The sequence below is a fragment of the Bifidobacterium cebidarum genome (assembly GCF_009193305.1).
GTDB classification, from domain to species: Bacteria; Actinomycetota; Actinomycetes; order Actinomycetales; family Bifidobacteriaceae; genus Bifidobacterium; species Bifidobacterium cebidarum.
Window position 1 is genome coordinate 1 of the sequence record NZ_WBVS01000006.1, and the last position, 115,343, is coordinate 115,343.

General features: G+C 58.1%; 89 protein-coding genes, 1 other RNA gene and 3 pseudogenes (1 of these 93 running past the window's edge). 63 read left to right on the forward strand and 30 right to left on the reverse strand.

What is annotated here, in order from left to right; genetic code table 11:
- Positions 1-544 (reverse strand): ROK family transcriptional regulator (locus tag F7D08_RS06550; RefSeq protein WP_152209859.1); only part of this gene is annotated, 544 nt, incomplete at its 3' end.
- A 227-nt stretch (positions 545-771) separates the two neighbouring features.
- Between F7D08_RS06550 and F7D08_RS06555 the strand changes: the two genes are divergently transcribed.
- Complete coding sequence (locus tag F7D08_RS06555; RefSeq protein WP_152209961.1) at positions 772-1,686, forward strand: ROK family protein; 915 nt, start codon at positions 772-774, stop codon at positions 1,684-1,686.
- 123 nt (positions 1,687-1,809) lie between these two features.
- Here F7D08_RS06555 and F7D08_RS06560 read toward each other — a convergent pair whose 3' ends face one another.
- On the reverse strand, positions 1,810-2,934 hold the full coding sequence (locus tag F7D08_RS06560; RefSeq protein WP_152209860.1) for an ROK family protein: 1,125 nt from the start codon (positions 2,932-2,934) through the stop codon (positions 1,810-1,812).
- A gap of 343 nt (positions 2,935-3,277) precedes the next feature.
- Here F7D08_RS06560 and nagB point away from each other — a divergent pair, with 343 nt between their 5' ends.
- Positions 3,278-4,090: a glucosamine-6-phosphate deaminase gene (gene nagB / locus F7D08_RS06565; RefSeq protein WP_152209861.1), complete on the forward strand. Its 813-nt coding sequence runs from the start codon at positions 3,278-3,280 to the stop codon at positions 4,088-4,090.
- Between the two features lie 106 nt (positions 4,091-4,196).
- Positions 4,197-5,477, forward strand: a complete 1,281-nt coding sequence (locus F7D08_RS06570) for an N-acetylglucosamine-6-phosphate deacetylase (RefSeq protein WP_152209862.1) — start codon at positions 4,197-4,199, stop codon at positions 5,475-5,477.
- 107 nt (positions 5,478-5,584) lie between these two features.
- Here F7D08_RS06570 and F7D08_RS06575 read toward each other — a convergent pair whose 3' ends face one another.
- The gene (locus tag F7D08_RS06575; protein ID WP_152209863.1) at positions 5,585-6,106 is read right to left on the reverse strand and encodes an NUDIX hydrolase; all 522 of its coding nucleotides are present in this window, start codon (positions 6,104-6,106) and stop codon (positions 5,585-5,587) included.
- Positions 6,107-6,190: 84 nt separating this feature from the next.
- Positions 6,191-7,786, reverse strand: a complete 1,596-nt coding sequence (locus F7D08_RS06580; protein WP_152209864.1) for an aminopeptidase P family protein — start codon at positions 7,784-7,786, stop codon at positions 6,191-6,193.
- 305 nt (positions 7,787-8,091) lie between these two features.
- On the opposite strand from F7D08_RS06580, the gene F7D08_RS06585 reads away from it, so the two are divergent.
- Together F7D08_RS06585 and smc are read left to right on the forward strand one after the other, a co-directional pair.
- Positions 8,092-9,675, forward strand: coding sequence for a bifunctional folylpolyglutamate synthase/dihydrofolate synthase (locus F7D08_RS06585; protein ID WP_193316230.1), 1,584 nt, complete (start codon positions 8,092-8,094; stop codon positions 9,673-9,675).
- Positions 9,676-9,724: 49 nt separating this feature from the next.
- Positions 9,725-13,393, forward strand: coding sequence for a chromosome segregation protein SMC (smc, locus tag F7D08_RS06590; protein ID WP_152209865.1), 3,669 nt, complete (start codon positions 9,725-9,727; stop codon positions 13,391-13,393).
- Positions 13,394-13,439: 46 nt separating this feature from the next.
- Here smc and F7D08_RS06595 read toward each other — a convergent pair whose 3' ends face one another.
- Together F7D08_RS06595 and F7D08_RS06600 are read right to left on the reverse strand one after the other, a co-directional pair.
- Positions 13,440-14,438, reverse strand: a complete 999-nt coding sequence (locus F7D08_RS06595) for a lipid II:glycine glycyltransferase FemX (RefSeq protein ID WP_152209866.1) — start codon at positions 14,436-14,438, stop codon at positions 13,440-13,442.
- A gap of 79 nt (positions 14,439-14,517) precedes the next feature.
- Positions 14,518-16,095: a UDP-N-acetylmuramoyl-L-alanyl-D-glutamate--2,6-diaminopimelate ligase gene (locus tag F7D08_RS06600; RefSeq protein ID WP_152209867.1), complete on the reverse strand. Its 1,578-nt coding sequence runs from the start codon at positions 16,093-16,095 to the stop codon at positions 14,518-14,520.
- 197 nt (positions 16,096-16,292) lie between these two features.
- On the opposite strand from F7D08_RS06600, the gene F7D08_RS06605 reads away from it, so the two are divergent.
- A complete protein-coding gene (locus tag F7D08_RS06605; protein ID WP_226803425.1) occupies positions 16,293-16,958 on the forward strand; it encodes a sigma-70 family RNA polymerase sigma factor in 666 nt (221 codons plus the stop codon).
- Between the two features lie 2 nt (positions 16,959-16,960).
- Positions 16,961-17,308 (forward strand): hypothetical protein, encoded by a 348-nt coding sequence (locus F7D08_RS06610; protein ID WP_152209964.1) that lies wholly within the window; start codon positions 16,961-16,963, stop codon positions 17,306-17,308.
- A gap of 118 nt (positions 17,309-17,426) precedes the next feature.
- Here the strand turns inward: F7D08_RS06610 and F7D08_RS09970 are convergent, their stop codons facing one another.
- Positions 17,427-17,501: a 50S ribosomal protein bL37 gene (locus F7D08_RS09970; protein ID WP_003817083.1), complete on the reverse strand. Its 75-nt coding sequence runs from the start codon at positions 17,499-17,501 to the stop codon at positions 17,427-17,429.
- 133 nt (positions 17,502-17,634) lie between these two features.
- Positions 17,635-18,582: an aldose 1-epimerase family protein gene (locus F7D08_RS06615; protein WP_152209868.1), complete on the reverse strand. Its 948-nt coding sequence runs from the start codon at positions 18,580-18,582 to the stop codon at positions 17,635-17,637.
- A 146-nt stretch (positions 18,583-18,728) separates the two neighbouring features.
- Between F7D08_RS06615 and F7D08_RS06620 the strand changes: the two are divergent.
- Positions 18,729-19,730 (forward strand): annotated as a pseudogene (locus F7D08_RS06620) (4-hydroxy-3-methylbut-2-enyl diphosphate reductase); the annotation flags it as partial.
- Positions 19,731-19,819: 89 nt separating this feature from the next.
- Here the strand turns inward: F7D08_RS06620 and ybaK are convergent.
- The 3 genes from ybaK to F7D08_RS06640 all read right to left on the reverse strand — a co-directional run bounded on the left by ybaK (position 19,820) and on the right by F7D08_RS06640 (position 22,487).
- Positions 19,820-20,329 (reverse strand): Cys-tRNA(Pro) deacylase, encoded by a 510-nt coding sequence (gene ybaK / locus F7D08_RS06625; protein ID WP_152209870.1) that lies wholly within the window; start codon positions 20,327-20,329, stop codon positions 19,820-19,822.
- A 94-nt stretch (positions 20,330-20,423) separates the two neighbouring features.
- On the reverse strand, positions 20,424-21,482 hold the full coding sequence (gene gap, locus F7D08_RS06630; protein WP_100493828.1) for a type I glyceraldehyde-3-phosphate dehydrogenase: 1,059 nt from the start codon (positions 21,480-21,482) through the stop codon (positions 20,424-20,426).
- A gap of 264 nt (positions 21,483-21,746) precedes the next feature.
- Positions 21,747-22,487, reverse strand: coding sequence for a thiamine diphosphokinase (locus F7D08_RS06640; RefSeq protein WP_152209872.1), 741 nt, complete (start codon positions 22,485-22,487; stop codon positions 21,747-21,749).
- Between the two features lie 77 nt (positions 22,488-22,564).
- Here F7D08_RS06640 and F7D08_RS06645 point away from each other — a divergent pair, with 77 nt between their 5' ends.
- From F7D08_RS06645 to F7D08_RS06720, 16 genes are all read left to right on the forward strand, one after another.
- On the forward strand, positions 22,565-24,226 hold the full coding sequence (locus F7D08_RS06645; protein WP_152209873.1) for a spermidine synthase: 1,662 nt from the start codon (positions 22,565-22,567) through the stop codon (positions 24,224-24,226).
- Positions 24,227-24,504: 278 nt separating this feature from the next.
- A complete protein-coding gene (gene infC / locus F7D08_RS06650) occupies positions 24,505-25,239 on the forward strand; it encodes a translation initiation factor IF-3 (protein WP_152209874.1) in 735 nt (244 codons plus the stop codon).
- Positions 25,220-25,414, forward strand: coding sequence for a 50S ribosomal protein L35 (gene rpmI, locus F7D08_RS06655; RefSeq protein WP_152209875.1), 195 nt, complete (start codon positions 25,220-25,222; stop codon positions 25,412-25,414). The genes infC and rpmI overlap by 20 nt, the downstream gene beginning before the upstream one ends.
- 54 nt (positions 25,415-25,468) lie before the next feature.
- Positions 25,469-25,852, forward strand: coding sequence for a 50S ribosomal protein L20 (gene rplT / locus F7D08_RS06660; protein WP_033890067.1), 384 nt, complete (start codon positions 25,469-25,471; stop codon positions 25,850-25,852).
- 106 nt (positions 25,853-25,958) lie between these two features.
- Positions 25,959-26,885, forward strand: coding sequence for a site-specific tyrosine recombinase XerD (gene xerD / locus F7D08_RS06665; RefSeq protein WP_152209876.1), 927 nt, complete (start codon positions 25,959-25,961; stop codon positions 26,883-26,885).
- 287 nt (positions 26,886-27,172) lie between these two features.
- The gene (locus F7D08_RS06670) at positions 27,173-28,012 is read left to right on the forward strand and encodes a ParA family protein (protein WP_193316231.1); all 840 of its coding nucleotides are present in this window, start codon (positions 27,173-27,175) and stop codon (positions 28,010-28,012) included.
- Between the two features lie 27 nt (positions 28,013-28,039).
- Positions 28,040-28,915 carry a segregation and condensation protein A gene (locus F7D08_RS06675; protein WP_152209878.1) on the forward strand — a complete coding sequence of 292 codons (876 nt, stop codon included), beginning with the start codon at positions 28,040-28,042 and terminating at the stop codon, positions 28,913-28,915.
- Positions 28,915-29,559: an SMC-Scp complex subunit ScpB gene (gene scpB, locus F7D08_RS06680; RefSeq protein WP_152209879.1), complete on the forward strand. Its 645-nt coding sequence runs from the start codon at positions 28,915-28,917 to the stop codon at positions 29,557-29,559. Before F7D08_RS06675 ends, scpB begins: the two co-directional genes overlap by 1 nt.
- Positions 29,560-29,680: 121 nt before the next feature.
- Positions 29,681-30,520 (forward strand): NUDIX hydrolase, encoded by an 840-nt coding sequence (locus F7D08_RS06685; RefSeq protein ID WP_152209880.1) that lies wholly within the window; start codon positions 29,681-29,683, stop codon positions 30,518-30,520.
- Between the two features lie 69 nt (positions 30,521-30,589).
- The gene (locus F7D08_RS06690) at positions 30,590-32,044 is read left to right on the forward strand and encodes a purine-cytosine permease family protein (RefSeq protein WP_152209881.1); all 1,455 of its coding nucleotides are present in this window, start codon (positions 30,590-30,592) and stop codon (positions 32,042-32,044) included.
- Positions 32,045-32,046: 2 nt separating this feature from the next.
- Entirely contained in the window at positions 32,047-32,610 is a 564-nt protein-coding gene (locus F7D08_RS06695; RefSeq protein WP_152209882.1) for an isochorismatase family protein, read from the forward strand.
- A 267-nt stretch (positions 32,611-32,877) separates the two neighbouring features.
- The gene (gene typA, locus F7D08_RS06700) at positions 32,878-34,803 is read left to right on the forward strand and encodes a translational GTPase TypA (RefSeq protein WP_100493839.1); all 1,926 of its coding nucleotides are present in this window, start codon (positions 32,878-32,880) and stop codon (positions 34,801-34,803) included.
- Between the two features lie 3 nt (positions 34,804-34,806).
- Entirely contained in the window at positions 34,807-35,232 is a 426-nt protein-coding gene (locus tag F7D08_RS06705; RefSeq protein ID WP_152209883.1) for an alcohol dehydrogenase, read from the forward strand.
- A 102-nt stretch (positions 35,233-35,334) separates the two neighbouring features.
- Complete coding sequence (locus F7D08_RS06710) at positions 35,335-36,315, forward strand: prephenate dehydratase (RefSeq protein WP_152209884.1); 981 nt, start codon at positions 35,335-35,337, stop codon at positions 36,313-36,315.
- Positions 36,309-37,310 (forward strand): prephenate dehydrogenase, encoded by a 1,002-nt coding sequence (locus F7D08_RS06715; RefSeq protein WP_152209885.1) that lies wholly within the window; start codon positions 36,309-36,311, stop codon positions 37,308-37,310. Before F7D08_RS06710 ends, F7D08_RS06715 begins: the two co-directional genes overlap by 7 nt.
- A 100-nt stretch (positions 37,311-37,410) precedes the next feature.
- Complete coding sequence (locus F7D08_RS06720; protein WP_152209886.1) at positions 37,411-37,668, forward strand: DUF6725 family protein; 258 nt, start codon at positions 37,411-37,413, stop codon at positions 37,666-37,668.
- A 26-nt stretch (positions 37,669-37,694) separates the two neighbouring features.
- On the opposite strand, the gene F7D08_RS06725 is transcribed toward F7D08_RS06720, so the two are convergent.
- The gene (locus F7D08_RS06725) at positions 37,695-40,610 is read right to left on the reverse strand and encodes an ABC transporter permease (RefSeq protein WP_152209887.1); all 2,916 of its coding nucleotides are present in this window, start codon (positions 40,608-40,610) and stop codon (positions 37,695-37,697) included.
- A complete protein-coding gene (locus tag F7D08_RS06730) occupies positions 40,607-41,422 on the reverse strand; it encodes an ABC transporter ATP-binding protein (RefSeq protein WP_152209888.1) in 816 nt (271 codons plus the stop codon). The genes F7D08_RS06725 and F7D08_RS06730 overlap by 4 nt, the downstream gene beginning before the upstream one ends.
- Positions 41,423-41,528: 106 nt before the next feature.
- Between F7D08_RS06730 and F7D08_RS06735 the strand changes: the two genes are divergently transcribed.
- The 5 genes from F7D08_RS06735 to F7D08_RS06755 all read left to right on the forward strand — a co-directional run bounded on the left by F7D08_RS06735 (position 41,529) and on the right by F7D08_RS06755 (position 48,638).
- Positions 41,529-42,542, forward strand: a complete 1,014-nt coding sequence (locus F7D08_RS06735) for a tyrosine recombinase XerC (protein WP_152209889.1) — start codon at positions 41,529-41,531, stop codon at positions 42,540-42,542.
- A gap of 239 nt (positions 42,543-42,781) precedes the next feature.
- Positions 42,782-44,419 carry a peptide ABC transporter substrate-binding protein gene (locus F7D08_RS06740; RefSeq protein WP_152209890.1) on the forward strand — a complete coding sequence of 546 codons (1,638 nt, stop codon included), beginning with the start codon at positions 42,782-42,784 and terminating at the stop codon, positions 44,417-44,419.
- Between the two features lie 229 nt (positions 44,420-44,648).
- Positions 44,649-45,575 carry an ABC transporter permease gene (locus F7D08_RS06745; RefSeq protein ID WP_152209891.1) on the forward strand — a complete coding sequence of 309 codons (927 nt, stop codon included), beginning with the start codon at positions 44,649-44,651 and terminating at the stop codon, positions 45,573-45,575.
- Between the two features lie 20 nt (positions 45,576-45,595).
- Positions 45,596-46,600: an ABC transporter permease gene (locus tag F7D08_RS06750; RefSeq protein WP_152209892.1), complete on the forward strand. Its 1,005-nt coding sequence runs from the start codon at positions 45,596-45,598 to the stop codon at positions 46,598-46,600.
- A gap of 22 nt (positions 46,601-46,622) precedes the next feature.
- Positions 46,623-48,638 carry a dipeptide ABC transporter ATP-binding protein gene (locus F7D08_RS06755; protein WP_152209893.1) on the forward strand — a complete coding sequence of 672 codons (2,016 nt, stop codon included), beginning with the start codon at positions 46,623-46,625 and terminating at the stop codon, positions 48,636-48,638.
- 267 nt (positions 48,639-48,905) lie between these two features.
- On the opposite strand, the gene F7D08_RS06760 is transcribed toward F7D08_RS06755, so the two are convergent.
- Entirely contained in the window at positions 48,906-49,766 is an 861-nt protein-coding gene (locus F7D08_RS06760) for an exodeoxyribonuclease III (RefSeq protein WP_152209894.1), read from the reverse strand.
- Between the two features lie 138 nt (positions 49,767-49,904).
- Between F7D08_RS06760 and F7D08_RS06765 the strand changes: the two genes are divergently transcribed.
- The 4 genes from F7D08_RS06765 to F7D08_RS06780 all read left to right on the forward strand — a co-directional run bounded on the left by F7D08_RS06765 (position 49,905) and on the right by F7D08_RS06780 (position 53,389).
- Positions 49,905-50,759, forward strand: a complete 855-nt coding sequence (locus F7D08_RS06765) for a DUF3710 domain-containing protein (RefSeq protein ID WP_152209895.1) — start codon at positions 49,905-49,907, stop codon at positions 50,757-50,759.
- An 84-nt stretch (positions 50,760-50,843) separates the two neighbouring features.
- Positions 50,844-51,554 carry a DUF3159 domain-containing protein gene (locus F7D08_RS06770; protein WP_152209896.1) on the forward strand — a complete coding sequence of 237 codons (711 nt, stop codon included), beginning with the start codon at positions 50,844-50,846 and terminating at the stop codon, positions 51,552-51,554.
- Positions 51,544-52,800, forward strand: a complete 1,257-nt coding sequence (locus F7D08_RS06775; RefSeq protein ID WP_152209965.1) for a class I SAM-dependent RNA methyltransferase — start codon at positions 51,544-51,546, stop codon at positions 52,798-52,800. The genes F7D08_RS06770 and F7D08_RS06775 overlap by 11 nt, the downstream gene beginning before the upstream one ends.
- 10 nt (positions 52,801-52,810) lie before the next feature.
- Positions 52,811-53,389, forward strand: a complete 579-nt coding sequence (locus F7D08_RS06780) for a hypothetical protein (RefSeq protein ID WP_404979659.1) — start codon at positions 52,811-52,813, stop codon at positions 53,387-53,389.
- Between the two features lie 54 nt (positions 53,390-53,443).
- On the opposite strand, the gene F7D08_RS06785 is transcribed toward F7D08_RS06780, so the two are convergent.
- Together F7D08_RS06785 and F7D08_RS06790 are read right to left on the reverse strand one after the other, a co-directional pair.
- The gene (locus F7D08_RS06785) at positions 53,444-53,785 is read right to left on the reverse strand and encodes a hypothetical protein (RefSeq protein ID WP_152209898.1); all 342 of its coding nucleotides are present in this window, start codon (positions 53,783-53,785) and stop codon (positions 53,444-53,446) included.
- Positions 53,782-54,090: a DUF2089 family protein gene (locus tag F7D08_RS06790; protein ID WP_152209899.1), complete on the reverse strand. Its 309-nt coding sequence runs from the start codon at positions 54,088-54,090 to the stop codon at positions 53,782-53,784. Before F7D08_RS06790 ends, F7D08_RS06785 begins: the two co-directional genes overlap by 4 nt.
- A gap of 177 nt (positions 54,091-54,267) precedes the next feature.
- On the opposite strand from F7D08_RS06790, the gene F7D08_RS06795 reads away from it, so the two are divergent.
- Entirely contained in the window at positions 54,268-56,778 is a 2,511-nt protein-coding gene (locus F7D08_RS06795; protein WP_152209900.1) for a cation-translocating P-type ATPase, read from the forward strand.
- A gap of 129 nt (positions 56,779-56,907) precedes the next feature.
- Complete coding sequence (gene acnA, locus F7D08_RS06800; protein ID WP_152209901.1) at positions 56,908-59,613, forward strand: aconitate hydratase AcnA; 2,706 nt, start codon at positions 56,908-56,910, stop codon at positions 59,611-59,613.
- A gap of 107 nt (positions 59,614-59,720) precedes the next feature.
- Here acnA and F7D08_RS06805 read toward each other — a convergent pair whose 3' ends face one another.
- Both F7D08_RS06805 and F7D08_RS06810 read right to left on the reverse strand, forming a co-directional pair.
- The gene (locus F7D08_RS06805; RefSeq protein ID WP_152209902.1) at positions 59,721-61,829 is read right to left on the reverse strand and encodes a GmrSD restriction endonuclease domain-containing protein; all 2,109 of its coding nucleotides are present in this window, start codon (positions 61,827-61,829) and stop codon (positions 59,721-59,723) included.
- Between the two features lie 53 nt (positions 61,830-61,882).
- Positions 61,883-62,548 (reverse strand): GNAT family N-acetyltransferase, encoded by a 666-nt coding sequence (locus F7D08_RS06810; protein WP_404979660.1) that lies wholly within the window; start codon positions 62,546-62,548, stop codon positions 61,883-61,885.
- Between the two features lie 204 nt (positions 62,549-62,752).
- On the opposite strand from F7D08_RS06810, the gene F7D08_RS06815 reads away from it, so the two are divergent.
- Together F7D08_RS06815 and F7D08_RS06820 are read left to right on the forward strand one after the other, a co-directional pair.
- A complete protein-coding gene (locus F7D08_RS06815) occupies positions 62,753-63,649 on the forward strand; it encodes a Bax inhibitor-1/YccA family protein (protein WP_152209904.1) in 897 nt (298 codons plus the stop codon).
- 135 nt (positions 63,650-63,784) lie between these two features.
- A complete protein-coding gene (locus F7D08_RS06820; protein ID WP_152209966.1) occupies positions 63,785-64,744 on the forward strand; it encodes a DMT family transporter in 960 nt (319 codons plus the stop codon).
- Positions 64,745-64,789: 45 nt separating this feature from the next.
- On the opposite strand, the gene F7D08_RS06825 is transcribed toward F7D08_RS06820, so the two are convergent.
- Positions 64,790-65,530 carry a GTP pyrophosphokinase gene (locus F7D08_RS06825; protein WP_193316232.1) on the reverse strand — a complete coding sequence of 247 codons (741 nt, stop codon included), beginning with the start codon at positions 65,528-65,530 and terminating at the stop codon, positions 64,790-64,792.
- 157 nt (positions 65,531-65,687) lie between these two features.
- Between F7D08_RS06825 and miaB the strand changes: the two genes are divergently transcribed.
- Together miaB and miaA are read left to right on the forward strand one after the other, a co-directional pair.
- Entirely contained in the window at positions 65,688-67,142 is a 1,455-nt protein-coding gene (gene miaB, locus F7D08_RS06830) for a tRNA (N6-isopentenyl adenosine(37)-C2)-methylthiotransferase MiaB (RefSeq protein ID WP_193316233.1), read from the forward strand.
- A 13-nt stretch (positions 67,143-67,155) separates the two neighbouring features.
- On the forward strand, positions 67,156-68,145 hold the full coding sequence (gene miaA, locus F7D08_RS06835) for a tRNA (adenosine(37)-N6)-dimethylallyltransferase MiaA (RefSeq protein ID WP_152209906.1): 990 nt from the start codon (positions 67,156-67,158) through the stop codon (positions 68,143-68,145).
- A 3-nt stretch (positions 68,146-68,148) separates the two neighbouring features.
- On the opposite strand, the gene F7D08_RS06840 is transcribed toward miaA, so the two are convergent.
- Entirely contained in the window at positions 68,149-68,895 is a 747-nt protein-coding gene (locus tag F7D08_RS06840; RefSeq protein WP_226803426.1) for a Fic/DOC family protein, read from the reverse strand.
- A gap of 135 nt (positions 68,896-69,030) precedes the next feature.
- Between F7D08_RS06840 and F7D08_RS06845 the strand changes: the two genes are divergently transcribed.
- The 8 genes from F7D08_RS06845 (at position 69,031) to rnpB (ending at position 77,056) form a co-directional block, all read left to right on the forward strand.
- Entirely contained in the window at positions 69,031-72,012 is a 2,982-nt protein-coding gene (locus F7D08_RS06845; protein WP_152209908.1) for an FtsK/SpoIIIE family DNA translocase, read from the forward strand.
- A 69-nt stretch (positions 72,013-72,081) separates the two neighbouring features.
- Positions 72,082-72,750 (forward strand): CDP-diacylglycerol--glycerol-3-phosphate 3-phosphatidyltransferase, encoded by a 669-nt coding sequence (gene pgsA / locus F7D08_RS06850; protein WP_152209909.1) that lies wholly within the window; start codon positions 72,082-72,084, stop codon positions 72,748-72,750.
- 125 nt (positions 72,751-72,875) lie between these two features.
- Entirely contained in the window at positions 72,876-73,430 is a 555-nt protein-coding gene (locus tag F7D08_RS06855; protein ID WP_404979661.1) for a CinA family protein, read from the forward strand.
- Between the two features lie 113 nt (positions 73,431-73,543).
- Positions 73,544-74,056, forward strand: a complete 513-nt coding sequence (locus F7D08_RS06860; RefSeq protein WP_152209910.1) for a helix-turn-helix domain-containing protein — start codon at positions 73,544-73,546, stop codon at positions 74,054-74,056.
- 165 nt (positions 74,057-74,221) lie between these two features.
- A complete protein-coding gene (locus F7D08_RS06865) occupies positions 74,222-74,455 on the forward strand; it encodes a DUF3046 domain-containing protein (protein ID WP_152209911.1) in 234 nt (77 codons plus the stop codon).
- Positions 74,456-74,756: 301 nt separating this feature from the next.
- Positions 74,757-75,962: a recombinase RecA gene (recA, locus tag F7D08_RS06870; protein WP_152209912.1), complete on the forward strand. Its 1,206-nt coding sequence runs from the start codon at positions 74,757-74,759 to the stop codon at positions 75,960-75,962.
- Between the two features lie 2 nt (positions 75,963-75,964).
- Positions 75,965-76,645, forward strand: a complete 681-nt coding sequence (locus F7D08_RS06875; RefSeq protein ID WP_226803416.1) for a regulatory protein RecX — start codon at positions 75,965-75,967, stop codon at positions 76,643-76,645.
- Positions 76,646-76,682: 37 nt separating this feature from the next.
- An RNA gene (gene rnpB / locus F7D08_RS06880) (RNase P RNA component class A) lies at positions 76,683-77,056 on the forward strand.
- A gap of 35 nt (positions 77,057-77,091) precedes the next feature.
- On the opposite strand, the gene F7D08_RS06885 is transcribed toward rnpB, so the two are convergent.
- Positions 77,092-77,421 (reverse strand): transcriptional regulator, encoded by a 330-nt coding sequence (locus F7D08_RS06885; protein WP_226803417.1) that lies wholly within the window; start codon positions 77,419-77,421, stop codon positions 77,092-77,094.
- Positions 77,422-77,423: 2 nt separating this feature from the next.
- A complete protein-coding gene (locus F7D08_RS06890) occupies positions 77,424-78,188 on the reverse strand; it encodes a hypothetical protein (RefSeq protein WP_152209913.1) in 765 nt (254 codons plus the stop codon).
- A 293-nt stretch (positions 78,189-78,481) separates the two neighbouring features.
- On the opposite strand from F7D08_RS06890, the gene hpf reads away from it, so the two are divergent.
- Entirely contained in the window at positions 78,482-79,144 is a 663-nt protein-coding gene (gene hpf, locus F7D08_RS06895; RefSeq protein WP_152209914.1) for a ribosome hibernation-promoting factor, HPF/YfiA family, read from the forward strand.
- Positions 79,145-79,353: 209 nt separating this feature from the next.
- On the forward strand, positions 79,354-82,299 hold the full coding sequence (gene secA / locus F7D08_RS06900; RefSeq protein WP_152209915.1) for a preprotein translocase subunit SecA: 2,946 nt from the start codon (positions 79,354-79,356) through the stop codon (positions 82,297-82,299).
- Positions 82,300-82,385: 86 nt separating this feature from the next.
- Here secA and F7D08_RS06905 read toward each other — a convergent pair whose 3' ends face one another.
- Complete coding sequence (locus tag F7D08_RS06905; RefSeq protein ID WP_152209916.1) at positions 82,386-84,641, reverse strand: extracellular solute-binding protein; 2,256 nt, start codon at positions 84,639-84,641, stop codon at positions 82,386-82,388.
- A gap of 192 nt (positions 84,642-84,833) precedes the next feature.
- Here F7D08_RS06905 and F7D08_RS06910 point away from each other — a divergent pair, with 192 nt between their 5' ends.
- The 6 genes from F7D08_RS06910 (at position 84,834) to F7D08_RS06935 (ending at position 93,142) form a co-directional block, all read left to right on the forward strand.
- Positions 84,834-86,849: a glycosyl hydrolase 115 family protein gene (locus F7D08_RS06910; RefSeq protein WP_152209917.1), complete on the forward strand. Its 2,016-nt coding sequence runs from the start codon at positions 84,834-84,836 to the stop codon at positions 86,847-86,849.
- Between the two features lie 79 nt (positions 86,850-86,928).
- Positions 86,929-88,494, forward strand: coding sequence for an MFS transporter (locus F7D08_RS06915; protein WP_193316234.1), 1,566 nt, complete (start codon positions 86,929-86,931; stop codon positions 88,492-88,494).
- A 183-nt stretch (positions 88,495-88,677) separates the two neighbouring features.
- Positions 88,678-89,724, forward strand: coding sequence for an anthranilate phosphoribosyltransferase (trpD, locus tag F7D08_RS06920; RefSeq protein WP_152209919.1), 1,047 nt, complete (start codon positions 88,678-88,680; stop codon positions 89,722-89,724).
- Positions 89,725-89,920: 196 nt separating this feature from the next.
- Positions 89,921-90,853 carry a carbohydrate ABC transporter permease gene (locus F7D08_RS06925; protein ID WP_226803418.1) on the forward strand — a complete coding sequence of 311 codons (933 nt, stop codon included), beginning with the start codon at positions 89,921-89,923 and terminating at the stop codon, positions 90,851-90,853.
- Positions 90,846-91,829, forward strand: coding sequence for a carbohydrate ABC transporter permease (locus F7D08_RS06930; protein ID WP_226803419.1), 984 nt, complete (start codon positions 90,846-90,848; stop codon positions 91,827-91,829). The genes F7D08_RS06925 and F7D08_RS06930 overlap by 8 nt, the downstream gene beginning before the upstream one ends.
- 8 nt (positions 91,830-91,837) lie before the next feature.
- Entirely contained in the window at positions 91,838-93,142 is a 1,305-nt protein-coding gene (locus F7D08_RS06935; RefSeq protein ID WP_193316235.1) for an ABC transporter substrate-binding protein, read from the forward strand.
- A gap of 161 nt (positions 93,143-93,303) precedes the next feature.
- Here the strand turns inward: F7D08_RS06935 and F7D08_RS06940 are convergent, their stop codons facing one another.
- Positions 93,304-93,915, reverse strand: coding sequence for a hypothetical protein (locus F7D08_RS06940; RefSeq protein WP_152209922.1), 612 nt, complete (start codon positions 93,913-93,915; stop codon positions 93,304-93,306).
- Between the two features lie 51 nt (positions 93,916-93,966).
- Here F7D08_RS06940 and F7D08_RS06945 point away from each other — a divergent pair, with 51 nt between their 5' ends.
- On the forward strand, positions 93,967-94,668 hold the full coding sequence (locus F7D08_RS06945) for a lysophospholipid acyltransferase family protein (RefSeq protein ID WP_152209972.1): 702 nt from the start codon (positions 93,967-93,969) through the stop codon (positions 94,666-94,668).
- Positions 94,669-94,762: 94 nt separating this feature from the next.
- Here F7D08_RS06945 and F7D08_RS06950 read toward each other — a convergent pair whose 3' ends face one another.
- Together F7D08_RS06950 and F7D08_RS06955 are read right to left on the reverse strand one after the other, a co-directional pair.
- Entirely contained in the window at positions 94,763-97,060 is a 2,298-nt protein-coding gene (locus tag F7D08_RS06950; RefSeq protein ID WP_152209923.1) for a Stk1 family PASTA domain-containing Ser/Thr kinase, read from the reverse strand.
- Between the two features lie 83 nt (positions 97,061-97,143).
- Positions 97,144-98,229 carry a polyprenyl synthetase family protein gene (locus F7D08_RS06955; RefSeq protein ID WP_152209924.1) on the reverse strand — a complete coding sequence of 362 codons (1,086 nt, stop codon included), beginning with the start codon at positions 98,227-98,229 and terminating at the stop codon, positions 97,144-97,146.
- A gap of 449 nt (positions 98,230-98,678) precedes the next feature.
- Between F7D08_RS06955 and F7D08_RS06960 the strand changes: the two genes are divergently transcribed.
- The 3 genes from F7D08_RS06960 (at position 98,679) to F7D08_RS06970 (ending at position 103,330) form a co-directional block, all read left to right on the forward strand.
- Positions 98,679-99,281, forward strand: coding sequence for a DUF4192 family protein (locus F7D08_RS06960; protein WP_152209973.1), 603 nt, complete (start codon positions 98,679-98,681; stop codon positions 99,279-99,281).
- 201 nt (positions 99,282-99,482) lie between these two features.
- Entirely contained in the window at positions 99,483-100,937 is a 1,455-nt protein-coding gene (locus F7D08_RS06965) for an RNA polymerase sigma factor (RefSeq protein WP_152209925.1), read from the forward strand.
- 65 nt (positions 100,938-101,002) lie between these two features.
- Entirely contained in the window at positions 101,003-103,330 is a 2,328-nt protein-coding gene (locus F7D08_RS06970; RefSeq protein WP_152209926.1) for a DNA gyrase/topoisomerase IV subunit B, read from the forward strand.
- A gap of 110 nt (positions 103,331-103,440) precedes the next feature.
- Here the strand turns inward: F7D08_RS06970 and F7D08_RS06975 are convergent, their stop codons facing one another.
- Entirely contained in the window at positions 103,441-104,934 is a 1,494-nt protein-coding gene (locus tag F7D08_RS06975) for a DUF4153 domain-containing protein (RefSeq protein WP_152209927.1), read from the reverse strand.
- Between the two features lie 227 nt (positions 104,935-105,161).
- Here F7D08_RS06975 and F7D08_RS06980 point away from each other — a divergent pair, with 227 nt between their 5' ends.
- From F7D08_RS06980 to F7D08_RS09980, 4 genes and pseudogenes are all read left to right on the forward strand, one after another.
- Positions 105,162-106,352 (forward strand): MFS transporter, encoded by a 1,191-nt coding sequence (locus F7D08_RS06980; RefSeq protein ID WP_193316236.1) that lies wholly within the window; start codon positions 105,162-105,164, stop codon positions 106,350-106,352.
- Between the two features lie 152 nt (positions 106,353-106,504).
- Entirely contained in the window at positions 106,505-107,467 is a 963-nt protein-coding gene (locus F7D08_RS06985) for a ribokinase (protein WP_152209975.1), read from the forward strand.
- A gap of 178 nt (positions 107,468-107,645) precedes the next feature.
- Positions 107,646-111,386: pseudogene (locus F7D08_RS06990) on the forward strand (DEAD/DEAH box helicase); the annotation flags it as partial.
- A gap of 504 nt (positions 111,387-111,890) precedes the next feature.
- Positions 111,891-112,583 (forward strand): annotated as a pseudogene (locus F7D08_RS09980) (Lhr family helicase); the annotation flags it as partial.
- Positions 112,584-112,695: 112 nt separating this feature from the next.
- Here F7D08_RS09980 and F7D08_RS06995 read toward each other — a convergent pair.
- The 3 genes from F7D08_RS06995 to F7D08_RS07005 form a co-directional block, all read right to left on the reverse strand.
- Positions 112,696-113,835 (reverse strand): 4-hydroxybutyrate dehydrogenase, encoded by a 1,140-nt coding sequence (locus F7D08_RS06995; RefSeq protein WP_152209929.1) that lies wholly within the window; start codon positions 113,833-113,835, stop codon positions 112,696-112,698.
- Positions 113,836-113,924: 89 nt separating this feature from the next.
- Positions 113,925-114,323 (reverse strand): DUF1304 domain-containing protein, encoded by a 399-nt coding sequence (locus F7D08_RS07000; RefSeq protein WP_152209930.1) that lies wholly within the window; start codon positions 114,321-114,323, stop codon positions 113,925-113,927.
- A gap of 586 nt (positions 114,324-114,909) precedes the next feature.
- Positions 114,910-115,343 carry the end of an ABC transporter ATP-binding protein gene (locus F7D08_RS07005; RefSeq protein ID WP_152209931.1) on the reverse strand. 454 nt of this gene lie beyond the right edge of the window, so only the last 434 of its 888 coding nucleotides appear in the window; the start codon falls outside the window, past its right edge — the gene reads right to left on this strand; its stop codon occupies positions 114,910-114,912.

The window sequence follows — 115,343 nt, forward strand, 5'->3', positions numbered from 1 at the left end:
CGGAGGCGAATTCGTTAATGAAGTTGATTTTGCGCCAGCCCTGCATGCTGGAGACCACGGCGGTGCGACCTTCGTTGCGTAGGTAGGGGCCGGGCACTGCCATGCCGATGGCGACGATGGATTGGTCTTCTGTAAGAAGCTGGGCCAGTCGCTGGTGGATGATGACGACGGTGTCGTCAATGGTGTTGTCGTATACCGTGGGCAGGGTTTCCAGGCTGAGCGCGTTGCCGCACAGGTCAAAAACTCCGATCTGCACCAAAGAGCGGGCGAATTTCACGCCGATGATATGGAAACGTGTGGTGTCCAGTTCGAGACCGATGGAACGGCGGTTCTTGGAGCCTTCAATATCCCCGGTCTCTTCGATCACGCCGGCTTCGATCAGTCGGGCGGTGATTTTGGTGATGGCTGCGGGGGTGAGATCCAGTGCCTTCGCGATCTGTGCGCGGGAGCTGATGCCGTGGTGGTACAGATGCTGAAGGATGCGCGAACGATTGGATTCGGAAACGCTGGCTTGTGAAGTAGCTTGCTTGGCTTCAAGCGCCATGGAGTCCTCCTTGTCCTGCCTCGTTGCGAGTGATTACGTCCGCTCGTCTTTGAATCTGAACTTGATTAAGATATTAACGTCGTTAATTGATTCACGCAATCAACCAAATCGGTCGGCGTGTCGTGCTGTGATATCGCGGCTTTTAATTTGTTAAGAATGTTGTCAATACTCTGGGGCACACTGATATCGGGCATCGGTTCAATGAAGAACGAAGGAGCGAGAGAATGATGAACGAGCAAGATTCGACCGTATTGAGAATCGGCGTCGATGTAGGCGGCACCAAGATCGAAGCGGCCTTGGTCGATGGACTCGGCCGTGTGGTGTGCACCGAGAGGATCCCGGCCCGTCATGGCGAGGAGGCCGTGATTGAAGATATCGCCGCTGTCGCGGGGCGGGTCTGCGACGGTGATTTCAGCCAGGTGACGAGTATCGGCATAGGCACTCCCGGCCAGGTGAATTATGTTTCCGGGCATGTCGACAATATCGTGAACCTTGAGGTGACCTCGTTGGATATGGGGCCACTGGTCGCGGAGCGCACCGGTGTGTCGACGCACGTCGAGAACGATGTCAATGCGGCGGCGCTTGGCGCGTCCGTGGTATTGGGGGGTGGGGCCAGCCTGCCCGGCGTCGTGGCGTTCCTGAACTTCGGCACCGGTCTTGCGGCTGGCCTGGTACAGGATGGTGTGCTGATGCATGGCGCAAGCGGGGCGGCGGGGGAGGTGGGTCATATCCCGGTGGAACCACACCGTTTCAAGTGTCCCTGCGGCCAATATGGTTGCCTGGAAACCGTGTGTTCCGGTGCCTCCGTGGCGAGGCTGTGGCCATCCGCCAATCCTGCGATGCCCGACTTGATTCGCCGTGCCAAAAAGCGCGAGGCGAAGGCTGTGGATGTGCTGGATATGGTGGTGCGCGCTATCGGGGACACCATTCAGATTGTGGCGCAGTCCATGGATCCTTCGGTGATTATTCTGGGTGGTGGTATGGCGAAGACCGGCGATTCGCTGATGGAGGTCATTGCCGCTGAACTGCGGCGCAGGGAATCGCAATGCCGGTTCCTTGCCTCGTTGGACCTTCCAAGCCGTTTGCGCTTGGCCCCATTGGACCAGCCTGTGGGCGCAATCGGTGCTGCCGTTGCCGCGTAGGGGGCGAACATGGCCGGCGAATACGCGTGAACATGGTGAGGGAGTGGCCCACCCCCTCACCATGTTGTGACTGTTATGACTGTGCGACTGCGGGCGGTGGTGCGCGCTTGAGTCTGATTGGGCTCACTGACTCAGGTAGTGCACGAGCACGGCAATCGCTTCACCCTGCACGGTGATATCCGAGCCGCATTCGCATCGGCGAATGACCGTGTGTTTGTGGAACGTCGAGGAAGTGCTGGCGTCGAGATATTGCTGTGCCGCATTGATGAATGTCGCGTTGACGATATCCGGTTGCCCGTACACGCAGACATCAGCCATGTCGAGCAGTCCAACCGGCATGGAGAGCGCTTGTCCGAGATGCCGCCCGGCTTGGGCAAGAATCCCTACCTTCTGCTGTTGGTCGGCGTGAATAAGCTGCTTGCGCAAGACATGGTCGGAGATCATGGTTTCCAGGCATCCGCGCTTGCCGCACGGACATTCGGGGCCGTTGAGGTCAATGGAAATATGCCCGATTTCGCCTGCCGCATGCATTTCCCCCTTGACGGGAGCGTCGTTGATGAGAATCGCCGAGCCTATGCCGCTTTCAATGCGCACGAAGATCATGTTCCTATCGCCCTGGCCGAAGAATCGTTCGGCCAGCATCGCGGCGGTGGCGTCATTGGTCACGGTGACGTTGGCGCCAAACCGTTCCTGAAGCGGAGCGGAAAGATCCATATCATGCCAATCGAGCCAAGTGGACCGCTTAACCACGCCGCCATCCACCACACCGGGGGATGCGATGCCGATGCCGATGACCGTCCCTTCGGCCATGCCCATCATTTTCTCGATAAGCTCTCCGATCATCTCCAACGTGACTCGTTCTCCGGCGCCGAGAGTGATCTCCGCGTGGCGCAACGCCTGCCCCAGCAGGTTGGTGACCGCGCCGTGAAGCATATGGTCCTGCGTGAGATCAAGGCTGACGATGTTCAGCCGGTCGATGTCGATGCTGAGCAAGGTGCCGCGCTTGCCCTTGCCCCCGCTTGGCGCTTGACCGGTTTCGCGCAATAGTCCTTCGTCGAGCATTTGGCTGACCACATCGGAGACCGCCACGCGGCTCAGGCCGGTGAGACGACCAAGGTCGGCACGCGAATACTGGTTGGTGGGGAATAGCAGGGAAAAGATCAATTGCCGATTACTGCGTCTCACATCGGTCGGCGAAGATTTGGCCGACTGGGTGTTCGAGGGCGAAGCGGCTCCAAAGAGTGACATTATTCCTCCTATCTGGATGAACATGCGCTCCGGAGCAGCCTATGCTCGTCGCAGATGTTCTGTTGCTGTGCGTTGAAGCTCATTCATCATTGAATCTGTTATGATACTTCACTAACTTTTTCCAGTGTACCTCAGCTCGAGCTCGAGGTGTATTGAAAACACCGGATATGGGGAAGTCCAAAATTGTAAGTATTATTAACAATTAGTTGGTTTGGCATATCGCGCATGGTATGTGGACCACGACGCATTGCGGGCCGTGACAAAGAAGTTGCCATCACCCCTCGATGCAATACAACTGCACATGGGCCTGCATATAACGGGTCACGGATGAAGGAAAGTAACAATGCCTGAGATCATCATTGTGAAGAACGAGGCCGAGGCTGGCGACATTTACGGGCGCTGCGTGGCCGATCTTATCAAGGCCAAGCCGAATGCGGTACTGGGTCTGGCCACTGGCTCCAGCCCTCTGGCTGCGTATCGTTCGCTGGCTCGGATTGTCAAGGATGAGTCCATCGACGTCTCCCAGGTGCAGGGCTTCGCGTTGGACGAGTACATCGGTCTGCCGCTGATCCACCCGGAGTCCTACCATGCGACCATCCACCGCACGGTGGTCGAGCCCCTGGGCCTCGACCCGGCGAAGGTCCATGTGCCCGGCGATGTGCTCAACGGCACGCCGCTTGAGGATGGGGCGAAGATTGCTTCCGCCGGCCCCGCCTATGATGCGGCCATCGAGGCAGCAGGCGGCATCGACGTGCAGATTCTCGGTATTGGCACCGATGGCCATGTCGGTTTCAACGAGCCCGGCTCCTCACTGGCTTCCGGCACACGTGTGAAGACCTTGGCCGAGCAGACCCGCATCGACAACGCGCGTTTCTTCGATAACGACATCAACCAGGTACCGACCCATTGCATCACGCAGGGCATCGGCACGATCATGAAGGCTCGTCATCTGGTGCTGTTGGCATTTGGCTCCGGCAAGGCCGAGGCCATCGAGGAGACCGTGGAGGGCGGTGTATCCGCGTTCTGCCCGGCTTCCGCATTGCAGATGCACCCGCACGCCACGATCATCGTGGACGAGGAGGCCGCAAGCCGCCTGCGTCATAAGGACTACTACCGTTACGCCTATACGCACAAGCCGGCATGGCAGGGCATCTGATCGACTGTCGGATTGTTGAGGCTCCCCTCATGGAGGGGAGCTCTATTATTCAGTGGAGCATGGAAACTGCAGGAGAATCCCTGCGGGATGAATCGAGGAAGCGTACATGGCTGATAGGCAAGAGATCGTATCGCGTGTGACTGCGGCTTTGGAGGGCAAGCCGTCTCCGGTGGCGATTCATAATGCGCGTAAGGTGGACGCGCGGGGCGAACAATCCGGGTATTGGATCGTTTCCGATGCGAATGGCGTCATCGTGGCAGCCGGAACCGGTGAGCGGTCCTTTGCCGAGGCTTGCACCGAGGCGGGCATTGATTCGGAAAGCGAAGCGGTGCTGGACGCAGCCGGAGGGATCCTCGCCCCGGGATATGTGGATATCCACGCACATGGCGCTTGGGAGAAAAGCTTCGATGATGGCCCGGATGGCATCGATGTGGCGCGTGCCGGTCATGCGGTGCACGGCACCACCCGCCAGGTGTTGTCGTTGATTACCAATCCGCTTGACGTGATCTGCCGCAACATCCGCATGGTTCGAGACAAAATGGCTTCTGGACGGCCGGATATCCTCGGGTGTCACTTGGAGGGCCCGTTCCTGGCGCTCGCTCGTAAGGGCGCACACGACCCGAATTGTCTCAAGGATCCAGTTCCGCAGATCGTCGACCAGATACTCGAGGCTTCAGGTGCCGATTCGCAGCATGGCAAGCGTGGATGCATTCGTCAGATCACCATTGCTCCTGAACTGCCTCATGGTTTGAGTGCAATCAGCCAGTTTGCGGCTGCGGGGGTGGTGCCCGCGGTCGGACATTGCGATGCCGATTATGAGACCGCCAAGGCCGGATTCGATGCGGGGGCCGGCATCATGACCCATATGTTCAACGCGATGAACGGATTGCATCACCGTAAGCCGGGTCCGATTCCAGCCGCTGTGGAGGATCCTCGCGTCACCATCGAGCTGATCAACGATGGCTTCCATGTACAGAATCCGATGGTGAAGCTCGGTTTCGGGTTCGCGCCGCATCGCATCGCCTTCGTCACCGATGCCATGGCCGCCACGGATTGCCCGGATGGTGCATACAAGTTGGGTGCACTGGATGTGAACGTGGTCGACGGCCATGCACGTTTGGTCTCCAATGGAGCTATCGCCGGCTCGACATTGCTGCTGGAAGGTGCCGTGAGCCGTGCGGTGAATGAACTCGGCATCAGTCCGGTCGCCGCAGTTGAAGCCGCCACATTGACACCGGCCAAAGCGTTCGGCTTCGATAAGCCCAATGAGGTGACCGGCGCGCCGATTGGTTTGCTTGCCCCTGGCTATGCCGCTGATTTCAACCTGATCGATCCTGCCGGTTGGAAGGTCGAACAGGTGTGGTGCGCAGGCCGCAAGATCAAGTAATGATTGCGTTGGTTTGATATAAAGAGCCGGGTACAGGCCTTATGGAATCTGTACCCGGCTCCTTGATATGAGATACGTATCAGCAAAAACTGGCTGATACGTATCAATCAGTGCTGCACGCCGTCGAAGACGAACAATGCGTGGGCGTCGCCGTTCTTCTTGTTCTCGAAGTATCGGTTAAACAGACGCAAACGCTCCACGGTGCTTGCCGCCAAAGGCCGGGGCAGGTCATCAAGATCGAACCATCCTACATTCAGGCTTTCCTCGTCGCCGACGAACGGTTCGCTATTGCCGCCTGGCTTCACCTTGCATAGGAAAGAATGATCCATATACATGGTGTTGTCGCCATTGGCATACGTCAACACCTTGTTCGAAGAGGTCACGGCCACCAGATCGGTGACGATGGCATCCACCCCGGTTTCCTCTTTGATTTCCCGTACAACGGTATCCGCTGGTTGTTCTCCGGGTTCGTTGATGCCATAGACCATGGCCCACTCACCGGTGTCGGAGCGGCGGCCGAGCAGCAGTTGGCCCTGATCGTTCAGCACATAGCCGGTCACGCCGTTGAGCCATAGCAGATCATGGCCGATTTTTTTACGTAATTCGAGCACGAATTCTGGTGTTGGCATGGTTTCTACCTTCCTATATAAAAATGGCTCCCCTCGCTGGGAGGGGAGCTGCCGGCGCATAGCCGACTGAGAGGAGCTGAACTATTACTTATTCGCGGCGGCGCGGTCGGCCATCCAGGCTTCCACGTCTTCGATCTGCTTCGGAATGCCGGCGGAAATCCATTCCGGACCATGCTCGGTCATCAGCACGTCATCCTCAATGCGGATGCCGATGCCACGGTACTCCGGCGGAATCAGCAGATCATCCTCACGGAAGTACAGGCCAGGTTCGATGGTGAAGATCATGCCCGGGCGAATCGGAGCTCCCTGATAGGCCTCGAAACGAGCCTGAGCGCAATCATGCACATCAAGACCAAGATGATGGGCCACGCCACAAGCCAGCCAACGGCGGTGCTGCTGGCCTTCGGGGGAGAGCGACTCCTCGACGCTCACCGGCAGCAGACCCCAATCATGCAGACGCTCGGCGATCACACGCATGCAGGCATGGTGAATATCGGAGTAGGTGGCGCCAGGCTTGGCGGCTTCAAAACCAGCCTGCTGGGAATCCAGAACGGCCTGGTACAGACGCTTTTGCAGATCGGTGAACTTGCCGTTGGTCGGGAACGTGCGGGTGATATCGGCCGTGTACAGGGAATCGACTTCCACGCCGGCATCCACGAGCAGCATATCGCCGGTCTTCACCACGCCGGTGTTGCGCATCCAATGCAGGATCGGGGCATGAGCGCCGGAAGCCACGATGGAGTCATAGCCGACGGCGTTGCCGAGCTCACGGGACACCGCGTTGAACGCACCCTCCAGGATGCGCTCGGAACGCGGCTTGTCGATGGCGGACGGCAGCGTGCTCAGCAGGCGGTCGAAGCCGTGCTTGGTGGCGTCCACGGCCTTGCGCATCTCATTGATCTCGTAGGAGTCCTTGATCATGCGGGCTTCGGAGGTGAACTCGTGCAGCTTGTCGTCATTCGCAGCGTTCTTGTCGGGGTCGGCAGCTCCGTTGGCCTCGCGGATGGACTCGACCAGCGAAGTGATCTGCGGATCGGTCTCGCGCATCACGCGCACGCGGACGGCGCCGGCCTCGGAGCCGACATCCTTGCTCAGCGCGTCGGCGAGCTGAGCGATGTCATGGGTCTCAATGCCGGTCATGGCCGTCATTTCCTTCAAGCCTGCACGGGGGCCCACCCAGTATTCGCCGTAATGCGGGTTCATGAAGAAGTCGGTGGTGGAATTATCGGCACGCGGGGCCACGAACAATTCCGGTGTATGGGTCTGGCCGGCCTTGGCCTCCTCGGAATCCGGGTCGACCGGGTTCAGCACCAGCACGGCGCCGGCCTCATAATCCACGCCAAGACCGGTGTAGTACGCGAAAGCGGTATCCGGACGGAACATGTAATCGCAATCATTGTTGCGGACCTTCGGCTGACCGGCGGGAATCACCAGGCGTTCGCCGGGGAAGGCCTTGCCCAGGGCGGCGAGGCGGGCCGGGATGAACTTGGAGGATTCCAGCGGCTTGATTTCCGGCTCGTCATCGGCCCAGCCGGACTTCATGAAGTCCTTGAACGCTTCGGAGCGCGGACGCAGCGAACGATTGTTCACGCGATCGCTCATGGCCTGATCACTGCCCGGAGCGCTTTTACGCTCTTCGGCCTCATATTCCTTATCCTTAGCGGTGACTACCTCACCCATCGATACTCCTTATGAAAGAAGGCTCATGTTACCGCTCCCATAGTAGTCGTTCGCATTCAGCGCATGCAATTTCTGATTTTGTATGCGCGGAATGCGCAATGAGCTGAATGCTGGAACCTATAGACCCCGACGATTACTATGGTGGAAGTTTTCGTTTGAAAGTTCATATTTGGCATGGACGGTTACAGAGGTGCTCTGAACCGGGTCAAAGGTGAGCAAGGGACAATGTTCTGGCACGAGCTGGGTAACGGTTTGTGCTGAGCTGGCGTGCAGCGCGCCGATTGAGATAGAGATGGAGGATGGGCATGTCATTCGAGCATCCGAACAGGAACAACGAGACAATGAGGGACGTCGAGCTGGATATCATGAGCCGCCCTCCGGAGCATAACACCACGAACCTCGACTTGGATCGCATGAATCTGATGCTCGATCTGCTGGGGCATCCTGAGCAGTCGTTCCGTGTGATTCATGTGACCGGTACCAACGGCAAGGGTTCCACGGCCCGCATGGCTGAAGCCATCTGCCGCGCCTACGGCATGCGCACCGGCCTCTATACCTCTCCACATCTGGAACGCATCAATGAGCGTATCTGCATCGACGGCCAGCAGCTTTCCGATGATGACTTCATCGACATTTGGGATCAGACCAAGGATTTGGTGGCGCTGGTCGACGCCAAGATGGAGGAGCAGGGCAAGCCGAAGATGAGCTTCTTCGAAGTGCTCACCGCAATGGCCATCTGGAAGTTCGCCGATGCCCCGGTGGATGTGGCCATCGTGGAAGTCGGCATGGGCGGCGCATGGGACGCCACCAACGTGCTGAATGCCGATGCGGCGATCATTGGCCCGGTGGATATGGATCACATGCAGTGGCTGGGGGATACGGTCGAGAAGATCGCCGGCGAGAAGGTTGGCATCATCAAGCCCGGTTGTACCGCGATCATCGGTCCGCAGCCGCATGAGGAAGCGGTCATGCCGATCATCGAAGAAGCGGCCGCCCGCAATCATGCCACGCTCATGCGCGATGGCTACGAGATGACCGTGTCCGATCGTATGCCGGCGGTCGGCGGTCAGGTGGCCACGCTCACCACGCCGAACGGAACCTACGAAGGCGTGCCGATTGCCAAGTTCGGCGAACATCAGGCCCACAATGCACTCGCCGCACTCGCCGCCGCCGAAGTGGTGATTCCGGTGAACGGCCCGCTGGACGGTGATCTGGTGGCCGAAGCTTTGAGCTCGGTCAAGATTCCGGGCCGTATTGAACAGATTCGAACCTCGCCGACCATCATCCTTGATGGCGGGCACAATGTGAACGCCGCGGAAGCCCTGCGCAAGGCCATTGAGGAAAGCTACGATTTCAAGCAACTGGTCGGCGTGGTGGCCATGATGCGCGACAAGCAGGTCGAGGAGTACCTTGGCGTGCTTGAGCCGATTTTGAGCTCCGTGGTCGTTACCGAGAACTCCTGGCGTGACCGCGTGATGTCCGCCGACGATCTGGAGAAGATCGCCGTGGACGTGTTCGGTCGTGATCGTGTGATCAAGGAACCGAACCTACCTGATGCCATCCAGACCGCTGTCAACATGGTCGATGCGGAAGATGAATTGGGCGTGGGCTATGGCCATGGCGTGTTGATCTGCGGCAGTTTCGTCACCGCCGGCGACGCTCGTACGATGCTCGAAGAGCATGTGAGCCCTACGATGAAACAGGCGATGGTTATTCACCAGCCAGTGGTCGACCCCGATGATTCGGATGATTCCGATACGCAGACAGATGCCGCTGCCGCAGACATGCTCGACGATCAAGTCAGCCCTGACGATTTCGATGTGTTTGATGTACTCGGACTTGGCGAATCCGGTTCTTCCGCGAACAGGTCGGATGATGTGCGAGCCTGACCGGGGACGGTTGGGCTACAAGCAACATAGCAAAAGACGGTGCTAAGCCATGTATCTTAAAGAGCTCACCCTGCGCGGCTTCAAATCCTTCGCCTCGGCCACTACATTGCGGTTCGAGCCGGGGATCACCGCGGTTGTAGGCCCTAATGGATCAGGCAAATCCAACATTGTGGATGCCCTGACCTGGGTGATGGGTGAGCAGGGTGCAAAGAATCTGCGAGGCACCTCGATGGAGGACGTGATTTTTGCGGGCACGTCCTCCAGGCCGCCTCTTGGTCGAGCACAGGTAAGCCTGACTATCGATAATTCCGATCACACATTGGATATCGACTACACGGAAGTGACGATTTCCCGCACGATCTTCCGCAATGGGGGATCGGAATACGCCATCAACGGTTCGACATGCCGTCTGCTGGATATTCAGGAATTGCTTTCGGATACCGGCCTTGGCCAACAGATGCATGTGATTGTAGGCCAAGGCCGATTGGATGCGATTCTCAAGGCCGATCCCTCAGGCCATCGAGCGTTCATCGAAGAGGCTGCTGGCATCTTAAAGCATCGTAAGCGCAAGGAACGCGCGCTACGAAAACTGGCCAACACCGAATCAAATCTGAATCGTTTGGATGATCTGCTGCGGGAACTGCACCGGCAGTTGGGGCCGCTCGGCAGACAAGCCCGCATCTCCCGCAGGGCGGATGCTATTCAGATTTCCTTGCGCGATGCGCAAGCGCGTTTGTATGCCGAGGATGCGCAGCAGTCGATGACTCGCCGGGAAACCGTGCGCAAGGAATTAGGTGAAGTACGGGCTCAGCTGGCTGCCGCGCAACGTGAATTGGCGCAGGTGAAGGTGCGCATCGACCAAGTGGAATCCCTGACCTCTCAATCAAGTCCTGCCATCGCGCAAGCCAACCAGTACTGGCATGATTTCTCCCAAACCAGAGAACGCCTGCTCGCTTTGGCCCAACTTGCCGACGAACGTGCGCGATCGACGGCTCATAGCATCGTCGGCAACATGGGCGAGGATCCCGATGTGCTGCATGTTCGTGCGGATGAACTCGAGCAACAGGCCAACGCGCAGGATCATACGGTGAGCGATGCCCGATTGGCTTTCGACAAGGCCACGGAACAGCGGGCCGATGCCGAAAAGCAGTTGGCTTCGGTACGTCAGACGTTGACCGAGTTGCGTAAAACCGCGCAAGAGCGCGATTCCGCGATCACCAGGCTGCGCGAATTGATTGCGCGAGAGGAATCCGCTGTGCAATTGGCCCAGAGCAGGGCCAAGGATTATGCAGGCCAGCGTGCGGCGGTCGACGAGCAGCGCGATGACGTGCGGCATCAGCTGGATGCTTTGCGTGAGCAAGCCGAAGCAATCTCAGATGACAACGGTGCGGCGTTGGACGCCGCTCGTGCCGCATTGGCCGAATGCCGTGATGCGCTGAACGATTTGACGGACATGCAGCGTAGTCTGCAATCGCGAATCATCTCCCTGAAAGCCAAAGCCGATGCGCTTGCCGACACGTTGACCAGTCGTAACGCGTCCAGCGCATTGGAACATGATGAAGACGCACATGTCTTAGGGCGGCTCACCGATTTCATCCGTGTCGCTGAAGGCTGGGAAGAAGCGGTGGCCCATGTGCTCGGCCAGTTTTCCAACGCCATCGTGGTAGCCGAACCGGACAACATGCTTCATGCGCTGGAGCGTGCCCGCGAAGACAAGTTAGGCAAGGCCGTGATGATCACGGCAGGTCGCGCCTCGTTTGCGCGGGTCGAACATCAACCGGTACCGGATACCGAGACCGATAAAGAGACTGTTCGCCGGCTTGATTCGTTGGTCAGCGTCAATCCTCAGGCCGTCGATAGAACGGCGGCGCAGAATGTGGTAGCTGCGGTGCGACTACTGCTGAACGACACTATCGCGGCGGACGATCTTGAGCAGGCGCAACAGTTGGTGGAATCCGGACAAGCTGAATGCGCGGTGACAGCCCAGGGCGAAATGCTGTGCAGGGGAGTCGCCGCAGTCGGCGGCTCGTCGCTTTCGCAATCCGATCTGGCTCTTGCCTCCAAACGCGATAAGGCATTGGCCCAGGCGTCGCAACTTGAAGACCGGGAGCAGCGGATCGCCGAGCAGGTGGGTGAAGCTCAGCGGCAGCGGGATGATGCGGCGCGGACGGTCGATCAGGAATCGTCCAAACGTACCGAGCTGAGGCTCAAGGTGCAGCAGGCGCAGCAAGCATTGCGGTCGGCGCAACAGCGTTTTGCATCACTGGACCGGCAAGCCGCGCAATTCGATCATCGTATTGCTGAAACGAGGTCGCAGATGCATGACCATCAGCTGAAGCTGGATGATCTCAATCGCGCGTTGGAATCCGCCCGACAATCCGGCGATACGCAGGAACAGTGGAATGATCTCGAAGAGCGGGAGCATGAGCTTGAACAGGTATTGTCTCATGCGCGGGAGCACGAGATCGAGGCGAAAATTGCTTGGACCGATGCCTCCCGTAAAGCCGGGTCGTTGCATCGACAGGCCGAATTGCTTCGCGATAACGCCAAGGAAGCGGCGGAACGACGTGCCCGCATCGAAGAGCTGAACGCCAAACGCCGTGCGCAAATCACGCGTTTGCAAGGCATCGCCCAGGATGCGCGCGGCGTGGCGTTGATGGTGGGGCATACCCTGCACAGCATCGCAGCCGAACGCGATCGTCTGCAGGCCGAAGCATCCAGCCATGATGACGAGCTGAAGGCATTGCGCGCGCAACGCAACGCGATCGAGCCGCAGGTCACCGATTTGACCGCACGCGAACATGCGTTGGATGTGAACCGCGAACGACTCGCCATGGAAACGGGCCAGCTTATGCAGAAGGTCTCCGATGAGCTCGGATTGACATTGGAGGAATTGGTCCGGGAATATGGTACTGACCAGCCGGTGCCGGTCCTCGACGATAACGGCAATCCAGTGCCGTACGACGGTTCGACGAACCATAGTGACGTATCGGAGGGCGAGGCTGCTTCCGAGGCGGTTGCAGAGGACGGAGCGCGGCCGCAATGCTTCCAGACCGTGCCCTATAACCGTGCCGAACAGAAGAAACGGCTGGATAAGGCGCGTCGAGAGCTTGCGGCGCTTGGCAAAGTGAATCCACTGGCCACTGAAGAGTATGAAGCCCTGGAAGAGCGCAATAAGTATCTCAATGACCAGCGCAACGATGTGGTGAAGTCCCGTGATGATCTCATGCAGTTGATCAAGGACCTTGATTCCACCATGGTCACGGTATTCAAAGCGGCGTTCGATGATACCGCCAAAGCCTTCGAACAGGTATTTGCCACCCTGTTCCCCGGAGGCACCGGGCGTCTTCGTTTGGAAGACCCGGATGATCTGTTGGCCACCGGTGTTCTGGTGGAGGCAAGCCCGGCAGGCAAACGCGTCAAACAGTTAAGTCTGCTTTCGGGAGGGGAACGCTCGCTGACAGCGTTGGCGCTGCTGTTCGCGATTTTCACCGCACGCCCCAGTCCGTTCTACGTGATGGACGAGGTGGAGGCCGCGCTCGATGATGTGAACCTCACCAGACTGATCAACGCGTTGAACGAGCTGCGCTCGCATGCGCAGCTCATCATCATCACCCATCAGCAGCGTACCATGAGCATTGCCGACGCGCTGTATGGCGTGACCATGCGCGCCGATGGTGTGACCGCGGTCATCAGCCAGAAATTGGATCGCAAATAAATAACGGGAGACTCTTGTAAAGAGTGCTCCCGTCGCCGTCTGACCGTTACTTCCGTATAGACTTGCGCAGATGTTGAAGCGTCTGCAGAGCCCAGTAGAAGCTCTTTTTTACTGGAATATCACGCGCTGGAGCCACTGGGGTGATTTCTTCGGTGAATTTGGTCTTGAACTCGTTCAGTCCTTTCAAGGAAGGAGCGAAATCAGAGCCAATGCCCATCAAGTCATAATCCGTGATGCCCTGCGTGCCGAGAATGCAGCATTCGGAGTACAGCAGTTTATCGGTGACATGAAGACGCATGACTTCGTTGCGCATGCCTGCATAGTAACGTACGGCACGCGAGCCGTTCACCGTTACGATGGACCAGGCCACGACCTTGTCGTCGATGCGCGCGGCGAAGACACGGCAATGGTTAGCGCCAAGGGCCTTGATCATATCGGAATAGTCGCTTATCGGCGCAGGCGCGAATCCGTCACGCTTTCCGGTTTCCACCATAACATCGTAATACTCGGAGAAATCATTTAAGGCCTGCTGTGTTTCATCGGCCACCTCAGCTGGGCACTCGCGAAGGGACTTGCGCACATCGCGACGGCCGCGGCGCTTCATACGGGACAGAATCGCATCATCGCCGCCTGTCACATCGATGACCACGGTAGCGTCGTAGGGCACGGTGGATAGTACTGGTTTTGTGCCAGTGCTGTACCAGGTATCTATGCGGATAAAGACTATGTTGCGATCGGTGTGCCTGACCATATCTACAATGGCGGCGATTACCTGCTGCTCATCGGATTCATTCGGCTTGGTCAGCCAAGTCGGGCCATGAACGGATCGAAGATAATGATAGCCGTGAGTTTCGTAATCGATAAACGAGATCACCGCCACAACTGCATCATCGTGGATGATGAGGTAGCTTCCCCACGGCGTACGCCCGTCAATGTCGGATTGGTAATTCGACCAGACCGCGGTTTGCTCAATGGGCAGGGTGATGCCTGCCTGTGCCGCTTCGGCTTCGAGTGTCGCTCCATCAACCTTTTTCAAAGTGATCATTGTCGTAATCCTATGTTCTCTTGTGCACAAAATCGGTGATCTGTCAATCTGATGATTGTTTATTTGTCGTGATTGCTGACTACTGCGCGATGCCGAATAGGCGGCGCACAACATGTCCATCGCCCTCGTAGGGGGCATGTTTGCCTTCCACCTTGATCCACTGCTCTTCGCCCTTGCCGATAACCAGCAGTACGGTCATACGACCTGCTGCCGACGTCTGTTCGGCCTCACGAACGGCTTGTTCGATGGCCTTGGCGCGGTCAAGGATGATTTCGCTGGAGACGTTGGGATTGGTGATGTATCCTTGCATCTCGTTCAAGATGTCAAGCATCGGCTCCTTGACGGTATCCTCCGAGGTCAGGATGATGCGATCGGCCTTCTCCTGCGCTCCGTTGATGATGCCCTCGCGACGATCCACGGCTTTATCGCCAACGGAACCGGTGACCACGATGATGCGGGGATTGCGTTCGGCATACTTGTGCGATACGAAGTCAATCAGCGTGCGTGTGCTCACGAAATTGTGTGCGTAATCCACATACGCCACGATTGAGCCGTCCTGATTGGCGAAATGCTCCATGCGGCCGGAAATACGGACGTGTTCCAGTGCGGCGAATGCGGGGGAGTCCGCAGGCACTCCGGCTGCACGGGAGAGCGCGATGGCCGTGGCCGCATTGGCGGCGTTGAATCCACCCTCAAGTTCAAGGGAGAAATCGCCAATGGCCTTGCCGTGCTCGCGGAATATGTATTGGGCCGCATTGTTCGGATCGGGCAATGCAATGAAATCACTGTCTTGCCGGCTGTTGCCGGTGTCGTCGGCATCGCTATCACGGAAAGCGAACGTGACGACTGGCACCTGGGCGTTTCGTGCGTCTTCGCGGATCAGTTCGGCGTGATCGCAATCGGTGCCGAGCACCAGTGTCTTGCAGTTATAGGTGATCTGACGCTTGCAGTAAAGGTAATCCTCGAACGTCGGATGCTCGATGGGGCTGATATGATCGGGGGAGATGTTCAGGAACGCCGCCACGTCAAACGTGAGCCCATAGACTCGGTTGACTTTGTATGCCTGGGAAGACACCTCCATGACGAGATATCGCATGCCATTGTTCACGGCCTCATGCATCATGCGGAAGGCGTCGAGGCTTTCCGGGGTGGTCAGAGCCGATTCGACGTAAGTATGGCCGTCGAGACAATTGTCCACCGAGGAGAACAATGCGCATCTGCCATCGGAATGGGCGTTGAGCACGGCTTGCGTGAAATAGGCGGTCGTGGTCTTGCCCTTGGTGCCGGTGATGCCAATCACCGTGAGCTTGTCTTGCGGACGGGCGAAGAACTCGGCGGACAACAGGCTCATGGCCTTGCGCACATCGGTCACGATCAGGCCGGGGGCGGACGTCTCCTGGCTGTAATCCGTCTGGGCGACATATGCGGCCAGGCCGCGCTCGTCGATGTTCCGGAGGAACGAAGCCTTGAAATTGCCCTTGCAGAACAGCAAAGTGCCAGCTGTTACTTCACGTGTGTCATAGGTGATGTTGCCGAATGGCTGATCGTGGTCGGTGATCTTCCCCGTGTCAAGGGTCCAGCAATCGCCTGCGATGATTTCGCGCAACAGATGATGGTGTTCAAGCAGCTGTGCCGCCGAGGCCAAAGTCAAAGCCATAAATCGTTTCTCCCTGTTTCTTACCGAATGATATTCTACAGGCCGTTTGCGCCATGGCATGGCACTGGTGGCATCGACCACGATATGAGCACATGGGTTGGCTACAATGAGCAATCGTGACCACAACGAACCAAGTACCAGATCAGATCGCTCAAGGCGGCACGGACACGGGCAGGAACACGGTTTCGGGGGAGACCATGGCGTCCAAACGCGCCCGGTTCGAACAGCTGGCCATGCCGGCCGTCAATGCGCTCTATCGACAGGCAATGCGGCTGACCAACAATCCGGAGGATGCGCAGGATTTGGTTCAGGATACCTTTGAGCGCGGTTTCAAAGCTTTCGACACCTTTCAGCCCGGCTCCAATTTCGAGGCGTGGATGACCACCATCGAACGTAATGCCTATTTCAACCAGTACGCCAAAGCTAAGCGTCGGCCGCAACGTGCCAACGATTCGACCGGCGAATACGATGACTGGGACATCTATGATGCCGCGGAACATTCCTCAGACGGGCTGAAATCCGCCGAAGAGGAATATCTGGATGCCTTCGCTCCCGAGGAGATCATGGAGGCGCTCGCCAAACTTTCCCCCGAACGCCGCCAAGTGTTCATCGATGCCGCCATCGATGGCAAGTCATATCAGCAGGTGGCGGATGAGCAGGGAGTGAAGATCGGCACGGTGATGAGCCGTTTGAACCGTGCGCGTGCCCAGCTCAAACGTGAATTGGCGACATATGCGCGTGAACGGGGGTATGTAGCAGATGAAGCGACGAAATCAGCTGGTTCACCATCCGCGAAGTTACGGAAAAACGCGAATGAGCACGTTGAAACCGTCCATAATGGAAATGATGGAAAGGAGATGTGATGATGAACGATCGGAGTGTTGAGCAGACTCGTCATATCTCCATCACCAGCACGACGTCGGATGGCGTGGTGCGCAGGACCGAAGTGCATATCACCACCAGGCAGTGCTGCTCGGGTGAAGGCGGTGTGGAATGTAACTGCCAATCCGCGCAAAGTGAAGCCGCGGATGCTCGGGAATACGGGCAGTATGGGCAGACTGAGGACTGTTTTGATCCATCAACCTGCTGTGATGCGCGCGAGCAGGCGCTGATTGCGGCGTTGCGTGCGTATTTGCGCCCTGATGTGGCCCCGGAATGCCTGATGGCGAAGCTTAAGGCCACGCTCGATCATTGCTGCGGCGAAGATAAGTGATACATGGCGTCTGACCGCGGAAAAATGGGATGCGGCTGGAATGCGAGGGGAAAACAAATGAAGCCCGTCTGATTGCTCAGACGGGCTTCATGCATATTCCAATGGAATACGTCAAGAATCAGGCGTTAGGACGCTTGCCGTGGTTAGCGGCCTTCTTACGACGATCCTTACGCTTACGTCCGCGCATGCCCATGATGGACTCCTTTACTTAAAGAAAAATAAGCCTTCGGAATTATGCCACATCGCTCAGACTATACGCAACACGTGTGTCATTGCCGCACGTCGAGATATGGCGTAACTCCGAAGACCTCGTTGACCGATCGGTCTCAGTGCTGTTCGGCCTTGATGAACATCGTGGTGGTGCTGGACTCGCCCGGCTTGATCACGATGAGATCCTTGCCGGTGTTGAACGCGTTGGCGTAGGCGGTCTGCGGCTCCACGGCAGTGCCGGCCGGGTGCTGGAATGCCGGGAATCCGGTGCCGGTGCACACCTGGAAGGAAGTGATGGTCTCATCGCCGCCGACTTTGATCACCAAGCCGTCCGGGCGGGTGAAAGTCGCGGTGACGGAACCGTCGGCATCGCGCTTCAGATCGGTCCAGGCATCATCGAACGGCTGGTTGACCAGCAGCGGGTCGGCGTTGAGATCGTACTTGGTGCCTTCCACCGGCTCGGTGCCGGTCGGAATCAGATTGTCGTCCACGGTGACGTGGGTGGCGGCCGGCACGGTCAGATGGCACTGCGCGTTATGGCCGTCGATCTCGTCACCGTAGCCGTTGAATCCGTTGTCCAGCCACGGGTGGATGGCCACGGCCCAAGGGGCGTCGACGTCGCCGTAGTTCTCGGCCCTGACGGTGATTTTCAGGCCGTCTTCGGTCAGCTCATGGGTGGCATACACCTTAATGGCAAACGGGTAGCCCAGCAGGAACGGTGCGCGCCAGGACTGGGTGACGGAGCTCTCGGTCAGGGATTCGAGCTTCCAGAACGCGCGGTAGCCATAACCGTGGATTGCGGTGTTACGGTCATGCTCGTCGATCGGCAGCGTGTAGGTCTTGCCTTCGAACTCGTAGGTGCCTGCGGCGATGCGGTTCGGGAACGGGATGAGCAGCTGGCCGTGGCAGCAGGTGACAGGGTCGTCGGCGCCGAGCGGCACGATGACGTTCTTGCCCTTGTAGGTTACCTTGCGCATGGTGGCGCCAAGTTCGGTGATCACGGCTTCGTAATCGCCATAGGAAATGCTGTACTGCTGACCGGTGCGCGGCGTTGTGTTCGTCATGGAATCACTCCCGTAGTGAGATGGTGTTGGGTTCGATAACCATTGTTATCGCTAACAGTCAGTGTAGCGCGTTTTTTGTGCTTACTCGCCTTATCGGCCTGAGCTTTGCCGAGAACCTGCTCTAGACTGAAGGGCAGTGTGCGAACAAGGAGAAACGAATGACCAAATGTGTGGTGTTGGCTGATCCCCGAGGCTTCTGCGCGGGAGTGGACCGGGCGATCCTTACGGTGCAGACGATTCTGAAGGCCGCTGCATCATCGGGCAAGCTGGTGCGTGATGATGGCTTGCCGCCGGTATATGTGCGCAGGCAGATTGTGCATAACAAGCATGTGGTCGAGGATCTGGCGAATCAAGGTGCTGTATTCGTCCAGGAATTGGGGGAGATTCCCGATGCGGCGGCGGTAGCGGGGATCCCGGTGGTGTTCTCTGCCCATGGTGTGTCTCCTGAGGTCAAGGAGGAGGCCAAACGCCGTGGCATGCATGTGGTGGATGCTACTTGCCCGTTGGTGGGCAAGGTGCACCGTGAGGTGCTGCGTTTCGTGCGAGAAGGCTATGAAATCGTCTATATCGGTCATAAAGGCCATGATGAAGCGGTAGGCGTGGTAGGGGAGAGCCCGGAGCATGTGCATCTGATCGAGCATGCGGATGATGTAGCCTCGCTGGAGTTTTCGCCTGAAACAAAGCTGGTGCTGCTTTCGCAAACGACATTGAGTGTGGATGAAACCGCTGATACGATTGCGGCGTTGAAGGTCCGGTTCCCCTGGATTGAAGAACCGCCCAGCTCCGATATCTGCTATGCCACATCGAATCGCCAGGCGGCCGTGAAGTTGGTGGCACAACGGTCTGATTGCGTGGTGATCGTGGGCTCGGCGAATTCCTCGAATTCCGTACGTCTGATGGAAGTGGCGCAGGAAGGTCTGGGGGAGCGTGGCACAGCCTACCGTGTGGATGACGCCAGCGAGCTCAAGCCCGAATGGTTTACCGGCGTAGAGGCTGTAGGAGTCTCCTCAGGCGCATCCGTGCCGGACGCATTGGTGTCCGGCGTGATCGAAGCCCTGCAATCCCAAGGTTTCACTGGCATGAAATCCGTGGAGACGATTAAGGAGAACATGCATTTTGTGCTACCGGCTGAGCTTCGCCGCCGGTAGCTTCGCAGCATAGCCGCTCGCTTCGCCTACGGAGAGTCCACTGGACTCTCCGTTTTACGGTTCAGCGATTTGAGAGGAGCCTTGGCGGGTTACCACGTTCCAATCGGCGCTGCAATGCCGTTCAGCACTTTCAAAAGGTCATTCGGATTGACGCCGACAGATAATCCACGTTTGCCGCCGGAGACCAAAATTTTATCGAATTGTAATGCGCTTTCGTCTAACACGGTTGTGTGATGGGTTTTCTGTCCCAGCGGTGAAATGCCTCCCACCACGTATCCGGATTCGCGCATGGCAACCTTCGGGTCCGCCATCGCGGCCTTCTTTGCACCAACCGCTGCCGCCAGCGCCTTCAGATCCATATGTCCGCTGACCGGCACTACGCCCACTACACGTTCGGTGCCGGTATCCGCCATCAGGGTTTTGAACACCTGATGCTCGTCGAATCCGAGCTTGGTGGCGGCCTCTACACCATAGCCGTCGTCCATGTGGTCATTGGAGTGTTCGTATTCGTACAGTTGGAATTCCACGCCGGCTTTCTCCAGTTGCACTGTGGCGGGGGTGGAGCCGGTGCCTTTGCCGTGTTTGTTCTTCTTTGCCATGGTCTCTGTTCTACTACAAAGAAACCCCCGCACATGGCGGGGGTTTCATCGGCTTAGTTCTTAGGCGAACCTATGCGGGCGGACCCGCGAGGATTCACTCGGAGATCTCAGCGAAGTACAGCAGGGTACGAATCATGTTGGAGGTGAAGCCGTACTCGTTGTCGTAGAAGGAGACGGTGCGAGCCAGGGTCAGGCCATCGATGTTGTTCACATCGGTCTGAGTCGGATCGAACACGCCACCGTGGGTGTCGCCGAGGATATCGGAGGAGACGATGCCCTCATCGTTGTAGCCGTAGTAGTCGGTGTTGGAGAAGGCTTCCTTGAAGGCGGCGTTAATCTCGTCGGCGGTGGTCTCCTTGTTCAGGACGGTGGTCAGCTCGGTGACGGAGCCATCCGGAACCTGGACACGCTGAGCGTGGCCCTGCAGCTTGCCGTTCACGGACGGAACGACCTTGCCGATGGCCTTGGCGGCGCCGGTGGAGTGGGCGATGGTGTTGATGCCAGCAGCGCGCAGGTTGCGGCCGGACTTGGTGCCACGCGGGCCGTCGAGCAGCATCTGGGTGCCGGTGTAGGCGTGGATGGTGGTCATGAAGCCAGCCTTGATGCCGAACTTCTCGTCCAGCAGCTTGACCATGGCGGCCATGGAGTTGGTGGTGCAGGAGCCAGCGGACACGATGTTGTCGGTCGGCTTCAGGATGGTGTGGTTCACGCCGAACACGACGGTCGGGGTGACGTCATCCTTGGCCGGAGCGGAGATCAGGACCTTCTTGGCGCCGGCGTTCAGGTGAGCCTGGGACTTCTCGGCGGAGGTGTAGAAGCCGGTGCACTCGAGCACGAACTCGACACCGTCGTTCTTGACCCACGGAATGTTGTTGGCGTCCTTCTCGGCGTAGACCTTGTATTCCTTGCCGTCCACCACGATGGAGTCCTCGGTGGCCTTGACGTCGACCGGGGTGCCGTCGTCATGACGGAAGGTGCCGTGGGTGGAATCGTACTTCAGCAGGTAAGCCAGGGTGGCCGGAGTGGTCAGATCGTTGATGGCGGCAACTTCGATGTCACCAGCCTGGCCGCCGCGAGCCTGCAGCTCGAAGATACGACGGAAGGCGAGACGACCAATGCGACCGAAGCCGTTGATACCAATCTTAACTGTCATGTAATTCTCCCTTGTAGGGTGGCGGTAATGTGCCTTGACACACCACGCCATTGTTTACCAACAGTTGTTACTGTAATGCCGACTGTGTACACAAAGCAACGTTTGAACGTGCGTTTTGGGCAAAAAATCTCATTTTTTTGTGAGCGCTCACATCGCTGTTTGCGCAAGATTCCTCGTACGTTCACCGCAGTGCCTGGCGACAGGACGTTCTATGGTTTTCCGCTGTGCCGGTAGCGGAGCCCGGGCGGCTGGTCCACGTCGTCGTCAGTGTGCCAGCAATGCGGAGACCTCGGTATCCAGCTCGCCGATTCCTCCGTTGAATTCATGCGCCAGACGAACGTTCGGCAATGCCACCTCCGCGGGGAACGTGACGATCAGCGTACCGCTGCCCACGCTGATCGAGGCGGGCTTGTTATCGCGGAATTCATTGCTCACACCCTGTACCACCGTATTGGTCAAGGTGCCGTGTTCGAGCTCGTATTTAAGCCCCGGTTCGTTCACGTCAAGCGAAACATCAGACAGTGAGAAGACGGAAACCATATGGCCCGCTTCCGGAACCGGATGGGCGGCGAAAGACAGTGACCCATCGCAGATGGCAGTGACCACGGTGCCGTCTCCGAAGAGATAACCGCTTGCGCCATGCTGGGCCAACAGCGCCATCAGCTGAATATTGGAAAGCGTGTGGTCCACCCGGCCGCCAAGACCGCCCCAGATGCGGAACTCGCGGCATCCGGCGGCCCAGCCGATTTTCAGCGCCGAGAGCATATCCGGATCATCCTTCAACGGCGGCAGCACCACGGTTCGCAGTCCATCGGCTGCCGCTGGTCGAGCGCCTTCAAGCGAATCAAAATCACCTACCACCACGTTCGGTGTGATGCCCAGGGCCCGAGTGTGGTCAAGTCCGCCATCGGCGGCTACAACATAAGCGTCTGATGGAATCAATGCCGGATCAGGATCTCCGTAATATTCGCCAGCGCCGAAAATCGCACATACTTTAGTCGTCATGACGTCAACTGTAGCCCGTCTGCTGCTAGGCTGGCTGAGCAGCGCATCACCTGTGAGCGGATGGATGGGAGTAAGACATGGCGCATATCACTGAGGCAAGCGAAAGACCCATCCTCAGATCCAAAGTGTTCCTGTACGTCACCGAATTCTTCTCCGGCATGTCCGTGATGGCAGCCGAATTAGGTGCCTCGCGACTGCTGGCACCGTATTTCTCCAGTTCGCAGATCGTGTGGACCATCATCATCGGCACCATCATGATCGCGCTGGCGCTGGGCGCTGTCTTCGGCGGGCGCTGGGCGGACAAGGATCCGAACCCGGACAAACTGTACATGCGCATCATGGTCGCCGCCGTGTGGATTGCGCTGATACCACTGGCGGGCAAATACCTGATTCTTATTATCTCTGGTCTATTGATCGTCACGGTGTCGACGAACTTCCTGATCATCGCCGCGTTCATCTCCTGCGCCATCATCTTCGTGCCGCCGCTGTTCCTGCTCGGCACAGTGACCGCCGGACTCAACAAATTCGCCACCACATCCTTGGAAGACAACGCCTCCGTGGTGGGCAGACTCTCCGCATGCAACACCATCGGATCGATTCTGGGTACCTTCCTGCCCACGTTCGTCACGATTCCGGCGGTCGGCACATTCGTCAGCTTCCTGATCTTCTCCGGCGCGCTGCTTCTTATCCCGCTGATCTACTTCATCGCCATCAAGGCGCATCGCGTGGCGTGCGCGGTTTCCGCAGTGATATTCGTGATCACCAGCTGCGTCTCGCCGCTCACCGGATTCGCGTTCTGGGAAACCAATCTGGCCTACGAAGGGGAGTCCATCTACAACTATCTGCAGGTCAAGAACCTATCCGACCGCACGATCCTGTCCACCAACGTGCTGTTTGGCGTGCAATCGGTCACGATGAAGGAACCTGGACTGACCGGCATGTATTACGACACCGCGCTCGCCGCGCCGGCGCTCGCGGACAAGGCGGATTCCGCGCTGATCCTCGGCATGGGGACCGGCACCTATGCGAGACAGCTCAAGCAGTACTATCCGAACATGTCCATCACCGGTGTGGAAATCGATCAGAAGATCACGGATTTGGCCGGGCGGTATTTCTCCGAACCGAGTGACGTGCCGGTCAGCACGTACGACGGTCGCGCATGGCTGGCGGCGTCACATGACTCATACGACGTGATCATGGTCGACGCCTATCAGGACATCACCATTCCCTTCCAGATGAGCTCCACTGAGTTCTTCTCCATGGTGCGCGAACATCTCAACCCGGGTGGCGTGATGGTGGTCAATATGAATATGGTTTCGGATGGACACGGATCCATCAACGAAGCCTTAAGCGATACCATCGCCAGCGTATTCGGAGCTGACAATATGCTCACGGCCGACGTGCCGAACACCACGAATCGCGAGCTGTTCGCCAAGAAACCGATTGATAGTCAGTCATCCAGCGATATGAAGCAAGTGTCCAAGGCGGATCAGCTGCGTCAGCGCACATATGCACGCACAGCCAGCAGCTCATTGCAATGGTATATGGAAGAGGTTGCCGGACGGTTCGTCGCAGTCAGTAAGCCGGATTCATCATCGACTATTTTGACGGACGATAAAGCGCCGGTGGAGGTGCTGGGCATGCGCGCCATCGATCAGATCATCGCTCAGGAGGCCGGCCCATACCGTGAAATCCTTCAGAAAGAAGGTATCGGCGGACTGCTGCGCGCGGTGCAATAAGCATGCGGATAGACATTGCCGACGACACGCTTGCGGACAATGTCCGGGTGTATGGTACACTTTCCATTTGGCTTGAGAAATCAAGAAAGCGGGGTAACCCCACCTGGAAACCTTTCAAGGTCTCGGGTTCAAGGCAACAGCCTACCGATTGCCGACTGATAGGGCAATCGATGTGATGCATATGTGCATTGCTAGTGGAGAGAGCTCGGCGTGAGCTTGGCTTGATGTTGTCGGGAATCCAATGCGTTGATGTGGCTCCAGTGGACCCGTGTAGGAACATGCAGAGGATTGGAGTCATCATCAGCGACGAACCACGTATTAACGACGAGATTCGCGTCCCGCAGGTGCGCCTGATCGGCCCGAAGGGCGAGCAGGTGGGCGTCATCGCGACGACTGTCGCGCTGAACCTGGCCAAGGAGGCAAACCTCGATCTCGTCGAGGTGGCACCGAACGCGAAGCCTCCGGTCGCCAAGCTCATCGATTACGGCAAGTTCAAGTACAACGAGAAGATCAAGGCTCGTGAAGCCCGCCGTAACCAGAGCACCGCGGAAATCAAGGAGATTCGTTTCCGTCTCAAGATCGACGATCACGATTTCGAAGTGAAGAAGGGTCACGTGACCCGCTTCCTGAACGGCGGCGACAAGGTCAAGGTGACCATCATGCTGCGCGGTCGTGAGATCTCCCGCCCGATCGGCGGCGTCGAACTGTTGCAGCGCTTGGCCGACGATGTCGAGGAATTCGGCACCGTGGAATCCAAGCCGAAGCAGGAGGGGCGCAACATCATCATGACCCTCGCCCCGAAGGGCAAGAAGGTGCATACTCAGTCCGAGCAGCGCCGTCGTGGAGCCGAGTCCCGCGCTGAGCGTCAGGCACGCCAGGCTGCACGTCTTGCCGCCAAGCAGGAGGCTCAGGCACAGGCCGCCGCCGATGCCAAGGCCTCGATTTCTCCCCAGACTTCCGATATGAAGAAGCAAACCAGCAAGGAGGGCAGCAATGCCGAAGATGAAAACTAATTCCGCCGCTTCCAAGCGCGCTCGTATCACCGGCTCCGGCAAGGTGATGCAGGTCGGTTCCGCTATGCGCCACAACCTCGAGCACAAGTCCGCTCGCAAGCGTCGCGCTCTGGCCGCCGACGCTGTGCTGCGCGGCGGCCAGGCCAAGAAGCTGAAGCAGCTTCTGCAGAAGTGAGCTTGAAGGCTTACACGAATAATTAAGACTTTTTAGAAAGCTGAGGAATAGATTATGGCACGTGTCAAGCGCGCAGTGAACGCCCACAAGAAGCGTCGCGTTGTTCTCGAGAGGGCTTCCGGCTACCGCGGCCAGCGCTCCCGCCTGTACCGCAAGGCCAAGGAACAGCTGCTGCACTCCTTTAACTACAACTTCCGCGACCGCAAGGCTCGCAAGGGCGACTTCCGCAAGCTGTGGATCCAGCGTATCAACGCTGCTGTCCGCGCCGAAGGCATCACCTACAACCGCTTCATCCAGGGCCTGCACCTCGCCGGCATCGAACTGGATCGTCGCGCCCTCGCCGAGCTGGCCGTCTCCGATCCTGAGACCTTCAAGACCATCGTTGAGGCTGCCAAGGCTGCTCTGCCTGAGGACGTCAACGCTCCCGTCGAGGCGTGATACGCGTCAGGCGTGAGACGAACAGTCCATCAGACTGATCTTTTGATAGGAACCCCGCTATTTGGCGGGGTTTCCTCGTATGCAAGGCCTTATATCATTGAGCACCATGACCAGTAGCTTCGACAGACTCATCGAACAGTTCCTCGTGCACATCGGTGTGGAGCGGGGACTCGCCAAGGCCACCGTGGAAGCATACGAGTCCGACGTCAACAAATATATTGACTGGCTTGAGTCCAGAGGCATTGAGCATGCGGATGCCATTACATCCCAGGATGTGGAGGACTATGTCGCGTCATTGGACGCAGCGGGGGAGTCTGCGCGGTCCAAGGCCCGACGTCTGGCCTCGCTTCATGAATTCCACCGTTTCGCACTGGCCCAGCACGTAGTAATCAATGATGTTTCCGCGGCGGTCAAAGCTCCTAAAGGGGCTTCCACATTGCCGGATGTGTTGAACATCGATGAAGTGACGAGGCTGCTGGATGCCGCTGCGGTTGGCGGCTCGAATGACCCTGTCGTGCTGCGCAACAAGGCGTTGCTGGAATTCATGTATGCCACTGGCTGCCGTGTTTCCGAGGCCGCCGGGGCGAATCTTGACGACATTGATTTGGATGAGCATGTGGCACGCCTCATGGGCAAAGGCTCCAAACAGCGGTTGGTGCCGATCGGCAGTTATGCCTGTGACGCGTTGACCGTGTACCTCAATACAGCTCGAGAAGCGCTTGAACGTCGTTCTTCGGCGAATGTGCCGGAACGCCGGGCGCTATTCCTGAACAAGCGCGGCCGTAGGATTTCCCGGCAGTCGATTTGGGAAGTGGTCAAAGACGCGGGTAGGCGTGCCGGCATCACACGGCCGTTGCATCCGCATACGCTGCGCCATTCGTTCGCCACGCATTTGATCCAAGGTGGCGCCGACATGCGCACGGTGCAGGAGCTGTTGGGCCATGCCAGCGTGACCACCACGCAGATTTATACGCATGTGAGTCCCGAGCACTTGATCGAGGCGTACCTGTCTTCTCATCCACGGGCCAGATGAGTGCCAATACGCGAATTCCGTTTGCATGTTCGCGCGCCACTGTTTTTGCGCGGACATGCAAACGATCAGATGCGCCCAATGGTCGTTTCCCGGCATACATTGGATGGGTATCCCTCACAGAGTAGGCTATAAACAGTTGGCGATTCCGATGGAGGGTGCGGACGACGATGGAAGATTGGCGTGATGACCGGGAAACGGTCGACGGTTTCAGACAAGGAACGTTGCCTATGGCCGGAACGTATGTCGTTGCACCACAGACAGTGGAAGATGTTGATAAGGTAAACAGTATGCCTACCGATCTGCTTGGACGTGAATATGAAACTTTCCCCGCTCCCGCACCGTTGCAGCAGCATGGCCCGGCTAGGGTCATCGCCATGTGCAACCAGAAGGGTGGCGTAGGTAAAACCACCAGTTCGATTAACATCGCCGGTGCCCTTGCCCAGTATGGTCGACGTGTGCTGATTGTCGATTTCGATCCGCAGGGTGCTGCCACTGTTGGCCTAGGCATCAATGCGAATGCGGTGGACAATACGATTTACACGGCGTTGTTTGACATTTCCGTGGACCCGCATGACGTGGTCCAGCACACGGCATTCGAGAACATCGACATCATTCCCGCGAACATCGACCTGTCCGCCGCCGAAGTGCAGCTGGTCACTGAAGTGGGCCGTGAGCAGATTCTCAACGGCGTGCTGCGCAAGCTCAAGAACGAATATGATCTGATCATCGTCGATTGTCAGCCGTCGCTCGGCCTGCTGACCGTCAATGCCTTGACTGCTGCGGATGGTGTGATCATCCCGGTGGCCGCCGAATTCTTCGCCCTGCGCGGTGTGGCGTTGCTGATGCAGTCCATCGAGAAGGTGCAGTCGCGCATTAATCCCGCCCTTGAGGTCGACGGTGTGCTGGTGACCATGTACACCAACACCTTGCATTGTGAGGAAGTCTGCCAGCGCATCTACGAGGCGTTCAAAGACAAGGTGTTCCATACCTGCATCTCCCGCTCGATCAAGCTGCCGGATTCCACGGTGGCTGCCGCCCCGATCGTGATTTATGCGCCTGGGCACAAGACCGCGAAGGAATACCGTGAGGTGGCTCGCGAAATGGTGGCGCGCGGTGTGGTGGCGTAAAGCGGGCGATACGCCTCGAGACGGTCGATGATGAGCGATGCCGATGTTCAGGCCGCGCACAATGGGGCGCCGGAAATAGACGTTGACGAAGCCGGCATTGAAGGATTCCATGTGAATCTGGAAGTGTACTCCGGCCCATTCGACGTGTTGCTTGGCTTGATCGCCAATAATAAGCTTGAACTTACCGAGGTTTCGCTCTCCTCGATCACCGAGGAATTCCTGGCGTATGTGCGCAAGATCGATTTCACCGAGAACATGGATGAGGCCAGCGCCTTCCTCGATGTCGCATCGATATTGGTGGAAGCCAAAAGCGCGGCGATCCTGCCTGGGTCTGACGAAGAAGGCGCGGATGAGCAGAGTCTTGAGGCGCTGCGTGAGCGTGATTTGCTGTTCGCGCGATTGATTCAATACCGCGCGTATAAGCAGGCGGCATTCGATTTTCGCGCACGATTGGCCGCCAACGCCGGTCGTCTTCCGCATCCGGCATATATGGATGATGCGTTGTCTGCCATGTTGCCGGAACTGGTGTGGACGATGACACCTAGTGATTTGGCCCGGTTGGCCGCCCACGTGATCGCCAATGCGCCGGCATCCGAAGTATCCGTGCACCAGCTCCACGTGCCATTGGTGGATTTGCGGGCGCAATCCGCGTTGGTCCGTAGCCGACTGATGGATGCGTTGGAACATGATCCGCGGCGATCGATGTCGTTTGCCGAATTGACCGAAGATTGTACCTCCCGACTGGAAGTGGTCGCACGATTCATGGCGGTACTTATTTTCTTTAAGCAGGGAGCCCTGCAATACCGGCAGAGCGGGCCGTTCGAGGAACTTGAATTGCGTTGGGTTTTCGGTGTCGATGATGCCATGAGCGATGTGAACATATCCGAAGGAGACTTTGCCTGATGAGCGATACGACGCGTCAGCCGCAAGAGGGTTTTACGGTGGGTGAATTTCCAGGTGGGCTTCCTGCATGTCTGGAGGCGCTGTTGATCGTTGCCGATCAGCCGCAGAGCACTGAGGATATAGCACGAATGCTGCATCTTGATGTATCGGAGGCCGAGCAGGCTCTCCAGGCGCTGCAGCGTGAATATGAAGGAGATGCCGACACCGGTGTTCGCCCACGCGGATTCGAGCTGCGACGCACCGCCCGCGGATGGCAATTCGCCAGCCGCGCGGTATTCGAACCCATTGTCGCAACGGTTGTGACGGATGGCCAGACCGCTCGTCTCAGCCAAGCGGCTCTGGAGGCGCTCGCCATCGTGGCGTATAAGCAGCCGGTCACGCGCGCGCAGGTGGCTGCGATTCGTGGCGTCAATTCGGATGGTGTGATTCGCTCGCTGAGCGTGTACGGGCTCATCAAGGAGAACGGCACGGATCCGGAAACGCGTGCCGCATTGCTGGTCACATCCGAACTGTTCCTTGAGCGCATGGGACTTGATTCACTCGAACAGCTGCCATCGTTGGCGCCATTCCTGCCGTCGGAGGCGGAGGCGGTGCATCTGGCCCAGTCAAATGAGACAGATGATTCGGATTATCCCGAGGAGTGACCGTTTTTACTAGTTATAGTCATTCTGACTAAAAGTAGTGCTATGCTGGGCATCTGAGGGAAGGCTCCTGCGAGATCTGCCGATGGCCGCAGTCTCCCGGTATCAAAGAAAGAAGCATGGCATGGGATTTGGCAACGTGTCTGAACGCCGCAGCGCACCACCGCAGGTTGGTGTATCCGTGGTAATTCTCGCGCTTGGTCCTGGAGATGCCGGAAACTCCGGCGCTTCGCCTGATGCCGCGCGCTCGCAGCTGTGGATGCCGTTGGTGAAGCGTGTGCGCCAGCCGTTCATGGGCTGTTGGGCTTTACCTGGCGGCCATCTGCGGGCTGACCGCTCGCTTGAACAGTCGGCTTTCGAGGCATTGGAATCCACCACGGCGTTGCACCCACGCTATCTGGAGCAGTTGTACACGTTTGGCGATCCCGATCGTTCCCACGGCGGATTGCCCATGGTGTCCATCGTGTACTGGGCACTGGTGGAGCAAAGTGAGGCCACAGCTTTCGAAGATGGCGACAACGTGCGTTGGTTCCCGGAAGATGATTTGCCGCGGCTGGCATTCGACCATCGGACCATCATCGAATATGCATTGGAGCGCCTGCGCTCCAAAATCGAGTATTCCGACGTGGCCACCCGCCTGCTTGGCCCGACGTTCACCTTGCGCCAGCTGCATGATGTCTATGAGGCCATCGCCGGGCAGAGCATCGATCTGGCGAACTTCCGCCGTAAGATGCTCGCCTCCGGAGACTTGGAAGATACCGGGATGAAACGTCGTGAAGGTCGGCAGAGACCGGCTGCGGTCTATAGGTATGTGCCTGAAGAATCCGTGAACCCGGCTACGCGGGCGGTGTTCGAACGTCCTGGTTTTCATACCAGTGATCGAACGGGCATGGCCGCGGAACATCGGCGCAATACCACGCATGATGATGCTCTGGCACCGCTCATCCCTTCCGCGCAGAGATGACGGAACACGCATGACATCGATTCCTCGTTGAATTGAATCAATAATCAAACCAAGAGAAGAAGGTTCACTATGAGTGACACCAAGGAGAAGGGCTCCGCGCTTTCCGTGGAGGAACAGGGCATCGACACCATTGCCGAGTCCGACCGCCACGGCAGCCCGAAGGATCTGTTCTGGCCCTGGTTCGCCGCCAATATTTCCGTGCTCGCCATGTCGTACGGCGCATGGGCGCTTGGCTTCGGCATCTCGTTCTGGCAGGCGACGCTTGCATCCATTCTGGGTATCGTCGTCTCGTTTCTGCTGGTGGGCATCGTATCCATTGCAGGCAAGCGCGCCAATGCTCCGACGATGGTCATTACCCGTGCCACCTTTGGCGTGGAAGGCGCCAAGGTGCCGTCTGTGCTGAGCTGGATCGCCACGCTCGGCTGGGAAATCTCCCTGACCACCACCGCCGTGCTGGCGCTTGCATCCACCTTCCAACGTCTCGGCTGGGGTTCCGGTGCCGCGCCGAAGATCATCTCCACGATTATCGTGGTTGGCCTGGTGGTTGTGGCCGGTATCTTCGGCTATGACCTCATCATGAAGGCACAGCAGGCCATCACCATCATCAGTGGTGTGGTGACCATCGGCTTCCTGATTCTCGGTTGGTCGCACATTGATTTCGCCGCCGTGGGCGCTTCGCAGGCCGGCTCGGCTCCGTCCGTGCTCGGTGCATTCCTGTTCGTCATGACCGGCTTCGGCTTGGGCTGGGTGAACGTGGCTGCCGATTACTCCCGCTACCTGCCACGTAAGTCCTCCAACTCCGGCATTGTGTTCTGGTCCACGTTCGGCGCATCCCTGGCTCCGGTGTTGCTGGTGATCTATGGCGGTCTGCTCGCCGTCTCCAATCAGAAGCTCTCCGACGCCGTAGGCAACGATCCGATCGGCGCCATGGCTTCCATCCTGCCGACCTGGTACCTCGTGCCGTTCACGCTCGTGGCGGTGCTCGGCCTCATGTCCGGCGCCATCATGGACAACTACTCCAACGGCTTGGCCCTGCTGAGCTTCGGCATCAAACTGCCGCGCGTGGCCGCCGCAGGCCTTACCGCAGCACTGACCGTGCTCGGTGTGGTCTACGTGACCTTCTTCTCCGATACGTTCATCGGCCCGTTCCAGGGCTTCCTGATTACGCTTGGTGTGCCAATGGCCGTATGGACCGGTCTGTTCATCGCCGATGTGCTATTGCGCAAACAGGACTACAACACCGAGGATCTGTACAAGGCCGATGGCCGTTACGGTGCATGGAATACGAAGTCCCTGGTGATTCTCGTGGTAGGCACGCTGCTTGGCTGGGGCCTCGTGGTCAACACGTCCGCCAGCTGGCTTGAATGGCAAGGGTACTTCCTCGGCCTCTTTGGCGGCAAGGATGGTGCTTGGGCATCCGCCAACCTTGGCGTGATCGTGGCTCTGGTGATTGGTTTTGTGGGTGCGCTGGTCTTCCAGTGCGGTGACATTGCCGCTCAGGAAGCTCAGGAGAAGGAGGATTGATTATGACTGTTCCATCTGATGAATGGCTGGTCGTCATCGACCGTCAGAAGGTATTCGCCGAATCCGATTGGTCCGATTGGGCGTGCCCGGACGGTTCCTTCCACACCACCGATGCGGCCTTCAAAGCTCTGGCTGAAGCTTACGGAGAGCGTGTGGTCTACACCCGCTACGTGGCACCGACTCCTGCCAAGGATGCTTGGGTGGACTACTTCAAGGATTGGCCGCAGTTCCTGGTGCCGCCGGATGATCCGATGTATGACTTGACGGAGGATACTGCGGCGCTCGCCGCTGGCCATCCAATCGTAAGCCTTGATACGTTCGGCAAGTGGGGCAGTGAACTTGCCGAGGCGATTGGCGGCGCTAAGAAGATCGCACTGTGCGGTGTGGCCACCGATTGCTGCGTCATCACCACGGCGCTTGCCGCCGCTGATGCCGGCGTCGCCGTGCGCGTTGCCGCAGACGCTTGCCAAGGCTCCAGTCCGGAGAATCACCAGCGTGCCCTCGACACGATGGCTCTGTTCGCCCCGCTCATCACCATCACTGATTCCGCGACCATCCTTGGCTGATTCCTGGCTGGTTGGTCAACGCATATCAGTGACTCAAAACCCGCATCTCCGTACCGGTGGATGCGGGTTTTCTCATCGATGCCATGCTTGTGGCGCACGAATTTCGGTGCTCATCGGCTTCCGGACGCAGTGCCGTAAGGTCAAGCCATGCCGGTACACTCATGACGGTTTGTGTGTAAGTACAGGGAAACAAAACCCAATAGATAAGTACATAAGTACGCAAGTACCGAACGATTACGCAAAGAATCAGTATTAAGAGAGGTTTCGATGGCGGTTCGTGGAGATATCCGTAATGTGGCGATTGTGGCTCACGTCGATCACGGCAAGACCACGCTGGTCAATGCCATGCTCCAGCAGTCCCATGTGTTCAACGAGCGTGAGGAAGTCCCGGATCGTGTGATGGACTCCAACGATCTCGAACGTGAGAAGGGCATCACCATCCTCGCCAAGAACACGGCCGTGGAATACACCGGCCCGTTGGCCGCCAAGTATGGTCATCCGGACGGCATCACCCTGAACATCATCGACACCCCTGGCCACGCCGACTTCGGCGGCGAGGTGGAGCGCGGCATCTCCATGGTCGACGGCGTCGTGCTGCTTGTGGACGCCTCCGAAGGCCCGCTGCCGCAGACCCGTTTCGTGCTGCGCAAGGCTCTGGAAGCCAAGCTGCCGGTCATCCTGTGCGTGAACAAGGTCGACCGCCCGGACGCCCGTATCGATGAGGTCGTCTCCGAATCCACCGATCTGCTGCTGGGCCTCGCCCAGGACGTGGTCGAGGAAGGCATCGACCTCGATCTCGATCACCTGCTCGACCTGCCGGTGGTCTACTGCGCCGCCAAGGCCGGCTACGCCTCCACCAACCAGCCGGAAAACGGCGCTCTGCCGGATAACGACAACCTCGAGCCGTTGTTCGAAGACATCATCAAGTACATTCCGGCCCCGGAATATGAGGAAGGTGCGCCGCTGCAGGCTCACGTGGCCAACATCGACTCCTCCGACTTCCTCGGCCGACTTGGCCTGGTCCGTATCTACAACGGCACCCTGGAGAAGGGCAAGACCTACGGTCTGAGCCGTGTGGATGGCTCCATCGAGAACTTCCGCGTGGCCGAGCTGCTGCGCACCCAGGGCCTCGAGCGCACCCCTGTGGCCTCCGCCGGTCCTGGCGACATCGTGGCAGTCGCCGGCGTGAACGACATCATGATTGGCGAGACCATCGTCGATCCCAACGATCCGAAGCCGCTGCCGTTGATTCACGTCGACGACCCGGCCATCTCCATGACCTTCGGTGTCAACGATTCCCCGCTGGCCGGCACCGAAGGCAAGGACCACAAGCTCACCGCCCGCATGATCAAGGATCGCCTGGACCGCGAGCTCATCGGTAACGTGTCCATCAAGGTGTTGCCGACCGACCGTCCTGACGCATGGGAGGTCCAGGGCCGTGGCGAGCTGGCACTGGCCGTGCTGGCCGAGCAGATGCGCCGCGAAGGCTACGAGCTGACCGTCGGCCGACCGCAGGTGGTCACCAAGAAGATCGACGGTGTGGTCAACGAACCTATGGAAAGCACCACCATCGACGTGCCGGAAGAGTACATGGGCACCGTCACCCAGCTCATGGCCGACCGCAAGGGACGTATGGACTCCATGTCCAACCACGGATCCGGCTGGGTGCGCCTGCAGTTCACCGTGCCGTCCCGTGGCCTGATCGGCTTCCGTACCGCACTGCTGTCCGCCACCCGCGGCACCGGCATCGCATCCTCCATCTCCGCCGGATACGCTCCGTGGGCTGGCCAGATCGTGACCCGTCAGAACGGCTCCATGGTCTCCGACCGCCAGGGCGTGGCCACCCCGTACGCCATGCAGCGTCTGCAGGCCCGCGGCAACTTCTTCGTCGAACCGCAGTCCCCGGTATACGAAGGCCAGGTCGTGGGCGTGAACAACAAGCCCGACGAGCTGGACGTGAACATCACGCTGGCCAAGCACATGACCAACATGCGTTCCTCCACCGCCGATGTGCTCGAAACCCTGACCCCGCCGATCAAGATGAGCCTCGAGGAGTCCCTGGACTTCGCCAATGAGGATGAGTGCGTGGAAGTGACCCCGGAGTCCATCCGCGTGCGCAAGATCATCCTCGGCCGTGAAGACTGGTACAAGTGGCGCGCCAAGCAGCGTCGTCAGAACAACCAGACTAAGTGACCCATGAAACCTTGGTCGCATAAGCAAAGCGCGTTGGTCAGAGCGTTGATTACGATTCTGGCCGGCGCGCTTGCCGCATTTGTGGGTACCTTCGCACATCGCATGGGTGCGGACATGAACATTCCATACGGATTGGCGCTTGCTTTCACGCTCATCATTCTTTCCACATGGTGCGCGCGTGCGCGCTTGGGCGCGATCGGCCTGGCACTGCACCTTATCGCTTCCTCGATGACCGCATGGGGGCTGGCGCTGACCACAACGTCGAGCAACGCACTGATTGTGGGCGGATTCCAAGGCGACATGCCATACTTCACGCAGCATGCCGGCTACATATGGCTGTATGGTCTGGTCCTAGTGCAGGTTGTCATGCTGATGCTGCCTGCACGGTGGTTCACCATTCCGGCAACGCGCAAAGCACACAACTCATAGGAGTGCTTTTCGCGCGGAACAGACGTTTGAAAAGCTGGAATTCAGTCCATGAGCGTGCTTTTCGCGCGAAAAGCACGCGGAACGCCGCTACGATAGAACGTTATGGCGCGCATACAACTGTATTATCTCGGCCCGGAAGGCACTTTCACCCATCAGGCGGCAATGACCGCTGCTGAACGGTTCGCCCCGTTGGGGGACTTTGACCTCGTGCCGTTGCCCGATGTCCCGGCGATTATGACCGCCGTGCAGTCACGCCAGGGATGGGGAGTGATCGCATGGGAGAACAATGTCGAAGGCTACGTCGTCCCGAACTTGGACGCCCTGATCGATGCCACCGATGTCGCCGGATTCGCCAGGGTCAGTGTGGATGTGGCGTTCCATGCGTTTACGGTGAAAGGTCACGCCATCTACGACTGCACCGGCCAACCGGTGAGCGCGCATCCGCATGGCCTTGCCCAATGCACGAAATTCATCACCGAACACCATCTCAAGCCCAAGGCGGCATCATCCAATGCCGCCGCTTGCCGTGATTTACAGCCCGGGCAGGTGGCGCTTGGCCCAAGCATTTGCGGCAAACTCTACAATCTCGACGTGCTTGGTGAACGGGTGCAGGATTTCGATGGCGCCAGAACCGACTTTCTAGTCATCGCCCCCCGTGACGTTGTCCAGGAGCTGAACGCCCGCGCGCAACAGGGCAACGCCACTGATTTCGAGACCATCATCACCTTCATTCCTCTGGCTACAGGACCAGGGGTAGTAGCTAATATTCTGGATATCCTACGCGTCGCCGGCCTGAATATGACCAGTTTCATGTCCCGGCCCATCAAAGGTCATGATGGCACCTATAGCTTCATCGATACCTTGGATGCGGCACCTTGGGAGCCTCGATTCCAAAAAGTCTTGGAAATATTGGCTATGAAAGGTATTTGGATGAAGACCCTGGCCGTCTATCCTCGCCGTGAGCGTCCGAATCCGCCTGTAGATGCATGGATGTTGCCCAAAGGCGGCATCCATATTGATGCAGAACATATGTCGGATGGCTGGCAGCATAACGAGAACGTACGAAAGGAACTGTTGTGGTAGATACGGTTGGCATTGTAGGGCTTGGCCTCATCGGTGGGTCGCTGGCCAGACGTCTAGCCCAACGCGGCATCAGGGTCGTCGCGTGGAATCATCGTCCGCATCCCTACGTTCAGGCTGAAGCAGCCGGTATCTATTGCAAGAGCACCCTTGCCGAGCTGATGAGCGCCGGGCCGGACGTGGTAGTGCTCTGCAATCCACTCAAAGCCATGCCCGACATTCTCGCTGAATTGAAGCCGTTGCTTGCCAAAACCCCAAACACCACACTTACCGATGTCGGATCGGTCAAAGGCATGGTCCGTGACCAAGTCAAAGCGGCTGGTCTGGAGGAATGCTATGTGGGTGCCCATCCAATGGCCGGCAATGAGCTTTCCGGCTGGCAGGCCGCCGATCCTCAACTCTACGATGATGCACTTTGGGCCGTGACTGTGGATGAGGATACGGAATACAGCCGCTTCTATAGTGTCGCTTCAATGATTACGCATGATGTAGGCAACAGGATCATCGTGCTTGACGATGAGACCCACGACAAAGGTGCCGCGATGATTTCGCACATGCCTCATGTGGTGTCCACCGCGTTGATCAATGAGCTTACCGCTAATCCGGACCGTAACGTCGCGGCGGCACTTTCCGCTGGCTGCTGGCGCGATATGACTCGCGTGGCGCTCACCGACCCTGGTCGCACGCGGGCCATGGTCGAAGAGGATGCGTGGAATGTGGAGGTGCTGCTGCGCCGTATGGCCGCACGTCTCATTGCCATGGCCGATCAACTTCACGACCATGATTCTTCCTCCATTCAGCGGTTCTTCGCCGAAGGCGATCCCTTCCGCCGGTACAAGGTCCAGGTTTCCTCAACGGATACCTTTACACGTCAGGAACTTGAGATTCCGGAACAGGGATGGCAGCAGACACTGCTGTTCTCCGCCAGGCGAGGCGAAGCCATCACCGGCTTCGTGAATCTTCGACAGGCGATTATCGAACTGCGCCCCGCAATCTAACGCGCGGTACGTACCATAAAGGCGTACAGTCTATTATGTGAGCCGGTTTGTTCCGTCGATGCTGACGAAACAAACCACACAGATTAGGGGGATGATTGGCATGACGTTACCAAGGCAGATTCCGGTAGGCGCTCGCGTGGTGGTCCGTATCATCGACGGCATCGATCCGGCGGACGGACGCATGAAATTCCGTGACTATGTAGGGCATGTGACCTCATGGGATGGCTACACGTTGGAAATGGTGCGAGACGCAGCCGCCAACGGTTCGCGCCCAGCTCAGAACGTGACCATCCACCAGGAGCAAATCGCCACGCTGAAGCCGGTTCCCGAACGCCCGAAGCATCAGCCTCGACCATAACGTGTTGCCTGGCGTTGATGCTCCCGTCACTCTGATGCCACGGCGTCAAGCACCGGTTGCTTCAACGCGCGGGAAGCGGGGGAGACCGAGGCCACCAATCCCACCAGGATTGCGAGGATAAGGAACACACCCAGCTGATTCCAAGGGATGCTGAGCGCTGATAGGCCATTGGATTCGTATACCGCCCGGATCACTACGCCGGCTGCTATGCCGACGATCATGCCCAGTATGGTGCCGAACACCGCGATAATGGCCGCTTCGACGCCCAGCATGCCTCGCACTTGGGCTCGCGACGTGCCGATGGCGCGAAGCAATCCGATTTCCTTGGTTCGTTCGGATACCGACAATGCCAAGGTATTCACGATGCCGAAAATCGCAATCACAATCGAGAGTGCCAGCAGCGCGTACAGCACCAGCAAGATCTGATCGACCATTGAACTCATCGTGGACTTGAACTCGTCGCGGTCCTGAACATTCACCACATAATACGGTTTCACCGCTTTGATAAGACGTGCCTTTAAGCCATTGAGATCAGTGCCGTGCTTCGCATTGATGAACAACATGATGGTGAACATCGTGTATTGGTTCGCGATCTTTTCTGCTGCATCATCGTTTATCAGCACCATCGAACGATAGATGGAATTCTCGATGATCGCACCAATTTTCATCGAGACATGCGTCGTCTTCGTCTTGGTTTTCACCAAAGTCGACGGATCGACGTTCTTTGCGCTTTCTGCGGCCTGTTGCGCTTCAGCGGATTTCGCCTGCGCTCCTGATATATCACCGGAGGCCAGCAGTCGCTGTGCCTCAGCGGTAAGCCCCTCGACCTTCGCCTTGACCTGCGCCTGATAATCAGCCTGTGCTTTGGCGGTGGCCTCCTCATCAACTACGACCTGCCGGCCATTGACCTTGACGGTATCGCCTACTTTCCAGCCATTGTCCTTTGCCACCTGCAGTCCAACCACCAACTCGCCATTGCGCAATGCTTTGTTGGCGTCACCTGAATTGGTCACAGGTGCGAATACCTTGGTGAACAAGGATGGCTGCTCGGCAAAGGTCATTGCGGCAGTCGCATCATCGCCGGAACCATAGGTGACGCCCATGAGCATGCGACTTTGGGAGACCGTACCCACACCTTGGGTCTTCTTGATCGCGGCAATCGCATCATCCGGAATCTGCCCGCTGGACACCGACATGGCGGAGAAATCAGATTTGAGACCGGAATCCACAATACCGGCCACTGAGGCCTTCGCCGAGGACGCCACCACGCCAAGACAGCTGACGATCGCCACGCCCACGAACAGCGCTGCCGCGGTATTCGCCGTGCGCCGTTTGCTACGTGACAGGTTACGCGTGGCCAGTCGGCCGGTGACGGTGAACACATGTGAGGGAATCCAGCCAAGCACCGCGCTGGTGGAGTTCACTAGCGCAGGAGCCAATACGATGACGCCGATAACCACCAATCCCGCGCCGATGCCTAACGGCCAGCCGGTGCCGAGCGTCTTAATGCCATCATTGAACCAGCTCCAGGGGGATACGGTGACGCCGCTATTGTCGGCCCACGCGATACGCCAGCACAAGAACCATGCCGCTGAACCCAGGAAGATCATCACCGTTCCCGCAATACCGCGTGGCCATACCGGCTTCTCGGGATTCACCGTTTCATTCATCGCCTGGATCGGGGGAGCGATAGCCGCACGGCGAGCCGGTAGCGCGGCGCCGATGAACGTGACTAGGACACCCACGATCAAGCCGACCAGCATATCCGAGATGCTGGGATTCACCGCCCCGGTCAGCGGCGTGCCCAACCGGTCCATCAACACCACGATGCCCCGGACCATGATCCACCCCAGTCCTATGCCGATGCCGGAGCCCACCAGACCCAACAGAATGGCTTGCGCTGCCACAGTCACGAACACTTGAATGGGGGAGGCTCCAATCGAACGCAGCAATGCATAGCCGCGCATCGACTCGCGGACAATCATCGAGAACGTGTTCGTGATGATGAATGAACCCACGAATAAGGCGATGATCGCGAAAATCAGAATAAGCGGCTGGACAAAGCCCAACGCTTTCTTGGTGCTTGCGGCATTATCGTCGCGCACACTTTGACCGGTCACCGCCACCGCATGCGCATCGGATGGCAAGGCGGCATTGATGCCATCCGCCAATGCCTGCTGCTGTGTGACGGTCAGCGGTTGGCCGCCTGCCGCCGAACCGTATACGGTCAGATATCGGGCGGTGCCCACCTGGCCGGACTGCTGCTGGAAATACTCTTTTGCGGTATCTGGATTGAGACCGATGATGATGGCTCCGGCTTGGGAGGAGACGGTGGAGAATATGCCGACCACATGCACGTCGGCAGGCCCGTCCGGGTACACGATCTTTGTGGTGTCGCCGACCTTGAGCCCCGCGCTTTCCGCTGCGAACGTGTGCAAGGTGATTTCGTCCCTGGCCTTGGCCCAACGTCCCTGTGTGAGGGTGGCCGAACGCCATGTGCCTTTCGTCAATCCCATGCCGACGGTCATGCCGCCCGTGGTGGAGACGGCGTTGTCGTCTTTGCCGACCAGCACCAGGCCGTTCACCTCATACACGGCCTCAGCCATAGCTACACCCTTGACGCCATTGATGGCGTCTACCAGGGCGATATCGATGCGATTGTAGTGTTGTGACTCCGTGGAGGCTGAGTCCGAGCTTGAACTCGAATTGGAATCGGAGGAGTCGCCGAAGTTCGAGGCCGCAGAATCCTTCTGCTCCTTATTGCCGCGCACATACACGTCGGCGTCGGAGTTCGAGGCCATCATCTGATCGACCTGATTGTTCATCATTTCGCGGAAACAGAACGAGCCCACCACGAAACTCACGCCAAGGGCTATGGCGATGATGGACATAATGAATCGCCCGAAATGAGCACGGGCGTCGCGCAATCCAATGGTGATCATGCGCTGGGCTCCTCGCCTTCGTCCGCGAAGACCTCAAGGATCTGGTCATAGGTGGGGTGCTTGAGATCCTGGGTGATATTGCCGTCTGCCAGCACCAGTACGCGGTCTGCATAGGAGGCCGCACGCGGATCGTGCGTCACCATCACGATGGATTGCCCGTATTCGTGCACGGATCGCTTGAGAAACCCCAGTACTTCGTGGCTGGAGTGCGAATCAAGGTTGCCGGTCGGCTCGTCGGCGAAAATCACGGACGGGCGGGCCATCATGGCTCTGGCACATGCCACGCGCTGCTGCTGGCCTCCGGAAAGCTGGCTTGGACGGTGTGTCAAGCGCTGTTCAAGCCCCACCACTTTGACGATCTGCTTGAACCATGCACGGTCAATCGGCTTCTTGGCGATCTGCAGGGGAAGCAGTATGTTTTCCTCAGCGGAGAGCGTAGGTACCAGATTAAAAGATTGGAAGATGAATCCGATCTGTTCGCGGCGCAGCTTGGTCAGTTGCCTCTGATTCATGGCCGAGACTTCCAGCCCTTCCACGATGACCTGACCGTTGGTTGGCTGATCAAGACCGGCCATACAATGCATCAATGTGGATTTACCCGATCCGGATGGTCCCATGATCGCCGTCATCTGGCCACGTTCGAACTCCACGTTCACATGGTTCAATGCCACGACCCGGTTGTCTGCGTCTCCATAGATTTTCGTCAGATCGATGGCCTTGGCCACCACATGACCCTGCCGGTCGTGTGGCTGTGCGCCGTTCCAGTCGGTATTCGTGCCACGTTTGATGTCTTGCTTGCTGTGCCGTGCCATAGCACCCCAATCGTCACTGCTTCAATTGCCTGTCAGGCTTCGATTCAATGGACTTAGCCTATAGTGTAACGAAAGGTTGATGTAGCGGTAAGGGGAGGCCTGATATATGCAATTCGAGCGGCATATCGACGCCTTCATTCGTTATTTGAAGGCCAACCGCGGCCTTTCCGAAAATACGCTCAAAGCGTATCGTAGCGATATCGGATCCTGCCTGTCGCTGTTCGTGCGCCGGGGCATCGATGATCTGAACGAGATCACATTGGACGATTTGCGCAGCTGGATGGCCGTGGAATCCCGGAATCATGCCAGAAGCAGTATGGCCCGCAAAACCGTGGCCGTGCGAGGGTTCTTTTCGTGGGGATACGAGCACGGGGTAGTGTGCACGAACCAAGCCGCAACATTGCTCACCCCATCCATACCGAATACGTTGCCGGCGGTACTCACCGAAATTCAGGCCGAACAGCTGATGGATCAGGCTGATGATGACTCGAACGCCGCAAATGGCGCCAATAACGCCAATAACGCGAATGACCATGCGGATGACCAGGTCGAAGATGCCGAGAATACCGTGGATGACGATTTACGACACAGTGTTCATATGGTCGGAAGAATGCATGCCGAGGCATTACGCAACACCGCGGTTCTTGAATTGCTGTATGCCACGGGTATCCGCGTGGCGGAGCTGATTGCGTTGAATATCGATGATGTGGATTTTCTGAACCGCACCATCAAGGTCACAGGCAAAGGAAATAAACAACGTGTTGTTCCATTTGGGATTCCCGCAATGAAGGCTTTGCGGACATGGCTGGAACACGGACGTCCGAAATTGCTGAACCTCAATTCCGCCGACGCCTTGTTCCTCGGCGCGCGCGGCGGTCGGCTCAATCAACGAGTGGCGCGTGAAGTGGTGCATAAAGCCGCCCGTGAGGCCGGTGTGCCGGATATCAGTCCCCATGCGTTGCGGCATTCGGCGGCGACACATATGTTGGATGGGGGAGCTGACCTGCGAGAGGTGCAGGAGCTGCTTGGCCATGCTTCCCTGAAGACCACACAGCGATACACCCATGTATCCATCGAGCAGTTGAAGAACCGGTACACGCAGGCGTTCCCCCGGGCGTGACCAGAATATGGACAGTATCGAATGACCTGTGATGACGCTGAAAGACGGCAAAGAGGAGCCCTTGATTTAACAAATACGTAACATGGAATTTGCTTCTTGTCTCCAAAGTGCGAGACAATGCAATCAATCAGCAACGGGGTTGGTTTGCCGGCAGACGCGCATAACGCGTCGCTAGTAGCCAACCCCGTTCGCGTGAAAGCAGGGCTTCGGCCCTGCGACCTTATGAATAGGAGAAATATATGAAGAAGAAAGCTCTTGCTTTCGCTGCCGTGGCTTGCTCCATGGCCATGCTGCTGAGCGCCTGCGGCGGCTCCAGCTCCAACACCGCATCCAGCACTGCCGGTGCGAACATCATCACCGCTTACAACTCCGAGCCGCAGAACCCGCTGATCCCGTCCAACACCAACGAAACTGGTGGCGGCAAGCCGGGCGACCTGCTGTTCTCCCGTCTGGTCTCCTTCGACAAGGATGGCAAGGCTTCCAACGAAGTGGCTGAGTCCATCACCCCGAACGATGACGCCACCCAGTACACCATCAAGCTGAAGTCCGGCTGGAAGTTCACCGATGGCACCCCGGTCACCGCCGAGTCCTTCACCAAGGCTTGGTCCTACGCCGCCAACGCCAAGAACGCTCAGAAGGCTTCCTCCTTCTTCTCCACCATCAAGGGCTACGACGAGCTGAAGGCCGACGGCCTCAAGGGCACCGAGCAGCTCTCCGGCCTGAAGGTTGTGGACGACACCACCTTCACCGTTGACCTGAACCAGTCCGATTCCGTGTTCCCGATCAAGGTCGGCTACCTGGCCTTCGCCCCGCTGCCGGAGTCCTTCTACAAGGATCCGAAGGCCTTCGGCGAGAAGCCGGTCGGCAACGGCCCGTACAAGCTGGACCACTGGGACCACAACAAGGAAATCGCCCTCGTCAAGAACCCTGACTACAAGGGCAACGAGCAGGTCAAGAACGACGGCGTGACCTTCAAGGTCTACACCGACGACTCCGCCGCCTACCGCGACATCCAGGCCGGCAACCTCGACGTGATGGAATCCGTCCCGGCCGCCTTCACCAAGACCTTCAAGACCGACAAGAAGGTCCAGGCCTACTCCGAGGCCGGCTCCGTCATCCAGACCTTCACCATCCCGTCCACCCTTGATCACTTCAAGAACGACGAGGAAGGCCAGCTGCGTCGTCAGGCCATCTCCATGGCTATCGATCGTCAGCAGATCATCGACAAGGTGCTCAACGGCATCGGCACCCCGGCCACCGACTTCACCTCTCCGAAGACCCCGGGTTACTCCGACTCCCTGACCGGCTCCGACAACCTGAAGTTCAACGCCAAGAAGGCCAAGGAACTGTGGGCCAAGGCCGACGCCATCTCCAAGTACGATGGCCCGCTGACCTTCTCCTACAACGCTGATGGTGGCGCCAAGCCGATTTACGACGCCGTTGTGAACCAGCTGAAGAACAACCTCGGCATCGACGCTTCCACCAACCCGATTCCGACCTTCCAGGAATTCCGCGACGCCATCACCAACCGCCAGATGACCGGTGCCTTCCGTACCGGCTGGCAGCCTGATTACCCGTCCGCTGAGAACTACCTGTGGCAGCTGTACTCCTCTGCCGCTGCTGACGGCAAGGGCTCCAACGATGGCGATTACAAGAACCCTGACTTCGACGCCCTGTGCCTGCAGGCCGCCGCCGCCAAGGACACCGACTCCGCCAACAAGCTGTACCAGCAGGCTCAGGAGATTCTCCTCAAGGATCTGCCGGCCATCCCGCTGTACTACTCCAACGCTTCCGGTGTTGCTTCCCTGAACGTCAAGTCCGGCTATGCCTTCGACTGGCAGAACCTCCCGACCTACACCGAGATGTCCAAGAAGTGAGTTGACGCTCACCTGACATCGAGCGAATAGTTCGGTTATCCAAGGGGCGAGGATCGTTATGATCCCCGCCCCTTTTGTATCTATACGGCCTCTTACGTCCAATAATCGGCCAAGTTAACGTGAGTTAACATACTGCCGTCAAGGCATGCGGTAAACTATCGACGTATTTGCCGACCGGCAGGGCAACGCATACCCTCCGCAGCCGGTCATGGAAATAAGGAGCAACCGTATGGGTAAGTATCTTCTGCGACGTATTCTGCAGATGATCCCCGTGGTTCTCGGCACGACGCTTTTGGTGTACGCGCTTGTCTTCCTGCTGCCTGGCGACCCCGTCAAGGCTATGTTTGGTGATAAGCCGATTAATGAAGCCGTCGCAGCCCAGATCCGCGCAGAGTACCATCTCGATCAGCCGTTCATCGTTCAGTACTTCATCTATTTGAAGAACGCGTTGACCCTCGACTTCGGCAACACCTTCGCCGGTCAGCCCGTTATCGACGAAATCACCCGTGCCTTCCCGGTGACCATAAAGCTCGGCCTGATGGCATTCGCGTTCGAAGCGGTCTTCGGCGTGGTCTTCGGTATCATCTCCGGCTTGAAGAAGGGTAAGTGGTATGACACGGTTATCCTGATCGTCTCCCTGCTGCTCATCTCCGTGCCGACCTTCGTCACCGGCTTCGTGCTGCAGTACCTGCTCGGCATCCAGTGGTCCATCCTGCCGGTGACCGCAGGTGCCGACCCGACCTTCCTTGATTTGCTGATGCCCGCCATGGTGCTTGGCTCGGTGTCGATGGCATACATCATTCGACTGACCCGTGCTGAAATCTCCTCCAACATCGCTGAGGATTATGTGCGTACTGCCCGTGCCAAGGGCATGTCCAACGGACAGGTGATGTTGCGCCATGTGCTGCGCAACTCCCTGATCCCGGTCGTCACCTACCTGGGCCAGGACATCGGCGCTCTGATGGGCGGTGCCATGATCACCGAGCAGATCTTCAACATCCACGGCATCGGCTTCCTCACCTACCAGTCCATTTTGAAGGGTGAAGCCAACCTCGTCGTGTCCATCGTCACGTTGCTCATGCTGATCTTCGTGGTGTGCAACCTCATTGTCGACTTGCTGTACGCGGCCCTCGACCCGCGCATCCGCTACGCGTGAGAAGGAGAGGAGTGAACAACATGACTAACGAAACTCTCGATAACCAGATTGACAACTCCGGCGAGCCGACTCCTGATTACTTCATGGAGACGTTGCCTGGCCAGGATCGTTATGTGGCCCCGATTGATGAGACCCCGTTGCAGGACGTCGACTCGGTGGATGAGTCCGCTCCGGCCACCAGCATGTGGGCCGATGCGTGGCGAACCCTGCGCCGCAACCCGCTGTTCATCATCTCCGGTCTCGTCATCATCTTCATCATCGTGGTGGCCATTGCGCCGGGCCTGTTCACCAAGCAGGATCCGAACGCCTGCGATCTGGCCAACTCCCTGAGCCCGGCGGCCAGCGGTCATCCACTCGGATTCGATCTGCAGGGCTGCGACGTGTACACCCGCGTGGTGTACGGCACCCGCACCTCCCTGTCCGTCGGCGTGCTCTCCACGCTGCTCGTGGTCCTGCTCGGCACCCTGATCGGTGCCATCGCCGGTTTCTGCGGCGGTTGGGTCGATGCCGTGCTGAGCCGTATCACCGATATCTTCTTCGCTCTGCCCATGCTGCTCGGCGCCATCGTCGTGCTGCAGATGTTCAAGACCTCCAAGTCCATCTGGAAGATCGTGCTCGTGTTGGCGCTCTTCGGTTGGGTCGGCGTGTGCCGTATCGCACGAAGCGCAGTGCTCGAAGCCAAGAACCTTGAGTTCAACACCGCTTCCACTGCACTGGGCTCCACGCCTATGCGCAACCTGTTCCGCCATATCCTGCCGAACTCCCTGGCCCCGATCATCGTGATCGGCACCACGTCGCTCGCCTCGTACATTGTGGCCGAAGCAACACTGAGCTTCCTTGGCGTAGGCCTGCCCACCACCACCGTGAGCTGGGGCGGCGATATCTCCAGCGCCCAGACCAACCTGCAGACCGACCCGCTCGTGCTGTTCTACCCGTCCGCCGCACTGGCCGTCACCGTGCTCGCATTCATCATGATGGGCGACGCCGTCAAGGACGCCCTTGACCCGAAGAGCCGTACGGCCTGAGCAAGGGAGTAGAGGAATTACTATGACTGAAAACTCCAACGCACAGATGCTGGCCATGCAGAAAGAGCATGGACCGCTGCTCGAAGTCAAGGATCTTGCCGTCGATTTCACCACGGACACCGGCAAGCCGGTGCACGCCGTGCGCAACTCCTCCTTCACTGTCTACCCGGGCCAGTGGGTGGCCATCGTGGGCGAGTCCGGTTCCGGTAAGTCCACCTCCGCCATGGCTGTGCTGGGCCTGCTGCCAGGCACCGGTCACGTGGTCGGTGGCTCCATCAAGCTCGACGGCCAGGAGATCGCCGGTGCCAAGCAGTCCGAATTCGATAAGCTGCGCGGCACCAAGATGGGTCTGGTTCCGCAGGACCCGATGAGCAACCTGAACCCGGTGTGGCGTATCGGCACCCAGGTCAAGGAAGCTTTGAAGGCCAACAACATGGACGTGGCCCACGAGAAGCGCTCCGCCCTCGCCAAGGCTCTGGCCGGCGAGGATGCAGCCGTGGAGCTCAAGGGCAACGACGACGAGACCTTCCTTGGTTCCAAGGATCTGCCGTCCCTTATGGAAGACGCCAAGAAGGCGCTGACCGAAGCCGGCGTGACCGGTGAGGCCTTCGACAAGGCCGTGGCCCGCTTCGAAAGCGAATGGGTTCCGGGTTCCGAAACCCGCTGGCGCGTGGCCGACGACCTGATCAAGGCCGGTGTATCCGATGATCAGGCTTGGTACCTGGCCAAGAAGTACGTCACTGGTTCCACCATGGATGACCGCATCGCCGGTCTGCTCTCCGAAGCCGGCCTGCCGGATGCCGCCACCCGTGCACGCCAGTTCCCGCACGAGTTCTCCGGTGGCATGCGTCAGCGTGCGCTCATCGCCATCGGTCTGGCTTGCCGTCCTGACCTGCTCATCGCCGACGAGCCGACCTCCGCACTGGACGTGACCGTGCAGAAGCGCATCCTCGACCACCTGCACTACCTGACCGACTCCCTCGGCACCGCAGTGCTGTTCATCACTCACGATCTGGGCCTTGCCGCCGAGCGCGCCCAGCACATCGTCGTGATGTACAAGGGCCAGGTCGTCGAATCAGGCCCGTCCCTGGAAGTGCTCCAGCACCCGCAGCACCCGTACACCAAGCGACTGGTGGCCGCAGCTCCGTCCCTGGCTTCCCAGCGCATCATCTCCGCCAAAGAGCGCGGCGAGAACGCCGATGCCCTGCTGGACCACAAGGTCGCCGATGAGAACGAGCTCGAGAAGAGCGAGCACATCATCACCGTGGATCACCTGACCAAGGAGTTCAAGCTTCCGCGCAAGAAGGAGATGTTCAAGGCCGTCGATGACGTGTCCTTCTCCGTCAAGCGTGGTACGACCTTGGCCATCGTGGGCGAGTCCGGTTCCGGTAAGTCCACCGTGGCGAACATGGTGCTGCACCTCTTGAAGCCCACGTCCGGCAAAGTGTTCTACGAGGGTCGCGACACCTCGACCTTCAACGCCAAGGATCTGCTGGACTTCCGCCGCCACGTGCAGCCGGTGTTCCAGAACCCGTATGGCTCCCTGGACCCGATGTACTCCATCTACCGTTCCATCGAAGAGCCGCTGCGCATCCACAAGATCGGCGATCAGAAGTGGCGCGCCAACCGTGTCAAGGAACTGCTCGACATGGTGGAGATGCCGCAGTCGGTAATGGGACGTTACCCGAACGAGCTCTCCGGCGGTCAGCGTCAGCGTATCGCCATCGCACGAGCCATGGCGCTCGACCCCGATGTCATCGTGTGCGATGAGGCCGTCTCCGCACTCGACGTGCTGGTCCAGGATCAGGTGCTGCACCTGCTCAACGATTTGCAGGCAGAAAAGGGTCTGAGCTACCTGTTTATCACCCACGATTTGGCCGTGGTCCGCCAGATCGCCGACGAAGTCGTGGTGATGCAGCACGGCAAGCTCGTCGAGCACGCCACCACTGATGAGGTGTTCGACCATCCGCAGAAGCAGTACACCCGCGACCTGCTTGACGCCATCCCCGGCGGCAAGCTGAAGCTCGGTCTGGACTGATGTACAACTGATATCAGTTGCCGGCGAAGCCCGGCATACATAGTGCCCGACACACTCAAGGCCGTTTGGCCAAGCTTACAGTCGGTCACTATGTATGTCGGGCTTCGCCTTTCTGAATTAAAAAATGTTCAGCAATTGTATATGTGACTGATATGGAGGTGGAGGTTGGGAGGCATGTTGTATGACCGTAGAGACTTGGCCTGAGCGGCCCGGAGCGTGTCAGACAACATGCCTCCCAACCTCCACCGGCCTCACGACTATCGAAAATCACACATCGTAGGTGATGGTCAGGGGAGCATGATCGGACCAGCGCAGGTCATAGGTGGGCGCTTTGTCGATGACGAATCCGCGGGCGGTCTCCGCAAGCTCGGGAGTCGCGAATTGGTAGTCGATGCGCCAGCCGACATTGTTGTCGAATGCGCGGCCGCGCTGACTCCACCACGTATACGGGCCTTGAATGTCGCCCGCCAAATCACGCATCACATCAACGAATTCGTATTCATTGAGCCACTTGTCAACGTAAGCGCGCTCTTCGGGCAGGAATCCGGCATGCTTTTCGTTCGCCTTGGCATTCTTGATATCCAATGGCGTGTGCGCGATGTTGAAGTCACCGCAGAGCACCGCTTGCTTGCCGCCATGTGCAGCCTCATCACGCAGCTGACCCATGCGTACCAGCATCGTGTCAAGGAAACGGTATTTCTGCTCCATTTTGAGGGGATCGTCGGTATTGCCCGCATGCACGTAGACGCATACCACGGTGATGACATAGCCCTGAGGCGTGTGGACATCGGTTTCGATCCAGCGGCCGGAATCCACATCTTCGCCCAATCCCGGCAATCCATAGCGTTGCTCGGCAACCGGCAAATCGGACAGCAGTGCCACGCCGGCCCGACCCTTGACTCGGCAGATTTCATTGGTCAATGTGAAATCCTCAGCTGATTCAATAGCTCCGGCCTGAGCGTATTCGAATGCGAGCTTGCCGAAGATCTTATCGATATCCGGTTGCGGGGCTCGTACCTCCTGCATGCACCAGATATTGGGCGTATGCCGGCCAGCCCATGTAGTAATGCCCTTGCGGTCGGCGGCGCGTAGGCCATTGACGTTGGAAGTGGTGATAGTGATGGTCATGCGGCCATAGTATTCACTTCTGTCTACTAACCATCGTTTGCAATGGCTCCAACGAATCAAAGATGGCGATGTTCAGCTTTCTTTGAGCCTGGGTGCTAGGCTTAGCAGGGTTGCAACCGTTACATGAAACGAGGAATTATGGGACTGTTCGGATTCGGTAAGAAGAAGGACAAGAAGGAAGCCGAGCCGGCTGAGACTGTCGATGAAGACAAGGTGGCCGCAGAAGCCGCTAACGCCGCCGCCAAGGCCGAAAGCGCCGAAACCGTGCTGGCCGAGCCTTCCAGTGAATATGAAGGCCGTGGCGAAGAGCGTGGTCCGTGGGATGTCAACGATGAGGATGTTCCGGATTACGACGATTATCTGGACCTCGGTGCCTACTACCTGCCGTTCCTGCAGGGCATCGAACTGCGCATCAAGGCCAGCCGCGCCACCCAGCAGGTACTGGGCTCCACCATCACCTATGGTGCCTCCAGCTTGGAAATCGAAGCCTTCGCCGCCCCGAAGACCATGGGTCTATGGGATGATGTGCGCGCTGATTTGCTGGAAGCCAACAAGTCCGCAACCGAAACCGAAGGCGTGTTCGGCACTGAGCTGAAGTTGCCGGTCAACGTTAAGGGCGGCAAGACCGTGAACACCCGTATCGTCGGCGTGGACGGCCCGCGTTGGATGCTGCGCGGCATCTTCTCCGGCAAGGCCGCTGTGGATCCGGACAGCCCGGAGACCCGAGCTTTGAACAAGTTCTTCGCCGATATCGTGGTGGAGCGTGGCGAGGAACCGCTGGCTCCGCGCGATCTGATTCCGATGCATCCGCCGGTCGCTCCCGCCGAGCGTAAGGCAGCCAAGGCCGCTGCCGAGGCCGCAGGTCAGGAGAACGGCAAGGAGCACTTCAAGGACATTCCGGACAACAAGCCGAAGGGCCCGTTGAGCCAGGACCAGACCACTGAAGTGAAGACCACGCTCGCCCGTGGCCCGATGTTCTCCGAAGTCCGATAGCGCCACTCCAGCCTCCCTCTGACGAGGGAGGTGGCAGGCGAAAGCCTGACGGAGGGAGAGACTTCACGCAAAGAGGAAAAAGACTTGGCAGAGCAGAAGAAGCGTACCGGATTATCCGCACTGGCCGACGCCGGCAATAATGATGCGGAGGATTTCTCCGTCATCGATGCCATCGGCGGTCCACGCGGCGTTATCGAATCAATGCTGCCCGGTGTGGTGTTCGTTGTACTGTTCGTGGCGACCAGCAATCTGAACCTGACTATCGCCGTATCCGCAGTGCTGGCGGTGTTGCAGGTCATCGTTCGACTGATTCAACGGCAGTCGGTGATGGGTGCATTGTCCGGTTTGATTGCTGTAGGCATCTGCCTGGTGTGGGCATGGCAGACGCATGAGGCGCGTAATTATTACGTATTCGGATTCATCACCAATGCCGTATACGCTGTGCTGCTTGCGGTTTCCCTGATCGCCCGTGTGCCTGGGCTTGGTCTGGTGATTGAATTCATTCGCAGTCTGCCAACCGAGCAGTTCAAAGCATGGTTCGATGATTGGATGGGCGATCGCGCCCTCAAGTGTGCCTATATGATCGTCACCGGATTGTGGACTGGCTTGTTCGTACTGCGTCTGCTCGTTCAGGTGCCTCTGTATCTGACTGATCATGTGGCGGCGTTGGGCGTCACCAGACTGCTCATGGGTATTCCGTTCTGGGCGCTTGCCATTTGGGTAAGTTACCTGATTATCGCCACTCCTATGCACAACCATAAAGCCCTTGCCAGAAAGGACAATGATGCAAGCTGAGGTTCGCATCGAACGATACGCCGATCAAGGTCGCTGCGTGGCCCATATCGATGGCCGTGTGGTGTTTGTGCGTTTCGCATTACCCGGCGAACTGCTGCGTATTGAACTCGACGAGCCGCATGATCGAGATGATCGTTTCTGGACCGGCGAAGTCGTGGAAGTGCTTGAGCCTTCTCCTGATCGCGTCGCCCCGGCTTGGCCGCTTGCCGGCCCGTTGGCCATGGGTGGGGGAGTTGGCGGCGCTGATCTTGTGCATGTGTCGCTGCCTGGTCAGATTCGTTGGAAGGCCATCACCGTGTCCGAGCAGATGAGCCGCCTTGGTCATGTTGATGTGGCGGTTCCCGTGGAGCGCATTGCTGGCGATGAGGAATTAGGTGGTCTTCATTGGCGCACACGCATCGAAATGATTGTTGACGATAACGGCCGCCCGTCCATGCGTCGTCGTGGCACGCATCATCGTGTGGCCATCGATACCATGCCGTTGGCCAGTAAGACTCTGCTACGCATTGCCGATCAGGAACATATTTGGGATGGCGGATTTGAACCTGGCTCACAAATCAGGCTGTCCGTTCCCGAGCCTCGAGGCGAGCAGCCGGTGCCTGATGACTACGCAGTGCTGGTGGACGGTGAATTGCGTTCAGGCAGTCAGCTGCTCACCGAGCAGGTGCCGGTCAACGGCACCATGTTCACCTATCAGGTGGATGCTGGAGGATTCTGGCAGATGCATCGCGGGGCTCCTATCGCCTTGACCTCCCATGTGATTGGTCTGGTCAACAAGCAGCTGCAAGGCAAACCGGCCCCGGTGATTTGGGACCTCTACTCCGGCTCTGGCCTGTTCACGTTGCCCCTGGCCACGCTGACCGGCGAACGTACTCACATGTTCAGCGTGGAGGGCGCGGCTGTGGCCGTCAAGAACGCGCAGCGCAACCTGCGCGCCATGGGACTGACCAATGTGGACGCACGTACCGGCGATGTTTTCCGTACGTTAAACCATGTTCCGGCCAATCTCGCCAAGCCTGATGTCGTGGTGCTCGATCCTCCTCGCGCAGGAGCCAAGGCCAAAGTGTGTCGCCAGATTGCAGCTTCCGGTGCGTCCAATGTGGTCTATATCGCTTGTGATCCGACCTCGCTCGCCCGTGATACAGCCACGTTGATCGCCGAAGGCTATCAGCTGCAGGATATTCGTGCGTTCGACATCTATCCGATGACCCACCACGTGGAAACCGTGGCACTGTTCACCCGCTAATATGCGAACCATGAACCATCGAATCAGAGCGGTCGTAAGTGCAGTGATTTGCGCGATGACTGTAGTATCGTTGTCCGCTTGCACGCCGGTTAATCGAGCCGTGGGCGACACTCAGGATACGACGCCTGAAGTCGCCCATGATTCCGTGCATGCCTCGGATGCCGAGGTGGGATTCGTGGGATCTGAGGATTCCGCTGCGGATAAGCTTGCCATCGATGCTCTGGCCGATGAGGGTATCAATGTCTATTACGCGGCCTTCAATGCCGCGGATGACGGGGGAGCTGCCACCGCGCAGCAGTCGGTTTCCGATTTTGTGGCACGGTCCGTTGATCTTGTTGTCATCAGCGGATTCAATATCACTGGTACCAATAATGATTCTTGGGTTCAAACGCTGACTAATGCTCGAGAGGCGGGAATACCGGTGGCATTGCTGAACCCCAGCAGTCTACCGGACGATGACTTGCTGTATGCGGCCTCATTAACGGTGAACGATCGTGATGCCAATGCCTCGCGCATATCAGATGCAGTAATGACAATCATCCACGATGAACCGCATGAACGTTCCATCGCCGTATCGACGGTTTCCTGAGCCGCATGAAACCGTCGATACGGCGATGGAGATGAGAACGGGATAGTGATCGGTTTACAGATCCTGCACGCTCATGTGAGCGAGCTCGGCACGACGCTTGATTTTATCGCGCTGATACAGATAGATGCCTACCAATACCACGGTGGACACGTTCTCGGACAGAAATGCGACGGATGCGGACAGGATGATGCTCCACAGATTGTCGCCAGTGTAGATGCTGCCGGCAAATACGTTGATTGCTGCCGCAATAGATAGCAGCAGCGTGATGCCGGGCAGTATCAGACCGGGCCACTTGCTGTCCATCTTCGAGAGTCTGACTTGCAATATGATGAAGCCGATAAGCGCAGCGATAAGCAGCACAAGGAATACGACGAAAAATACTGCAGAGGCGTTCATGATGATGCTCCTTGCTTGAGTTGCTTGCGATATTCGGTAATGAGGATTTTGGCGGTGTCGAAGTCGAGTTTGTCGTCCACGGCAAGCCGTTTGATCAATGCGATATACGGTTCGTTCTCGATCTGCTCACCAAGTTGGATTTTCTGGATGAGCCTATCGAGTCGGAGCCTGACGGTGGGGTAGGAGACGCCATACTGTGCGGCGACTTCCTTCATCGACCCTGATGCGAGTAGGAATCGTTTGATGAACGTCATGTCTTCGTCATCAAGATTCGACATCCACGGTGGAATCATCGTTGCATCCATCTGTCCTCCTTCGATATAGAGAAGGTTTAATAAAATTAATTATAAACTTAATAATATTAAAAATCAAATAGAATTATAGTTACGAACAACTGAAATCAACCTTTCGCAGGCGGAAGTTGGTTAAATCATCCTTGAGTCGTAGCGGATTGTGAGTGTTGAGACGGTAGGCTGGAGGTCATGAGCGAAACAGCAGCCGTGAACATGCCCGATATCAGCGAAACCGGCCTTAGTACGCGGGAAGTGTCGCAGCGTATCGAAAGTGGCCAATCGAATGCGGTGAAGACCTCCACGTCGCGATCGGTCAAAGACATCGTTCGAGCCAACGTGTTCACGTTGTTCAACGGCATCATTTTCGTGGCAATGGTGCTGGTATTGCTCACCGGGTCTTGGAAGGACTCGGTATTCGGTTTCGTCATCATCATTAACACCGGCATCGGTATTGTCACCGAGCTCAAGGCCAAGCGCACGTTGGACAAGCTTTCCATTCTGGTGGCCTCGGATTTTCTGGTGCGGCGTGACGGCAACGATGTCGAGGTGCCGCACAACGAAATCGTGCTCGGCGATCTGTTGTGGATTCGCTCCGGCGAACAAGTGCCCGCAGACGGTCAGATCGTTGAAACCTGGGGATTGGAACTCGATGAATCGATGCTCACCGGCGAATCACGTACGGTGAGGCATAAGGTGGGGGAGCAGGTGTATTCCGGTGCGATCGCCGTCTCCGGCATGGCGTTGGTCAGGGTCAACGCCGTAGGCGGCCATTCGTATGCCGCCACGCTTACCGCTCAGGCTAAGGTCTACAAGAAAACCGTGTCCGACCTGAACAAGGGCATCAATACGATTCTGAAATTCATGACCTTTTTGGTGGTGCCGCTGTGCGTGCTGCTGATTCTCTCGCAGGTGCATACGGTCGGTGGATGGAGCCATGCCATCGCCACGGGTGAATGGCGCGCGGCCGTGGTCGCTGCCGTGGCGGGCGTGGTGGGCATGATTCCCGAAGGGCTCGTGCTGCTGACGTCGCTGAACTTCGCCGTGGCGGCGATGCGGCTCGCACGCCATAACACATTGGTGCAGGAGCTGGAATCAGTGGAGACGCTCGCCCGCGTGGATGCCCTGAACTTGGATAAAACCGGCACGATTACGAATGGTGCCATCGCTTTCCGTCAGCTGATCATGCTTGACGCTACGGCTGATGCGGATGCTGAGAAGGAAACGACGCAGGCACTCTACGATTGCTGCGACGAAGAGCAGCCGAACGGTACCGGCAAGGCCGTACTTACGGGATTGCAGGCGCAAGGCTATGAAGCCGGGCAAATCACCACACGAGCTCCGTTCTCTTCCGCCCGTAAGTGGAGCGCGGTGACGAAGGCGGATGGTGTCTGGTATATGGGCGCCCCGGAAGTGATTCTTTCGGCGCTCGAGGGTGACTATGCGGATGTGTTGGAGCGGGTCAACGCATATGCCAATGACGGTAACCGCGTGCTGCTGATTGCAAGGTCTCTCCCTCGGTCGGCTGCGCCGACAGCTTCTTCGCTAGTGGGAGCCGATGGTTCTGACAGTCCGCGGCTTGATGTGTATGCCAGGCCGATCGCGCTGGTACTGTGTGCGGAGCAGGTTCGCGCCGATGCCGAAAAGACACTGGCATGGTTCCGTGATCAGGGCGTACGCTGCCGTGTGATTTCCGGCGATAATCCGGTCACCGTCGGCGCGATAGCCCGTAAGGTAAAGCTCACCGGGGAGCGAACGCCGGTGGCGATGGACGCGCGCGAATTGCCGGATGATGTGAATGAACTGGTGCGCGTATTGGAAAACGTCGATGTGCTGGGCCGCGTGCTGCCGAACCAGAAGAAGGCGATTGTGCAGGCCTTGCATACCCAGGGGCATGTGGTGGCCATGACCGGCGATGGCGTGAACGATGCGCTGGCCATCAAAGAAGCCGATTTGGGCATCGCCATGGGCAATGCGGCACCTGCCACCAAAGCCGTGGCGCAAGTGGTGCTCGTTGATTCCAAGTTCTCCCATCTGCCGGATGTGGTGGCCAGAGGGCGCCAGGTAATGGCCAATATGGAACGTGTGGCCAGCCTCTTCCTCGTCAAAACCGTGTATTCGGCACTGATTTCCTTGGGCGTGGTGCTGACGCAGATCCCATACCCGTACCTGCCGCGTCATATCACCTACATCGGTGCGCTCACGATTGGTATGCCGGCGTTCATTTTGGCGCTGGCCCCGAACGCGCGTCGCTATATCCCCGGATTCCTCAAGCGTGTGGTCAAGTTTGCGTTGCCGGGCGGTATCGCCACTGCATTGTCTGTGCTGACCGTGGCATGGGTGCTTCCGGGCATCATGGGATGGGACGTAGCCGCCAATGACGCCGACCTTGCATCGCAGCGCGCCACGAGCGCCATCATCCTCTTTGTCATGGGCGTGTTTGTGCTGGCTCGCGTGGCGCGGCCGCTCAACAGCTGGCGAGGCGTACTGGTCGCTGTGTTCGCCGCCGCGGGCGTAATCGGTCTGTGCATTCCATTCGTCGCGAACTTCTTCGCGCTGATGATTCCGACGGGCACTACGTTACTGGCCACGATGATTGCGCTGGTCGGTGCCGCCATCATCTTCGCTTTGTGCCTGTGGCTGGTCCCGATCGCCGGGCATGCTGCAGCCACTATGCTGCGCCGACATGGTTTCAATATCTGAACCTCATGGCGAAAAGCGCATATTGTCTCACGTTTCAAGCCGACACGCCAGAGGCAAAGTAACGTACCCGTACCATTTGAAGCGGATAATCAGCGGCATCACAAGCCGATATATGATTTCGGAGGCAATATGTCCTTACGCGACGATCAACTGGCGACGCTCAAAGCCGCTGGCAAGGACTTCGATTACTACAACATCGCCAATCTCGACGGTATCGATCACCTGCCCTATTCGTTGAAGGTACTCGTCGAAAACTTGGTGCGTAACATTGACGGCGCCAACATCACCGATGACCACGTCAAGACCTTGCTGAACTGGGATCCCGCAGCCCAGCCCAGCCATGAGATCCAGTTCACCCCGTCACGAGTCATCATGCAGGACTTCACCGGTGTGCCCTGCATTGTGGATCTTGCCACGATGCGCGACGCCGTCAAGGACCTAGGCGGCGATCCCGAGGTCATCAACCCGCAGGTCCAATCCGATATGGTCATCGACCACTCCGTGCAGATCGATAAGTATGGCATTGCCGATGCCGTGCAGCAGAACATGGATATCGAATACCAGCGCAACGGCGAACGCTACCAGTTCCTGCGTTGGGGCCAGCAGGCATTCAAGAACTTCCGCGTGGTGCCGCCGGGAACCGGCATCATCCACCAGGTCAATATCGAATACCTGGCCAAAGTGGTGATGAGCAAGGACTCCGGTCTGGAAGACGGTCGTCAGCTCGCTTACCTCGATTCCTGCGTGGGCACTGACTCCCACACCACCACCGAAAACGGTCTCGGTGTGCTCGGCTGGGGCGTCGGCGGCATCGAAGCCGAGGCCGCCATGCTCGGCCAGCCGATTTCCATGCTCGTGCCGCGCGTGGTCGGCTTCAAACTCACCGGCTCGATTCCGGAAGGCGTCACCGCCACCGACGTGGTGCTGACCATCACCGACATGCTGCGCAAGCATGGCGTAGTTGGCAAGTTCGTGGAATTCTACGGCGAAGGCATCGCCTCCGTGCCGCTCGCCAACCGTGCCACCATCGGCAACATGGGCCCTGAATTCGGCTCCACCTGCGGCATCTTCCCAATCGACCAGGTCACGCTCGACTACCTCAAGCTCACCGGCCGCTCCGACGAACAGGTTGCGCTCGTCGAGGCCTACGCCAAGGCCAACAAGCTCTGGGGCGACGCCTCCGACCCGGATTACGTCGAACCGCAGTACTCCGAATACGAGGAACTCGACCTCTCCACCGTCAAGCCGTCCATCGCCGGTCCGAAGCGCCCGCAGGATCGTATTCTGCTCTCCGAATCCAAGAGCATGTTCGAAAAGACCCTGCCGGCCTACGAGACCGAGAACACGGTCAAGGAGCCGGTCGCGGTTTCGACTGACTTCCGTGGCGATTTCGATCTCACCAACGGTGATGTGGCCATCGCATCCATCACCTCCTGCACCAACACCTCCAACCCGTCCGTGATGGTCGCCGCAGGTCTGATCGCCCGCAACGCTCATGCGTTGGGCCTGAAGCCGAAACCATGGGTCAAGACCTCGCTGGCTCCGGGCTCCCAGATGGTGGCCGACTACCTGAAGGCCGCCGGCCTGCAGGATGACCTCGACGCGTTGGGCTACCAGCTGGTCGGCTTCGGATGCGCCACTTGCATCGGCAACTCCGGTCCGCTGCTGCCGGAGATCTCCAAGGCCATCAACGAAAACGACCTGACCGTCACCGCCGTGCTCTCCGGCAACCGCAACTTCGAAGGCCGTATCAGTCCGGACGTCAAGATGAATTACCTGGCATCCCCGCCGCTCGTCATCGCCTACGCGCTCGCCGGCACGATGGACTTCGATTTCGCCACCCAGCCGCTCGGCAAGGACAAGGACGACAACGACGTCTATCTGAAGGACATCTGGCCTACCAACGCGGAAGTCGCAGCCGTGGTGGACGGCACGGTCAGCCGTGAAATGTTCCTCAAGGATTACGCCTCCGTGTTCGACGGCGACCGCCGTTGGAAGGACCTTGATGTGCCGGAAGGCGAGCTGTTCCAGTGGGACGAGAACTCCACTTACGTACGCAAGCAGACCTTCTTCGACGGCATGAAAGCCCAGCCGGATCCGGTCAAGGACATCCACGGCGCCCGCGTGCTCGCTCTGCTTGGCGACTCCGTGACCACTGACCACATCTCACCGGCCGGCGCGTTCAAGGCTTCCAGCCCGGCAGGCAAGTACCTGACCGAACGTGGCGTGTCGCCGAAGAACTTCAACTCCTACGGCTCCCGTCGAGGCAACCACGAGGTCATGGTTCGCGGCACGTTCGGCAACATCCGCCTGCGCAACCAGCTGCTCGCCTCCGTGGGCGAGGAGGTTACGCCGGGTGGCTTCACCTATGATTTCACCACCGGCAAGCCGTCCACGATTTTCGAGGCTTCGCTCAACTACAAGGCCCAAGGCACGCCGCTCGTGGTGCTCGCCGGCAAGGAATACGGCACTGGTTCCTCCCGTGACTGGGCGGCCAAGGGTACGTTGATGCTTGGTGTCAAGGCCGTGATTACCGAAAGCTTCGAACGTATTCACCGCTCCAACCTGATCGGTATGGGCGTGCTGCCGTTGCAGTTCCCCGAAGGCGAATCCTATGAGACGCTGGGCTTGAACGGCACCGAAACCTATGACATCGATGGAATCGAGGAGCTGAACTCCGGCAAGACGCCGAAGACCGTGCATGTCACCGCCACGCATGCCGACGGGTCCAAGACCGAATTCGATGCCGTGGTACGCATCGACACGCCTGGTGAGGCCGACTATTACCGCAACGGCGGCATTCTCCAGTACGTGCTGCGCAACCTGATGAAGTAGCCAGATTGTTGATCGCCTTCATAAAGGCATGGTCATAGCATTGGGGCCGGTCCCAATGGGTGCCGGCCCCAATGCTATGACCATTATCATAAGTAAAAGCCAATGCATCAGTGTGATTGCAAACGACATTGCTTCCAAATGTCACTGAGTTTCTGGCCATCGGATGTGCGCTTCCATACTTCCAAGCCACCGCTGCTCCGCCCACCTGCGGCGGCACGAGCTGCAGCGGTCGGCGTCGGATATTCCGAACCATCATCCAGGCGCAGCCGTCCGTTTTCGGTGACTGTGGCATACCAGCGTTCACCTTTACGCGGACGCTCCCACACCAGTCGTTCGCCTGGTATCAGTAGGCCGGCCTGGATTACCTGACGAATGGTCACACGCTTTGAGCTTCGCGTGGTTCGTACCGCAGGCGCCTGCGAAAGATTCTCAATGGCCTGAGCCGTCAGATCATTGTTGTTGCGGTCGTATCGGATACCCCAGTACTCGACGATCAGCCGAATCGTCTCCTCCTGCCGCTTTTCCAGCAGCGAAGGTGTGCAGTCATTGAAATCCTTCAACTCATTCGTCAATGGGAAGCGGCGGGAATTGGGCCTAAGCAACATGGCATCACGGCGTGCGGAAAATTCGACGAACTTATCCAGCTGGTTATCCTGACCCTGCACCAGTGCCATGTTCCCCAGACGGTACAGCCAGTAGTCATGCTGCTCGGACGACCAATTCGCGAATGATTGTGAACGCTCGATATCAAGCGGCATGATCGGCAGCGCGCTGAACCTACGTGGCCGGTCAAGATGCGTTCCTGCTTTCTGCTCATTGGCACGCAACAGGAGCAAACGGACCAGTGCGCCATCGGACTGCATCTCGCCATGCAAACGTACTATGGCGTTCTCCCAATCATCATCGCTGATCTTCAGACCATTGCTGCGCGTCACCAGATACCCTTTATCGAGATCGCGAATCGCGGCGTTCGCGTATCCGCGACGATCGATGGCATCGGTCCTGATCAGCGTGCGGATGCCGGTCACCCGTTCAAGAGCTGCAAGAATCTCCAACAGACGGCGTTCGTCATGAGGTTCCAATAAGGCGAGTGTCGCTGAGGATTTCGCCGCACGGGCTGCTCGCTGCGCGAACGGTGAATAGTCGGGGTTGCCGAGCTGCCGGTATGAATTGACCAATGCCCACATGGCCACCGGTTTCCATTCATGATGGTGATAGTCGTTCAGGTTTTCCAACCGATGCTGCACCTCAGCCGGCAATATCGTTTCACCTGGCCTGGCTATGATCTGCCATGCCATCGCATATGGTGCAAGTACGGTGTTGATAAACGTAGGTACCGTGCCGTTGCTGGTGTACGGCTTGAGCACATTATCCAGGAAGTCCTCGATGAGTTTATCGGTATCGGGTTGGTGGGCGAGGATGAGATACAAGTAGGAGAAGAACTCCTCGCTATCGCGCGGATCGTCGCCGATCGGGTCGATGATGTCATCCCATCGTGCACTGTATGCCTCAAGTTCCGCATCATTGAGGCCGGAGGTCGCACGTGCTTTGAACACATCGGAAGGGGTGAGCGGCAGTCCGCGCATGTTCATCACATCGAAAATGCGATGCGCGCCATCGAGATCATCGGTGGTGACGATGACCAAAGTCACCTGGTTGACCAGATATTGCGCGAACTGCTGTCGTGTGGAGGTGCTCCACGCGGATATCTCGTCATACACCTTGCGGATATTGTTCACCATATTGCGCTGTGCGGCCGTGGCCAAATCATCGTCATCCATATCGAACACGGATTCGAGGTTGTCTTCCTGCACATGATCGCGGAAGAAGGCCGCATCCCGTTCGCGTAACGTCAAACGTGGTTCGTTCGCGATGCCGCGGAGCTTATCGCCGGGCTCCACCAGCAAGGCATCAAGCTGGCGCATCAGATCGGGATCCTGTTCCAAATCACGCAGCACAGCGATGATGATGGACAGGGACACCAGACGCTGCTGCCCATCGATCACATCATATTGGTTGCTGCCTTTGCGCACCAGAATCAGCGAGCCAAGAAAATATGGCGTATGAGGTGACTTGGAAGCGTCCTTCAGATCACTGACCAGCTGCAGAATATTCTCCGGCTTCCAAATATAGGCACGTTGGAAGGAGGGGATGGTGAACCGATAATCCGGCGTGAACACTCTTCCCAATGGAAGCTCTTTTGCATTAATTGCCATGTTGCATCCCCTTTGCATCCCTATTCCGCTTGTGCTGCGGATCCCCACTATGCTCAGCCTACCAGCGTTTGCTGAGAGGCAATCGAGCCTTCGTACAGGTAGAAGGACATGCTGTCTGGATGCACATGCGAAGCCGGCAGTGTGATGGATGCGATTTGTTGCAGGCCGGTGTGCTCATAGAAGCCCACATTGCAGGTGGTGTCGGTGTACAGGAAGTACTTATCAAGACCGGCATCTCGGAAATCGGCAATCATCTTGCGGAACATGCGCTTGCCCAGTCCAAGGCCTCGTGCTTCGGGATCGAGCACGAACAGCACCACTTCAGCGCCATAATCATGCCCGGCTCGATGAGCCTTACGGGTGAGTTGATGATCGATGGCGAGGATGCCGACGATTTCGTGTATGGCCCGAATGCCTTCCTTGACTGACAGCAGACGACGTAAACCGTTCATATAGTTGCGCTTATGCCGATTCCACCTGCCTCGCTTATCATGCGCATCGATGCGACCGAGAATCAGCGCCACCGGTTTGCCGTTCTGTACTGCGGTGTACGCGTTGGTGGTGCGTGCCAGACAATGCTCCCAGTCGGCTTCGGCGGCGATCAGCCCGGTATGCTCGTCGAAGTCCGCATACCAGGTGCGGCGCACCAAATCAATCAGTTGAGGATAATCATCGCGTTGCAAAGGACGTATAATCACAGTTTCATTCATGAGTTTCATTATGCCCGGTACCCGTCAACCAAGCAGAATATGCGAGGAGACTACAGTCGTGCCGGCAAAATCGGCCCGCTCCACGAGTCGGGCCATCTGCACGCGGCCCAACTAGCTTGTCTATCCACCGTTTCGCTGTTGGCCGAGCATATTCATGGAACGTTCAGGTTATCTCCTCTAGTATTGGTGGTGGAACACAACAAAGGAGCGACTATGACATTCGGTCAGCAGCCCCAGAACAACGGGCAGTACAACCCGCAATATAACACCCCGGACTATAACGCCGCCCAGCAGGCAGGCTACGGTCAGCAGTACATGCAGAACGGATACGGCCAGCCACAGTACACCCAGCAGCCATACGGGCAGAACCAGAACTTCCAGTACGCCCAGCCACAGGGCGCAGGTACCGCCGCCATCAACACGACGATGACCTATAACTACGAGCAAGCTCAGCGTGTCTCCGTGACCCGCGCTTACGGAGAAATGACCATCGGTCTGATCGTCACCGCAGTGGTGGCTGTACTCGGTCAGATTACCGGCGCGTACTACAGCTTCCTGATGGCCACCGGCATGATCGGTCTGATTGGTCTGTGCGTGGCCCAGGTGGCGCTCGCCGTGATTCTCGGCGCTCGTGTGATGAAGATGAGCACCACGTCCGCCCGCGTCATGTTCTATGTGTACGCAGCGCTGATGGGCTTCACCCTAAGCTCCATCTTCATGGTCTATGACCTTGGTTCGATCGGCATGGCGCTCGGCATCACCGCAGCGTTCTTCTTCGCCCTGACCATGTTCGGCATGACCACCAAGTTCAACATGCTGAAGGCCGGCCCGATCCTGATGGTCGGTCTGATCGTGCTGATTGTCTCACAGGTCGTGCTGATGTTCCTGCAGGTCGACGGCATGACCCAGATTGTGTGCGCGATCGGTCTGATTCTGTTCGCCGGCATGACCATCTACGATGCACAGTCCACGCGAGCATTGTTCGCCGCCTATGAGGCACAGGGACCGGAAATGATCAAAAAGGTCTCCATCCTATGCGCGCTGAACCTGTACTTGGACTTCGTGAACATGTTCCTGTACATCCTGCAGCTGTTCGGCAACAGGGACTGATACTTCAACTTCAGCATTAACGCCGTTTGATTCGGCGCCGCTGATGGGCCCGACCACATTGTGGCCGGGCTTTTTCATACCCGTCATACGCGCGCATTAGGCTGACTGACCGTGAAGAGACAAGAAATCATTGGCGTGCTGGCCCTGCTGCTCACCGCATTGATCTGGGGGTTCGCGTTCGTGGCGCAGGTGCAGGGCATGGATTCCATGTCTCCGTTGTTCTTCAATGCATGTCGTTTTACGCTTGGCGCGCTGTCCCTAGTGCCGATTCTCATGTGGCAGCGTGGCAGGAAAACAGGCGAATCGCATGGGCATCAAGGGGCCGAAGCTGCTATGGAGCGTAGTGCTTCGAATGGCGCGCGTGACCATAAGCCCGGTTTCTGGCAATCGTTGCTCGCCAATCCCGTGTTCGTCTCCGTGCTGTGCGGCATAGTGCTTTTCACCGCCAGCACGTTGCAGCAGTATGGCATCATGTACGGCAAATCAGCCGGCCGTGCTGGATTCCTTACGGCTTTGTACATTGTGATGGTGCCGCTTCTGGCTTTTGTGCTCCTTCGCCGCCGCATTGGAATTCTGGTGTTCGCCGCCGTGGCGATGGCCATCGTCGGCTTCTATCTCCTATGCATCACTGATGGGTTTGGATCCATAGGTCTTGCCGACATTCTTCTGGTATTCACTGCGATGCTATTCGCCGCGCATATTCTGGTGATCGATACGCTGGGTTCGCGCGTGGATGCCATCAAACTATCGTTCGGCCAGTTCTGCACCACCGCCGTGTTGAGTTGGGCGGGGTCTCTGATTGAAGGCTCGGTGAACTGGACCGGCGCTTTCCACGCGTGGATGCCGATCATATACGCCGGCATCGGTTCGGTGGGCATCGCCTACACGTTGCAGGTGGTGGGCCAGCAATGGGTGCCTCCCACCCGAGCCAGCTTGCTGATGAGTTTGGAATCATTCTTCTCGGCGGTCGGTGGAGCGATCTTCCTTGGTGAAGTCATGACACCGCGTGGCTATCTTGGTTGCGCCTTGATTTTCTTTGGCACCCTGTTGGCGCAGGCTCCGGCCAAATTGCCAAAGTTTATGCGCAAAGATTAGATTGACTCCTTCAATGAGGAAGCCAATCTAATCCATTGGCGCTAATCAGTCCGTGGTCTTCGGCGCTTCGCCGACCTGTGGCGCGCCATTGATATCGCGGTGGATGTTCTGCATCTGCACTTCGATGTTCTGCAGGCTGCGCGAGCAATCCAGCAGCGTCTGCGAATGCTCGCTCAACTTGGCGTCCGGCAGATCGGTCTTGTATCTGAGCGCATGCTCCAGTGAAGCCCAATAATCCATCGCGATGGTACGGAACTGCACTTCGACCGGCGTGTAGTGCGCGCCGGAAGAGAGGAACACCGGCACCGCGTAGATTACGTGGAGCGAACGATAGCCGTTCTGCTTCGGGTTCTTGATGTAGTCCTTCACGCGCAGCACCTGGATATCCGACTGTGATGACAGATAGTTCGAAACGGAATACACGTCATCGCGATAATTGCAGATCACCCGGATGCCGGCCACATCGAACAGGTTGTCTTTGATGGAATTGACGGAGATGGGCAGGCCTTTGCGCTCGAGTTTGCCGATGATGGAGTTCACCGATTTCAGGCGGCGTTCCATATGGTGTATCGGATCATGGCTGAATCGCACCTGGAACTCGTCGTCGAGAATCTCCAGTTTGGTGCTGATTTCATACATGGCACCTTCATATACCTGCATCTGATCGATGAATTCGGTGATCTCATCGGCGCTGAACCGGCCTTCCGGCAGGTCCAGCATCTTCAGACGGGCGTTGAGGTCTGCGGTGTTGAGTCGATTATGTCGGTCAAGTATCACGCCAATCAATATACCCGGCCCATCTCGTCGAAACTGGATGAAGCCGGAGAATCTTCTACAATGCTTCATCGTTCGCGGATTGACGGACGCCGACTGCGAGGCGTGATTGGCGGTAATGGCCGCGCGACGCGCCCCATGACGAACCCGGCAGTTAGAATCGCAACTTATGAATGAAGACATGATGACCGAGGCGGAGCGCGCCTCGATTGAAGCCGGCGGGGCTGAAGCCGCAACAGGGGAGCGAGGCAAGGGCGTATTCCATATTCATACGCTTGGCTGCCAGATGAACGTACATGATTCCGAGCGTATTGCCGGTGTGCTGAAGGCCGATGGCTATGTGCCCGCCACGCAGGAGCAGATCGATGCCCATGATTTCGATGTGATCGTGCTCAACACCTGTGCGGTGCGCGAGAATGCGGCCGAGCGCATGTATGGCACCATCGGTCTGTTCAACCGTATTAAGATGCAGCGTCCGAACCTGCAGATTGCGGTGGGTGGCTGTATGGCTCAGTTGGACCGTGAGCGCATCGCCAAGAAAAAGCCATGGGTGGCCGCAGTATTCGGCACCAAGAACATCGAGGATTTGCCAAAGCTGCTCGACCAGAATCGGCTCACCGACAAGCCGCAGGTGAGGGTCAGCGACCAGTTGCAGGAATTCCCGAGCCAGCTGCCCGCCGCGCGCGCCTCCCGTGTGAGTTCATGGGTGGCGATTTCCGTGGGCTGCAACAACACCTGCACGTTCTGCATCGTGCCTACCACGCGCGGCAAGGAGAAGGACCGCCGGCCGGGCGACGTGCTCGCGGAAATTCGCAAATGCGTGGCCGACGGAGCCAAGGAAGTCACGTTGCTCGGCCAGAACGTGAACTCCTACGGTTACGGCATTGGCGATCGCTACGCGTTCAGCAAGCTGCTGCGCGCTTGCGGCGATATCGAAGGATTGGAACGTGTGCGATTCACGTCGCCGCACCCGGCCGCATTCACCGATGATGTAATCGCCGCCATGGCTGAAACGCCGAACGTGATGCATCAGCTGCATTTCCCGCTGCAATCCGGTTCCGACCGGATTTTGCGTGCGATGCGTCGCTCCTACCGTTCCGCCAAGTTCCTGGATATTCTTGGCCGAATTCGTGCGGCCATGCCGGATGCGCAGATCTCCACCGACATCATCGTCGGCTTCCCCGGTGAGACCGAAGAGGATTTCCAGGCCACGCTGGACGTGGTGCGCAAGGCGCGCTTCTCCACGGCGTTCATGTTCATCTATTCGCCACGCCCGGGAACGCCGGCCGCTTCGATGGAACAGATTCCGCGCGATGTGGTGCAGGAGCGTTTCGACCGACTGGTGGCCCTGCAGGAGGAGATCACGCAGGAGAACATGGAAAGCTTTGTAGGCCGTGACGTCGAGGTGATGATCACCGGGAAGCTGGGCAAGAAGGATTCCGATACGCATCGCGTATCCGGCCGTGAGAAGACCGGTGTACTGGTGCATATCGGCGTGCCGGAAGGCGAGCCGGTGCCGGAGGTCGGTGATTTCGTAACGGTGACTGTGACACATGCGGGCCGCCATAATTTGCTTGCCGATCCCGATATCGCAGCCGGTCAAACCTATTCGGTCCGTCACTGAAGGAAGCAGCACAATGACAGCACGAGTCGTATCCATCGTCGGTCCGACCGCATCCGGCAAAACCGGTCTCGGTATCGCCATCGCCAAGCGTTTGACCGAACAGGGTGAACGCGCTGAAATCGTGAACGCTGATGCCTACCAGATGTACCGCGGCATGGACATCGGCACCGCCAAGCCGACTGCCGAGGAGCAGGCTGCCGTACCGCATCATCTGATCGACATCATCGATCCGGAAGAATCGATGAGCGTGGCTCGTTTTCAGGAACTGGCCCGTGAGACCATCGCAGACCTGCAATCGCGTGGCATCCGACCGATTCTGGTAGGCGGCTCTGGCCTGTATGCGCGTGCCGCCATCGACGATATCTCCTTCCCGGGCACTGATCCTGAAATCCGCAAGAAGTATGAGGAACGGGAGAAGACCGAGGGCGCCGGCGCGCTGTTCGAAGAGCTTAAAGCCAAAGATCCCGAGGCGGCTGCTCGTATGGACCCGCATAATCCTCGCCGGACCATTCGCGCCCTGGAAGTCATCGAGCTTACCGGCCGCCCATATTCGGCAAGTCTGCCGCGCTACCGGTATGTGATTCCATCCGTGCAAATCGGTTTGGATTTGAGCCGCGAGGACTTGGATCATCGCATCGATCTCAGGACCAAGCAGATGATGACCAACGGCTTCGTCGAGGAAGTGGAACGACTACGCCCTCGTCTTGGAGCCACCGCAGTGCGTGCCCTTGGCTACCAGCAGATCATCGATCTGCTGGACGGCATCTGGGATGAATACGATGCATTCGCCGATATCGCGCAGAAAACCAAGCGCCTCGCCCGCAAGCAGATGGGCTGGTTCGGCCGAGACCCACGCATCCACTGGCTGCAGGCATTGAACCCGAAACTCGTGGACAATGCGATGGCCATCATCGCACACGCGGACGCCGGCGATTACGATCCCATCGATGCCCAGGCCGACGCCTACGTACAACATCATCTCGGCGACATCGCCGCCGCATAGCAATCAGTGCGCAGGCCCCTGGTCCCAACCGGCGATGAGGAATACGCGCGTTGGATTCGCAGGGCGCAGCATCGATGCGAACATGCGCTCGAACGCGGAAATATCCCCACGATACGCCGTATGTTTGGCTGTGCGATACGCTTCACGCGTCACCAAACCCCAGTCCAGATCCCATCCGGCATCATGAGCCAGTCGGGAGCCGAACATGCGCAGCACCATCGCATTGCCTCCGCGGAACGGATGCAGATAACCGAGTTCGTCATACATAATGGCGAACTTATGGATGAACACATCCCTGTCCAACGCATGAAGATTGCGGTTTTCCGCCAATTCCATCGCGATGTTATGCGCGCCCGTCTCAATCAAACCAGCAGGGAAGAACGCTTCGGGATTATTGGCCCGTGCCCGGTCGTTGGTGATTTCACGCGTGGTGTTGTTGGTGCGTAATTTGCCGGCGTCATCGAACACGCCCTCAAACAGCCCGCGATGAATCGCCACCAGCTCGTCCAAATCACCGGACGGATTCCAGCGGCGTTCGGCCAACAACACGGTGCGCGCAAACACGGCGTCCGCACGGTTCGTGGCGTGATCATCCAACGAGCCGTCTGAGAGACGACTCTCTCCGGTAGGCCCTATGGCGTGAATACGCATGGCGGTTTGCTCATCGGCAACATCGATGAGCTGACTTACATCCTGGCTGCCCTGCTCATAAGCCGCCGCGGCTCGCATCGTTGCCTCGCCCGGCGTCATGGCCTCCAGTGCGCAGTTCCTGAGTGCAAATGCGACTGCGCTCGCACGCTCTGCGGGTGTCATGCCACCCATGATAAGCCATGAATCGTGTCAGATGCGGTCATGAGACCCCATACATGTAGAATCAAACGCGATATGGCACGTACAGCATCTTCAAACAGCACTCGATCACGCAAATCCGCAAGCGGCGATGATGGTTCCACACATGATGGCGAGACCAGAATCCAGCCGGACATCGATCTCGAGCCTGAGCCGTTATGGCGCAAGGCCTTACTCGCTATTCCACGCGCGTTCGGCTCCGGCGTGCGCGCGGTGACTGGCGTGGGTGAATACGACCCCGCTTATCGGCGAGATGGCTTGTGCTTCCTGCTCCTGATACTCGCGATTTTGTTCTGCGCGTCTGAATGGTTCCGCGTGAACGGTCCGTTCGGTCAGCTGCTGCATGCCATGGCCTCCGGGGTGCTTGGCGTGATGAGCGTGGTCCTGCCGGTGCTGCTCGCCGCCGTGGCGTTCCGTCTGATGCGCAATTCGGGTCGAGGTTCCAGCAATCCTCGTGTAATCACTGGTTGGGTGCTACTCATGTGGTCGATCTGCTCGATCATCGATGTGGCGGTGGCTTCCGGGCATACCACGTTTGATATCACCGTGCTGCAATCGGCTGGCGGATTGTTCGGTTTCTTCCTGGGCTCGCCATTGGCCTGGGGGCTCTCCGCCGCATTCGCCATCGTGGTGTTCGTCGTATTCGGCTTGTTCTCGCTGCTGATGATTACCGGCACTCATGTGACGGACCTGCCCGATGATGCACGCAAACTGATGGCGTTCGTGCAGCGCAAGCCTTACACGTCCGAGGGTGAAGCGTCGGATGCGGCCGATGACGAGCACTCGCAATTCCCCAATGAGGTGCGTCTGGGGAACGCCACGCTTGCGTTTGCCGATGGGGTGCCGGCCCATGACGGCACGGACGATGCAGACGCCGGCGAGGGAGGGAACGGTATCAAGCCCAACTGGTTCTCCCGCCTGTTTTCCCGCAAATCCAAGATGGAAGATGATAAGAGGCTTGACCGATATGCTGCGGACGATCCATTCGACCGTGCAGCGAGCCAACATGGCGCCACCGCTGAAACTCCGGTGGTCGATTCCTCGACAGGTGAGATTCTTGATGGTGCCAACGCCTCTGGTGTAGGTGGCCGCACTATCGCTTCATCCTCCTATGATGGCCGTCCACATGTGGCGGGCAATGCTCCATTCTCCGATGATGCCGCCGGCGCCGCCACTACGGCTCTGGGTGGGGGAGCGGCGGCAGACTCAGCGTTTGGTGTCGGAGCTGCAACGCCGCGCGTCATTTCCGGTGGCGCGACCGTGGCCATGCCTTCGGGCTCCGGTCCGGATGGCACCACGGTGATGCCTTCGGGTGGGGCCGCCAACGATCCGTGGGCTCCGAGTGCGGCGGCTGTGGCCGGTGTGGCCGGGGCAGCCGCCAATGCCACGGCGCCTTATGCAGGCGCCGACGCGGATGGCAGTGGTGTGGGACAGTCCGGTGCGGCGGCTGGCGACGATGCGGGTGCGGCTGGCGATGACGATGCGAGCCGCCCGTATCAGTTACCTGATCTGAATCTGTTGACGAAGGGGCAGCCGCATGCGATGCGCACACCGGCCAATGACCGTGTGATTCGTGCATTGACCTCCACATTCGAGCAGTTCAACGTGGATGCCAAAGTGGTGGGCTTCCTGCGCGGCCCGTCCGTGACCCAGTATGAGGTGGAGCTCGGCCCCGGTGTGAAGGTGGAGAAGGTCACCAACCTGCAACGCAACATCGCATATGCGGTGGCCAGCTCCGACGTGCGTATCCTCTCCCCGATCCCCGGCAAATCCGCCATCGGTATCGAGATTCCGAACGAGGATCGCGAAATCGTGCATTTGGGCGATGTGCTGCGCTCCGACAAGGCCGTGAACGATCCGAATCCGATGCTCTCCGGCATCGGCAAGGATGTGGAAGGCCATTTCGTCACCGCCGACCTGACCAAGATGCCGCATTTGCTGGTCGCCGGTGCCACCGGTTCCGGTAAGTCGAGTTTCATCAATTCGATGCTCACCTCCATCATCATGCGCGCCACGCCGGAGCAGGTGCGCCTGATCATGGTCGATCCGAAGCGAGTGGAGCTTTCCGCCTATGCGGGTATCCCGCACCTGCTGACCCCGATCATCACCGATCCGAAGAAAGCCGCGCAGGCATTGGAATGGGTGGTCAAGGAGATGGACGCGCGATACTCCGATCTGGAATACTTCGGATTCCGCCACGTCAAGGACTTCAATGAGGCCGTACGCGCCGGCAAGGTGCACGCGCCGCTCGGCTCCAAGCGCAAGGTGGCCCCATATCCATACATCCTTGTGGTGGTGGACGAGATGGCCGATCTGATGATGGTGGCCAAGAACGATGTGGAAAGCTCCATCCAGCGCATTACCCAGCTCGCGCGAGCCGCCGGCGTGCACCTGGTACTCGCCACGCAGCGCCCGTCCGTGGACGTGGTGACCGGTTTGATCAAGGCCAATATTCCTTCCCGACTGGCATTCGCCACCTCTTCGGCCACTGACTCCCGAGTCATCTTGGATACTGTGGGTGCCGAGACCCTGATTGGCCAAGGCGACGCCTTGTTCCTGCCGATGGGGTCAGCCAAGCCCATCCGTGTGCAGGGTTCGTGGGTTTCCGAGTCCGAGATTCGCAAGGCCGTGGAATTCGTGCGTACCCAACGCAAGCCGAAATACCGCGAGGACATCGAGGAGATGGCCAAGGAAGCCGAGAAGAAGGGCAGTTCCGATATCGACGAGGAGATCGGCGACGATATGGACGTGCTGCTGCAGGCCGCCGAGCTCGTGGTCACATCGCAGTTCGGTTCCACCTCCATGCTGCAACGTAAACTCCGTGTCGGTTTCGCCAAGGCCGGCCGTCTTATGGATTTGCTGGAATCACGCGGCGTTGTGGGCCCCTCCGAGGGATCCAAGGCGCGTGAAGTGCTCGTGCAGCCGCAGGACCTGCCGCAGGTGCTCGCCTTCATCCGCGGTGAAACCGGCTCGCTTACGCCATCGGCTCCCGCCCAAGGCGAACTCGGCGGGGAATAGCCGCTCTCTTTCAGCTGATGGTCAGCCAATAGTCACCCAAGGTAGAAGTGTGGGGGTAACGTGGGCGGTATGAGTAGTGAATCAACGGATAAGCAGGCTGAGGTGGAAGCCAAGCCCAAGGCGTCGATTTTCGATGGTTGGAATGCGCCGCCGAACCTGGTCACATATTCGCGCATCGTGCTGGTGATTATCTTCCTGGTGCTGGATGTTATGGCTGGCGAATGGGGGGCGAATAATCTTACGTTGCGTTGGGTGGCGGCAGTACTGTTCATCATCGCCGCCTCCACCGATAAGATCGACGGCTGGATGGCCCGCAAATACAATCAGGTCACCGAGATGGGCAAGCTCATGGATCCGATCGCGGATAAGCTCCTGACCTGTGGCGCCATGATTGTATGCTCCGTGTTTGGCGAACTTGGTTGGTGGGTCACCATCCTGTTCCTGATTCGCGAGATCGGCATCACGGTGATGCGTTTCTTTGTGATGGAGCGCCCAGGTGGCAAGGTGATCGCCGCAGCTTGGCCGGGTAAGCTCAAGACCGTGTTCCAGTGCGTGGGTCTCTCCATGCTGCTGCTGCCGATGTGGTCATTGGAGAACAGCGCCACTACGCCGCTGTGGCTCACCGCCTACTACTTCCTGACCTATACGATCATATATGTGGCGTTGGTACTGTGCCTCTATTCCGGCGGCGTGTACCTGTACAACACGTTCGTGGCGCCGAAGAAGGCGGACAAGTAAGCGAAGCTTGAACCGTCAAGCATTGAATGCAGGATGGGATGTGGCTCAGGCCGCATCCCATTTTCGTAAAGGTTGTTGCATCAGAGTTGCTGTTTCTCTGTGCGCTGGTCGAGAGGATTGCTGATATGAGCATTGCGGATACTGTGAACATGAGCCAGTTGCGTCAAGCATGCGATACTGCCGCTACGCAGATCTTGAAGATATGCGAAGCCCGTGGCGCAAAAATCGCTTGCGCGGAATCATTGACCGGGGGATTGCTTGCGGATGCTTTCGTACGCATCCCCGGTGCCTCGAACGTATTCCTCGGTTCAGCGGTCACGTATGACATCAAAGCCAAAGCGTCCGTGCTCGGCGTGGATCGCGGGCTGCTGGAGCGTGAAGGCGCCGTGCACCCCGAGGTCGCGCGCCAGATGGCCGCCGCAACGGCGAAACTCTACGATCAGCCGGGATACGCTGACCATATCATCGGCCTTTCCACTACCGGTGTGGCCGGACCTGGTCCCGATGGAGACAAGCCGGTTGGACTGGTATATGTTGGTTTCCGTGCTCCAGCGCAACTGACGGCTGACCGTGTCGAGTGCATTGAAGCGGTGGAATTGCGCTTGTCTGGCACACGCGAAGAGGTGCGTCTGCAAACCGTGTTCAGCGCGCTGAACCATGTGCGACAACTGCTTGGATAAGGGCATCAGCTAAACCTGAGTCTATTTTCAGCAACTTTTCAGGAATAAAACCATGGGTGTGTGGTGTTGAACCTTATGGAAACAATGTACAGGCCTGGAAGGGGGCTAAGGCGATGGAAACGATGACGCCAATCAATGAGCAAATGGATGTTGCCGTCAAGACTCCGATGAGAGTGCAGCCGGGTATTGCGCGCATGCGTGAACTCACCCCGGCCCAGCGCCGTGCGGTGGTGTTCGCCCAGCAGCAGGTTTTGAAGGCTCAGGCCGCTAAGAGGGCCAAGGACGTGCGCGAGGCCGCTCGCGCACGTATGCGTCAGGAAGAGGACGACGAGATGCGCCCGCGCACAGCTGCGGTGAAGAGCGTGGTCGCTGAGGCCGCTCCTCACGATGTGTCGTTGCGTGAAGCGATTGGCCATGTGCTGCGTGACCTGCGTACGCGTGATCGTCGTACGTTGCGCGAGGTGTCTGAGAAGGCGGGTGTGTCTCTGGGCTATCTTTCTGAAGTGGAACGCGGTCAGAAGGAGGCCAGCTCGGAGTTGCTGAGTTCGATCGCCGATTCGCTTGGTGTGAGTACCGCGCAGATGCTGCGCATGGTTGCGGATTATCTTGATTCGGTTGCTGAGTAATTCATTGGATGGAACTGAGTGATTGAACGCGCCGTTAGTGGCGCCGATAGGCGTGTGGGATGGGTCTGCGACTGTCTATGGTCGCAGACCCTTTTTGTTTTTGTTTTTGTTTTTGTTTTGGGTGCATTCTACACCGTGTTCGCCGGGTGTGGCACACTGTCGAGTATGCGTGAACGTGAATTTTGGGAGTTGCTGGAGGAAGTGTTCGGCCGCAGCTATGGCCGTTCGCTGGCGCAGGATCAGAGAATGCCCAGATTGGCGAACATGACCGTGATTGAGGCGCTTGATGCCGGTGAAGAGCCGCGCGTGGTCTGGAACGTGCTATGTGACCAGATGGAGGTGCCGGATTCCAGGCGATGGGGCCATGACCACAATGCGCCTCCGTTGCCGGCGGCATGATATCGAATCCGGTGGTGATGCCGTTTTCGTGGTATTTCGGGCGTGTTGTTCACCGATTTCGAACAAATGTTCGCGTGTTGTTCTATAGTTGTCCACAGCGAGATGAAGCCACATACATGGGTGCGGTAATGATTCGAGCAGTGCAAAGCCTTGCGGCAGTAAGGTTTTGCACTGATCATGTGCCGTATGCGAGGTATGCGAGCAAGCTCGGACCACATAGGCCGTTCGGGCTTGCCTTCAGGGGCGATGCTTACATACGGTGGAGTAATCAACCGCACGCGACTTCGATAAGGAGAAGATCATGGCACAGGAAACCAAGTCGGCTCAGAAACCGGCAGGTGCGGCCGAACACGAGCTTGATCCCAAGCGCAAGGCCGCGCTGGATGCCGCATTGGCCCAAGTGGAGAAGAGCTTTGGCAAGGGCTCAGCGATGCGGCTTGGCGATAGGCCGGAACAAAACGTCGAGGTGATTTCCACCGGGTCGTTGGCCTTGGACATGGCGCTCGGTATTGGCGGTCTTCCCAAGGGGCGCATCGTCGAGATTTATGGCCCGGAGTCTTCCGGCAAGACCACGTTGGCGCTGCATGTAGTGGCCAACGCCCAGAAGAGCGGTGGCGTCGCCGCTTACATCGATGCCGAACATGCCCTTGATCCGGCATATGCGCGAAAACTCGGTGTGGATACGGATTCCTTGATTGTCTCCCAGCCGGATAACGGCGAACAGGCGTTGGAAATCGCCGACATGCTGATTCGTTCCGGTGCGTTGGACGTCATTGTCATTGATTCAGTGGCTGCGTTGGTGCCGAAAGCTGAAATCGACGGTGATATGGGAGACAGCCACGTCGGTTTGCAGGCACGACTGATGAGCCAGGCGCTGCGCAAGATGACCGGTGCATTGGCGCAGGCCGGTACCACCGCCATTTTCATCAACCAGTTGCGTGAGAAGATCGGCGTGTTCTTCGGAAACCCCGAAACCACCACCGGTGGTAAGGCGTTGAAGTTCTATGCATCGGTGCGTATGGATATTCGTCGTATCCAGACCATCAAGAACGGTGATGAGGCTGTTGGCAACCGTACCCGTGTCAAGGTGGTGAAGAATAAGATGGCACCGCCTTTCAAGTCCGCTGAATTCGACATGCTCTATGGCGAGGGCATCTCCCGCGAGGGCTCGGTTATCGATATGGCTCAGCAGGTCGGGGTGGTCAAGAAGTCCGGTTCCTGGTTCACCTATGAGGGCGATCAGCTTGGCCAAGGCCGTGAGAAGGTGCGCCAGTTCCTGAAGGACAATCCGGCCATCACCGAGGAGATTGAGAACAAGGTCAAGGCTCAGTTTGGCCTGATTGCTCCATCCGATCAGTTTGCCGAAGATGAGGAGGCCACTGCAGCTGCGGCTGTCAGTGAGGCTGCGGCCGCGGATGCGGCTAAGGACAGCAAGGCGGCTGCGGCTAAATCCACTACTCGGGCATCTAAAGCCGCACCTGATAAGGCGCCGGCAGCTAAGGTCTGAATGTGATTAGTGCTGAAGCATTTCTGCAGCGCAACCCGGTTGTGCTGCAGACTGCCAATGAACCGGAATCGGGAAGCGTATCGTCTCTCGATGAAGCAGAGGATTCTGCTCGTAGTATGTCCAATGATTCTGGGCATGCGGGTGGAATGATTACTGGGACTACGCGTAGGCGTGGTATGACTTCATGGAACGCGCGGTCTGCTGGAAATGCGGGTGCCGATGATCCTAGTGATGTGGATGCATGCCGTGAAGCTGCATTGCGGTTGCTCGATGCTGCTCCTCGCTCGTCAGGGGCTCTGCGTGACCGGTTGCTGGGCAAAGGATATGCTGAAGATGTAGTCGAAGGCGTAATCGAGCGCTTGATTGCTGTACATCTCATTAATGACCTCGATTATGCGCAGTCCGTGGTGCGTGTATGCGCTAACCGTATGATGGGCCGCCGTGGCACCATGATGGAGCTTGCTCGTAAGGGAGTTGATCGTGTGCTTGCTACCCAAGTTGTGAACGAAGCCGAGCAAAACGGTGTGTTTGAGGAAGCGGCATGGGAATTGGGGCGCCGCGTGGCACGCAAGACGGAAGGGTTGGATCGTCAAGTACGTCAGCGTCGCTTTTGGGCTGCAGGAGGGCGCAAAGGGCATAACCCGTCAATTCTTCGTGAAGTAGCTGCCGAATTGCTACATTAGTCCGGTCTTCTCCGGACCATATGTATAATTGCCTGCTTGAGACCTCTTGATGGCCGCGGCCGTGATCTTCATTGGGATCGGCTGAGGAACTTCCGGGCTCCGCAGAGCACGATGGCGGATAACGTCCGCCCAGGGTGACCTGAGAGATAGCGCAGCAGAGAATAGACCGCCCGCGCAAGTGGGTAAGGGTGAAACGGCGGTGTAAGAGACCACCGGGCCTCTGGTAACAGGTGGCCGCATGGCAAGCCTCATCGGGAGCAAGGCCAAGCAGATGGCGGTAAGGGCTGCTCGCCCGTGCCATCGGGTAGGCTGCTAGAGCCTAGCGGTGACGCTAGGTCGAGATGGATGGCCATCCGTCTGCGGCGTTCGCGCCACAGACGACAGAACCCGGGGTATAAGAGGTCTCACTTCATTTATCCGCATTTGGTGCATCCATCGATGCATCATCAATCGACGATGCCAGTGGCGATGCGTTTGAGCTCGGCCAGATGACTTTGGAACGCAGTTCGTCCGGTCGGCGTCATCGCATACCAACGCACCATGTGCCGGCTGCCGTCCGACTCGCGTTTGGACACGGATACATACCCGCAATCGGCGAGCGTCTTCAGATGCTTGGAGCAAGCAGCATCATTCATGCCCAGTGTGCCCCTGATTGCGGCGAACTGCATCTCATCTACAGCGGCGAGTATGCCGCAGATACGCAACCGCATCGGCTCGTGAATCACCGGGTCGAAATGTGGTTCGATCGCCGTGTGCTTTGACCTTCTCGGTGGCATAGCTATATCTTCGCCAACGCCTGGGACGCAAGACGGTCGTAGCCGGTCTCGCCCGCCACGAAAAACACCGCCCACAACATGGTCGCTATCATCACCCACCATGCGGTGCGGAATGGGTCCCTGTTGCTCCAGTTCAGATAAACGAGCGAACCTGCATAGGCGATGAGCATGACGTACATCGTGGCGTGCAGCACATGCATGCGGATGTTCATCGGGCGCACGCCGAACGTAAGGAACCAGGGCCACAGCAACGGGACGCTGGCGTCACGCCGATCACCTGCTCCCTGCGCGTTGGCCAGCCAGCGCATCATCTGATAGGCCACGACGATGCATGCCAAATTGATCGCAAGACATAGCCATACGCACCATTGGCTGTATGCGCTGTACCTCAGCGTCTCATCGATTAATGGCTTGAAATAGTCATCGATTTCCTCGACGGGGATGTTCCGGTGCGAGGCTTGGCTTATCGCATCATCGTACTCGCCCTGCAGTGTCGTGAGGCGATTCCATGTCCAGGAGTCAAATGCGCTGCTAATCTGGATGCTCAGCACGTCGAAGGCCATGAGCAACGCGATTGTCGGATAAAGCCATCGAGGCGGAGACAGGCGTGTCGACAGTGCCGAACGGTCACGTTCGATGCCTTTCAGGAGGCGAATTGCCGCATCGGGCGTCAATGGGTTCGTCTCGTCGGGGAGGGGACTGGTCGTGTCTTTGACGGACGATACATGAAAGACATCGTTGGTGTCGTCTCGGATAGAACGCGTCATCGCGGTTTCCTTTCCGGTAGCCCGCGGCCTGTCATCGTTGACATCGGGTCGGTTGGGTTCGGTTTGTTTTCCTTACAGGAAAGTATAAAGCTTTCCTGTAAGGAAAACAAACCGACCTATCAGGCTACGTCGTGGCATGTTTCGGAACCATGTCGGGAAAGAATGAGTTTTCTCTTGGCGAGTTGCCAAGGATTCACGTGTTGTTCGTCTACAATGAAACTTACCCAAGCGGTGATGATGCCGTTTGGACCACATATAGCGGACAACACCGCTTGAGTCATTAGGAGGTCAACATGGAAATCGTCGTTACCGGACGTCACACGCAGATCAAGCAAAGGTTCCGTGATGTTGTTGAGTCCAAGATGAATCGTGTGACCGCTATCGCCCCGGATGCTCAGCGCGCGCAGATTGTGCTGACCCATGAGGGCAACCCGCGTCAGGCCGATACCGCCAAGCGCGTGGAAATCACCGTTATCGCAGGCCGTACCGTGGTGCGCGCCGAAGCTTCCAGCACGGATGAGTTCAGCGCACTGGATATGGCGCTCGACAAGCTGACGCTTCGCCTGCGTCGCACCCGCGATCGCCGTAAGGATCATCGTCGCGGCTACACCAACCCGGTGCCGGTCGATTTGGGTGTCGCCGCTCCGGAACCTGAGGCCGAGGAGGCTGAGGAGGAGCCGAACAACAGCCCGGCAGCTGCGGTCGCCTCCGACCTCGGTCCTGGCGAGTCCGTGGAAGTTCAGGTTGGTGATACGCCGATTGTCATCCGTCGTAAGCTGCACATCGCAGAACCGATGAGCATCGATGAGGCCCTGTACGAGATGGAGCTCATCGGTCACGACTTCTTCTTGTTCGTCAACAAGGAGACTGGCCGTCCGTCCGTCGTCTACCACCGCCACGGTTGGAGCTACGGCGTCTTCGAGATCGATACCCCGGAGAACGTCAAGAAGGACTGATTAGCCCGATAGAGCAATAGTTGCATAGGAATGAGCCGCTTCCCGATAAGGAGGCGGCTCATTTGTTTGTTGTTCGTCTGACGAGACAAGGATCTTATTACTGAACGATATATCTATTTTTCGTATTTTGGTCGAAAAAATCAGAGAATCTGAGAGGCGGTCGGTATTCTGGTACGCGGAACCACCGTAATCAATCAAGGGAGAACCCAGTGGTCGATATTGTTGACAAAGCCCTACGCATGGGTGAAGGTCGCCAGATCAAGAAACTCGAGAATGTGGCCAAGGCGGTAAACGCTTTGGAGGATGAGATTTCCGCCCTGTCCGACGAGGATCTCAAGGCCCAGACCCCGAAGTTCAAGCAGCAGATCGAAAACGGCAAGAGCCTCGACGAGATCATGCCTGAAGCATTCGCCACCGTGCGTGAAGTCTCCAAGCGCACGCTCGGCCAGCGTCACTTCGATGTGCAGCTCATGGGTGGTGCAGCACTGCACTGGGGCAACATCGCTGAAATGAAGACCGGTGAAGGCAAGACCTTGGTCGCCACTCTGCCGAGCTACCTCAATGCGCTCGAAGGCAAGGGTGTACACGTGGTCACCGTCAACGACTACCTGGCCAGCTACCAGAGCGAGCTGATGGGCCGTATCTACCGCTTCCTCGGCATGAGCGTCGGCTGCATCATCACCGAGCAGAAGCCGCCGGAGCGTCGTAAGCAGTACAACGCCGACATCACCTACGGCACCAACAACGAATTCGGCTTCGACTACCTGCGCGACAACATGGCCTGGGAGAAGGCCGATCTCGTGCAGCGCGGCCATCATTACGCCATCGTCGATGAGGTCGACTCCATTCTTATCGATGAGGCCCGTACCCCGTTGATTATCTCCGGTCCGGCCGAGGGTGATGTGACCCGCTGGTACCGCCAGTTCGCCAAGCTGGTGCTGAAGCTCACTCGTGACGAGGATTACGAGGTCGACGAGAAGAAGAAGGTCGTTGGCATCCTGGATCCGGGCATCACCAAGGTCGAGGACTTCCTCGGTATCGACAACCTCTACGAGCCGGCCAACACCGCGTTGATCGGCTACCTCAACAACGCCATCAAGGCCAAGGAACTGTTCATCAGGGACAAGGATTACGTCGTCACCCAAGGCGAGGTGCTCATCGTCGACGAGCATACCGGCCGTATCCTGCCTGGCCGTCGTTACAACGAGGGTCTGCACCAGGCCATCGAAGCCAAGGAAGGCGTGGAGGTCAAGGCCGAGAACCAGACCTTCGCCACCATCACCCTGCAGAACTACTTCCGCATGTACGACAAGCTCGCAGGCATGACCGGTACCGCAGAAACCGAGGCCGCCGAGTTCATGAACACCTACAAGTTGGGCGTGCTGCCGATTCCGACCAACAAGCCGATGATTCGCAAGGATCAGGACGATCTCATCTTCCGCACCAAGAAGGAGAAGCTTGCCGCCATCGTCAAGGATGTCGCCAAGCGCCACGCTTCCGGCCAGCCGGTGCTGCTCGGTACCGCATCCGTCGAAAGCTCCGAAGTGGTCTCCACTCTGCTCGACGTCGCCAAGATCCCGCACCAGGTGCTGAACGCCAAGCAGCACGAGAAGGAAGCCGCCGTCGTGGCCGTGGCAGGCCGCAAGGGCGCCGTGACCGTGGCCACCAACATGGCTGGTCGTGGTACCGATATCATGCTCGGCGGCAACGTCGAGTTCCTCGCCGACGCCAAGTTGAAGTCCGAAGGCTACTCTCCGGAAGATACTCCGGAAGAGTATGAGAAGCGTTGGCCGGGTACTCTGAACGAGATCAAGGCGCAGGTCAAGGACGAGCACGAGGAAGTCAAGAAGCTTGGCGGCCTGTACGTGCTTGGCACTGAGCGTCACGAGTCCCGTCGTATCGACAACCAGCTGCGTGGTCGTTCCGGCCGTCAGGGCGATCCGGGCGAATCCCGCTTCTACCTGTCTCTCGAAGATGATCTGATGCGCCTGTTCAACACCCAGCTCGTGGCCCAGGTCATGGCCAAGGGCATGGAGGAAGGTCAGCCGATCGAGTCGAAGTCCGTGACCAAGGGCGTGCGCACCGCACAGAAGGCCGTGGAATCCCGCAACTACGAGATTCGTAAGAACGTGCTGAAGTACGACGACGTGATGAACAAGCAGCGTACCGTCATCTACTCCGAGCGTCAGGCCGTGCTGAAGGGCGAGGACATCCACGAGGATATCGAGCGCTTCATCGCCGACACCGTCGAGTCCTACATCAAGGGCGCAGAAAAGGGCTCCGACAAGCCGAAGGACTGGGATTGGGAAGGCCTGTTCAAGGCACTCAACACCGTGGTGCCCACCAAGGTGACCGTTGACGAAGCCAAGGAAGCCGCCGGCAAGCTCAAGGGCGAAAAGGCCATCGAAGCCGTGCGCGACCTCATCGTCAAGGACGCCAAGGAGAAGTACGACGAGCTTGAGAAGACCATTGGCGAGAAGGGTCTGCGCGATCTTGAACGCCGCGTGGTGCTCGCCGTGCTCGACCGCAAGTGGCGTGAACACCTCTACGAGATGGACTACCTGAAGGACGGCATCGGCCTGCGCGGTATGGGTCAACGCGATCCGCTGGTCGAATACCAGCGCGAAGGCTACCAGATGTACAACTCCATGATTGAAGCCATCAAGGAGGAGTCCGTCCAGCTGCTGTTCCACATCGACGTCAAGCAGGTCGCCGCAACCCAGGATGACAGCACCACTGATGACGAGGATGCTGCTGTGGCCGCTGCCGAAGGCGCCACCGGTGTTTCCGAATCTGCTGACGGTGCCGACTCTGCCGCAACCGTGGCCGCCGGCCCGGATGAAGACGGTGAGAGCGAAGAGGAAGCTGCTGAAGGCGAGACCGAGGATGAATCCGAGGAAGACGCCGAGGAGAAGCAGGCCATCGCCGACTCCGCAGCCGCATCCGCCGCAGGTGACGCCACGCTGCCGGTGGCCGGCCCGGCTCCGATCAGCCACGCCGAAGGCAAGGTTCCGGTTGCCAAGCGCCCGAAGAGCGACGAACTGAAGACCCCGTGGGCCGACGGTCGTACGTTCCCGGGCACGAGCAAGAACGCTCCGTGCCCATGCGGTTCCGGTCGTAAGTACAAGATGTGCCACGGCCAGAACGAAAAATGAGTCACACTGAGCAATCAGTGGTAGCGCTCTAACGCAATTGGGGCTTCCTGTGCAAGGGAAGCCCCAATTTTTTGGTTACAGCGTGATCATTTCACGGCAAAGCCTTGGGAGACCGCGTAGATCTTCAAACGCCGCTCCCATTCGTCGAACAGGTCCTGGCTGCGGCCACCCGGCTTCAACGCCGGTACGATCAGACGCGCGAATTCGGCATCCAGCTGACTATAGAACGGTAGATTATCCCAATCCCTGTTAACGCGAGCAGCCGATTTGGCGTAGACGTCGTAAATCGGCTGATTGAAATATGGGTCAACAGTGCCACGCCGGGTTAGATCCTCCACATATCCGGCTGCAGCGGATACGCCGCCAGGTGCGCGCAATTCCACCGAAACCGGGTCGAGCTGGAACCATTTCAGGAATGTCAGGGCGGCGCGAAGACGCGCCTCAGGGAGTCCTGCACTGACGGCCAATGTCGAACCGCCGATTTCCGCAGTGGCCACTTGGCTCGGATCGGCGAATGCGGGCGGCAGTGTAACCTTCCACAACCCCTGATCAGCCGGATATGACATCGATAGGATCTTACCCAGCCAATTCGCATACGTCACCGTCAAGTACGTGCCGGATTTGGCGCGCATATACCGGTTGTCCCACATAGGTTCGGCGTTCAGCACACCATCGTCAATACATTGTTGAATGAACGTGGCTACATTGCGCACCAAATCGTTGCGCATATGGAAAACAATCGTCGAATCATTCTCCACTGTCCAAGGCCTTACCCTTGCTGAGCGGAAGAACGAAAGATAATGCTGCACATCGGTGGTATCAAGTACACCCATGTATCGGTTGGAATTTCGATTATGCAGAGCCACGCCGGTCTCATAGAAGGCATCCCAGGTGTCTGGAATTTCAAGCTGATAATGATTGAACAAATCAGCTCGGTAGAACATGGCGGTTTGCGATTGATCGCCTGGAATACCATAGAGTTTGCCGGCATAATGAGCCGACTGCCATGCCGCACGATCGACTTTGGGTCCAAGTTCCTGCTCGATCGCTTCGCTTGACAAATCTTGCAACGCACCGGAGGCCGCCAGCTGGGGGAGTGCGGTGCGCTCGACATTGATGATATCCGGAACCGAACGATGATTGATGACGCGTTCCCAATACAAGGACAGCGTATTCTCCTGCGTACGTCCCTCAATCGGATCGATGACGATATGTGGATGCGTACGCATGAATTCATTGATGCGCGGCATGGTTTCGTTGAACGCGTTAGACAACATGGTGAGTACGATGGTGTCGCTTGTACGCCTGATTTCCGCATATGGGCCGAGTTTCATCGTCGAACGCTTATGAGGATTCAGTGAATCGCGTTTCATGAATTCGGCGGTGAGCGTGATTGGTTCGGGCCGTACTCCATCCGGATTGCGTATGGCGCTCACCAGCGTATCTGCGGCACGTTCGGCCAACTGTTCGCTCTTCATGTCGATGGTACTCAGCGTAGGGGTGAGCAGTGAAGACATTTGAGTGTTATCGAAACCAATCACCGAAACATCCTCAGGAATACGTAGACCGTTGCGGCGTGCTGCGGTGATAAACCCTGCCGCCAGCTCGTCGTTGAACGCGAACACAGCATCCGTCGGGCGGATAAGATACTGCTCCACTGCGGCCTTGCCGCCGGAGACGCTTGGCTCGCATTCTCGTACCACGCGGTAGGTCATGTCATAGCGGAAGGCTGCGGATCGGATGTAACGACGGCGGTATTCATTGGACCATGAACTGGCGGGTCCGGCCAGATAGGTGATGGATGAATGACCGCTTTCCTTGAGCGCGTGCACCGCATCATCGATGGCTCGGGCCATATCCACAACAACACTGTTGAGACCTGGAGCAGTGCGATTCAACACGATGACTGGACGGACCAGCATGATACGGCGGATATCGGGCTCGCTTAAACGCGAGGACAGCAAGGCCACGCCATCGACATTGCGCATCACATACGACATGGCCTTGCGCTCAACCGATGGTTTCTGATCGGTGTCCAACGTGATGAGACCGTACCCTTTGGTCTCCAACCGTCGTTGCATGGCATTGACCGTGATGGCATAGAGCGGATTGGTCAGTGTCGGTACAATGGCCGCGATCATGCCAGTGGAGGGGAGTGGCTCGTCGGCTGTTTGCGCGGTTTGAGCGAGATATCCGAGCTGCTCTGCTATACGACGAATGCGGAACTCGGTTTTGGCTGCTACTCTGCCCGGTTGGCTGAGTGCTCGAGACACGGTGGAGGGATTGACTCCGGCCTCTCGAGCGATGTCGTAGATGGTGGCTTTATGATGTGCGCGCTCCATGGTCGGTTTCCCTCCCCAATGGGTATTGCATGGGTAAACAACAACGTTCGACAATATTATGGCAACCTTTGGCAACAAGCGCAATGGGCTTGCTGAAGTAGACGAATATGAAACATGTCAGCGATACGAAGCGCGTGGAAGCGGACAGTATCGCGGGAAAGCAATTAACAGACAAGTTCACTTGGAGGAACCATGTCTATTTCCATCACAGCCACCACGAAAGTGACTGGTGCCACGCCATCCAAGGCTGTGGCATATGCGGTCGAAGATATCGAGCGCGATCTTGCCGCCGTCACCGTGCCATCGGAGCAGCCGGGCGCGGATATCGTGCTGGTAGAAGGCCCTCACAATCCGGAAACCTATGAAGTGCGTGTGGCGGACGGCAACCTGGAAGTCCACGCCGGCGACGATTTCGGCTTCATTTACGGCCTGTATGCCATCAGCCGCGAAGTGCTCGGCGTTAAGGACTTCTGGTTCTGGAACGATCAGCATTTCGAGCCAGTACCGAGCATTGAAGTCGCCGATGACTTCGCATTGACCAGCAAGCCGACCGCCGTCAAGTACAAGGGCTTCTTCATCAACGATGAAGTGCTGCTCGAAGACTGGAAGTACGACAACGATTCCGATAAGACCTGGCGCCTCGCATTCGAAACCGTGTACCGTCTCGGTGGCAACATGGTCATCCCCGGCTCCGGACAGCGCGGGGAACCGCATCTGAAGCTCGCGCAGGACATGGGCTTCTACATCAACCAGCATCATGCCTGCCCGCTTGGCGCTCGCATGTTCGCAGCCGCCTACCCAGGCGTGCAGCCCAAGTGGCCGGAGGAAGAACCGCGGTTCGAAGCCTTGTGGCGTGAGGCCATCGAGGCGCAGAAGGGCAAGCGTACGGTGTGGACGCTTGGCTTCCGCGGCCAGGGCGATCAGCCGTTCTGGAACTTTGACCCGCGTTACGCCACCGATGAGGCCCGCGGCAAGCTGCTCTCCGAGATCATCCAACGCCAGTACGACATGGTGCAGGCCGCCGATCCGGGTGCGCAATGCGTAATCTACCTGTACGGCGAAGCCATGGAACTCTACCGTGCCGGCGTGCTGACCTACCCGAAGCAAGTGGCCAAGATCTGGGCTGATAACGGTTTCGGCCGCATGGTCTCCCGCCGTCAGGAAAACAACAACCCGCGCGTGCCCGCCATGCCCACCAACGACGGCGACAACGGCATCTACTACCACGCCAGCTTCTACGATCTGCAGGCCGCCAACCACACCACCGACATCACCAATGATCCGCGTCTGGTGGCCAAGGAACTGGAAGACGTGATCGTCAACGGCGGCGACGACGTATGGATCGTCAACGCCTCCAACATCAAGCCGCACGTCTACTTCCTGAACTTCATCGCCGCCATCTGGCGCGAAGGCAAGATCGACTTCGAGAGAGTCGCCAAGCGCTACATCGCCGATTACTACGGTGAAGAGAACGTGGATGCGGTGTTCGACCTGTATGAGGAATACTGGAAGGCCGCCGTACAGTACGGCCCGAACTGGGACGATCACGCCGGCGAACAGTACTTCAACCATGTGCCGCGTATGCTCATCACCCAGTGGCTGCGCGACAAGCAGGCCCCTGCACAGGATCTGCGCTGGATGCATGACGGCAAGAGCCTCAAGGAACAGATCGACTTCTACCGCGATCTGATTGCCCCGGCTGTCGATCGTTACGCTGACTTGGCCGACAAAGTGGAGCTGGCCGCCATTTCTGCCGAACTGCGCGGTGAGGAGGATGCCGCCGAGCTGATCCGAGATTCCATCGGCGTGGAAGTCGGCATCTATGAGCATTCGGTGGCCGCCTCTGTGCACGTGTGCGACGCTCTGCTCGCAGGATACGACGAAGATTGGCAGCATGCGTTCTACGATGCCGGACTCGCCGCCGAGGAATTCACCGCCGGCGACCATGCGATGCGCGACCGCGAGCATGGCAAGTGGGAAGGATTTTGGCGTAACGACTGCCTGACCGACATCAAGCAATCCGCTTGGGTGTGCGAACAGCTCATGGGCTACCTGCGTTGCGTAGGCGACGGGCCGCACTACTTCCAGTGGCTGCGCGACTTCATGTACCCGGCCTGGGAGAAGGACGTGTTCGTGATCATGAACATGGAAAACCATCCGACCGACCGCGAGATCTTCGCCGCCATGAAGGCCAAATGGGGCAAGTGACCCTCATCCTCATTCGTAACCATCAATGAACAATCATCGGCCCTGCAATGCGGGGTCGAACAAAGAAAGGAATGCTGCAATGACACAGCAGGCAGCAGCTCCTGAGGCTAAGGCGCCTCAGGGACGCAAGATCAAGCTCATCAACGCCATCGGATACGCGTTCGGTGACTTCTACGGCGGCGGCTTCGGCCAGATCGCCACCTATCTGACACTCTTCTGGACCACGTTCGCCGGGCTCAAAGTGGCCCAGGCCGGCTCCATCGTCGGCATCGCCACGATGCTGGCCGCATTCTCCGCACTGGTATTCGGAACACTTTCCGACAACCTGTACAAGTACAAGGTCGGCCGTAAGTTCGGCCGCCGTCGTTTTCTGATTCTTCTTGGCGTGCCAACCTTGCTCGTCACCATCCTGATGTTCGTGCCGGGGCTGCCGGTGTGGGCCTACTTCGTGGTGTACGCACTGTGGATCATCGCCAACCAGCTGATCATGACCCCGTACTCGGTGCTCCCGAACGAGATGACCACCGACTTCAACGGCCGCACCATGCTCTCCACCACGCGTATGCTGTTCTCCGGCATCTCCACCGCTGTGATTCCGCTGGGCATGGCCGCCTTCCTGAAGGCCCTGGGAGACAAGCAAAGCTCCTCCTACACCATTTCCATGGGCTTCTTCATCGTGCTGTTCGCCGTGTTCGTGTTCATCGCCTACAAGTCCACCTGGGAGCTCACTCCTGAAGAGGCGGGATTCGACGAGGCCGCCATCGAGGCTGAGAAGAAGGAACCGTTCAACTTCGGCAAGTGGCTCAAGGGCGTGGCCGATATCTTCGTCGGCTACTTCTCCACCCTGCGCAACAAAACCTTCCGCAAGCACATCCTGATCTACCTGCTCGGCCAGTCCTTCCTCGACATCTTCGGCCAGGTGTGGCTGTTCTTCGTGCTCTACAACCTCAACAAGCCGGTCGCCTTCGGTTCCGCCCTGCTCGGCATGGCCTTAATCGGTGAACCGCTCAAGCCGGTCTTCGGCTGGATCTTCGCCAAGCTCGGCCCGCGCAAGATGTTCTCCCTGAACTTCGCCGGCGCCATCCTGGGCCTCCTGGGCCTGTGGGGCCTGTGGCAGACCGCATCCCAGAACAACACCGCTGCATGGAACGCAGCCCTGTACGTGGTCATGATCTGGTGGCTGATCTTCCGCGCCATGACCTGGTTCATTCCGTGGAACGTGTTCCCGTTCACCCCGGATGTCGATATGATCATGGCCGGCGAGAACCGCGGCGGTCTGTACATCGGTTTCCAGCAGTTCGCCCGTAAGATCACCGCAGGCCTCTCCGCCATGGCATGGGGCTGGTTCCTCGGCGCCAACGGCTTCGTAGAGGAGGCATTCAAGGCCGGTAAGCCGCAGCCTGAGCAGGCGGTGAACGCCATCGGCACCGTGCTCGTCTGGTGGATCATCGCCGGCCTTGCCGTGGCTTGGATCATCTCCTTCACCATGAAGCTCGACAAGAACACCGACGCCGTGCTCCTGAAGGAAATCGACCGTCTGAAGGCCGGCGGCAAGAAGGCCGACGTCGATCCGGCAACCAAGAAGGTCGTCGAACAGCTCACCGGCATCAAGTACGAGCAGTGCTGGCCGCAAACCACCGAGTGAATGTCGATGGTTGCTGATCGCTAGACAATCATCGAATGAGGCTCTCCTCTCCACCGGAGGAGAGCCTTCAACGTATCTGCAACGTATTTTGCAATATGGAAGTTTGCATCTCGTGAAACGCATGGCCATTACAATGAGCCGCGTTACTAGCTATCGGGCGCGAATATGCGTCAAGGAGGAACAATGGCAGAGATCACATGGAAGTCGATTCTCACCAAGCTGGTCGGGGGAGACCACCTGAGCTCCGAGGAATCCGAGTGGTTCGTTGATGATTTGATGAAGGGCAACGCGAATCCCGCAGCAGTGGGTGCGGCACTCGCCATGCAGCAGCAGCTGGGACTGACCGCCGAAGAAGTGTCCGGTGCGGCCAAGGCCATGGTGTCTCACGCGATTCCGCTCAAGGTCTCTGGTGAGACCACCGACATCGTGGGCACCGGCGGCGACGGCTTCGCCACCGTGAACCTGTCCACGATGGGTGCCGTGGTGGCCGCTGCCGCCGGCGTGAAGATCGTCAAGCATGGCAACCGTGCCGCATCCTCGAAGTGCGGTGCCGCCGACGTGCTTGAGGCACTTGGCCTCCCGCTGAACCTGAAGCCGGAGGCAGTGGGCGAGGTTGGTGACGAAGTCGGCATCACGTTCGCCTTCGCCCGTACCTTCCATCCGGCCATGCGTTTCGTGGGCCCGGTTCGTGCGGCTCTCGGCATTCCGTGCGTCTTCAACGTGTTGGGGCCGCTGACCAACCCTGCCAAGCCGGCACACGTGGCCATCGGCTGCGCCAACCGTGCCATGAGCCCGATTATGGCAGGCGCATATGCCGCCGCAGGCCAATCCGGCATGGTGTACACCTCGCATGAGGGCATGGATGAGCTTGCGCCCACCGGTCCGGTCTCCGTCTGGGAGATTCGCGACGGCAAGGTCACCGAAACCGACTTCGACCCGACCGTGGATCTTGGCCTCAAGAAGATCGATGTCGCCGACCTGAAGGGCGGCGAGCCTGAGGTCAATGCCGCAGCATTCCGCGACTTCCTGGCCGGCAAGGACGTGCCATCCCGCTCCACCGCATTGCTCAACGCCGCCTCCGCTATCGTGGCCGACGGTCATCTGGTGGGTGATGGCTCGTTGGCCGAGCGCTTTGCTGAGGCCTACAAGATCGCCGAAGATGCTGTTGATTCTGGCAAGGCCGAAGCACTGCTGAACAAGTGGATTGAAACCGCCAAGTCCAAGGCCTGATGCTGAAGATGTAGGTTGCCTGACAAGACAACCTAGCTGTTGCGAACTCCCCTCGTATGAGGGGAGTTTTTTTATTGCGGCCCAGATGATGCATTGATTTTGGCAACAATGGCAACAATGGCAATCGATGGTAACGCAAACGTTATGCTTAAACCATATCCGGCCGATGAAGGCATGGAATCATGGGAGGAACATCGTGAGTTCGTTTTCGGAATTCGGGTCGCTGGTCAAAAACCGGCATCAGCCGAAAGATAAGCCGACCGACACGAAAGTGGCATTGGGATTTCTTGCGCCTTGGCTGATCGGCGCGCTGTTTCTGAGCCTGATTCCTATGGTGTATTCGTTGGTGATTTCGTTCACCAAATACAACATGATCAAGCCGCCGCAGTTCGTGGGGCTCATGAATTATCGGCATATGCTTGCCGATCCGCGTTTTCTGAACTCGCTTGCGGTCACACTGACCTATGTGGTGATCTCCGTACCGCTGCAGCTGGTGGCGGCACTTGCTCTCGCTGTGCTACTCGATCGCGGTATGCGTGGACTGTCCTTTTACCGCTCCGCCTTCTACCTGCCTTCCATGCTCGGCGGCTCCGTGGCCGTGGCGGTGCTGTGGAAGATGGTGTTCGGTTCGGACGGACTGTTCAACGCATTGCTGGGATTGCTCGGCATTGACACCTCGATGAGCTGGATCGCCAACCCCGACACCGCCAACTGGACGCTGATTGCTCTGCATGTCTGGCAGTTCGGCTCGCCGATGGTCATTTTCCTCGCCGGTCTTCGCCAGATTCCGCGCGAACTGTACGAAGCGGCCAGCGTGGATGGTGCCGGCAAGTGGCGCCAATTCCGCTCCATTACTCTTCCAATGCTCAGTCCGATCATCTTCTTCAACCTGGTGATGAGTGTCATCAACTCATTCCAGACGTTCACGCAAGCCTACGTGGTCTCCGGGGGCACTGGTGGTCCTTCGGATTCCACACTGTTCTACACGCTGTATCTCTACCAGCAGGGTTTCGCTTCCTTGAGGATGGGATACGCCTCCGCGCTGGCCTGGGTCATGGTGGTGATCGTGGCTCTGCTCACTGGAATAAACTTCGCTCTTTCCAAGTTCTGGGTGCATTACGATGACTGATATTGCAACGATGGATGCCATGCTGAATCCTCCTGAATCCATCAAGAAGAAGACCATGCGTGAAATGCGCGAACGGCAACGGAAGCAGGATGCCTATGCCGAACTTGGTTCCGGTGCCGGTATGAATCCTCATCGCGGGCGCAGCATCGCACGCGTAGTCGGTTCCGTTGTCAAGCAGGTCCTGATACTGCTGCTCGCGATTCTGATGCTGTATCCGATTCTGTGGATGGTCGCCAGCTCCTTGCGCCCCCAAAACGAGATTTTCACCAATATGGGTCTGCTGGTCACTCAACCGGTCTGGCAAAACTATGCGGCCGGTTGGCACGCATTGAGCTACCCGTTCGGCCGCTATATCCTCAACTCGTTGATTATTGTAGTGTTCGCGATCGTTGGCAACATCCTGACCTGTTCGATGGCAGCGTATGCATTTGCGAGACTGAACTTCCGGTTCCGCGGTGTGTTGTTCGGCTTTATGCTGCTCATGCTGATGATTCCGATTCATGTGATTGTGATTCCGCAATACATCATGTGGAATTCGCTCCACCTCATCAATACATTCGTGCCGCTGATTCTGCCGAAGTTCCTGGCGATGGATGGATTCTTCACCTTCCTGTTCTACCAGTTCCTGCGCGGGCTGCCGCGCGACCTGGACGAGGCCGCCAAGATCGACGGTGCCGGCCACATCCGCATCTTCTTCCAGATCCTGCTGCCGCTCATGAAGCCGGCCATCGGCACCTGCGCGGTGTTCACCTTCATCTGGACATGGAACGACTTCTTCAGCCAGTTGCTGTACCTGACCAAACCTGATATGTACACTGTGCCGATCGCGTTGCGTACGTTCATTGACTCGCAATCCCAATCCAGTTATGGTCCGATGTTTGCCATGAGCGTGGTGTCCTTGATTCCGTTGTTCCTGGTGTTCACGTTCGGGCAGAAGTACCTTGTTCAGGGTATTGCGACTACTGGGGGTAAGTAATGAAGCGTATGTGGAAGAAGATTGCGGCTGCGGCGTTGTCTGCCGCGACGTTGTGCGCGACCGCTGCATGCGGCAGCTCAGTCGGAACCTCTGATGTGCCAGTGGTACCGGCAGACGGCAACGTGACCATTCGACTCGATTGGTGGGGTGGCGACGCTCGCATCAAAGCCACCGAGCAGGCCGTCAAGGGTTTTGAACAGGAGCATCCGAATATCCATGTCGATATGGAATACTCTGACTGGACCGGCTACTGGGACAAACTCGCCGTGCAATCCGCCGGTGGCAATGCGCCAGATGTGATGCAGATGGATGAACTGTACCTTGCCTTTTATGGTTCCATGGGCTCCCTGCTTGACCTGAACAAGGCTTCGCAATATCTGGACCTCAGCACCATGGACGCATCGCTCAAATCCATGGGCCAAGTTGAAGGCAAACAAGTGGCAGCTCCAGCTACCACTGCACAATACGGCGTTATCGTCAACAACGATGTGCTGAATTCCCTGGGACTGACGCTTCCAGATACCGATCAATGGACATGGGATGATTTCGAGCAATTCGCCCGGCAAGTCTCCGAACGTTCAGACGGCAAATACATTGGATCAATCGCGCCGAATAACGGATACGGCTTGCAATTGTGGGCTCGACAGCATGGCGAGAACCTGTTCCGAGGAAACTCCATCACCATCTCACCGGAAACGTTGGCCTCGTTCCTGCAATTACCCGCAGATTGGGCGAAGAACGGTGTTGAAGGCAATGCCGAACGTTGGAGCGAAAACACGGCAGCCAGCCTGAACGATACCGATTTCGGCAAAGGCAAGCAGGCCATGATGATTACCCAGGCGACGATGATTACGCCGTATGCCGAGGCTGCCGGCACACAGAACATGACGGTCGTTCCCATGCCGCAAGCAACTCCTGGCGCAAAAACCATGTACCTGAAACCAGGTATGTATTGGGCTGTGTCATCCGGCTCACAGCATCCCGCCGAAGCCGCCATGCTGGTCGACTATCTGATCAACAACAAGCAGGCCGGTAAGGTACTCGGCACCGAGCGAGGCATTCCCGCGAACAACGATATCCGCAAGATGCTTGCCGGTGAGGCTTCAGGCACCGATCGAGCGGCATTGGACTTCATCGACACCATCCAGCCCACCATCGGCAAAGCCCCGGCAATCACGCCGAACGGCGCTTCCGAACTGGATAAGACCATCGTGCGCTACCAGCAGGATGTCGTGTTCGGCAAGCGCAAGCCATTGGACGCTGCGAAGTCGATGATCGCCGAGCTTCAGGAATCCATCGACTTCGCCTCATAAGCCGATGGACTCTCGACCACCCCTCAACTAGACTGTAGGTTTTTGAACACTGACTGTAGGATTCCTAACGAAAAACGTTCAAAAACCTACAGTCAGTGTTCAAAAACCTACAGTCGGGGAGGTAGATGGAGGAATGGTGCTTGAGTGTGGGCCTGCTGAGGCTATACGCGCGCGCCATCATCGAAATAGCCGCCCTTATCTCCGGGACGGTTCTTACGATTGAGGATTTTGGCCACCAGACCGCCCAAACCGAGCACCGTGCATATGCCGAACACAATGTTCAATATCGAACTCAATACTGGAATGCTGTAGAGCGCAGGCACCAGAATCATGGCCAATGAGCCCACCAGACCAATGATGAGGAGCGTTGTCAATAGTACGGTCGAGGCATGTACCGGCCCCAAATCCGGGTTCGGGGGAGTGAAGCCGCCGTCATCGTAACGGTCTATCACATCGTCGGTGTCAAGCCAGCTTGAACCGGTGAAATCGCGAGGGCCACGACCATTCTTCATGCGTTCGTGGAATGGACGTACACCATCGGTGAACGCAGCGGCGTCCAGATCATCCACGGAAAGCAGTGCCTCTTTTTCACGCTTTTTAGCCTGTTTCTCGAATTTCCTGGCTTGGCGTGACGTGGCCACGTCGTTGAGGTCCGCCTTATGCTCGGCTTCGAAGGCAGCCCAAGCCGCATCGAGATCGTTGTGCTTTGCACCATCATCCGGCGTGGGTGTTGTCGGCTCGTCAGCTGCGTTGGTATTGTTGAGGTCAGTCATATACACCACTCTAATCTGATGCCCCAAACCGCGCAGGGAGGGAAACGCCAAGTGCTGTACTGGTTCTTCGTCAAAGTCTTCGGTCCTATTGCCCGTCATCGTCTCGGCCCCACTGTCTCCGGCCTGAATAATGTGCCGCGCACCGGCGGTGCCATCATCGCCGCCAACCATCTTGCGGTAATTGATGATGCGTTGATTCCAATCACCTGTCCGCGTATGGTGCACTTCATGGGCAAGGCCGAATACTTCGAAGGCAAGGGGCTGAAAGGAAAGTTCAAGAAGTGGTGGTTCACTTCCGTCGGCGTGTTCCCGGTGGACCGTTCCGGCGGTAACAAGTCGCTTGGTGCGCTTGAGCATGCGCGTGAGATCATCGAAGACGGCCACCTGTTCGGCATTCACATCGAAGGCACGCGCAGTCCGGATGGCCGCATGTACAAGGGACACACGGGGGTGGCTCGTCTCGCTCTGGAGACCGGATGCCCGATTGTGCCTGTGGCGTTGATCGGTTCGGATTTGCTGCAGCCTATCGGCACTACGATTCCGAAGAAAGGCAAGACCCAGGTCAAGTATGGCAAGCCGATTGAGGTTGCCAAGAAGTCCGCTGACGAGATCACGCATGCCGAGCTGCGCGAACTGACCGATCGCGTGTCTGCCGCCATTCAGGCCATGAGCGGCCAGGAATACGTGGACGAATACGCGCAGAAGGTCAAAGCTGAGCTGAAAGCCGCCAAAGAAGCTGAGGCTGCCGAATAATTCATCGGAGCAAACAACAATAGCCGGGAATGATTCTTACTGAGGGAACCATTCCCGGCTATTGTCGTTTACGGCTCATGATTGGTATGCGAAATCACACCACAGTCAAGGTGATGACGGTCGGGGTGCCGTTCTCGTCGCGCAATCGCACGGTCTCGCCGGCTTTGGGGCTTTGGATGCGGACCTCATGGGTCAAATCACCCAATGGCGCGGACTTCTTCACGGTAAAGCCGAGCTTTTCGAGTTGCTTGGCCGCGTTATCGTAGGACATGCCGACCACGTTGGGCAGCACTGTGGTTTCCGGTCCCTTGGACACCACCACATCCACGCTGTCGCCCCACTTCAGTTGTGTACCAGCCTTCTGAGAGGCCGACATCACGGTTCCGGCTGCGATCTTGTCGTCATACTCCTCGGTGATATTGGCGGTGAGCTTGAGCTGATCGAACGAGTCGAGCATCTCATCCTTGGTCTTGCCCACGATATCCGGCATGCTGACCGGCATCGGCCCCTTGCTCAAGGTGATGGTCACTTCGGCATCATGCTTCATCGTGGTGCCCGGATCAGGGGAGATGGTCAAGGCCGCGCCCTCGGGAACATCCATCGAATACTGATCTTGAGATTCATCATGGGTGATGTTGCTGAATCCGGCATTCTTCAATGCGGTGATCGGGTCCTTGCCGTTGGCGGCTGACGAGTCCAGAATGTCGTCCGGAATGGTGACCATCTGCGTGCCCTTGGACACTACGATCTTTAGTTGTTGGTTGCCGCGCTTGCCCACACGGCTATTGACGAACGCCTCGGCCTTACCAAGGGATACGGAGATGATCTTGCCCTTGTCGACAGTGTCGTTGTATTCCCGCGAAACCTGATACGGGATGCCTGTGGTCTTCAGCAAGCTCTCATAGGTGGACCAGTCCGCTCCGGAAAGCGGGCACTGGGCATCTCCCTCGGTACAGGACACATCCTCAGGCTGGGGCACGCTCCAGTAGCTGCCGGGACCCACATACCACCACCAGCCGAATCCGCCGCACACGCCGGCCAGAAGCAATGCCACGACGAGCACGATGGTGAGCCCGGTCTTGGCTCGCTTCGACAGGCTACTGGGCTTGGCTGCGGCCGTATCCGTTGCCGCGTCTCCTGTTTCCGAAACTGTTCCGGAAACAGGAGTATCCGTGGTATGAAGCGCCTGCGTTGGCTCTTCTGGCATCCGGGGCAATGTCCGCGTTTGACCGCCGTTAGCACCTGATTGCGGCATCACTCTGGTCTGGCCAACGTTGCCATGATCGGAAACGTTGGAAGCCGCGGACGATGAAGTCCCGATGGCCGTGGTCGGTGCGATCGGTGTGGCGGCAGTCGACGCATTGGCGTAACTATCCGATGTGCCATGACCGGCAGGAGCCGGAGGCATCGGCGGCGCAGGCGGTGCCGGTTGCGCCGCCGTCAGACGTTCTGCGGCCTGGCCAATGGTGCCTACCAAAGCTGGAGCCGTGGCATCATTGCGATTCGTGTCGACCGCAGTGGCGTGCAGTCGGTATTGCCATGCCTCCATTGGCAGTTGGGCCGCCAGCTGGCGCAACTCGGAGGCCGCCTCGAAGCCGTCTTTGGGACGTGCCTCGACGGCTCTGGCGGTCAGATGCGAGATGAACGCCGACACGGCTGGATTGATGCCGGGGCAGACCGTGGTGATGGAGGGAACATCTTCGTGCACGTGTTTGAAGACAAGAGTGACCGGATTGTCGGAATCGAATGGGACCCTGCCGGCCAGCATCTCCCATGCCATGATGCCTACGGAATACAAGTCGCCCTGCGGGGTGGCCAGATTGTTCTCGATCATTTCCGGCGCGAGATAGGCGGCCGTGCCCAGCAGCATGCCCGTGGAGCTCAGTGTCGCCTGGCTGGCGGCCTTGGCCAGACCGAAATCGGTGATCTGCACATGGCCGCGATCGTTGATGAGGATGTTCTCCGGCTTGATATCGCGATGCACTACGCCGGCCCTATGCGCCGAAGACAGCCCATCCAAGGTCTCGGCCACGATGCGCAGCGTTTCGCGTACGGAGAACGTACCCTGCACGTTCATCTCATGGCGCAGATTGATGCCGTGCACGTATTCCATGACCAGAAAATCAAGCCCGTTGAATTCGCCGGTGTCGTACACCTGCACGATATGAGGGTTCGCAATGGCTGCGGCGGAGTTGGCCTCGCGGTGGAATCGCTCCACGAATTGGGCACGATGCGGGCCTTGGGCCAGCTGCGTGTGCATCACCTTAATGGCCACAGTGCGACCCAGGCGTTCGTCAACCGCCTCATACACCGTGGCCATGCCGCCTTCGGCGATATTGCGCACAATGCGGTAGCGTCCCTCGATCATCTGTGCGGGCTCGTTCTCACTCATCAACTCGTACGGTTCCTTTGAATTCAGCTGAACATGGTTCAGTGTACCTTGTCCGGGCTACGCGCGAGGCGGCGGAAATACGACTATCGCAGATCAACGGGAATGAAACGCGCGCATGCGTCGATAAGACGGTGCTCACGCTGATCGGAGAGCCCCAATGCCGCGATTGCCGACCGGGACTGTTTCCACAGTGCCTGAATGCGTTCGCGCGAGTGATTGATGGCACCGGTGCTCTCGAACAATGCGATAGCCCGTTCCACCTGCCGCTCATCACGGTGCGGAGCCTCGAACATGTCGCGCAATTCCTGCTGTTCATCGGCATGTGCGGATTGCAGAGCGTCGGCCAGCAGCACGGTTCGCTTGCCCTCGCGGATATCGCCGCCGACGGGCTTGCCGGTATGACGGCTTGAACCGATGACATCCAGCAGATCATCCGCAAGTTGGAATGCCAAACCTAACGGTTCGCCCACTGCGAGCGCCTGACGCTTGGCCTCGGCCGGCTCCACTCCGGCAGCCAGCAACGCGAGCAACAGAGGAGCGATAGTGGTGTAGCTGGCGGTCTTCCAACGGAATACGTTGAGCGAAGCCTCAACCAATGCTTGCGGATCGTTCAGCGGGGTCATCTCCACGCCCAGGTCCAGCACCTGGCCAATCTCCACTTCGCGCTGCATGGTGAGGAACGCTTCGACGATGGCATCGCCATTGTTGAGTTGCTCGGCGGCTCTACGTGCGATCTCGATGCATGCGGTGGCCAGAATATCGCCCAGCATCAGTCCCAACCCCCGGCCGATGGACGTATTGTGCACGGTGGTTTCCAGCGCCCGATGCGCGGATGGCTTGCCACGGCGCAGGTCGGATTCATCGATGATGTCATCATGCACCAGCGCCGCGGTCTGGAACACCTCGATGGCGCAAGCCAGATCGATCATGGCCTCGCGTCTGCCGGCTGCATATTGTGCGGGGGCCAGCAGGTCGAAAGCATCGAGGCTGAGGAGTGCGCGCAGCCGTTTACCGCCTTGGCTTGAAGTGACTGCCTGGGCGACCACTTCCGCCATTACCGGCTTCAGGGCGGCAGCCACCTCGCCGGTGGAAGGAGCGTCGGTCAGTTCCCGAACCAGCTCGCTGATGCGCGGTTCGATGATGGAAAGGTCATTCACGGTTGTGCACATGCCTAATAACTTATCCACAGGCTGTGATGAATACAAGAACGTTGGAAACATTGGGTTCTGAAGCTCGAACCACATAGGTGGGTTTTCACCTCGTTCCCGGCGGTTTTCGTGCATAGTGGACACACGTCCATCCCGGGCCCGGCGTTGGGCGGCGAGACACCGGATCTTCGACGTAGAGGAGGAACACCATGGCGAACAGGAATAATGCGCATGGCAAGGAAGGCCGTACGAAAGGGCGGCGTCATGCAGCCGTTTCACAAGACCGACGCGATGCGCGGTCCGGGAAACGGCGTGACGGGCGATCCGGCAATAAGGCCTATGAGCAAGCACGGAACTACGGCAAGCGTAGCGTTCGCGACTGTGACGCCTGTCATCACGACGTATTCAAGAACGCATATGACGACGTGTTCGATGAGCGATTCGACGATGTGTACGCTGATGCATTCGATATGGAGGATTTGGAGATGATGGCCGACGCGTTCCATGCCGACCGGCGTGAGCGCGGGCCTCAGCAAGCCAATGCGGATTGGATACGCGATCCGCTGGACGAATGGTTGGCCTCGTTGGATGACGGTATTGCGGTGCTGGACGCCGAAACCATGGCGGTATTCGCCGTAGGCATGAACGAGACGCTGTCCATTCGTGACGCTCTGATCCTGTCGCTGATTGTGGATGAACGGGAGTGCCCGAAATCATTGCTGATGGAATTCGCATCCAGGCCACATGGCGAAAAGGCGAAGCGAAGCATGAGCGAACTGCTGACCCGCGCGTTCGAAGACGAGCGGATAACGCCAGATGAGGAACGTTGCCGGACGGGAGTGTCCATGTTGCTTGATATCGCCACAGTGTCGCCGGTCCCTTACTGTATTCAGCCACTGGCTGTGGCGGCCTACACGCTGTGGTGGCTTGGAGATGTCAGCTCCGCCGCATTGGCCCTGCAATGCCTGGTCCTTGATGAGGATTGTTCGCTGGCGGCGATGGTGTTCTCCGCAGCCGACCGAGGCGTATTCCCTGCCTGGTGCGCATGCAAGAACTCGGAAGCGGAGGCATAACAGGGGTTTAGACCGAGTCGAAGCAGCCTGATTAGGTAAGCGTGCATCCATGATGCAGGTCATGGATGCAACACATTTTTCTTCTGAATGGGAATAATCGTCCGTGGAAGGTGATTTACTCTCATAGTTGACGATTTGCCCTTGCCAGAAGTGTGCCCATGTGGTATGAGAGCTTCCGGCGAGAGATCAGGAGGAGCAGTTTTGGCCACGAAGGAAACGACGGCAACCAAGCATACGGAAGACTCCAGCGAGGAGACCGAGACCAAGAAGAAGGCCAGCTCTACGACCACCGCCCGCAAGACCTCTACGCGTAAATCCCGCGCCGCGAAGTCCGCCAAGGTCGCCGCGGAGGAGAGCGGTGAGAAGACCCCGAAGAAGACCACGCGCCGCACATCGGCCAAGAAGAAGGCTGCCGCGAAGAAGGTCGAAGACGAGGATCTGAACCAGAACGCAGACGACCAGAACGATGATCTCGACGACGTGGTGGATGACGACGATCTGGACGTCGACGATTTGGATGAGGACATCGACGACGTTGACGCCGATGATTCCGATGACCTCGACGATGACGATATCGATGAAGATGACGTCGATGATGAGGATGAGGACGACGAGGACGACAAGCCCAAGGCTCCGGAAAAGCCGAAGGAAAAGGGCGCCTACGTGGTTTCCGACACCGATGACGATGATGAGAACATCATCCCGGCCGGCAACCCGAAGCGCCGTGTGATCGCCGCCGGCGCCACCGCCGATCCGGTCAAGGACTATTTGAAGCAGATCGGTCGTGTGAGCCTGCTGAACGCCGAGCAGGAAGTGGACCTGTCCGAACGCATCGAGGCCGGCTTATACGCCCAGCACCTGCTGGATACCCAGTCCGAAGGCATGGAGTTCAAGCGCAAGCGTGAGCTCAAGTGGGCCGCCGCCGATGGCAAGAAGGCCAAGGACCATCTGCTGGAAGCCAATCTACGACTCGTGGTCTCGCTCGCCAAGCGCTACACGGGCCGTGGTATGCTGTTCCTCGATTTGATTCAGGAAGGCAACCTGGGCCTTATCCGCGCCGTGGAGAAGTTCGACTGGAAGAAGGGCTTCAAGTTCTCCACCTACGCCACGTGGTGGATTCGCCAGGCCATCACCCGCGCCATGGCCGATCAGGCCCGCACCATTCGCGTGCCTGTGCACATGGTGGAAGTCATCAACAAGCTTTCGCGCGTGCAACGCCAGATGCTGCAGGATCTTGGTCGTGAGCCTACGCCGGACGAGCTTGCGCGCGAGTTGGATATGCCGGTTGAGAAGGTGCAGGAAGTGCAGAAGTACGGCCGAGAGCCGATTTCCCTGCACACCCCGCTCGGCGAAGACGGCGATTCCGAGTTCGGTGACCTGATTGAGGACACCGACGCCATCGCACCGTCCGACGCCGTGGCATTCTCCTTGCTGCAGGAGCAGTTCAAGCAGGTGCTGGAGACCCTGTCTCCACGTGAAGCGGGCGTGATCAAGATGCGTTACGGCCTTGAAGACGGCCAACCGAAGACGCTGGACGATATCGGCCGTGTGTACGGTGTGACCCGTGAACGCATCCGCCAGATCGAGTCCAAGACCATGTCCAAGCTGCGTCATCCGTCTCGTTCCCAGACGCTGCGCGACTTCCTGGATCAATGATCGATCGCTTGGCTTCCCTCCATTCGAGGGAAGCCAAGATGGTATTAGAGAGAAATTAAGGATTTATGGCCACAGAAGAATACGGCGCGAAGGATCTTGCCGTCCTTGAAGGCCTCGACGCGGTACGCAAGCGTCCGGGCATGTACATTGGCACCACCGACTCGCAAGGCCTCATGCATTGCCTGTGGGAGATCATCGATAACTCCGTCGATGAGGCATTGGCGGGGTTCTGCACGGATATCACGGTGACCTTGCACACCGATGGTTCGGTGGAAGTGGCAGACAACGGTCGAGGCATCCCGGTCGATAAGGAGCCCAAGACCGGCTTGTCCGGTGTGGAAGTGGTACTCACCAAGCTGCACGCCGGTGCCAAGTTCGGCAACTCCTCCTATAACGCGGTCGGCGGCCTGCATGGCGTGGGCTCCTCCGTGGTGAACGCATTGAGCTCACGACTGGATGTGGAAGTCGATCGTGACGGCAAAACGCACCATATGTCTTTCCATCAAGGTCATCCGGGCGTCTACACGGATGCTGATCCGGCCAACCCATCGCCGGATTCCCCGTTCAAACGCACCCGAAAGAATCGTCCCACCGAGCTGGAAATCATCGGTAAGGTGAGTCCGAAGACCACCGGCACGCGAATCCGGTACTGGGCCGATCCTGAGATTTTCAACAAAACCGCCGAGTTCTCCTATGAGCAGCTGGTGGATCGTGTACGCCAAACCAGCTTCCTGGTTCCTGGGCTCAAAATCACCATCGTTGATGAAAACGTTCCGGAACATGCAGTCGCCGATCAGGGGGAACCGGCAGCCGACGCATCAACGGTGGATTCTGCACCGCTGCCGTTGCCCATGGACCAATCCGTCGCATCCGATGATTCCTCCAGGCAGCCAGCCGAAGCCGGTGCGATTGAGGTTCGGGAACAGTCGGACAACGGCGAAGAGGATTTCTCGCTCAACGCGTCCGATGAGGTCGTGGACGGCGCGTTCGGCGAACAGCCGGCGCATCCGCGTGTGGTGGAATTCCGCCACACCGGCGGCGTCAAGGACTTCGTGGACTTCCTCTCCAAAGGCGAGCCGGTTTCCGATATCTGGCGTATCCAGGGTGAAGGCACCTACAAGGAGGAAACCCAGGCCGTGGGCGAGGGCGGCGAACTGCACGCCCAGGAAATCGAACGCACTTGCGGCATCGACATCGCACTGCGCTGGGTGAACGGCTACGACACCACGATCAGAAGCTTCGTGAACATCGTGGAGACGCCGGGCGGCGGCACCCACGTGGACGGCTTCATGAACGGCATCACCAAGCAGATTCGCAAAGCCGTGGAAGACAATGCCCGCAAGCTCAAAGTGAATCTCAAAGACTCCGCCATGAAGGTGGAGCGCGATGACATTCAGGCAGGTCTTGTCGCGGTAATCACCGCGCGCGTGGCCGAACCGCAATTCCAGGGCCAGACCAAGGATATGCTCGGCACCGCACAGGTCAAGCCGATTGCCACCAGGCTTACCGATAAGCAGTTCGGCGAGATGATCACCGGCTCCAAGCGCGGCTACAAGGAGCAATCCGGCCGCGTACTGGAGAAGATCGTGGGGGAGATGCATGCCCGCATCCAATCCCGCAAAGCCAAGGAAGTCACCCGCCGTAAGAACGCGCTTGAATCGGCTTCCATGCCGGCCAAACTCTCCGATTGCCAGCCCGGCAATGATGACATCGCCGAACTGTTCATCGTGGAGGGCGACTCCGCACTCGGTACCGCCAAGGCCGCACGCAACGCCGGCTTCCAGGCGCTACTGCCGATTCGAGGCAAAATCCTCAACGTGCAGAAGGCATCGATCACGCAGATGCTGTCCAACAAGGAGTGTGCGGCAATCATCCAGGTGGTCGGCGCCGGCTCAGGCCAGAGCTTCGACATCGAACAGTCCCGCTACCACAAGATCATCATGATGACCGATGCCGATGTGGATGGCGCACACATCCGCATTCTGCTGCTCACCTTGTTCTACCGGTACATGCGTCCGCTGATCGAGCACGGCTATGTGTATGCCGCCGTGCCGCCGTTGCACCGCATCGCGTTGACCGGCTCGCGTAAGGGCGAATACATCTACACGTATTCCGATGACGAGCTGGCCGGCAAACTGGCCGACCTTGATAAGCAGCACATCGGCTACAACGATGACATCCAGCGCTACAAGGGTCTGGGTGAAATGGATGCCGACCAGCTGGCCGACACCACCATGGACCCACGCACCCGCATGCTGCGCCGCATTCGTATGGAAGACGCCGCTCAAGCCTCCGAAATCTTCAGCCTGCTCATGGGCGACGACGTGCCGCCGCGCAAACAGTTCATCGTGGATAACGCCGACGATTTCGACCGCTCCAAGATCGATACCTGATAGAGCGTTCCGGTTCTCCTTTCCTCGGTTGCCCTTCTGCTGAACTCTGAACTCAGATGATGATTCCGGCTCAACAGAAGGGCAATGTATTGGGGCTGGCTCAAGAGCGGTCACAAATCGGAGACCACGGTTCCGAAATACGTATTCCACGTATTGACTACCCAATTCGGATTGCTCAATCCCAAGGCCAGCCACCATAGCAGTATCAATACGAATGTGATGCCGATTAACGGCAGTCGCGCGACGAACAGACGCGCCAAAGCCAACGCAAGCACTACCGCCAGCAAGACGATGAAGGTCAATGACAGCCATCTGAGCCAAGTCAGGCCATAGGCATCGATGTACAGCCAAAGACGCATGGCCGAGGAAGCAAGCATGACGCCGGTCGCCAAGACGAGACCGACCTGCAGCATCGTGACGAGCCTGGTACGTGACGTGAACGTAAGTACGAGGCCAAAGCCGGCAAGATTCAACGCGGTCACAAGCAGTAGCTGAAAGAATCCCTGACGTGCATATTCGGCGTATGTGTATCCGGCGGGAAGTCCGGCGCCGGCAAAGAGGAACGTGAACTGCACGACGCAGAATACGGCATAGAGCGCCAGAACGATCATCAACACCGTAGCGGTAATGGCGGGGTCGAAGAGCCCATGTTTTTCCGCGTTGCGGAGAGCGGTGAGTTTCGGCTCCTCGTTTCGCGTGTCCACGCTGACCAAGAGCGAGGCCAGGAATGGAAATGGGATAAGAACGGCCATCGTATGCCAAAGCAGTGCGGTGAAGTCGAGGTGATTGAACGCATGCACCACAACGTAGGAGAATATTTCATCCGCCTGCATGAGCAGGGGGATCAGCAGACACAGAATCGGCAGACTGATGAGCATCGCAATACCGATTTTGCGCAGCATATCGTTTCGCACGGCGATGACATCGTTATCAGCGTCGCGCGAGCCATGAAGACACAGCGAACAGGTTTGCGCCAACATGCGCCAATGGGTGAATAGGCTGACGGTCCAACCTTGCAGCCATCGAAACATGATGTTGGCGGGTTGGTTCGGCGCGAAATTCGTGGTGGATAGCTGCAACGCCAGCATCAGCAGCGAGGGGAGCGCGATGACGCTGGTCAATGTCGCATACCAGTAATTAGGGGATGGCAGCGCCATGAACATGTCGCTGTGATCGGGGATGCCATAGGTGAAGGAATCATCATTGATGATGAGCCACACGCTGAGTGCCCCGATGACCGCCGCGCTGGTCCACCACAGCGCGTTGCGATAGGCGCGACGAATGAACAATGCGATGATGGCCGCAAGGCAGGTCAGGCACAGGAGCGCCCAACGAATCCATAGGGAAAGCCATGCCGATGCAACGAGTGAGATTGCCCTAGGCCAGGTATCGGAGAGCATGAGACGATCGAACGCGAATGGGATAAGCAATGCGGCGACGAGCAACATGAGTCGCCGTTTGATTGCGGGCAGGGCTTGGGGCCGGGCCGTGGGATGAGCGGCTGGAGTGGGGCTGGTGGGCTGCATGGCTGACCCAGGCTGACTGCTTGATTCGGGAGTGAACGGCGGTGGTGTTGGGTGCGCGGTGGGATATTGAGTACGCATATGCGCATCGTATAATATCGAAAAACGATATATCTATATCGAAAAACAATTCTTCACTGATTGTGCATATTGATATTCGATATGTACTTGCCTGTCGTTCTGATGTGGCGGTGCACGGCGGTTTTCTTCCGGGTTTTACCGGCGTGTTGCTTACTTACTGTTCGGTAAGCTAGGTGACATCGTTATCACGAACAGTGTTGTTTCGTTGTATGAAAGGTGTTGCGACTATGGCCAGTTTGCTGCTTGCCGTAATTTACGTGGCGTTCATCAGCCTGGGGTTGCCTGATGCGTTGCTGGGGGCTGCATGGCCAACGATGAGCCAGGACCTCGCCGTGCCGGTCTCATGGGCGGGTGGCATCTCGGCGGTGATCTCCATGTTCACCATCGTGTCCGCCTTGCTCTCGGATCGCATGACTCTGAAGTTCGGAGCAGGGCGCGTCACGGCCGTCTCCGTGGCGCTGACCGCGGCGGCGCTGGCCGGCTTCTCTGTTGCCCCGAATTATTGGATTCTGTTGCTGATTGCCGTACCTTATGGTCTAGGCGCGGGCGGCGTGGATGCGGCACTGAACAATTACGTGGCCGTGCATTACGAAAGCCGCCATATGAGCTGGCTGCACTGCATGTGGGGCGTCGGCGCATCCATTGGCCCGTACATCATGGGCTTTGCGCTGTCCAACGGGCAAGGCTGGCCATGGGGATATCGATACATCGCCATCCTGCAGGTGGTACTCACCGTGATTCTGGTAATGAGTCTGCCGCTATGGAAATCCCGTAAGCACACCGTGAGTGAGGAACGGGCCAGTGCCTCCGATGATTCGTCCTCTCGGGCTGAACGCAAGCCCCTGGGTGTGGCCGGCGTACTGGCCATTCGTGGCGCCAAAGAAATCCTCATCATGTTCTTCTGCTATTGCGCCATCGAAACCACGGCCGGCTTATGGGCCTCCAGCTACATGGTGCTGCATGGCGGCGTGGATAAGATCACCGCCGCCAGCTGGGCCAGCCTGTTCTACGTCGGCATCACGGTGGGCCGTGGCTTGTCCGGATTCATCACCATGAAGCTTTCCGATCCTGCGATGATTCGTCTGGGTCAGGTTCTGGTGTTGGCTGGCATCGTTGTCATGTTCGTGCCGCTGCCGCATCACCTGGGTATTGTGATTGGCCTCGTGGTGGTCGGCCTCGGATGCGCGCCGATCTATCCGTGCGTCATTCATTCCACGCCCACGTATTTCGGCGAGGAGAACTCGCAGGCCATCGTCGGCGTGCAGATGGCATGTGCCTATATGGGTTCGCTGCTGATGCCGCCGGTGTTCGGCATCATCGCGCAATACATCACCATTGCGCTCTATCCGTGGTATCTGCTGCTGTTCCTGGTGCTGATGACCGTCATGCATGAGAGCTTGCGCAAGATTCGCGGCTAGTCATCTGCGTGGATTGTTCGACGGCTGTGTTCGGGTGCCCATAATGGCGGAATGCAGCCGTTTTGTTATCTTTTGTTGCTCTTTGATTCGACCTTTGGCCCATGGGCCTACTATGCTGTGCAACCATGGAGAAAAGTGAAGAACATGAGCAGATGCCCGAACCGGTGCGTGATCGACTGGAAGCATTGGGTAAGGCACAGGGTTCTGTGATCGTAGTCGGCTCCATGAATGCCGACTACACGGTAAGCACGAAACGACTGCCCAAGCCGGGCGAAACCGTGAACGGCGGTGCCATGAAGGTGCTGCCAGGAGGTAAGGGCGCAAACCAAGCATCCGCCGCAGCACGACTGGGTGCCAACGTACAGCTGCTGGGTGCCGTGGGAGATGACGCGAACGCGGACTTCCTGCTGAGCAAGCTGGATGAAGCTGGCGTGGACACCGCTGATATTCTGCATGTGGAAGGTCCGAGCGGCACCACGTTGATTACCGTGAGTGCCGAAGGTGAGAACACCATTGTCTACTCGCCGGGATCCAATTCCAAGGCGAGCGCCGGATATGTGCAGTCCCATCGCGATACCATCGCGCAATGCGCGGTGCTGGGCCTGTGCTTGGAGAGTCCGATTTCCACGGTGATTGCCGCAGCTCAGACCGCCCATGAAGCCGGTGTGACCGTGCTGCTCAATGATTCGCCGTTCATGGACGAGTTGCCGCACGAGTTGGTGGAAGCCACTGATATTCTGCTCGTCAACCAGCATGAAGTGGCGCAATTGCTGGGCTTGCCTGATGACGGTGCCGCAGAATACGACTGGTACGAAGTGGTGTCTCGCTTCACTGATTACGGTTTCGATCGCGCCATTGTGACGCTTGGCGCTTCGGGATCCATCGTAATTGAGGATGGCCGTTGGCACCGCGTTTCCGCCGCCCAGGTGGATGCTGTGGATACCACTGGTTGTGGTGATTCCTTCATGGGTACCGTGCTCGCTGGTCTGGCCGCGAAGTTCACGCTATTGCAGTCCGCGCAGATTGGTTCCTATGTTTCCGCTTATGCGGCTACCAAACTTGGCGCGCAAAGTGCCTATGGCACAGCTGAAGAGGTTATCGAATACTTCAGCTGATTGTCTAAAACTGATTGCTTGGTTTGGCTTGGTTCGCGCAACGCAGCAAATCTGTGTGCGAATCGATGATGCGCCCTGCTGACAGCTCGTCGGTGGGGCGCATCTGTTTATTGGCTTGAGGTGTGCCTTGATGGGCGGGCTGTTGCCATTGTTGACGCGAACGACTAGTCTCGAACATATGTGCGAAAGTCTGAACCTGTTTGCCGAGCCTACACGGCAATGGTTCATGCACGCGTTCGGACGGCCCACCGAAGCGCAGGATCAGGCTTGGCCGGCCATCGGCTCCGGTGATAATGTGCTGGTCATCGCGCCCACTGGCTCCGGCAAAACCTTGGCCGCATTCCTGGCTGCTATCGATCGTCTCATGGGGCATGGCGGCGCCAAGCGCACGCGATCGAGGCGTACCGGCGTGCGTGTGCTGTACATTTCGCCGTTGAAGGCATTAGCGGTCGATGTGGCCAAGAATCTTGAACGACCACTCGAAGGCATAGCTGCGCAATGCGAGGCGGAAGGACTCTCCGCACCTGCAATCACCATCGCCAACCGCTCAGGAGACACGACGCCACAAGAGCGGAGACGCATCGCTGCGCATCCGCCGGACATTCTGGTCACGACCCCGGAATCTCTGTATCTCTTGCTGACCTCGAAGGCCAGCCGCATCCTCGCCACGGTGGAAACCGTGATTGTGGATGAGATTCACGCCATGGCTGGTACCAAACGTGGCGCGCATCTGGCGTTGAGCCTTGAGCGGCTGGAGAACCTTGTCGCCGAATCGCGCAGACGCGAAGCGATGGATGATGCGAATAATGCCGCGATGCAGAAGATGGATGATAACGACAGCGAATCGCAGCCTTCGGCGCGTATCCAGCGTATCGGACTCTCCGCCACGGTGAATCCGCCCGAAGAGGCCGCTCGATTCCTGGGCGGCGGGAGACCGGTGACCATCATCAACCCCGGTGGCAGGCCGGCTATGGATTTGAAGATGGTCGAACCGCTGGAAAACATGCGGGATCTGCAGTCTGCGAACGCCAAGCATCGCGCCGGCGGAGTGGACGCGGAACGGATGCCGCAGATTAGCGGCGTTACGCCGGCCATGCAACGACTAGCGGAACGCAAAGGAATCGTTGATTCCGGCAATGACTCTTCTGCCATTACGGGTGCCCGTGGTGACCGCACCGCTGGCTCCATATGGCCTGTGGTGGAACGCAGCATTCTGGATGAGATTCTGGCGCATCACACCACACTCGTGTTCGTGAACTCGCGTGGCGTTGCCGAAAAACTCACCGCCCGATTGAACGACATGTATGCCGAACGACAGAAGCCCGCTGCGAGTGCTGATGGTATCTCCAAAGACGCCGACCCTTGGGTCGTAGGCCCTGGCTCTCCTGAGGGGCGTGAGGGTTTTGCCGTGCATTATGACGCTGTGGTCGGTTCCACCACCATGCTGGTCGGCTCACATGATGGCGATGATGTGATCGCCATGGCCCATCATGGTTCGGTCTCCAAAGATCGTCGCAAAATGATTGAAGAACGACTGAAACGCGGCGAGCTGCGTTGCGTGGTGGCGACCTCCAGCTTGGAACTCGGCATCGATATGGGATCGGTGGATTTGGTGATCCAGGTGGACACGCCGTTGTCGGTGTCTTCAGGCTTGCAGCGCGTGGGCCGAGCCGACCACCAGGTCGGAGGCGTCTCCCATGCGCTGTTCTATCCGCTGACTCGCCAGCAAATCGTCACTTCGGCGGCGAGCCTGGAATCGATGATGGCGAGAGATATCGAGCCGCTTGCCGTACCGCGCAATCCTTTGGACGTTCTCGCCCAGCAGACCGTGGCCGCGGCATCCATGCATAATCTCAAAGCGGACGAATGGTATGCCGCTGTGCGTCGCAGCGCGCCATTCGCCGAACTGCCGCGTGACATGTTCGATGCGGTAATCGGCATGATGGCTGGCGCATACAACACCGAAGAATTCTCCGCCTTCAAGCCGCGACTCATGTGGGACAAGGAATCCGGCGTGATTTCCGCCCGTCCGGGCGCGCAAAAGATCGCCGTAACCTCGGGAGGCACAATTCCGGATCGCGGCCTCTACACGGTGGTGCTGCCCGAATCGGATGCCGGCAAAGGTCAACGTCGCGTCGGCGAATTGGATGAGGAGATGGTCTATGAGTCACGCGTAGGCGATGTGATTACACTTGGCACTTCCTCGTGGCAGATTCAGGAAATCACCCGTGACCGTGTCGTAGTGACGCCTGCGCCCGGTCGCACCGCACGATTGCCATTCTGGCATGGCGAAGGCGCCGGACGCGACTACGGCTTCAGCCGTACTATCGGCCGGTTCCTGCGTGAGACCACAGCCGGATTGGAGCTACCTTCCGGTGCCCCCATGGAAGAGCACCGTCACCACGCGACGACCGAGGGAAGACCTCGGCCAAACTTCACCTTAACTATCACACACCGTCTTCAACACGACGGTCTTGACTCCAACGCCATCGTCAACCTCGCAGGTCTGCTTGCCGAACAACAAGCTGCCACAGGAGTCGTACCGGATGATAAAACCCTGGTAGTGGAGCGCACGCGCGACGAGGACGGTGGCTGGCGCATCGTCCTACTCAGTCCATTTGGTCGCCGCGTGCACGAGCCGTGGGCCATGGCCATCAGCTGCAGACTCGCCACCCGCTACGGTTTCGATGGCCAGGCCTATGCGGCGGATGATGGCATTGTGATTCAGCTGCCGGACGGCGAAGGGCATATTCCGGTAGCCGACTTGTTCCTCTTCGACCCGGAGGATTTGAAGGCTGATGTGGAGCGTCAGGTCGGTGAATCCGTATTGTTCGCCGCACGATTCCGCGAATGCGCGGCGCGTTCCCTATTCATGCCGCGATCTGATCCCGGCCGCCGCGTGCCGCTCTGGCAGCAACGACTCAGGGCAGCGCAATTGCTGCAATCGGCCAGAACCGCGAAAAACTTCCCATTATTGTTGGAAACCGCGCGCGAATGCCTGCAGGATGTCTATGACATGCCCGCGTTGCATGAGGTGATGACCGGACTCGAAGCTGGCAACATCGTCATCAAAGATGTGGAGACTGAGACGCCTTCGCCGTTCGCGGAAAACATTCTGTTCGGTTTCGTGGGCGCAGTGATGTACCAGTATGATCAGCCGCAAGCCGAACGCAACGCGCAGCTACTGTCACTTGACCCACAGGTGCTTGAACGGCTGCTCGGTACCACCAATATGGCTCAAGTCCTGGATCCTGATGTTATTCGCTCTGTGACACAGGAGCTGGCGGAACGCACGTTCTGGAATGAACTGTCCGAGGATGATATCGCCGGTCGGATCACTCGATATGCGAAAACCCACGGACCATTCACCACCGGGCAAATCATCGATGATTTACGCATTACTGCGGATGATGCGGTGCACGAATTGGACAGACTGGCCAGTGCCGGCGAGCTGCTCAAAGGGCATTTTATTGATGCTGCTGTCTCTTCCTCAGTATCGCTTTCCGATGAAGCGCAATCGCGGCAGATGCAGCAATCGCAACAGTGGCTGCATAAGGATGTGTTCCGGCGCATCCGCCAACGCTCGTTGGCCAAGGCGCGCAAAACCATCAAACCGGTGGAGCCATCGACCTATCAGATGTTCCTACTTGAGAGGCAAGGCATCGGTCCGGTTGGCGGTGAACGATACGAAGGCGCTGATGGGCTGATGCGCGTCATCGAACAGCTGGAAGGCTTGACGCTACCGGCTGCGCTTTGGGAATCCGCCGTATTCCCGGCCCGCGTGCGCGACTATCAGCCGGCGCTGTTGGACGAGCTGCTGACCTCAGGAGACGTGGTTTGGGTGGGTTCCAAAGCCGGAGCAACAGGTGCGACGGAAGCAGGGGAAGTCGCTTTCCATCCAGTGGATTCCGTGTTGCTGCCAGTCGAATCACGTATGGCGGATTCCTTGCCGGGCAACGAGGTTAGTGCCGATGATGATGAGTCGGCCACGATGCCGCAGGCCATTCTTTCAGCGCTTTCGACAGGCGGAGCCTTCCATGCGCGTCAGTTGATGGATGCCGCCAAACGTGTCTGGAATGAAACCGCCGAACCGGATATCAATCCGGAAACCGGCGAAATCATCCCTCAGGAATGGAGCGATCAGCAGTTCAAAGAGGCATTGTGGAGTCTGGTCTGGCAAGGGATGGTCACCAATTCGAGTTTCACACCTGTGAGGTCGCTGGCTGCAAGCTCTGCCGTGCAGGGAAGCAGACGTAAATCCACGGTTTCTCGGCGGCGGGGAAGAGTCATGCCGATTCGTCGCGCGACTACGGATATGACCTTGTCCGGGTTATGGTCGCTGACGGCTGCAGTCATGGATAATGATGAGGTTGATGCTGATACGCGTTCGTCGGACACCATGCAGTCCATGCAAGCCAAACGCGCGCTCGCCACGGTGGAAGTGCTGCTGGATCGTTACGGCGTTATCGCACAACCGCTGGTGGATCAGGAACATGTGCCGGGCGGCTATTCAGCGCTGTATCCGCTATTGAAGCGCATGGAGGAACATGGCCGGCTGATACGAGGCATGTTCGTGCGCGGGTTCGGTGCCGCGCAGTTCGCCGAGCGGGAGACTGTGGACGCATTACGTCACCCATTGGAAAGCCGTGAACAGACTGTGGTGGCATTGAGCGTGTTGGATCCCGCGAATCTGAGCGGCACGGCCGTCGTCTGGCCTCGAGTCAGCGGCGACGCTATCAAACCCACGCGCCGAGCTGGTTCGCTGGTGGTCTTGGGCTCGCAAGGGCCATTGTTGTATGCCACGGTGAAATCCAAACATCTGACGGTATTCCAATCACACGTTCAGAACGATGCTGTTGCTGTTGATGCTGCCGATACCGGTGCTGACAATCATGCAGCGGAAACGGCGGATGGAAATGATTCAAGGATTCCGGCCGAAATCATGATGCGTAAAGCCGTCACCGAACTGGCGTATGCATTGCAGCGTGACGGTTCCGGACCGGTAACCTTCAGCGACGTGAACGGCGAACCATTGAATGCTCGTCATCCCCTCGCCCGCACGCTCCACCAAGCCGGCTTCGTGCCAGTGCCTCAGGGTATGCGGCTGTACCAGTAGCATCGCGAAAAACGTGGTGCCTGAGAGAAAAAAGAAGCAGGTCTGTCTTTCCGTAGATACAATCGGAAGACAGACCTGTACTTGTAAGGCTTATGTGACTGAGGGTTGCGGCCTAGTACAGCTCTTCAAAGATCTTGCGCACGCGGGCGGCGTCAAGCGGCACGAAATTGTTGCGCATCAGTCGCGCCTGCGTGGTCATCACACGTTCGGTGAACTCCGGCAGATCCTCGCGCGTCACACCATACTCGTGTAACGCCTTCTTCGGCAGCAGCTGGTTGATGAGCGCCTCCAGCTCGTCATACACATTGGCCACATCGCAGTCGAGCAGATCGGCGAGCACTGCGTTCAGCTTGGCGATTTCGCCATCCGACTTGATCTCCATGTAGTTGCGCAGCACGCCGGTGAACATTGCATAGTTCGATTCGCCGTGCGGCACATGATATTTGCCGCCCAGCTGATAGCTCAGCGCGTGCACGGCTGCGCAACCGCCGGTGTCGAAGCTGATGCCCGCGTAGTCGGAGGCGATGAGGAAGTCGTTCATCAGTTCGTTTCGCTTGGCGCGGCGCTCGCTGCTGCCGATCGGTCCCGCGGCGACGATGGCCTTGTAGCCGTTGACGATCATCTTCATGGCTTCGTAGCCGAACAGACGCGTGTATGGCGTGGAGTTAGGGGAGAGCGTGGATTCGACCGAATGCACGAGCGCATCCAGCGAGCTCGTCATAAAGACGTGATCCGGCAGACCGTAGAGCAGTTCGGGGATGAGCACGGCATGGTCGGCGAACATCTCCGGTCCGGCGATGCCCGCCTTGCAGCCGAGGCGCGTGCGGTTGATGGCAGCGATTTCGGTGACCTCGCTGCCGGTGCCGCAGGTGGTGGGCACTAGTACAAGACCGACCTTGCGCTTGAAATCCGGCAGATGGTCAATCACATCATCGATGCTGGCGCCACCGGCCACGGCTACGATCTTCGACATATCCATCACCGCGCCGCCGCCGATGGCGACGATACGGTTGTACTCGAACTGGCCGGCATCCTGGATGATGGCGTCGATCATCACGTCGGTCGGTTCCTGATTGCCGTATTTGTTCACCAACAGCACGTTCGCGCCGTTGAGGTAAGGCTTCAGGAACTGGTCATGAATCATGCCGATGCTGACCACCAAGTCATCGGGTCCAAGTTCGAACGCTTCGGCAAACTCCTTGACCGTGGCGAACTGGTAGATGTCTTTGGGTCCTACGGTAAGCATCTTCATGGTGCAATCCTCCGTTGTCTGGATGATGTTCGGATATTGCGCCCGATGCTAACCCCGCTTCATGTCGGTGATGTTGCTTGTAGTTGTGACTACAGAAGAACAGCAATGATGAGGAAGATGAGGGAAAGAGCCGGCAAAGTGAATTGCTTGACAGCGGCTGTGCACTTGTCTGGGCTACCGGTAAACAACACGAGTGCAGCGAGCGCCATGGATACCGTGCCGGCTGCCATCAGTGTAATGCCAACGGTTTGTTGAGTTTGTTGACCGAACAAGGTGATTAGTGCGCCGGCTGCAGTCATGATGCCGAAGAAGAGGTTGTAGAAGCCCTGATTGTAGGCCATCTCCTTAGTTGCTTCGGCTTCTTCGATTGAGGTGATGGAGAAAGTCTTCATGGTGCTCGGTTCAGTCCATCGGAATGATTCCAGAACGAAAATCAGTACATGCAACAGGCCTGCCAGCACTGCGAAAACGCATGATGCGATAAGCATAAAATGTCTCTCCTCTCACAACTTGGGACGGCTAAAGTCTAGCAAGCAAAGCGAACTGGATAGCCTGCGATGTACACCGGTTATGCCAGCAATCGCGGTTGTGGACAGGAATATCAAGCCCATTGAGGATTTCTCGCCATCAGGTTTATGGCGGCTTCGGGTACTGGATCTTCTAGCGCTGCCGTAAAAGTGTTGAATGTGTTGGAAGCCGATCGCAAGGTTGTTTCTTTACTGATTTCGTGACGCGCGGCATCAATGAGATGCTGTGTGGTCCATTGAGAGGCTTTACTATGAACGAGCTTTCTTCGTGTGATTCTGATTCGGCTGTTTGGGATGACTAAGTAACCTTTTGCTAGTTTGAAGGGTCGCTGCGCTGGTTTCCGTAAGCTTCGTCAGTTGTGTTTTTATGGTAATGACGCCGTTTTGGTGACGTTCGCGAAATTCGTTGATTGCCGTTGATTTTCACTATTCCCCGCGGTCATTGTGTCCCGGCTGTGTCCACATCGGCGCAGGTGTTCCCCAGTCAAATGAGCCGCAATGACTGAGGAACGGCGACAACCGGCTATGAGACATTCGTTCAGGGCACTCATGCGAGACGTGATCTGAACGCAGCTTTCCATCGTCCCCTTGTGCGCTCCACATGCAGCGAGATGCCAAACATCGATGCAAGACGTTTGTCGGTGAGTCCTTCGCCTATCGGTCCGGCGAACGTGATGGTTCCCGGTGTCGTGTTGCCGTCGAGCGTGGCGTAGATGCGCGGATGCGCGTCAAGATATATCACGCACTTGTGTTCCGTCATGCGGCCCATCATCGCGATATGGTCGAATCCGGCGGGGATGTCCTCCACCTGATGTGTGACGAGCAGCATCGTGCGGTCGTCCCGTCGCGAGGCCAATGCCGACAGTTCCCGCAGCACCGTTTCGCGTCCGCCCAGATCGAGACCGGTGGTCGGCTCGTCGAAGATCAGCAGATCCGCCGGCGAGACGAGCGCGCGGGAGATCATCACCCTCGTACGCTCGC

Excerpts from the sequence above, each read along its gene's own strand:
- F7D08_RS06640 (WP_152209872.1), bottom strand. The coding sequence starts at position 22,487 with ATGACGACTAAAGTATGTGCGATTTTCGGCGCTGGCGAATATTACGGA.
- F7D08_RS06615 (WP_152209868.1), bottom strand. The coding sequence starts at position 18,582 with ATGACGAACACAACGCCGCGCACCGGTCAGCAGTACAGCATTTCCTAT.
- F7D08_RS06950 (WP_152209923.1), bottom strand. The coding sequence starts at position 97,060 with ATGAGTGAGAACGAGCCCGCACAGATGATCGAGGGACGCTACCGCATT.
- F7D08_RS06815 (WP_152209904.1), top strand. The coding sequence starts at position 62,753 with ATGACATTCGGTCAGCAGCCCCAGAACAACGGGCAGTACAACCCGCAA.
- F7D08_RS06885 (WP_226803417.1), bottom strand. The coding sequence starts at position 77,421 with ATGCCACCGAGAAGGTCAAAGCACACGGCGATCGAACCACATTTCGAC.
- F7D08_RS06605 (WP_226803425.1), top strand. The coding sequence starts at position 16,293 with ATGGCGTCCAAACGCGCCCGGTTCGAACAGCTGGCCATGCCGGCCGTC.
- F7D08_RS06645 (WP_152209873.1), top strand. The coding sequence starts at position 22,565 with ATGGCGCATATCACTGAGGCAAGCGAAAGACCCATCCTCAGATCCAAA.
- F7D08_RS06695 (WP_152209882.1), top strand. The coding sequence starts at position 32,047 with ATGACTGTTCCATCTGATGAATGGCTGGTCGTCATCGACCGTCAGAAG.
- F7D08_RS06775 (WP_152209965.1), top strand. The coding sequence starts at position 51,544 with ATGCAAGCTGAGGTTCGCATCGAACGATACGCCGATCAAGGTCGCTGC.
- rpmI (WP_152209875.1), top strand. The coding sequence starts at position 25,220 with ATGCCGAAGATGAAAACTAATTCCGCCGCTTCCAAGCGCGCTCGTATC.
- F7D08_RS06960 (WP_152209973.1), top strand. The coding sequence starts at position 98,679 with ATGGAGGATTTGGAGATGATGGCCGACGCGTTCCATGCCGACCGGCGT.
- F7D08_RS06755 (WP_152209893.1), top strand. The coding sequence starts at position 46,623 with ATGACTGAAAACTCCAACGCACAGATGCTGGCCATGCAGAAAGAGCAT.
- F7D08_RS06930 (WP_226803419.1), top strand. The coding sequence starts at position 90,846 with ATGACTGATATTGCAACGATGGATGCCATGCTGAATCCTCCTGAATCC.
- F7D08_RS06780 (WP_404979659.1), top strand. The coding sequence starts at position 52,811 with ATGAACCATCGAATCAGAGCGGTCGTAAGTGCAGTGATTTGCGCGATG.
- F7D08_RS07000 (WP_152209930.1), bottom strand. The coding sequence starts at position 114,323 with ATGCTTATCGCATCATGCGTTTTCGCAGTGCTGGCAGGCCTGTTGCAT.
- F7D08_RS06600 (WP_152209867.1), bottom strand. The coding sequence starts at position 16,095 with ATGGCTTTGACTTTGGCCTCGGCGGCACAGCTGCTTGAACACCATCAT.
- F7D08_RS06685 (WP_152209880.1), top strand. The coding sequence starts at position 29,681 with ATGGGATTTGGCAACGTGTCTGAACGCCGCAGCGCACCACCGCAGGTT.
- F7D08_RS06725 (WP_152209887.1), bottom strand. The coding sequence starts at position 40,610 with ATGATCACCATTGGATTGCGCGACGCCCGTGCTCATTTCGGGCGATTC.
- F7D08_RS06745 (WP_152209891.1), top strand. The coding sequence starts at position 44,649 with ATGGGTAAGTATCTTCTGCGACGTATTCTGCAGATGATCCCCGTGGTT.
- F7D08_RS06675 (WP_152209878.1), top strand. The coding sequence starts at position 28,040 with ATGATGAGCGATGCCGATGTTCAGGCCGCGCACAATGGGGCGCCGGAA.
- F7D08_RS06955 (WP_152209924.1), bottom strand. The coding sequence starts at position 98,229 with ATGTGCACAACCGTGAATGACCTTTCCATCATCGAACCGCGCATCAGC.
- F7D08_RS06785 (WP_152209898.1), bottom strand. The coding sequence starts at position 53,785 with ATGAACGCCTCTGCAGTATTTTTCGTCGTATTCCTTGTGCTGCTTATC.
- miaB (WP_193316233.1), top strand. The coding sequence starts at position 65,688 with ATGAATGAAGACATGATGACCGAGGCGGAGCGCGCCTCGATTGAAGCC.
- F7D08_RS06970 (WP_152209926.1), top strand. The coding sequence starts at position 101,003 with ATGGCCACAGAAGAATACGGCGCGAAGGATCTTGCCGTCCTTGAAGGC.
- F7D08_RS06555 (WP_152209961.1), top strand. The coding sequence starts at position 772 with ATGAACGAGCAAGATTCGACCGTATTGAGAATCGGCGTCGATGTAGGC.
- F7D08_RS06995 (WP_152209929.1), bottom strand. The coding sequence starts at position 113,835 with ATGAAGATGCTTACCGTAGGACCCAAAGACATCTACCAGTTCGCCACG.
- F7D08_RS06905 (WP_152209916.1), bottom strand. The coding sequence starts at position 84,641 with ATGGAGCGCGCACATCATAAAGCCACCATCTACGACATCGCTCGAGAG.
- F7D08_RS06860 (WP_152209910.1), top strand. The coding sequence starts at position 73,544 with ATGGAAACGATGACGCCAATCAATGAGCAAATGGATGTTGCCGTCAAG.
- F7D08_RS06705 (WP_152209883.1), top strand. The coding sequence starts at position 34,807 with ATGAAACCTTGGTCGCATAAGCAAAGCGCGTTGGTCAGAGCGTTGATT.
- F7D08_RS06760 (WP_152209894.1), bottom strand. The coding sequence starts at position 49,766 with ATGACCATCACTATCACCACTTCCAACGTCAATGGCCTACGCGCCGCC.
- hpf (WP_152209914.1), top strand. The coding sequence starts at position 78,482 with ATGGAAATCGTCGTTACCGGACGTCACACGCAGATCAAGCAAAGGTTC.
- F7D08_RS06980 (WP_193316236.1), top strand. The coding sequence starts at position 105,162 with ATGGCCAGTTTGCTGCTTGCCGTAATTTACGTGGCGTTCATCAGCCTG.
- F7D08_RS06795 (WP_152209900.1), top strand. The coding sequence starts at position 54,268 with ATGAGCGAAACAGCAGCCGTGAACATGCCCGATATCAGCGAAACCGGC.
- F7D08_RS06670 (WP_193316231.1), top strand. The coding sequence starts at position 27,173 with ATGCCTACCGATCTGCTTGGACGTGAATATGAAACTTTCCCCGCTCCC.
- nagB (WP_152209861.1), top strand. The coding sequence starts at position 3,278 with ATGCCTGAGATCATCATTGTGAAGAACGAGGCCGAGGCTGGCGACATT.
- F7D08_RS06855 (WP_404979661.1), top strand. The coding sequence starts at position 72,876 with ATGAGCATTGCGGATACTGTGAACATGAGCCAGTTGCGTCAAGCATGC.
- smc (WP_152209865.1), top strand. The coding sequence starts at position 9,725 with ATGTATCTTAAAGAGCTCACCCTGCGCGGCTTCAAATCCTTCGCCTCG.
- acnA (WP_152209901.1), top strand. The coding sequence starts at position 56,908 with ATGTCCTTACGCGACGATCAACTGGCGACGCTCAAAGCCGCTGGCAAG.
- F7D08_RS06730 (WP_152209888.1), bottom strand. The coding sequence starts at position 41,422 with ATGGCACGGCACAGCAAGCAAGACATCAAACGTGGCACGAATACCGAC.
- F7D08_RS06915 (WP_193316234.1), top strand. The coding sequence starts at position 86,929 with ATGACACAGCAGGCAGCAGCTCCTGAGGCTAAGGCGCCTCAGGGACGC.
- F7D08_RS06585 (WP_193316230.1), top strand. The coding sequence starts at position 8,092 with ATGTCATTCGAGCATCCGAACAGGAACAACGAGACAATGAGGGACGTC.
- F7D08_RS06750 (WP_152209892.1), top strand. The coding sequence starts at position 45,596 with ATGACTAACGAAACTCTCGATAACCAGATTGACAACTCCGGCGAGCCG.
- miaA (WP_152209906.1), top strand. The coding sequence starts at position 67,156 with ATGACAGCACGAGTCGTATCCATCGTCGGTCCGACCGCATCCGGCAAA.
- F7D08_RS06975 (WP_152209927.1), bottom strand. The coding sequence starts at position 104,934 with ATGCGTACTCAATATCCCACCGCGCACCCAACACCACCGCCGTTCACT.
- F7D08_RS06810 (WP_404979660.1), bottom strand. The coding sequence starts at position 62,548 with ATGAAACTCATGAATGAAACTGTGATTATACGTCCTTTGCAACGCGAT.
- scpB (WP_152209879.1), top strand. The coding sequence starts at position 28,915 with ATGAGCGATACGACGCGTCAGCCGCAAGAGGGTTTTACGGTGGGTGAA.
- F7D08_RS06910 (WP_152209917.1), top strand. The coding sequence starts at position 84,834 with ATGTCTATTTCCATCACAGCCACCACGAAAGTGACTGGTGCCACGCCA.
- F7D08_RS06580 (WP_152209864.1), bottom strand. The coding sequence starts at position 7,786 with ATGGGTGAGGTAGTCACCGCTAAGGATAAGGAATATGAGGCCGAAGAG.
- F7D08_RS06720 (WP_152209886.1), top strand. The coding sequence starts at position 37,411 with ATGACGTTACCAAGGCAGATTCCGGTAGGCGCTCGCGTGGTGGTCCGT.
- recA (WP_152209912.1), top strand. The coding sequence starts at position 74,757 with ATGGCACAGGAAACCAAGTCGGCTCAGAAACCGGCAGGTGCGGCCGAA.
- F7D08_RS06570 (WP_152209862.1), top strand. The coding sequence starts at position 4,197 with ATGGCTGATAGGCAAGAGATCGTATCGCGTGTGACTGCGGCTTTGGAG.
- F7D08_RS06805 (WP_152209902.1), bottom strand. The coding sequence starts at position 61,829 with ATGGCAATTAATGCAAAAGAGCTTCCATTGGGAAGAGTGTTCACGCCG.
- F7D08_RS06865 (WP_152209911.1), top strand. The coding sequence starts at position 74,222 with ATGCGTGAACGTGAATTTTGGGAGTTGCTGGAGGAAGTGTTCGGCCGC.
- F7D08_RS06710 (WP_152209884.1), top strand. The coding sequence starts at position 35,335 with ATGGCGCGCATACAACTGTATTATCTCGGCCCGGAAGGCACTTTCACC.
- F7D08_RS06560 (WP_152209860.1), bottom strand. The coding sequence starts at position 2,934 with ATGTCACTCTTTGGAGCCGCTTCGCCCTCGAACACCCAGTCGGCCAAA.
- gap (WP_100493828.1), bottom strand. The coding sequence starts at position 21,482 with ATGACAGTTAAGATTGGTATCAACGGCTTCGGTCGCATTGGTCGTCTC.
- F7D08_RS06940 (WP_152209922.1), bottom strand. The coding sequence starts at position 93,915 with ATGACTGACCTCAACAATACCAACGCAGCTGACGAGCCGACAACACCC.
- F7D08_RS06690 (WP_152209881.1), top strand. The coding sequence starts at position 30,590 with ATGAGTGACACCAAGGAGAAGGGCTCCGCGCTTTCCGTGGAGGAACAG.
- F7D08_RS06935 (WP_193316235.1), top strand. The coding sequence starts at position 91,838 with ATGTGGAAGAAGATTGCGGCTGCGGCGTTGTCTGCCGCGACGTTGTGC.
- F7D08_RS06890 (WP_152209913.1), bottom strand. The coding sequence starts at position 78,188 with ATGACGCGTTCTATCCGAGACGACACCAACGATGTCTTTCATGTATCG.
- F7D08_RS06790 (WP_152209899.1), bottom strand. The coding sequence starts at position 54,090 with ATGGATGCAACGATGATTCCACCGTGGATGTCGAATCTTGATGACGAA.
- F7D08_RS06765 (WP_152209895.1), top strand. The coding sequence starts at position 49,905 with ATGGGACTGTTCGGATTCGGTAAGAAGAAGGACAAGAAGGAAGCCGAG.
- xerD (WP_152209876.1), top strand. The coding sequence starts at position 25,959 with ATGACCAGTAGCTTCGACAGACTCATCGAACAGTTCCTCGTGCACATC.
- F7D08_RS06845 (WP_152209908.1), top strand. The coding sequence starts at position 69,031 with ATGGCACGTACAGCATCTTCAAACAGCACTCGATCACGCAAATCCGCA.
- F7D08_RS06575 (WP_152209863.1), bottom strand. The coding sequence starts at position 6,106 with ATGCCAACACCAGAATTCGTGCTCGAATTACGTAAAAAAATCGGCCAT.
- F7D08_RS06985 (WP_152209975.1), top strand. The coding sequence starts at position 106,505 with ATGCCCGAACCGGTGCGTGATCGACTGGAAGCATTGGGTAAGGCACAG.
- rplT (WP_033890067.1), top strand. The coding sequence starts at position 25,469 with ATGGCACGTGTCAAGCGCGCAGTGAACGCCCACAAGAAGCGTCGCGTT.
- F7D08_RS06740 (WP_152209890.1), top strand. The coding sequence starts at position 42,782 with ATGAAGAAGAAAGCTCTTGCTTTCGCTGCCGTGGCTTGCTCCATGGCC.
- infC (WP_152209874.1), top strand. The coding sequence starts at position 24,505 with ATGCAGAGGATTGGAGTCATCATCAGCGACGAACCACGTATTAACGAC.
- ybaK (WP_152209870.1), bottom strand. The coding sequence starts at position 20,329 with ATGGCAAAGAAGAACAAACACGGCAAAGGCACCGGCTCCACCCCCGCC.
- trpD (WP_152209919.1), top strand. The coding sequence starts at position 88,678 with ATGGCAGAGATCACATGGAAGTCGATTCTCACCAAGCTGGTCGGGGGA.
- F7D08_RS06610 (WP_152209964.1), top strand. The coding sequence starts at position 16,961 with ATGAACGATCGGAGTGTTGAGCAGACTCGTCATATCTCCATCACCAGC.
- F7D08_RS06735 (WP_152209889.1), top strand. The coding sequence starts at position 41,529 with ATGCAATTCGAGCGGCATATCGACGCCTTCATTCGTTATTTGAAGGCC.
- F7D08_RS06595 (WP_152209866.1), bottom strand. The coding sequence starts at position 14,438 with ATGATCACTTTGAAAAAGGTTGATGGAGCGACACTCGAAGCCGAAGCG.
- pgsA (WP_152209909.1), top strand. The coding sequence starts at position 72,082 with ATGAGTAGTGAATCAACGGATAAGCAGGCTGAGGTGGAAGCCAAGCCC.
- F7D08_RS06840 (WP_226803426.1), bottom strand. The coding sequence starts at position 68,895 with ATGACGCCGGGCGAGGCAACGATGCGAGCCGCGGCGGCTTATGAGCAG.
- typA (WP_100493839.1), top strand. The coding sequence starts at position 32,878 with ATGGCGGTTCGTGGAGATATCCGTAATGTGGCGATTGTGGCTCACGTC.